At 59.6% G+C, this 115,343-nt stretch carries 103 protein-coding genes, 2 tRNA genes and 1 pseudogene (2 of these 106 running past the window's edge); 66 read left to right on the forward strand and 40 right to left on the reverse strand.

Annotated features, from left to right (window positions below):
- The 6 genes from HQL44_00490 to HQL44_00515 form a co-directional block, all read left to right on the forward strand.
- A protein-coding gene (locus HQL44_00490) for a HAMP domain-containing protein (protein ID MBF0267046.1) crosses the window boundary here: on the forward strand, positions 1 to 150 show its end. Its footprint begins 1,533 nt before the window's first position; 150 of the gene's 1,683 nt are visible here — the last part of the coding sequence; its start codon lies off the left edge, out of view; the stop codon is at positions 148 to 150.
- Positions 151 to 285: 135 nt separating this feature from the next.
- Entirely contained in the window at positions 286 to 939 is a 654-nt protein-coding gene (locus HQL44_00495) for a 2Fe-2S iron-sulfur cluster binding domain-containing protein (protein MBF0267047.1), read from the forward strand.
- A gap of 4 nt (positions 940 to 943) precedes the next feature.
- Positions 944 to 2,542, forward strand: a complete 1,599-nt coding sequence (locus tag HQL44_00500; protein ID MBF0267048.1) for an FAD-binding protein — start codon at positions 944 to 946, stop codon at positions 2,540 to 2,542.
- Positions 2,539 to 3,801 (forward strand): SLBB domain-containing protein, encoded by a 1,263-nt coding sequence (locus HQL44_00505; protein ID MBF0267049.1) that lies wholly within the window; start codon positions 2,539 to 2,541, stop codon positions 3,799 to 3,801. The genes HQL44_00500 and HQL44_00505 overlap by 4 nt, the downstream gene beginning before the upstream one ends.
- 266 nt (positions 3,802 to 4,067) lie before the next feature.
- Complete coding sequence (rpsB, locus tag HQL44_00510; protein ID MBF0267050.1) at positions 4,068 to 4,853, forward strand: 30S ribosomal protein S2; 786 nt, start codon at positions 4,068 to 4,070, stop codon at positions 4,851 to 4,853.
- Positions 4,854 to 4,880: 27 nt separating this feature from the next.
- Positions 4,881 to 5,807, forward strand: coding sequence for an elongation factor Ts (locus HQL44_00515; GenBank protein ID MBF0267051.1), 927 nt, complete (start codon positions 4,881 to 4,883; stop codon positions 5,805 to 5,807).
- Between the two features lie 94 nt (positions 5,808 to 5,901).
- On the opposite strand, the gene HQL44_00520 is transcribed toward HQL44_00515, so the two are convergent.
- Together HQL44_00520 and HQL44_00525 are read right to left on the reverse strand one after the other, a co-directional pair.
- Entirely contained in the window at positions 5,902 to 6,309 is a 408-nt protein-coding gene (locus HQL44_00520; protein ID MBF0267052.1) for a putative toxin-antitoxin system toxin component, PIN family, read from the reverse strand.
- A gap of 9 nt (positions 6,310 to 6,318) precedes the next feature.
- Complete coding sequence (locus tag HQL44_00525; GenBank protein MBF0267053.1) at positions 6,319 to 6,600, reverse strand: type II toxin-antitoxin system Phd/YefM family antitoxin; 282 nt, start codon at positions 6,598 to 6,600, stop codon at positions 6,319 to 6,321.
- A 156-nt stretch (positions 6,601 to 6,756) separates the two neighbouring features.
- Between HQL44_00525 and HQL44_00530 the strand changes: the two genes are divergently transcribed.
- The 14 genes from HQL44_00530 to gloA all read left to right on the forward strand — a co-directional run bounded on the left by HQL44_00530 (position 6,757) and on the right by gloA (position 19,841).
- Entirely contained in the window at positions 6,757 to 7,479 is a 723-nt protein-coding gene (locus HQL44_00530) for a UMP kinase (protein ID MBF0267054.1), read from the forward strand.
- 20 nt (positions 7,480 to 7,499) lie between these two features.
- The gene (frr, locus tag HQL44_00535) at positions 7,500 to 8,066 is read left to right on the forward strand and encodes a ribosome recycling factor (GenBank protein ID MBF0267055.1); all 567 of its coding nucleotides are present in this window, start codon (positions 7,500 to 7,502) and stop codon (positions 8,064 to 8,066) included.
- Positions 8,063 to 8,803 (forward strand): isoprenyl transferase, encoded by a 741-nt coding sequence (locus HQL44_00540; GenBank protein MBF0267056.1) that lies wholly within the window; start codon positions 8,063 to 8,065, stop codon positions 8,801 to 8,803. The genes frr and HQL44_00540 overlap by 4 nt, the downstream gene beginning before the upstream one ends.
- Positions 8,787 to 9,605 (forward strand): phosphatidate cytidylyltransferase, encoded by an 819-nt coding sequence (locus HQL44_00545; protein ID MBF0267057.1) that lies wholly within the window; start codon positions 8,787 to 8,789, stop codon positions 9,603 to 9,605. The genes HQL44_00540 and HQL44_00545 overlap by 17 nt, the downstream gene beginning before the upstream one ends.
- Positions 9,599 to 10,768 (forward strand): 1-deoxy-D-xylulose-5-phosphate reductoisomerase, encoded by a 1,170-nt coding sequence (locus HQL44_00550; protein ID MBF0267058.1) that lies wholly within the window; start codon positions 9,599 to 9,601, stop codon positions 10,766 to 10,768. The genes HQL44_00545 and HQL44_00550 overlap by 7 nt, the downstream gene beginning before the upstream one ends.
- A 29-nt stretch (positions 10,769 to 10,797) precedes the next feature.
- Entirely contained in the window at positions 10,798 to 11,916 is a 1,119-nt protein-coding gene (rseP, locus tag HQL44_00555; GenBank protein ID MBF0267059.1) for an RIP metalloprotease RseP, read from the forward strand.
- A 180-nt stretch (positions 11,917 to 12,096) separates the two neighbouring features.
- A complete protein-coding gene (gene bamA, locus HQL44_00560) occupies positions 12,097 to 14,334 on the forward strand; it encodes an outer membrane protein assembly factor BamA (protein ID MBF0267060.1) in 2,238 nt (745 codons plus the stop codon).
- A complete protein-coding gene (locus HQL44_00565; protein ID MBF0267061.1) occupies positions 14,335 to 14,982 on the forward strand; it encodes an OmpH family outer membrane protein in 648 nt (215 codons plus the stop codon).
- 17 nt (positions 14,983 to 14,999) lie between these two features.
- Positions 15,000 to 16,049 (forward strand): UDP-3-O-(3-hydroxymyristoyl)glucosamine N-acyltransferase, encoded by a 1,050-nt coding sequence (gene lpxD, locus HQL44_00570; GenBank protein ID MBF0267062.1) that lies wholly within the window; start codon positions 15,000 to 15,002, stop codon positions 16,047 to 16,049.
- Positions 16,050 to 16,074: 25 nt separating this feature from the next.
- The gene (gene fabZ, locus HQL44_00575) at positions 16,075 to 16,536 is read left to right on the forward strand and encodes a 3-hydroxyacyl-ACP dehydratase FabZ (GenBank protein ID MBF0267063.1); all 462 of its coding nucleotides are present in this window, start codon (positions 16,075 to 16,077) and stop codon (positions 16,534 to 16,536) included.
- 120 nt (positions 16,537 to 16,656) lie between these two features.
- A complete protein-coding gene (lpxA, locus tag HQL44_00580; GenBank protein ID MBF0267064.1) occupies positions 16,657 to 17,475 on the forward strand; it encodes an acyl-ACP--UDP-N-acetylglucosamine O-acyltransferase in 819 nt (272 codons plus the stop codon).
- Between the two features lies 1 nt (position 17,476).
- Positions 17,477 to 18,295: a UDP-2,3-diacylglucosamine diphosphatase LpxI gene (gene lpxI, locus HQL44_00585; protein MBF0267065.1), complete on the forward strand. Its 819-nt coding sequence runs from the start codon at positions 17,477 to 17,479 to the stop codon at positions 18,293 to 18,295.
- Entirely contained in the window at positions 18,292 to 19,452 is a 1,161-nt protein-coding gene (gene lpxB, locus HQL44_00590) for a lipid-A-disaccharide synthase (protein ID MBF0267066.1), read from the forward strand. The genes lpxI and lpxB overlap by 4 nt, the downstream gene beginning before the upstream one ends.
- Positions 19,449 to 19,841 (forward strand): lactoylglutathione lyase, encoded by a 393-nt coding sequence (gloA, locus tag HQL44_00595; protein ID MBF0267067.1) that lies wholly within the window; start codon positions 19,449 to 19,451, stop codon positions 19,839 to 19,841. Before lpxB ends, gloA begins: the two co-directional genes overlap by 4 nt.
- Before the next feature lie 8 nt (positions 19,842 to 19,849).
- On the opposite strand, the gene HQL44_00600 is transcribed toward gloA, so the two are convergent.
- Complete coding sequence (locus tag HQL44_00600) at positions 19,850 to 20,113, reverse strand: hypothetical protein (protein MBF0267068.1); 264 nt, start codon at positions 20,111 to 20,113, stop codon at positions 19,850 to 19,852.
- Positions 20,110 to 20,337, reverse strand: a complete 228-nt coding sequence (locus HQL44_00605) for a hypothetical protein (GenBank protein ID MBF0267069.1) — start codon at positions 20,335 to 20,337, stop codon at positions 20,110 to 20,112. Before HQL44_00605 ends, HQL44_00600 begins: the two co-directional genes overlap by 4 nt.
- Positions 20,338 to 20,453: 116 nt before the next feature.
- On the opposite strand from HQL44_00605, the pseudogene HQL44_00610 reads away from it, so the two are divergent.
- Positions 20,454 to 20,561: pseudogene (locus tag HQL44_00610) on the forward strand (lactoylglutathione lyase).
- Positions 20,562 to 20,587: 26 nt separating this feature from the next.
- On the opposite strand, the gene HQL44_00615 reads toward HQL44_00610, so the two are convergent.
- The 4 genes from HQL44_00615 to HQL44_00630 all read right to left on the reverse strand — a co-directional run bounded on the left by HQL44_00615 (position 20,588) and on the right by HQL44_00630 (position 25,422).
- The gene (locus tag HQL44_00615; protein ID MBF0267070.1) at positions 20,588 to 22,075 is read right to left on the reverse strand and encodes a DUF1311 domain-containing protein; all 1,488 of its coding nucleotides are present in this window, start codon (positions 22,073 to 22,075) and stop codon (positions 20,588 to 20,590) included.
- 376 nt (positions 22,076 to 22,451) lie between these two features.
- Positions 22,452 to 22,646 carry a hypothetical protein gene (locus tag HQL44_00620; protein ID MBF0267071.1) on the reverse strand — a complete coding sequence of 65 codons (195 nt, stop codon included), beginning with the start codon at positions 22,644 to 22,646 and terminating at the stop codon, positions 22,452 to 22,454.
- Positions 22,647 to 22,656: 10 nt separating this feature from the next.
- A complete protein-coding gene (gene gltA, locus HQL44_00625; protein MBF0267072.1) occupies positions 22,657 to 23,964 on the reverse strand; it encodes a citrate (Si)-synthase in 1,308 nt (435 codons plus the stop codon).
- A gap of 30 nt (positions 23,965 to 23,994) precedes the next feature.
- On the reverse strand, positions 23,995 to 25,422 hold the full coding sequence (locus HQL44_00630; protein MBF0267073.1) for a glutamate--tRNA ligase: 1,428 nt from the start codon (positions 25,420 to 25,422) through the stop codon (positions 23,995 to 23,997).
- Positions 25,423 to 25,776: 354 nt separating this feature from the next.
- On the opposite strand from HQL44_00630, the gene HQL44_00635 reads away from it, so the two are divergent.
- Positions 25,777 to 27,804 (forward strand): ComEC/Rec2 family competence protein, encoded by a 2,028-nt coding sequence (locus HQL44_00635; protein MBF0267074.1) that lies wholly within the window; start codon positions 25,777 to 25,779, stop codon positions 27,802 to 27,804.
- 72 nt (positions 27,805 to 27,876) lie between these two features.
- On the opposite strand, the gene lexA is transcribed toward HQL44_00635, so the two are convergent.
- The 8 genes from lexA to HQL44_00675 all read right to left on the reverse strand — a co-directional run bounded on the left by lexA (position 27,877) and on the right by HQL44_00675 (position 35,655).
- Complete coding sequence (gene lexA / locus HQL44_00640; protein ID MBF0267075.1) at positions 27,877 to 28,614, reverse strand: transcriptional repressor LexA; 738 nt, start codon at positions 28,612 to 28,614, stop codon at positions 27,877 to 27,879.
- Between the two features lie 99 nt (positions 28,615 to 28,713).
- Positions 28,714 to 29,898, reverse strand: coding sequence for a molybdopterin molybdotransferase MoeA (locus tag HQL44_00645; GenBank protein ID MBF0267076.1), 1,185 nt, complete (start codon positions 29,896 to 29,898; stop codon positions 28,714 to 28,716).
- Positions 29,898 to 30,374 carry a cyclic pyranopterin monophosphate synthase MoaC gene (gene moaC, locus HQL44_00650; GenBank protein MBF0267077.1) on the reverse strand — a complete coding sequence of 159 codons (477 nt, stop codon included), beginning with the start codon at positions 30,372 to 30,374 and terminating at the stop codon, positions 29,898 to 29,900. The genes HQL44_00645 and moaC overlap by 1 nt, the downstream gene beginning before the upstream one ends.
- A gap of 7 nt (positions 30,375 to 30,381) precedes the next feature.
- Positions 30,382 to 31,179 carry an indole-3-glycerol phosphate synthase TrpC gene (gene trpC / locus HQL44_00655; GenBank protein ID MBF0267078.1) on the reverse strand — a complete coding sequence of 266 codons (798 nt, stop codon included), beginning with the start codon at positions 31,177 to 31,179 and terminating at the stop codon, positions 30,382 to 30,384.
- Entirely contained in the window at positions 31,176 to 32,225 is a 1,050-nt protein-coding gene (gene trpD, locus HQL44_00660; GenBank protein ID MBF0267079.1) for an anthranilate phosphoribosyltransferase, read from the reverse strand. The genes trpC and trpD overlap by 4 nt, the downstream gene beginning before the upstream one ends.
- Entirely contained in the window at positions 32,225 to 32,818 is a 594-nt protein-coding gene (locus tag HQL44_00665) for an aminodeoxychorismate/anthranilate synthase component II (protein MBF0267080.1), read from the reverse strand. Before HQL44_00665 ends, trpD begins: the two co-directional genes overlap by 1 nt.
- Positions 32,819 to 32,857: 39 nt before the next feature.
- The gene (locus HQL44_00670) at positions 32,858 to 34,099 is read right to left on the reverse strand and encodes a D-amino acid dehydrogenase (GenBank protein ID MBF0267081.1); all 1,242 of its coding nucleotides are present in this window, start codon (positions 34,097 to 34,099) and stop codon (positions 32,858 to 32,860) included.
- Positions 34,090 to 35,655, reverse strand: coding sequence for a tetratricopeptide repeat protein (locus HQL44_00675; GenBank protein ID MBF0267082.1), 1,566 nt, complete (start codon positions 35,653 to 35,655; stop codon positions 34,090 to 34,092). The genes HQL44_00670 and HQL44_00675 overlap by 10 nt, the downstream gene beginning before the upstream one ends.
- Positions 35,656 to 35,706: 51 nt before the next feature.
- Between HQL44_00675 and HQL44_00680 the strand changes: the two genes are divergently transcribed.
- Complete coding sequence (locus HQL44_00680) at positions 35,707 to 37,134, forward strand: NAD(P)H-hydrate dehydratase (protein MBF0267083.1); 1,428 nt, start codon at positions 35,707 to 35,709, stop codon at positions 37,132 to 37,134.
- A 49-nt stretch (positions 37,135 to 37,183) separates the two neighbouring features.
- On the opposite strand, the gene HQL44_00685 is transcribed toward HQL44_00680, so the two are convergent.
- A complete protein-coding gene (locus HQL44_00685; protein ID MBF0267084.1) occupies positions 37,184 to 38,533 on the reverse strand; it encodes a globin-coupled sensor protein in 1,350 nt (449 codons plus the stop codon).
- Positions 38,534 to 38,814: 281 nt separating this feature from the next.
- On the opposite strand from HQL44_00685, the gene HQL44_00690 reads away from it, so the two are divergent.
- From HQL44_00690 to HQL44_00720, 7 genes are all read left to right on the forward strand, one after another.
- Positions 38,815 to 38,899 (forward strand) — tRNA-Leu (locus HQL44_00690).
- A gap of 73 nt (positions 38,900 to 38,972) precedes the next feature.
- On the forward strand, positions 38,973 to 40,355 hold the full coding sequence (locus HQL44_00695) for a trigger factor (protein MBF0267085.1): 1,383 nt from the start codon (positions 38,973 to 38,975) through the stop codon (positions 40,353 to 40,355).
- Between the two features lie 5 nt (positions 40,356 to 40,360).
- A complete protein-coding gene (gene clpP / locus HQL44_00700; protein ID MBF0267086.1) occupies positions 40,361 to 40,996 on the forward strand; it encodes an ATP-dependent Clp endopeptidase proteolytic subunit ClpP in 636 nt (211 codons plus the stop codon).
- A 75-nt stretch (positions 40,997 to 41,071) separates the two neighbouring features.
- On the forward strand, positions 41,072 to 41,467 hold the full coding sequence (locus tag HQL44_00705; GenBank protein MBF0267087.1) for a DNA-directed RNA polymerase subunit omega: 396 nt from the start codon (positions 41,072 to 41,074) through the stop codon (positions 41,465 to 41,467).
- A gap of 21 nt (positions 41,468 to 41,488) precedes the next feature.
- Complete coding sequence (locus HQL44_00710; protein ID MBF0267088.1) at positions 41,489 to 43,642, forward strand: bifunctional (p)ppGpp synthetase/guanosine-3',5'-bis(diphosphate) 3'-pyrophosphohydrolase; 2,154 nt, start codon at positions 41,489 to 41,491, stop codon at positions 43,640 to 43,642.
- Between the two features lie 22 nt (positions 43,643 to 43,664).
- Positions 43,665 to 44,396, forward strand: a complete 732-nt coding sequence (locus tag HQL44_00715) for a pyridoxine 5'-phosphate synthase (GenBank protein MBF0267089.1) — start codon at positions 43,665 to 43,667, stop codon at positions 44,394 to 44,396.
- Complete coding sequence (locus HQL44_00720; GenBank protein MBF0267090.1) at positions 44,393 to 44,791, forward strand: holo-ACP synthase; 399 nt, start codon at positions 44,393 to 44,395, stop codon at positions 44,789 to 44,791. Before HQL44_00715 ends, HQL44_00720 begins: the two co-directional genes overlap by 4 nt.
- Here HQL44_00720 and HQL44_00725 read toward each other — a convergent pair.
- A complete protein-coding gene (locus HQL44_00725; protein ID MBF0267091.1) occupies positions 44,788 to 45,672 on the reverse strand; it encodes a metallophosphoesterase in 885 nt (294 codons plus the stop codon). The genes HQL44_00720 and HQL44_00725 overlap by 4 nt on opposite strands.
- A 127-nt stretch (positions 45,673 to 45,799) precedes the next feature.
- Between HQL44_00725 and lepB the strand changes: the two genes are divergently transcribed.
- The 7 genes from lepB to HQL44_00760 are packed head-to-tail and all read left to right on the forward strand — an operon-like array spanning position 45,800 to position 52,988.
- Positions 45,800 to 46,576, forward strand: coding sequence for a signal peptidase I (gene lepB, locus HQL44_00730; protein MBF0267092.1), 777 nt, complete (start codon positions 45,800 to 45,802; stop codon positions 46,574 to 46,576).
- A 3-nt stretch (positions 46,577 to 46,579) separates the two neighbouring features.
- Positions 46,580 to 47,242, forward strand: coding sequence for a ribonuclease III (gene rnc / locus HQL44_00735; GenBank protein ID MBF0267093.1), 663 nt, complete (start codon positions 46,580 to 46,582; stop codon positions 47,240 to 47,242).
- Positions 47,239 to 48,129, forward strand: a complete 891-nt coding sequence (era, locus tag HQL44_00740; GenBank protein MBF0267094.1) for a GTPase Era — start codon at positions 47,239 to 47,241, stop codon at positions 48,127 to 48,129. Before rnc ends, era begins: the two co-directional genes overlap by 4 nt.
- A gap of 18 nt (positions 48,130 to 48,147) precedes the next feature.
- Positions 48,148 to 48,849 carry a DNA repair protein RecO gene (gene recO, locus HQL44_00745; protein ID MBF0267095.1) on the forward strand — a complete coding sequence of 234 codons (702 nt, stop codon included), beginning with the start codon at positions 48,148 to 48,150 and terminating at the stop codon, positions 48,847 to 48,849.
- Positions 48,850 to 48,870: 21 nt separating this feature from the next.
- Positions 48,871 to 51,099, forward strand: a complete 2,229-nt coding sequence (gene parC / locus HQL44_00750; GenBank protein MBF0267096.1) for a DNA topoisomerase IV subunit A — start codon at positions 48,871 to 48,873, stop codon at positions 51,097 to 51,099.
- A gap of 47 nt (positions 51,100 to 51,146) precedes the next feature.
- Positions 51,147 to 51,503 (forward strand): hypothetical protein, encoded by a 357-nt coding sequence (locus HQL44_00755; GenBank protein ID MBF0267097.1) that lies wholly within the window; start codon positions 51,147 to 51,149, stop codon positions 51,501 to 51,503.
- A 33-nt stretch (positions 51,504 to 51,536) separates the two neighbouring features.
- A complete protein-coding gene (locus HQL44_00760) occupies positions 51,537 to 52,988 on the forward strand; it encodes a multicopper oxidase family protein (GenBank protein ID MBF0267098.1) in 1,452 nt (483 codons plus the stop codon).
- A 47-nt stretch (positions 52,989 to 53,035) separates the two neighbouring features.
- On the opposite strand, the gene HQL44_00765 is transcribed toward HQL44_00760, so the two are convergent.
- The 3 genes from HQL44_00765 to HQL44_00775 all read right to left on the reverse strand — a co-directional run bounded on the left by HQL44_00765 (position 53,036) and on the right by HQL44_00775 (position 57,137).
- Positions 53,036 to 54,790, reverse strand: a complete 1,755-nt coding sequence (locus HQL44_00765) for a SulP family inorganic anion transporter (GenBank protein ID MBF0267099.1) — start codon at positions 54,788 to 54,790, stop codon at positions 53,036 to 53,038.
- A 162-nt stretch (positions 54,791 to 54,952) separates the two neighbouring features.
- On the reverse strand, positions 54,953 to 55,555 hold the full coding sequence (locus HQL44_00770) for a response regulator transcription factor (protein ID MBF0267100.1): 603 nt from the start codon (positions 55,553 to 55,555) through the stop codon (positions 54,953 to 54,955).
- Positions 55,548 to 57,137 carry an MASE1 domain-containing protein gene (locus tag HQL44_00775; GenBank protein MBF0267101.1) on the reverse strand — a complete coding sequence of 530 codons (1,590 nt, stop codon included), beginning with the start codon at positions 57,135 to 57,137 and terminating at the stop codon, positions 55,548 to 55,550. Before HQL44_00775 ends, HQL44_00770 begins: the two co-directional genes overlap by 8 nt.
- A gap of 117 nt (positions 57,138 to 57,254) precedes the next feature.
- Here HQL44_00775 and HQL44_00780 point away from each other — a divergent pair, with 117 nt between their 5' ends.
- From HQL44_00780 to HQL44_00795, 4 genes are all read left to right on the forward strand, one after another.
- Entirely contained in the window at positions 57,255 to 57,755 is a 501-nt protein-coding gene (locus HQL44_00780) for a hypothetical protein (protein MBF0267102.1), read from the forward strand.
- Positions 57,755 to 59,038, forward strand: coding sequence for a TRAP transporter large permease subunit (locus HQL44_00785; GenBank protein ID MBF0267103.1), 1,284 nt, complete (start codon positions 57,755 to 57,757; stop codon positions 59,036 to 59,038). Before HQL44_00780 ends, HQL44_00785 begins: the two co-directional genes overlap by 1 nt.
- 102 nt (positions 59,039 to 59,140) lie before the next feature.
- The gene (locus HQL44_00790) at positions 59,141 to 59,704 is read left to right on the forward strand and encodes a TRAP transporter small permease subunit (protein ID MBF0267104.1); all 564 of its coding nucleotides are present in this window, start codon (positions 59,141 to 59,143) and stop codon (positions 59,702 to 59,704) included.
- On the forward strand, positions 59,701 to 61,383 hold the full coding sequence (locus HQL44_00795; protein ID MBF0267105.1) for a TRAP transporter large permease subunit: 1,683 nt from the start codon (positions 59,701 to 59,703) through the stop codon (positions 61,381 to 61,383). The genes HQL44_00790 and HQL44_00795 overlap by 4 nt, the downstream gene beginning before the upstream one ends.
- Positions 61,384 to 61,464: 81 nt before the next feature.
- Here the strand turns inward: HQL44_00795 and HQL44_00800 are convergent, their stop codons facing one another.
- The 5 genes from HQL44_00800 to motA all read right to left on the reverse strand — a co-directional run bounded on the left by HQL44_00800 (position 61,465) and on the right by motA (position 65,769).
- A complete protein-coding gene (locus tag HQL44_00800) occupies positions 61,465 to 62,571 on the reverse strand; it encodes a TRAP transporter substrate-binding protein (GenBank protein MBF0267106.1) in 1,107 nt (368 codons plus the stop codon).
- Positions 62,572 to 62,771: 200 nt separating this feature from the next.
- Positions 62,772 to 63,488, reverse strand: coding sequence for an arginyltransferase (locus HQL44_00805; protein ID MBF0267107.1), 717 nt, complete (start codon positions 63,486 to 63,488; stop codon positions 62,772 to 62,774).
- A 44-nt stretch (positions 63,489 to 63,532) separates the two neighbouring features.
- A complete protein-coding gene (locus tag HQL44_00810) occupies positions 63,533 to 64,000 on the reverse strand; it encodes an RDD family protein (GenBank protein MBF0267108.1) in 468 nt (155 codons plus the stop codon).
- Positions 64,000 to 64,902 carry a flagellar motor protein MotB gene (gene motB / locus HQL44_00815; protein ID MBF0267109.1) on the reverse strand — a complete coding sequence of 301 codons (903 nt, stop codon included), beginning with the start codon at positions 64,900 to 64,902 and terminating at the stop codon, positions 64,000 to 64,002. The genes HQL44_00810 and motB overlap by 1 nt, the downstream gene beginning before the upstream one ends.
- 6 nt (positions 64,903 to 64,908) lie before the next feature.
- Entirely contained in the window at positions 64,909 to 65,769 is an 861-nt protein-coding gene (gene motA, locus HQL44_00820; protein MBF0267110.1) for a flagellar motor stator protein MotA, read from the reverse strand.
- A gap of 205 nt (positions 65,770 to 65,974) precedes the next feature.
- Here motA and HQL44_00825 point away from each other — a divergent pair, with 205 nt between their 5' ends.
- Positions 65,975 to 66,454: a flavin reductase family protein gene (locus HQL44_00825; protein MBF0267111.1), complete on the forward strand. Its 480-nt coding sequence runs from the start codon at positions 65,975 to 65,977 to the stop codon at positions 66,452 to 66,454.
- 25 nt (positions 66,455 to 66,479) lie between these two features.
- On the opposite strand, the gene HQL44_00830 is transcribed toward HQL44_00825, so the two are convergent.
- Entirely contained in the window at positions 66,480 to 68,879 is a 2,400-nt protein-coding gene (locus HQL44_00830) for a penicillin acylase family protein (GenBank protein ID MBF0267112.1), read from the reverse strand.
- Between the two features lie 276 nt (positions 68,880 to 69,155).
- Between HQL44_00830 and HQL44_00835 the strand changes: the two genes are divergently transcribed.
- Complete coding sequence (locus HQL44_00835; protein ID MBF0267113.1) at positions 69,156 to 70,007, forward strand: alpha/beta hydrolase; 852 nt, start codon at positions 69,156 to 69,158, stop codon at positions 70,005 to 70,007.
- Here HQL44_00835 and HQL44_00840 read toward each other — a convergent pair.
- Positions 69,979 to 70,845, reverse strand: coding sequence for a DMT family transporter (locus HQL44_00840; GenBank protein ID MBF0267114.1), 867 nt, complete (start codon positions 70,843 to 70,845; stop codon positions 69,979 to 69,981). The two genes, HQL44_00835 and HQL44_00840, sit on opposite strands and share 29 nt — an antisense overlap.
- Positions 70,846 to 70,949: 104 nt before the next feature.
- Positions 70,950 to 71,171: a DUF1127 domain-containing protein gene (locus tag HQL44_00845; protein MBF0267115.1), complete on the reverse strand. Its 222-nt coding sequence runs from the start codon at positions 71,169 to 71,171 to the stop codon at positions 70,950 to 70,952.
- 97 nt (positions 71,172 to 71,268) lie between these two features.
- Here HQL44_00845 and gcvA point away from each other — a divergent pair, with 97 nt between their 5' ends.
- Positions 71,269 to 72,207 carry a transcriptional regulator GcvA gene (gcvA, locus tag HQL44_00850; GenBank protein MBF0267116.1) on the forward strand — a complete coding sequence of 313 codons (939 nt, stop codon included), beginning with the start codon at positions 71,269 to 71,271 and terminating at the stop codon, positions 72,205 to 72,207.
- Here gcvA and HQL44_00855 read toward each other — a convergent pair.
- Both HQL44_00855 and HQL44_00860 read right to left on the reverse strand, forming a co-directional pair.
- Positions 72,200 to 72,847, reverse strand: coding sequence for a DsbA family oxidoreductase (locus HQL44_00855; GenBank protein MBF0267117.1), 648 nt, complete (start codon positions 72,845 to 72,847; stop codon positions 72,200 to 72,202). The genes gcvA and HQL44_00855 overlap by 8 nt on opposite strands.
- A 49-nt stretch (positions 72,848 to 72,896) precedes the next feature.
- On the reverse strand, positions 72,897 to 74,225 hold the full coding sequence (locus HQL44_00860) for a response regulator (GenBank protein MBF0267118.1): 1,329 nt from the start codon (positions 74,223 to 74,225) through the stop codon (positions 72,897 to 72,899).
- A gap of 168 nt (positions 74,226 to 74,393) precedes the next feature.
- On the opposite strand from HQL44_00860, the gene HQL44_00865 reads away from it, so the two are divergent.
- Both HQL44_00865 and HQL44_00870 read left to right on the forward strand, forming a co-directional pair.
- Entirely contained in the window at positions 74,394 to 75,557 is a 1,164-nt protein-coding gene (locus tag HQL44_00865; GenBank protein ID MBF0267119.1) for an efflux RND transporter periplasmic adaptor subunit, read from the forward strand.
- 127 nt (positions 75,558 to 75,684) lie between these two features.
- Complete coding sequence (locus HQL44_00870; GenBank protein ID MBF0267120.1) at positions 75,685 to 78,759, forward strand: efflux RND transporter permease subunit; 3,075 nt, start codon at positions 75,685 to 75,687, stop codon at positions 78,757 to 78,759.
- Here the strand turns inward: HQL44_00870 and HQL44_00875 are convergent.
- Positions 78,716 to 80,062 carry a tetratricopeptide repeat protein gene (locus tag HQL44_00875; protein ID MBF0267121.1) on the reverse strand — a complete coding sequence of 449 codons (1,347 nt, stop codon included), beginning with the start codon at positions 80,060 to 80,062 and terminating at the stop codon, positions 78,716 to 78,718. The genes HQL44_00870 and HQL44_00875 overlap by 44 nt on opposite strands.
- Before the next feature lie 155 nt (positions 80,063 to 80,217).
- Between HQL44_00875 and HQL44_00880 the strand changes: the two genes are divergently transcribed.
- The 5 genes from HQL44_00880 to HQL44_00900 all read left to right on the forward strand — a co-directional run bounded on the left by HQL44_00880 (position 80,218) and on the right by HQL44_00900 (position 88,801).
- Complete coding sequence (locus HQL44_00880) at positions 80,218 to 80,598, forward strand: response regulator (GenBank protein MBF0267122.1); 381 nt, start codon at positions 80,218 to 80,220, stop codon at positions 80,596 to 80,598.
- A 4-nt stretch (positions 80,599 to 80,602) separates the two neighbouring features.
- Positions 80,603 to 83,272 (forward strand): PAS domain S-box protein, encoded by a 2,670-nt coding sequence (locus HQL44_00885; GenBank protein MBF0267123.1) that lies wholly within the window; start codon positions 80,603 to 80,605, stop codon positions 83,270 to 83,272.
- A gap of 92 nt (positions 83,273 to 83,364) precedes the next feature.
- On the forward strand, positions 83,365 to 86,433 hold the full coding sequence (locus HQL44_00890) for a PAS domain S-box protein (GenBank protein ID MBF0267124.1): 3,069 nt from the start codon (positions 83,365 to 83,367) through the stop codon (positions 86,431 to 86,433).
- Positions 86,430 to 87,644, forward strand: coding sequence for an HDOD domain-containing protein (locus tag HQL44_00895; protein ID MBF0267125.1), 1,215 nt, complete (start codon positions 86,430 to 86,432; stop codon positions 87,642 to 87,644). Before HQL44_00890 ends, HQL44_00895 begins: the two co-directional genes overlap by 4 nt.
- A gap of 2 nt (positions 87,645 to 87,646) precedes the next feature.
- A complete protein-coding gene (locus tag HQL44_00900) occupies positions 87,647 to 88,801 on the forward strand; it encodes a response regulator (GenBank protein ID MBF0267126.1) in 1,155 nt (384 codons plus the stop codon).
- Here HQL44_00900 and nadB read toward each other — a convergent pair.
- The 7 genes from nadB to HQL44_00935 all read right to left on the reverse strand — a co-directional run bounded on the left by nadB (position 88,785) and on the right by HQL44_00935 (position 99,166).
- Positions 88,785 to 90,401, reverse strand: coding sequence for an L-aspartate oxidase (gene nadB, locus HQL44_00905; protein MBF0267127.1), 1,617 nt, complete (start codon positions 90,399 to 90,401; stop codon positions 88,785 to 88,787). The genes HQL44_00900 and nadB overlap by 17 nt on opposite strands.
- Positions 90,391 to 91,254: a carboxylating nicotinate-nucleotide diphosphorylase gene (gene nadC, locus HQL44_00910; GenBank protein MBF0267128.1), complete on the reverse strand. Its 864-nt coding sequence runs from the start codon at positions 91,252 to 91,254 to the stop codon at positions 90,391 to 90,393. The genes nadB and nadC overlap by 11 nt, the downstream gene beginning before the upstream one ends.
- Positions 91,241 to 92,275 carry a quinolinate synthase NadA gene (nadA, locus tag HQL44_00915; GenBank protein ID MBF0267129.1) on the reverse strand — a complete coding sequence of 345 codons (1,035 nt, stop codon included), beginning with the start codon at positions 92,273 to 92,275 and terminating at the stop codon, positions 91,241 to 91,243. Before nadA ends, nadC begins: the two co-directional genes overlap by 14 nt.
- A gap of 114 nt (positions 92,276 to 92,389) precedes the next feature.
- Positions 92,390 to 93,904 (reverse strand): malonyl-CoA synthase, encoded by a 1,515-nt coding sequence (locus tag HQL44_00920; GenBank protein ID MBF0267130.1) that lies wholly within the window; start codon positions 93,902 to 93,904, stop codon positions 92,390 to 92,392.
- Positions 93,901 to 95,244: a malonyl-CoA decarboxylase gene (locus HQL44_00925; GenBank protein MBF0267131.1), complete on the reverse strand. Its 1,344-nt coding sequence runs from the start codon at positions 95,242 to 95,244 to the stop codon at positions 93,901 to 93,903. The genes HQL44_00920 and HQL44_00925 overlap by 4 nt, the downstream gene beginning before the upstream one ends.
- 19 nt (positions 95,245 to 95,263) lie before the next feature.
- Positions 95,264 to 98,719, reverse strand: coding sequence for a pyruvate carboxylase (gene pyc / locus HQL44_00930; protein ID MBF0267132.1), 3,456 nt, complete (start codon positions 98,717 to 98,719; stop codon positions 95,264 to 95,266).
- A 357-nt stretch (positions 98,720 to 99,076) separates the two neighbouring features.
- Positions 99,077 to 99,166 (reverse strand) — tRNA-Ser (locus tag HQL44_00935).
- Positions 99,167 to 99,448: 282 nt separating this feature from the next.
- Between HQL44_00935 and HQL44_00940 the strand changes: the two genes are divergently transcribed.
- The 13 genes from HQL44_00940 (at position 99,449) to HQL44_01000 (ending at position 111,827) form a co-directional block, all read left to right on the forward strand.
- On the forward strand, positions 99,449 to 100,081 hold the full coding sequence (locus HQL44_00940; GenBank protein ID MBF0267133.1) for an NUDIX domain-containing protein: 633 nt from the start codon (positions 99,449 to 99,451) through the stop codon (positions 100,079 to 100,081).
- Entirely contained in the window at positions 100,081 to 100,722 is a 642-nt protein-coding gene (locus HQL44_00945; GenBank protein ID MBF0267134.1) for a DUF47 domain-containing protein, read from the forward strand. The genes HQL44_00940 and HQL44_00945 overlap by 1 nt, the downstream gene beginning before the upstream one ends.
- Positions 100,723 to 100,760: 38 nt before the next feature.
- On the forward strand, positions 100,761 to 101,768 hold the full coding sequence (locus HQL44_00950) for an inorganic phosphate transporter (protein ID MBF0267135.1): 1,008 nt from the start codon (positions 100,761 to 100,763) through the stop codon (positions 101,766 to 101,768).
- 9 nt (positions 101,769 to 101,777) lie between these two features.
- On the forward strand, positions 101,778 to 102,569 hold the full coding sequence (locus HQL44_00955; protein ID MBF0267136.1) for a YdcF family protein: 792 nt from the start codon (positions 101,778 to 101,780) through the stop codon (positions 102,567 to 102,569).
- Positions 102,570 to 102,623: 54 nt separating this feature from the next.
- Entirely contained in the window at positions 102,624 to 103,655 is a 1,032-nt protein-coding gene (locus HQL44_00960) for a lytic murein transglycosylase (GenBank protein ID MBF0267137.1), read from the forward strand.
- 65 nt (positions 103,656 to 103,720) lie between these two features.
- Complete coding sequence (locus HQL44_00965) at positions 103,721 to 104,659, forward strand: septal ring lytic transglycosylase RlpA family protein (protein ID MBF0267138.1); 939 nt, start codon at positions 103,721 to 103,723, stop codon at positions 104,657 to 104,659.
- A 5-nt stretch (positions 104,660 to 104,664) separates the two neighbouring features.
- Positions 104,665 to 105,807, forward strand: a complete 1,143-nt coding sequence (locus tag HQL44_00970) for a D-alanyl-D-alanine carboxypeptidase (GenBank protein MBF0267139.1) — start codon at positions 104,665 to 104,667, stop codon at positions 105,805 to 105,807.
- Entirely contained in the window at positions 105,800 to 106,426 is a 627-nt protein-coding gene (locus tag HQL44_00975; GenBank protein ID MBF0267140.1) for a dTMP kinase, read from the forward strand. The genes HQL44_00970 and HQL44_00975 overlap by 8 nt, the downstream gene beginning before the upstream one ends.
- A gap of 73 nt (positions 106,427 to 106,499) precedes the next feature.
- Positions 106,500 to 107,417, forward strand: coding sequence for a VacJ family lipoprotein (locus HQL44_00980; protein ID MBF0267141.1), 918 nt, complete (start codon positions 106,500 to 106,502; stop codon positions 107,415 to 107,417).
- Between the two features lie 92 nt (positions 107,418 to 107,509).
- Positions 107,510 to 108,598: a DNA polymerase III subunit delta' gene (locus tag HQL44_00985; protein ID MBF0267142.1), complete on the forward strand. Its 1,089-nt coding sequence runs from the start codon at positions 107,510 to 107,512 to the stop codon at positions 108,596 to 108,598.
- A gap of 131 nt (positions 108,599 to 108,729) precedes the next feature.
- The gene (locus tag HQL44_00990; GenBank protein MBF0267143.1) at positions 108,730 to 110,274 is read left to right on the forward strand and encodes a methionine--tRNA ligase; all 1,545 of its coding nucleotides are present in this window, start codon (positions 108,730 to 108,732) and stop codon (positions 110,272 to 110,274) included.
- Entirely contained in the window at positions 110,275 to 111,054 is a 780-nt protein-coding gene (locus HQL44_00995) for a TatD family hydrolase (protein MBF0267144.1), read from the forward strand.
- Positions 111,054 to 111,827, forward strand: a complete 774-nt coding sequence (locus HQL44_01000; GenBank protein ID MBF0267145.1) for an MBL fold metallo-hydrolase — start codon at positions 111,054 to 111,056, stop codon at positions 111,825 to 111,827. The genes HQL44_00995 and HQL44_01000 overlap by 1 nt, the downstream gene beginning before the upstream one ends.
- Positions 111,828 to 112,185: 358 nt before the next feature.
- Here HQL44_01000 and HQL44_01005 read toward each other — a convergent pair whose 3' ends face one another.
- Positions 112,186 to 112,455 carry a hypothetical protein gene (locus tag HQL44_01005; GenBank protein MBF0267146.1) on the reverse strand — a complete coding sequence of 90 codons (270 nt, stop codon included), beginning with the start codon at positions 112,453 to 112,455 and terminating at the stop codon, positions 112,186 to 112,188.
- Positions 112,456 to 112,759: 304 nt separating this feature from the next.
- On the opposite strand from HQL44_01005, the gene HQL44_01010 reads away from it, so the two are divergent.
- A complete protein-coding gene (locus tag HQL44_01010; GenBank protein ID MBF0267147.1) occupies positions 112,760 to 114,454 on the forward strand; it encodes an iron ABC transporter permease in 1,695 nt (564 codons plus the stop codon).
- A protein-coding gene (locus HQL44_01015) for an ABC transporter ATP-binding protein (GenBank protein ID MBF0267148.1) crosses the window boundary here: on the forward strand, positions 114,451 to 115,343 show its 5' portion. It continues 169 nt past the right edge of the window; 893 of the gene's 1,062 nt are visible here — the first part of the coding sequence; the start codon lies at positions 114,451 to 114,453; its stop codon lies beyond the right edge, outside the window. The genes HQL44_01010 and HQL44_01015 overlap by 4 nt, the downstream gene beginning before the upstream one ends.

Raw genomic sequence — 115,343 nt, forward strand, 5'->3', positions numbered from 1 at the left:
ACCAGCCACATCGCTGGCGTCACTCAGGGTGCCGAGAAAACTGGCGGCTCTGCTTCACATGTGCTGATCGCGGCGGAAGGGCTGAGCCGTGAAACCGAGCAATTGCGCCAGCAGGTCGATGGATTCCTGTCGGGCGTGAAAGCCGCGTAGCGTTATTGCTCATCTGCAAGGTTGGATGCGACCTCCCCGAAAGGTTAGGGAGGAGACTGTCCTTCTTTGGGTTGCGCAAGGGGCCGTGAAAAAGCCAGAATGGCTTATTCACTTCACGACAGCGCCAAGGACACGATGTCGAGACCAGCCCATGATCGCGCCGATCAACCAGCCATTCGCCTGAACATCAACGGCCAATCCGTTGATGCGCGCGAAGGCATGACTTTGGTCGAGGCCGCTTGGCAGGCGGGCGTGCCCGGCATTACCAATGTGGGCTGCATGGAGGGCGTTTGCGGCTCGTGCCGCGTCATGATGCGCCGTGATCGTCAGGTCACTGTCGGCTTGGCCTGCCAGACCTTTGTCGAAAAGGGGCTGGACGTCATTTTCCTGCCGGCCGCTTCCGCCTCGCGTCATTTCTACGACATTGCCGATTTCAAGGACAGTTGGGACATTCATGCGCGCTTTCACGGCATTTTTCCCGAAGCGTCGCGTTGCCGCCATTGTCATGGCTGCAATCAATCTTGCCCCAAGGACATCACGGTCGAGGATGGCGTCGCCCTGGCGGCGAGCGGGCGCTATCGCGAGGCGGGAGAAATCTTCTTCGAATGCGTCATGTGCGAATTGTGCGACGTGGCCTGTCCTGAACTGATCGCTCCGGCCCATGTCGGCTTGTTTTGCAGGCGGGTGACGGCGCATTTCCACTTGCGCCCACCCAACCTGATCTCGCGGATCGAGGAATTGCGCAAAAAGCGCGAGGAAGCGGACGGCAACGACAAAGGCGAGGAATGACGCCATGAACAAGGGCATTCCGTTGCAAGAAGCCTTGGCCGCCTACCGCCCCGATTCCGATCCGGGGCAGGTGCCGCCCATGACCGATGCCGATTCGCTGCTGAGCGAATACCATCCCGATCATTTGCGCGGTTCCGTCGTCAAATTGTCGGTGGGTGTCAATTCCGGCGACAGTTGCCAGCGCGATCTGGCTAATCTGCTGCAAACCGAGGCCTTCATCGACGAAGCCGATCTGGCGGGCGTTCCGGTCATCGACGCCGACGTGCTTGTCATCGGTGGCGGCGGGGCGGGTTGCGCCGCCGCCCTCATGGCGGCCGAACAAGGGGCCAAAGTCCTGCTGGCCACCAAGCTGCGCCTGGGCGACAGCAATACGGTGATGGCAGAGGGCGGCATTCAGGCCGCCATCGAACCGGACGATTCCATTCAAAAACATATCCAAGATACGCTGCGCGGCGGCCATCATGCGGGCAATCCAAGTTTGGTCGCCAGCATGGCCGAAGACGGCCCCGACGTGTTGCGCTGGCTGATCAATCTGGGCATGCAGTTCGAACTGACGCCCAGCGGCGATTTGCAAACTAGGCGGGCGGGCGGCATGAGCGCGTCTAGGCTGGTCTATTGCCGTGATTATACTGGGCTTGAGATGATGCGCGTTCTGCGCGAGGCCGTGTTCCAGCATCGCAGCATCGACGTCTGGGAACAAAGCCCAGCCGTTGAGTTGTTGTCCAACGAGTTCGGATTGAAATGCGCGGGTGCCGTCTTGATGTCGCTGGCCGATGGGCAAAAGCGTATCGTCCGCACGCGGTCGGTGATTCTGGCCACTGGCGGGCTGGGACGATTGCACCTGAACGGCTTTCCCACCTCGAACCATTTGGGCGCCACGGGCGACGGTCTGGTCTTGGCCTATCGGATCGGCGCCAAACTGACCGAGCTTGATTCCTTTCAATATCATCCCACCGGGCTTGTCTATCCGTCGCATCTGTCGGGCAAGTTGGTCACCGAGGGCGTGCGCGCGGCGGGCGCTCTTCTCATCAACGGCAAGGGCCAGCGTTTCGTCGATGAATTGCAGCCCAGGGACATCGTCTGCGCCTCCATCCTGCGCGAATGCCAAGAAGGGCGCGGCATTCGCATTGATGACGAGCGCAAGGGGGTTTGGCTGGATACGCCGCGTCTTGAGAATTCGCAGCCGGGTTTGCTTGAGCGTCAGTTCCCCAATCTGATGTCGCGCACCAGGGGGTCGGGCCTTGATCCGCGCACCCAGCCGCTTTTGGTGCATCCCACCCTGCATTACCAGAATGGCGGCATCATCATCAATTCCAAGGGGGCAACCACGGTTCCAGGCCTGTTCGCCATCGGCGAGGCGGCGGGCGGCATTCACGGGCGCAACCGCATCATGGGCAACGCCCTGCTTGAAATCATCTGTTTCGGACGGCGCGCGGGCATCGCAGCCGCCGCAGCCGCCAAGCGCGACCGTGGTCCCAAGAAGGTGACGTTGGAACATATCAATCAGTTGCGCCGGGCCTTGACACTGGCTGGCATGCCGTTGTCGCGCCGGGCGCCCGAGATCCTGCCCAGCTATGCCAGGGGGGGGCTATGGAGCCGATGAATCCAAAGACGACGCTGGTGCTGCTGCACCCCGATCAGCGGGTCGGCGCCAATATGCAGCGCTGGCGGCAATTGGGCGGCGGCAAGGCGATCATCCTGGCCGTGCGTTCTCCCGCCGCCATATTGGAACAGGTCAAGCAGGCCGAGTTGCGCGGCCTGGGCGGCAGCGGCTTTCCCGCCTGGAAGAAGTGGGAGGCGGTGGCGGCAGAAACACCCAAACCCGACAAATATCTGGTCGTCAACGGCAACGAGGACGAACCGGGCACCTTCAAGGACCGGCTGCTGCTGGAAGAAACCCCGCATCAGGTGATCGAGGGCGCCGTCACTACGGCGCTGGCCGTCGGCGCCAATCGCGTGGTGTTCTACGTCAATCCCGATCTGTCGCGCTCGTTGGCCGCCATGCGCATCGCCCTCGAGCAATGGAAATCCTCGGATCTGGTGGAACTGGCCACGACGGCCCTGGGCAGGCCCTTGGAACTGCTGCTGGCTCCCGGCTCGGGCCATTACATCGGCGGCGAAGAGACGGCGGCCATGGAATGGATCGAGGGGCGTTTTCCCTTTCCGCGCGGCAAGCCGCCCTATCCGGCGCAGTCGGGCATCAAGGGCTGCCCCACGCTGATCAACAATGTCGAAACCCTGGCCTATGTGTCGCATATCGCCGTCCATGGCGCCCAGTGGTTCCGAGACCTTGGCAAGGCGCCAGGGCTTGGCACCAAGCTCTATTCGCTCAGCGGCGACGTGCTGCATCCGGGCGTGTACGAACTGCCCAAGGGGACAAGCCTGCGCGAACTGATCTTCGACCATGGCGGCGGATTGCTGTCGGGCAAGCCCTTGAAGGCGGTTTTCACGGGCGGGCCGTCCAGCACGCTTCTGACGCCTGCCGATCTGGATGTGGCGCTCGATTTCGAATCCCTCAAGGCCAGGGGCAGCAATCTGGGCACCGGCGCCATGATCGTGGTGTCCGAAGGGACCGGCATCGTCAAGCGGGTGGCCGAGTACGAACGCTTCTTCGCCCATTCGTCTTGCGGACAATGCACCTCCTGCAAGACCGGCACCGCCACCATCAGCCGCCTTTTGGATCGCATCGATACCGGGCGCGGCACCATGTCGGATCTGAATACGCTGAAGAATCTCTGCGCCATGTTGCCGGGCAGCGGGCGTTGCCATCTGGTGAACGGCGCTGCGATGCTTCTCGACAGCGCTTTTGGCCATTTCAACGACGAATTCGTGCAGGCGGTGGCGAAATCCGGCCGTTCATAATGTAGCCCTCAGTCGCCGGGCGCGCCCTTGGCGCTTGGCTCTCGCTCGCAGGAATGCTCGCGCGCGGGTCTTGCCCGCGTCCAAGCGGATTTTGCCGCTTGGCACGAATCATCGAGATTTCACTTGTATTTGGGGGTGGGCAGGGGTACAACCCCGGCCTCTAAATCCACAAGCAGGTGTTGGGCTTGGCCTATGGTCTTGCCCTTCCGGTGCCGGGAAACCGGTCACAGAACCTGCTGACGACAACCGGAAAAGGAAGTAATCTCATGGCTCTACCTGATTTCTCGATGCGCCAGTTGCTAGAAGCGGGCGTTCACTTCGGCCACAATACCCGCCGCTGGAACCCCAAGATGTCCCCCTATCTGTTCGGGGTTCGCAACGGCATCCATGTCATCGATCTCCAGCAGACCGTTCCCATGCTGCACCGGGCCATGCAGGCCGTGCGCGACGTGGTGGCGGGCGGCGGACGCGTGCTGTTCGTCGGCACCAAGCGTTCTGCCCAGGACCCGGTGGCCCAGGCCGCCAAGAAATGCGGTCAGTATTACGTCAATCACCGCTGGCTGGGCGGCATGATGACCAACTGGAAGACCATTTCGCGCTCGATCAAGCGCCTGAAGGAAATGGAAGAGCAGTTGGCTTCCGGCCATGTGGCCGGCCTGACCAAGAAGGAACAGCTGAACCTGTCGCGCGAGCGCGAGAAGCTGGACCTGTCGCTGGGCGGCATCAAGGACATGGGCGGCATTCCCGACATCATGTTCGTGATCGACACCAACAAGGAAGGCATCGCCATTCAGGAAGCCGTCAAGCTGGGCATTCCCGTGGTGGCCGTGCTGGACAGCAACAGCGATCCCGACGGCATCTCGTTCCCGATTCCCGGCAATGACGACGCCATTCGCGCCGTGACCATGTATTGCGACCTGATTTCGGGTTCGGTGCTGGACGGCATTCAGGCCGAGATGACCAAGGCCGGAATCGATGTCGGCGCTCAGGCCGAACTGCCTGTCGAAGCGGCTCTGGCTGAAGAAGCCCCCGCCGAAGCCCAGGCCGAGTAACGCCTTCAAGAAAAAGGATATTGTAAGATGGCCGAAATTACCGCTGCGCTGGTCAAGGACCTGCGCGAAAAAACCGGCGCTGGCATGATGGACTGCAAGAAGGCGCTGGGCGAGACCGCTGGCGATCTGGAAGCCGCCGTCGATTGGCTGCGCAAGAAGGGCTTGGCGGCTGCCGCCAAGAAGTCTGGCCGCGTGGCTGCCGAAGGCTTGGTGGGCATGGCGACCGATGGCACCAAGGGCGCCTTGGCCGAAGTGAATGCCGAGACCGACTTCGTGGCCCGCAACGACCAGTTCCAGGCCTATGCCAAGAAGGTGGCCGAGATCGCCTTGGGTTGCGGCGGCGACATCGAGAAGCTGAAGGCCGCCAGCTGGCCCGAAGGCGGCACGGTGGCCGACAAGGTGACCAACCTGATCGCCACCATCGGCGAGAACATGAATCTGCGCCGCACGGCCGCCCTGTCGGTCAAGGATGGCGTGGTGGCTGGCTATATGCACTCCGCCGCCGCTCCGGGCCTTGGCAAGATCGGCGTTCTGGTGGCTTTGGAAAGCACGGGCGACAAGGCCAAGCTGGCCGAGGTCGGCAAGCAGATCGCCATGCATGTGGCGGCGGCCAATCCGCAGTTCCTGACCGTCGATTCGGTCGATACGTCGGCGCTTGAGCGCGAGAAGGACGTGTTGCGCGAACAGGCCCGCGCCACCGGCAAGCCCGACAACATCATCGAGAAGATGATGGATGGGCGCGTGCGCAAGTTCTACGAGGACGTGGTGCTGCTGGAACAGTTGTACGTCATCGACGGCGAGAGCAGGGTCAAGCAGATCGTCGAGAAGGCGAGCAAGGAAGCGGGTGCTCCGATCCAGATCACCGGCTTCGTGCGTTTCGCGCTGGGCGAGGGCATCGAGCGCGAAGAGAAAGACTTCGCCGCCGAAGTGGCCGAGCAGTTGGCAAAGAAGTAGAGAATCTCATCCTGAGGAGCCGCAACGCGGCGTCTCGAAGGATGATGCTAGAAATCGATCAGGGCGGACCTTCGGGTCCGCCCTTTTCGTTACGTTAAGCCCCGTGCCGTCGCCAGAATTCGGCGGGTGTCAGGATGGGGTAACGGTCGCTCAAAATCAGTAAATCAGCATCGCCGGTAATCAGATAATCTGCATTCGACGCCAGATGCGTACCCAGCACCGGGATGTCGTTTTCGTCGCGCAGGGCGCTATTTATGATCATCGCCGGTTCAACAAGATCGGCCAGCATTGCCAGGATGTCGATCAGATTGGCAAAGTCCGTCGGTTGCCAGTTCAGGCGGTGGTTTAAACGAGGCAGAACCCTGGCAAGCTCGTCCAGGATATAGAGCGAGAGGACGACATCCAACCCGCCTTGGCGCCAAGTGGCGACGATTTTTCCCGGAACGCTGGATGGATAGGCAAGTCCAGAGACTAAAACATTCGTATCAAGGACGACTTTCAGCGCCAAGCCCTAACCTCTTTTGCGTTTGGCGCGTTCGTCAGCGACAAGGCGATTGATTTCAACCATTCCTTCTTCGATTGGAACCTGGGCAAAACCATCGCTCATTCTGTTCCAAAGCGTTTCGAACCTGTCTTGCATTTTGCGGATGCGTTCGAACAAGCCTGCGTCGATGAGCGCCGCTACGGGCTTGCCGTCCTTGTTGATGACGATACTGTCGTGGCGGTATTGGACTTGGTTCAACATCTCGCCAAGATTCTGGCGGAATTTGACGGCATTGGTTTCCGAAATCATAAAAGCTCCGCCATTATCGTTATGATCATATTGACCAGTATGGTATGGTTTCTATTCGATGACAAGTTTTCTTTAACGCACTAGCCCCATGCCCCATGGGTTGCTAATATCCGCGCCGCTATTCAGCCGTCCACATCGTCAAAACCAGGGAATTCCATGTCCAGCGCCAAGACGTTTCGCCGAATCCTGCTTAAAATCTCGGGCGAAGGCTTGATGGGTGACGGCCAATACGGATTGGACGACGCCACCCTGGCCCGGCTGGCCGACGACATCAAATCGGTGGTGGCGCTGGGCATCCAGGTCGGCGTCGTGGTCGGCGGCGGCAATATTTTCAGGGGCTTAGCGGGTGCGGCGCGCGGCATGGAGCGGGCCAGCGCCGATTACATGGGCATGCTGGCCACCGTCATCAACGCGCTGGCCATCCAGAACGCGCTGGAGCGAATCGGCGTCCAGAACCGCGTCCAGTCGGCGATTCCCATGGCGCAGATCAGCGAACCCTATATCCGCAGGCGCGCCATCCGACATATGGAAAAGGGCCGGGTGGTGATTTTTGGGGCTGGCACGGGCAATCCGTTCTTCACCACCGACACGGCGGCGGCCTTGCGTGCCGCCGAGATGGGCTGCGACGCGCTTTACAAGGCGACTCAGGTCGATGGCGTCTATACCGCCGATCCCAAGAAGGACGCCAACGCCAAGCGCTATGACCATTTGACCTTCACGGAAGTGCTGAACAAGGACCTGAAGGTCATGGATGCGGCGGCGATCGCCGTCGCCCGTGAGAACAACATTCCCATTTTAGTCTTTTCGCTGCACAATCCCGGCGCTTTCACCGAGGCGGCCCAAGGCAAGGGTCGCTTTACGCTGATCGACAACGGGTAAGAATTCGAAGGAGAAGAGCCTTGGCGGCAACGGTTCAGGAATTGAAGTCGGATATCAAGCGGCGCATGGACGCCACTGTCGAAGTGGTGCGCAAGGAATTCGCTGGCCTTCGCACGGGGCGCGCCGTGGCGTCGCTGCTCGACCCGGTGATCGTCGAGGCTTATGGCCAGGAAATGCCGCTCAATCAGGTGGGCACGGTCAATGTGCCCGAGCCGCGCATGCTGTCGGTCCAGGTGTGGGACAAGGGCATGGTCAAGGCGGTCGAGAAGGCCATCCGCGATGCCGGCCTGGGCCTCAATCCGATGGCCGACGGCCAGATGGTGCGCGTGCCCATTCCTGCGCTGAATGAGGAAAGGCGCAAGGAACTGGTCAAGGTGGCCCATAAATATGCCGAACAGGGCAAGGTGGCGGTGCGCAATGTGCGCCGCGACGCCATGGACGCGCTTAAGAAGATGGAAAAGGACAAGGTCATCTCGGAAGACGAACATCACCATCAGGACAAGGAAATCCAGGCCCTGACCGACGAGGCGATCAAGCATGTCGATGATGCCCTGGCCCATAAGGAAAAGGAAATCATGCAGGTATGAGCCTTTCCGGCGCTCTTCCCTCATCGGGCGATATGTCTTTGCCGCCCGCCCATGTCGCCATCATCATGGACGGCAATGGGCGCTGGGCGAAGTCGCGCGGCTTGCCGCGCACGGCCGGGCATCGCAAGGGCGCCGAGGCGGTGCGCGCCACCATCAAGGCCTGCCGCGAACTGGGCGTTCGCTATCTGACGCTGTTCGGCTTTTCCTCCGAGAATTGGAAACGTTCGCCCGACGAGGTCAGCGATCTGATGGGGCTGTTGCGCTTTTACCTGCGCAATGAGGTCAAGGAACTGCATACGGCAGGCGTTCGCCTGCGCATCATCGGCGACCGCTCGCGCCTGTCTGAAGACATCGTGAAATTGATCGAGGAGTCGGAAGCCAAAACGGCATCGAACACCGCGCTCGATGTCGTGATGGCGCTCAGCTATGGCGGTCGTCAGGAGATCGTGAGCGCCGCGCAGCGTCTGGCCAGGGAGGTCAAGGCGGGAACGCTGGAGCCTGATGAGATTTCGGAAGATGTTTTCGCCAGTCGCCTTTTCACAGCGAATATCCCTGATCCCGATTTGCTGATCCGCACTTCAGGCGAAAAGCGGGTCAGCAATTTCCTGCTTTGGCAGGCGGCCTATGCCGAATTTGTTTTCCAGGACGTTTTATGGCCCGATTTCGGGCGGCCGCAGCTGGAAGAGGCGATCTCGGAATTCCATCGGCGTGAGCGCCGTTATGGTCAGGCGGGCTGATCGGGTGGCTGTTTCCCTGAATTCCCTGACATTGCGCATTCTTTCCGCGGTCTTGCTGGCGCCTCCGGTGCTGGCGGCCGTTTGGTACGGTTCGCCCTATTTCGAGGGGATGACGGTGCTGGCCGCCATCGTCATGGCCTGGGAATGGGAGAAGCTGGTCTCCAAGGAAAGTTTTGCAGGCCCTGGCATCGCCTTGGCCTTGGCCAGCGTCGTCGCCCTTATTCTGCTTCCACTGCCGCTGCTGGCTTTGGTGGCGATGGGAGTGGGCGCCTTGGTCGCCAGCCTGCTGGCGCCGGTGGGCTTGCGCGGTTGGATGGCGGCGGGAGCGCCCTATATCGTTCTGCCCTTGGCGGCCTTGTTGATGCTGCGCGCCGCTCCCGAAGGACAATCCATCCTGATCTGGCTGTTCTTGATCGTCTGGGCGACGGACATCGGCGCTTATGCCGCCGGTCTTCTGATCGGCGGGCCGAAGCTGGCTCCGTCGATCAGTCCGAAGAAGACCTGGGCAGGTCTGGCGGGCGGCATGATCGCGGCCGCCGTGATCGCCATGTGGGGCGGAAGCTGGCTCGGCTTCGTTTCTCCCGCCCCCAAGCTGGGGTTGATGGGGGCGGCTTTGGCCGTGGTGGCGCAAGTCGGCGACCTGTTCGAATCCTTCGTCAAACGCCGTTTCGACGCTAAGGACTCAAGCCAGTTGATTCCAGGGCATGGCGGCTTGTTGGACCGTATCGACGGCTTGTTGGCGGCGGGATTCGCCCTGGGAATATTGTATCTGGCGACCTTCGATGGAGGCTTTGAATGGTAGGCGAGCCTTTGTCCGTCACCGTGCTGGGATCGACCGGTTCGATCGGCATGAGCACGTTCGATCTTCTGGCCCGCGATCCGCAGGCTTACCGGATCGAGGCGCTGGTGGCTGGGCGCAATGTCGAACGTCTGATCGAACAGGCCAAGACCTTGAAACCCAAGCTGGCCGTGATGGCCGATCCGGAATTCTATGCGGCCTTGAAGGAAGGCCTCTCCGGCACGGGAATCGAAGTGGCGGCAGGCGACGACGCCGTGATTGCGGCGGCGGACCGTCCGGCCAAATGGGTAATGGCGGCCATCGTGGGGGCGGCGGGTTTGAAGCCGACCATGAAGGCCATAGAGCGCGGCGCCGTGGTTGGCCTGGCCAACAAGGAAACGCTGGTATCGGCGGGTGACGTGGTGACCCGGGCGGTCAGGGATTCGGGCGCCGTCATCATTCCGGTCGATTCCGAGCACAGCGCCATCTTTCAGGTATTGGATTTTGAGCAGAAGGACAAGGTCGAGAAGATCATCCTGACCGCTTCCGGCGGCCCGTTCCGCACCATGGGCGGCAACGAAATGGCCCGCGTCACGCCCAAACAGGCGGTGGCGCATCCCAATTGGAGCATGGGCGCCAAGATATCGGTCGATTCCGCCACCATGATGAACAAGGGACTTGAACTGATCGAGGCGCATCATCTGTTCGACATGCCCGAAGAGAAGATCGACGTCCTGGTTCATCCCCAGTCGGTCATCCACAGTCTGGTCGCCTATGTCGATGGCTCGGTCTTGGCGCAATTGGGCGCGCCCGACATGCGAACCCCCATCGCCTACGCCCTGGGTTGGCCCAAGCGCATCAGCGCCCCGGTGCCGCGCCTCAATCTGGCCGATATAGCGACGCTGACCTTCGAGCGGCCAGACAACAAACGGTTCCCTGCGCTTGAATTGGCCCGGGCCGCCTTGCGCCGCGCCGGTTCGATGCCTACTATTTTGAATGCGGCCAATGAAGTCGCCGTCAGCCTGTTCCTGGACCACAAGATCGGTTTCCTGGATATCGCCAGGCTGGTGGCCGAAACCATGGAGGCCGTCGAGGCCTCAGAGCTGCAAGGGCTTGAGGACGTTCTGGCCGCCGATGCCGAGGCCAGAATTCGTGCCCAGGAAATCGCCAGAAGACTGACTCATTGAGAAATCTGGCGCATTAAGGAGTTTCCAAGTTGGACGTGTTGATCAATTACATTCTTCCTTTCCTGATTCTGTTGACCGTCGTGGTCTTCGTGCATGAGTTGGGCCATTATTGGGTGGCGCGCCGCAACGGTGTGCGGGTTCTGGTCTTTTCGGTCGGGTTCGGGAAAGAACTCTTTGGTTTCAATGATAAGAACGGAACGCGCTGGAAACTGGGACTGATCCCATTCGGCGGTTACGTCAAGATGTTCGGCGACGAGGACGAAAGCAGCAAGCCCGACACGACGCGCGAATTCACCGAAGAGGAAAAGGCGGTTTCCTTCCACCACAAGCGGTTGGGACAAAGGGCCGCCATCGTGGCGGCTGGCCCCTTGTCCAATCTATTCTTCGCCATCATCGTTCTGGCCGTGCTGTTCATGACGGTAGGGCAGTTGAATACGCCGCCGGTCGTGGGGGCTGTTTCGCCCGGGTCCGCAGCCGAGAAGGCGGGCATCCAAGAGCAAGACCGCATTACAGCCATCAATGGCGCGGCCATCGAACGTTTCGAGCAAATTCAACAAATTGTCCGCTTGGGCGATGGTTCCCGGCTTGATTTGACCATTGAGCGCGCCGGACAATCCCTGGACCTGCCGATCACGCCCACCATGACCGAACTGACCGACCGTTTCGGCAATGTTCAGCGCACGCCGCTTCTGGGCATTTCGGCGTCGATGGCCGAAAGCCAAGTCGTGATGCTGTCGCCGGGGGCGGCGGTTTACGAGTCCTTCCGCCAGACCTGGGTGATCACCAGCTCGACCTTGTCGGCCGTGGGGCAGATGATTACCGGCAGCCGGGACACCAGCGATTTGGGCGGGCCCCTCAGAATCGCCAAATTTTCCGGCGAGGCAGCCCAGGGCGGGGCCGCCAATTTCATTACGTTTATCGCGGTGCTATCGATCAATCTGGCGTTGATTAACCTTTTCCCGATACCTATGTTGGATGGTGGCCACCTTTTGTTCTATGCCATTGAAGGCGTCATCCGTCGGCCATTATCCGAGCAGGCGCAAGAATATGGTTTCCGAATCGGCCTCTTTCTGGTACTAGCATTGTTCGTGTTCGCAACGTGGAACGACTTGATTCACTTGAAGGTGTTCGACTTCCTGAAGGGTTAGGGAGCCGACCGGACAGAGGATCGGGCCGCGCCACGGAATCGTGTGGGAAGAGGGGACGCTTTGCCTATTCGCCCGGTACAGTCGCTGCAGAATGCAGGAACGGCGTTGGCAGCAATGTGTTTGGTTGCTGGGATTGCTTGGGCCGGGTCGGCCTGGGCGGCGGAAGAACCGCCTGTTCCCATGGCATCGCCGCGCATTCAGGTCGACAATTCGGAAATCGGCAGCGTCATCCGTCAGGTGACCTTCCAGGGCAATCAGCGCATCGAGCCGGAAACCATCCGCTCCTATCTGCTGGTTCAGGAGGGCGACGCCTTCAATCCGGAACGCATCGACCGTTCCTTGAAGTCCTTGTTTGCGACCGGCTTGTTCGCGGATGTCAGCATCAAGCGCGAAGGTGGCACGCTGCTCGTCAAGGTGATCGAAAATCCGATCATCAACCGCATCCAGCTTGAGGGCAACAAGCGCGTCAAGGACGAGACGCTGACGCCCGAGTTGCAGATGAAGCCGCGTACCGTCTACACGCGCACCAAGGTGCAATCCGACGTCAAGCGCATGCTGGACATCTATCGTCGCCAGGGCCGTTTCGCGGCCACGGTCGATCCCAAGGTTATCCAGCTTGATCAGAACCGCGTCGATCTGGTTTACGAGATTGACGAAGGCAAGCGGACGGGCGTCAAACGCATCGCATTCGTCGGCAACAAGCATTTTGCAGACGCCACGTTGCGTGAAGCCTTGCAGACCAAGGAAGAGCGCTGGTGGCGCTTCTTCTCATCGGACGACAATTACGATCCCGACCGCGTCACCTACGACCGCGAACTGCTGCGCCGCTTCTACATGAAGCGCGGCTATGCGGATTTCAGGGTGGTTTCCGCGCAGGCGGAACTTAGCCCGACGCAAGACGAGTTCTTCATCACCTTCACGGTCGAGGAAGGCGAGCGCTATAAGATCGGCAAAGTCGATGTCGATCTGGCGCTGCCGCAGATCAAGAAAGAGGATGTCTTCGACGTCGTCCAGTTCGAGAAGGGCGATTGGTACAACTCGCTCAAGGTCGAGAATTCGGTTCAGAAAATCACCGATCTGGTCGGCACGAAGGGCTACGCTTTCGGCGAAGTGCGTCCCAGAATCGAGCGCAACAAGGACAAGCGCACTTTGGATATCACCTTCGATATCCAGGAAGGGCCGCGCGTTTTTGTCGAGCGCATTGACATCACGGGCAATGTGCGCACGCTGGACAAGGTTATCCGGCGCGAGTTCCGCTTGGTCGAAGGCGACGCCTTCAATTCGGCCAAGCTGCGCCGTTCGCGTCAGCGCTTGCAAGATCTGGGCTTCTTCGAAAAGGTTGAAGTCAATAATGTGCCATCCGACGACTATCCTGACCGCACGATCGTCAAGGTGGATGTTCAGGAGAAGTCGACTGGCGAATTGTCCTTCGGCGTCGGCTGGTCGACGACGGCGGGCGCCTTGTTCGAAATCGGCGTGCGCGAGCGCAATTTGCTGGGGCGCGGGCAGGATTTGCTGGCCAAATTCTCGTTGGGACAGAAATCCACGAAGATCGACCTGTCGTTCACCGAGCCATATTTCATGGAACGTGAAGTGGCGGTCGGCTTCGATTTGTTCCATCGGACGACTGATTACAAGAAGACCAGTTCCTATAAACAAACGGATACCGGCGGCGCTTTGAGGGCAGGTTATCGTCTGACCGAGAATCTGAGCCAGAGCGTTCGATATGGGCTTAAGCAGTCCAAAGTCGAGGATGTTTCTGCCCTGGCTTCACGCTACATCCAGTCGCAGAAAGGCACTTCGATAACGTCAGCCGTTTCTCAGACATTGCTCTATGATCGTCGCGACAGCAGGCTAAACCCAACTGACGGCTATTTCATGCGCATGAGCAATGATCTGGCTGGTTTTGGCGGCACAGAGCGCTATCTCCGTTCCGATTTCGATGCCGGTTATTACTATCCCCTGGCAGAGCAATGGACCTTGGCCGTTTCTGGCCGCTCGGGATATATCTTTGGCATCGGTAAGGATATTCGCATCGTTGATCGTTATTTCATGGGTGGCGAGTCCGTGCGCGGCTTTGCGCAGTCGGGTATTGGCCCCAGAGATAAGTCGACTGATGATGCCTTGGGCGGCAACTGGATGGCTTCCGGTTCGGCCGAGGTGACCTTCCCGATCGGTTTGCCCAATGAATACGGCATTGAAGGCAAGGTCTTCTCCGATGTGGGAACCTTGGGGGCTGCCGATGACAATGATTCAGCAACAGTCGACAGCTCAAACTTGATCCGAACGTCTGTCGGTTTCGGCGTCAATTGGAAGTCGCCTATTGGTCCGATGAGTCTCGATTTTGGCTTCCCCATCACCAAGGAAAACTACGACGAGACCGAAGTTTTCCGCTTCAATTTTGGTACGAGGTTCTAAATGACAATTCGCATGCGCAGCCTGGGGGCCGTTGCCCTTGGTATTTCCCTTGCCTTCTCTGCTTTGCCGGCCATTGCTGCCGAAGCCAAGGTTCCGGCGGCAACCGTCATGGTTGTCGATATTCCGAAGGTGCTGAACGAATCGCGTCAGACGAAGAAAATTCGCGAGACGCGTGAGACCTTCGCCGAGAAGTTCCGCAAGGAATTCGATGCCGAAGGCAATAAGTTGCGCGACGAGGAAAAGCAGATTGTCGATCAGCGCACCGTTCTGTCGCCTGAAGCCTTCGTCGAGAAGCAGAAGGCCTTCAACGCGAAGGCGGCTAATTTCGAGAAGCGCACGCGCATTCGCTTCCTAAGCCTGGATACGGCGACCGACACGGCGATGAAGCAGGTCGGCATGCATCTGTCGCAGATCGTCCGCGAGTTCGCTTCGGAAGTGGGGGCCAATCTGGTTCTCTCGCGCACGCAGGTCGAATATTTCGAGCCTGCCATGGATAGGACCGATGCGGTGCTCGAGCGCTTGAATACCAAGGTCAAGGAAATCACCTTCCCCAATCCCATGGAAGTTGAAAAAGAGCTTCAGTCCAGGGTTGATGCCGAGAATGCCAAGAGGCAGGGCGCCGCAGCCAAGGACGCCAAGAAAAAGTAAGAGGATAAGGGGCCGGCATGGCGGATTTACGATTCTTTGACCGTGCCGGCCCATTTTCCTTGGAGGAATTGGCGCGCCTTGCCGGCGCCCAGTTGGCTCCGGCCAGCGATCCAGTTCGACAAATCTCGGACGTTGCCGCGCTAGACTCCGCCCTTGAGACGGAAATCGTTTTTCTATCCGAACGCAAGCTGAAGGATGCCTTGGCCGCCTCGAAGGCCGGCGCTTGCATTCTTTCCCCGGCCTTGGCCGATCTGGCGCCCCCTGGCATGGCTTGCCTGATCCATCCTGATCCCAAACGCGCCTATGCCTTGATCGCCCAGGCCTTTTATCCGCAGAACGCGCCAGACCCCTGGGTTGCGCCCACGGCCAGCGTCGATCCGTCCGCCAAGCTGGGGCAGGGTGTTCGCATTGAGCCTGGGGCCGTGATCGGTCGCAACGCGGTGCTTGGCGACCGCGTGCATGTGGGGGCCAATGCCGTGATCGGCCGTTCCGTCGTCGTCGGCGACGACAGCCGCATCGGCCCTTTGGTTTCCTTGCAATGCTGCGAAATCGGCAAGCGCGTCATCCTTCATCCGGGCGTCGCCATCGGCCAGGACGGTTACGGTTTTGCGCCCTCGCGCGATGGACGTCACGTCAAGTTGCCGCAGATGGGGCTGGTCATCGTCAGCGACGATGTGGAAATCGGCGCCAACACCACCATCGACCGCGGGGCCACCGGCGACACGGTCATCGGGCCACACACCAAAATCGACAATCTTGTTCAGATCGGCCACAATGTGCGCACCGGTCTGGGTTGCGGAATCACCGCCCAGGTAGGCATTTCCGGCAGCACCACGATTGGCGATCTGTCGTTGCTTTATGGCCAAGTGGGCGTGGCCGATCACAGCCGCATCGGCTCTGGCGTCACCATCCTGGCCCGCAGCGGCGTTCAGGGCTTCGTGCCCGACGGCGCCACTTATATGGGCTATCCGGCCGTCGAGATGAGAGAGTATCTGAAGATTCACAAATTTCTCTTGCGTGAATCGCGCAAGATGGGTTCCGCCAAGAAAAGTTCCGAATCAGATTGACGGCAAGTGAAGAGGAGTTGCTGGGATGACCGAGACGACGAATGCCCCCCGCGTGATCGATATCAACCGTATCGTTCAGATGATCCCGCATCGCTATCCCTTCTTGCTGGTTGACCGCGTTCTTGACGTGGTGCCCGACGAAAGCGCCGTCGGCCTTAAGAACGTCACCATGAACGAGCCGTTCTTTCAGGGCCATTTTCCGTCGCGTCCCATCATGCCGGGCGTGCTGATCATCGAATGTATGGCGCAGACGGCGGCGGTGCTGGTGGTCGAGACATTGGGGCCGAATTCCGAAGGCAAGCTGGTCTATTTCATGTCGGTCGAGGAAGCCCGCTTCAGAAAGCCGGTCGTGCCCGGCGATCAACTGAAGATCCATGTGAAGAAGGAACGTTCGCGCGGCAATGTCTGGAAGTTCACCGCGCAGGCCAAGGTCGACGGCCAAGTGATGGCCGAGGCGACCTATACGGCGATGATTGTCGACAATTGACGGCTGGCCAGTCGCTTCGATTGCTTGCGGTAACATTCCGTAACGCGAAGTGACTTGTCGATCCCTTGTCGGCTTTTAGAATGAAGCGCCTTCTCACGCATCGCATCGGACAATCAAGTCATGACGAACATCCATCCCTCCGCCGTCGTCGATCCCAAGGCCAAGCTGGCCGAAGGCGTCTCGATCGGCCCCTTCTGCGTGGTCGGTCCCGATGTGGAGTTGGGGCGTGGTGTTGAGTTGATCGCCCATGTCGTGGTGGGCGGCAGAACGAAGATCGGCGCCGAAACCCGCATTTTCCCCTTCGCCTCGATCGGGCTTCAGCCGCAGGACCTGAAATACAAGGGCGAACCCAGCGAACTGATCATCGGTGAGCGCAACCAAATCCGCGAACATGTCACCATGAATCCCGGCACCGAAGGCGGGGGCATGATCACCCAGGTCGGCGACGAATGCCTTTTCATGATGAGCGCCCATGTGGCGCATGATTGCATCGTCGGCAACAACGTCATCCTGGCCAACAACGCCACCTTGGCAGGTCATGTGCAGGTTGGCGACAATGCGGTTCTGGGCGGGCTTTGCGCCGTCCATCAATTCGTGCGCATCGGCAGGCACACCATGATCGGCGGCATGAGCGGGGTCGAGAACGACGTCATTCCCTATGGCGCCGTGATGGGCAACCGCGCCTATCTGTCGGGGCTTAATCTGGTCGGGCTGAAGCGGCGCGGCTTCGCGCGCGACGACATTCACGCCCTGCGCAACGCCTACCGCGTTCTGTTCAGCCAGGAAGGCACGATGGCCGAGCGTTTGGACGACGTGGCAAATCTGTTCAAGGATGTCGGTTGCGTGATGGAAATCGTCGATTTCGTGCGCGCCGATTCCTCGCGCGCCATCTGTCGTCCGAATTGGGAGAATGTTCCCGGAACCCCCACGGCGACCTGATATGGCAACGCTGGGCATCATCGCCGGTTCCGGACGCTTGGCGGAGCTTGTGGCGAGTGCCGCACTTTCTCAAGGCAGAGACGTTTTCTTGTTGGCCCTGGAAGGGCAAGCCGATCCCGCCTTCATCGCGGCGTCGAAATTGCCGCATGCCTGGGTGCGCCTGGGCGCCGCCGGTCAGGGCTTCGACGCGTTGCGAAACGCCAAAGCGTCGGATGTGGTGATGGCGGGCGGCGTTCGCCGTCCCAGCCTGAAGGAACTGGCGCCCGATTGGCGGGCCGCCAAATTCTTTGCCCGCATCGGCCTGGGAGCACTGGGCGATGACGGCTTGCTGAAGGTGGTGATCAAGGAATTCGAGGCCGAAGGCTTCAACGTGCTGGGACCCGACGACATTCTGCAAAGCCTGTTGGCCCGCGAGGGCGCTTATGGGCGTCATGCGCCCGATGAACAAGCCTTGACCGATATCGCCCTGGGCGTTCGGGTCGCCAAGGCTCTGGGGGCCTTGGATGTCGGCCAGGCCGTGGTGGTGCAGCAAGGTTTGGTTCTGGGCCTTGAGGCGATTGAGGGAACGGCGGCGCTGATCGCGCGTTGCAAGGAGTTAAGGCGGGACGGCGAGGGCGGCGTGCTGGTCAAGACGGCCAAGCCGCAGCAGGAACGCCGGGTCGATCTGCCCAGCATCGGCCCGGATACGGTGGCGCAGGCGCATGCGGCGGGTCTGCGCGGCATCGCCGTCGAAACCTCGCGCTCGTTGGTGCTGGACGAAAGTGCTCTGATTGAAAGCGCTGACCGGCTGGGGCTGTTCGTCGTCGGCGTAACCGCATGAACCAGCCCTTGCGCTTCTTTTTGATCGCGGGCGAGCCATCGGGCGATTTTCTGGCTTCCAGACTGATGCTGGCCTTGCAGAGTGCTTCGGATGGTCGGGCCTCGTTTGCGGGCGTGGGTGGCGAGAATATGGCGGCCCAGGGGCTGCAAAGCCTGTTTCCCATCGCCGACCTGTCCGTGATGGGGCTGGTCGAGGTTCTGCCGCGTCTGCCCCTGATCTTGAAGCGCCTCGATCAAACCCTGGCCGCCATCGAACGCTTTCAGCCCCATGCCGTGATCACCGTCGATTCCTGGGGCTTTACCGGGCGCGTCGCCCGCGCCCTTTACAAGCAAGGATCGCGCATTCCCCGCATTCATTATGTGGCGCCTATGGTCTGGGCCTGGAAGGAAATCCGCGCCAAGGGGGTTGCCCGTTACGTCAATCGCCTGCTGGCCTTGTTTCCGCACGAGCTTCCCTATTTCCAGCGTCATGGGTTGGATACGATCTGCGTTGGCCATCCGGTGATCGAAAGCGGGGCCGATGCGGGCGACGCCGAGGCATTTCGCAGCCGCCACGGCATCGGGCGCGATGTGCCGCTTTTGGCCGTGCTGCCGGGCAGTCGCATGGGCGAGGTGAAGCGCCTGCTGCCGGTGTTCGAACAGGCGGTGAAACTGATCGCCAAGCGCCATCCTGGCCTGACCGTGCTGGTGCCAACGGTCGATACCGTGGCGGGGCCGGTGGCTTCGTCCGTCGCCGATTGGTCTGTTCCCACGCTGGTCCTGCGCGGCACGCAAGAAAAGTATGACGCCTTCGCGGCGGCCAGGGCGGCCATGGCGGCATCGGGCACGGTAGCGCTGGAATTGGCCATGGCGCGCCTTCCCCATGTCGTGGCCTATAAGCTGAACCCCATCACCGTGATGGCGGCCAGGAGATTGTTCAAGATACCCTATGTCAATCTGTCGAACATTTTGCTGGAACGTTTGGCGGTGCCCGAACTGCTACAGGAAGAATGCACGCCGGATCGATTGTCCGGCGAGGTGCTGGCCCTGATGGCGGATGGCGAACGGCGCCAGAGCCAGATACAGGATTTGGATGAAGCCATGCGCCGCCTGGGACTGGGAGGGTCGTCGCCCAGCCAGCGTGCGGCGCAAGCCGTTTTGGAGATGATCAAGCCATGAGCCAGTTTCGATTCCTGCACGCCATGATCCGCGTTTTCGATCTGGATGCGTCGCTCGATTTCTACACGCGCCATCTTGGCATGTCGCTGCTGCGCAAATCGGATTACCCCGAGGGACGTTTCACCCTGGCCTTCGTGGGCTATGGCGACGAGGGGGCCAACACCGTGCTGGAGCTGACGCATAATTGGGATCAGAAGGAACCCTACGCCATCGGCTCGGGCTTTGGGCATCTGGCCCTGGGGGTTGCCGATATCTACGCCGTCTGCGAGCGATTGTCGGCGGCAGGTGTCAAGATCGTTCGCGCTCCGGGTCCGATGAAGCATGGCAAAACCGTGATCGCCTTCATCGAAGACCCCGACGGCTACAAGATCGAACTGATCGAGCGGTAGGGTGGGGATTACCCGATCAAGCGGTCATAGTCGGCGTGCGACCCGACCCAGAACCAAGTGACGGCCTCGTCATCCCTAAAGCCCAGCGCCCGCCAGTGAATGCCGACACGCGCCGACCAAGTGCCATGCTTTTCGGAAACGCATTTGAAGTGCAGGCTTTGATGCCAGGGATCGCTTTGCCATAGCGCATAGGCGCGCATGGCTTGGCGCTGGGCGGCAAGCGGCAGAGCCTCGTAATGTTGCCAAAAGGTCTTGGTGGTTCTGGAAATCACCGGGCAGGGCGGTTCGAAGGATCGAAAGAAAACAGCCCGCCCCCTGCCGCCTCGGCACGCGCCTTCGCCGTCATTTCGCCCAATAAACACTGGGTTTTGGCGAAACGCTCATCCCAACCGCGCTCAATCTCCAACTCGTCAAGCAACCGCGCGGCATAAGCCTCCTGCTCGGCCTCGGGCAGTTTGGAAAGTTCGGCGATAGCCTTTTCCAGCATCTTGTTCATGGCCCGAGCATAGCCCAAACACAGGCAAAATAAAAGGGACCCCCACCTTAAAGCGCGCTACACATCTTGATGTCTCCCCCAGGGTGTGCAACTTTTTTGCCAGGGAATTCGCAGGGGCTGGCGTGATGATCGTTCGAGCTCCGGGTCCGATGAAGCATGGCAGCACCGTGATCGCCTTCATCGAAGACCCCGACGGCTACAAGATCGAACTGATCGAGCGTTAGGGTTTGCTTTTCTTGGTCTGCAGAAGCTACTTATGATGATATGTTTTATCTATTTTTAGCTGAGGAATGATCTCACACCATTTATGAAGTTTTGGCTCTGAACTATTTCTGTCATAAGTGATTGAGTAAATCCCAGGCAATTCCTCACCACGGCGATGGGCAAACATGTAATATTTACCATCATATTCGAGCGGATTAAAAATATTATCAATTTTATGATATTGTTCATTGTTTCTTGTCCAGCCAAAATTCAGCCAATCAATATTGCTTATGAAATTTGTAACTGAATCCGATTGTTTCCGTGAATTGTTTTCTTTTATAAAAACAATGTAATTTTGATTAAACCCGCATCCTCTCGATTCACTGGCACTTATTATGCCAATTTTTTCCATTCGCCCATCATTATCAATATCAGATTCCACAAACATTTTCCCAGAAGGATATATAGATTGCCTCTCCATCTCGTCTCCGTAAATATGGTAAGACTTCTCAAATTTCATGGAGCGCACTCTGTCTTCTGATGACAAAAATGGGCGATCATATTTTGAAGTTACCCATGGAAGTATTCTAACTTTATTTTCCACAAACGCTTTACACACGTCATGAATATTCTTAGAACTCTGCTTGTACTTCGTTGGGATGGTTGGCTCGAATGTACAAACAGGCCGTGCATTCTCTTTTTCAAACCACGTAATCAATTTTCCTGACCAGCCTTCATGTGTTGTCGGATGGACGACAACTGCATCTCCATCAATATTTAGCATTATTCCGTCTGAGAAATAATTGAGATCCTCATTTTCATATCCCTCTAAGTATCCGTTTTCCCCCGTTGAAAAATAATCTTCAATGTCTGTGCAATCTAAAATATGCTCAGAAAGACTGTTATGCCAGTTTAGCCGTTGTGCTTTTCTTATGTCGCAAAATCTATAGCCTGAACAAGACCCGCCAGAAATAATGGTAATAAAGTTCCTTGTTTCCCCATTTTTCTTTCTGACTGGAGTAACTCGGTAAAAGGGCTCTTCGTTGTTTTGATTCTTATGCTCTTCAAGAGCATGGTCCTTTAAGTGCCCAGCATTTGCAACTTTTAGCGCTTTTTTGCAAATCGCATCGGCCTTAGCGTCAGAAGGTGCCCAAAGATCGATTTGAAATTGAGGGTCTCTTAGCTGTTCAATCTTTCCAGACAGAAAAAGTTCTCTGCTTCTAGTCCAGTTTCCGATGCAATCTATATTGCCTTTGCACTTCACTTCGCGATTATTTAGCCACACTCGCTGAGCGTTAAGTTGTCGGCTTTGTGCTGCGGGATTGATGAGCGAAATCAATTTGCGATATTCCTTGCTCATTCTTGCATCAAGGAATCCCAGAATATCCGTATCGCAAATGGTTTTCTCTGTTTCTGTATGCGCTTTGTCACAGTCAAACCCAGGCTGATCTGCGATAGCCGAAAAAGAGAAAGCCTGTAAGCACACAATACAACCTAGTATAAATCGCATGTCCTTCTCCAACACGTGCTGCATTCCGCAATAATACATGTAACAATTGGAGTTTCCCATTATATAAGGACTTGATAATGCTAGCGTACGGACCAAGTCTTGATTGTTTCTTGTTTTCTTGAATCACGGACAAAGCTTCCGAAAGGTTTTAGCTTCAGGCGTATGTGATCCGGCAAGCAGACTTGTACTGTTTGATAAGCTCGTTTCAAACTCTAGCCGATGGCCCTAGAGAGTCAACAGGCATTTCTCGTATTAAGATATGCGCAGAACATAGCTTATGCATCGGTTGATTTGCATCAGCACCAATACGCGCGCTACCCGGAAACGCTCGCAGGCGGTTCTCAGGATATGATCGAGGACGTGTTGAATCACGCGGCGCGGACGCGGCCTTCGTCGTCGGCTAAGGCATTCCGCCGTTTGCCCAAATCGCCGACAAGGCCAGCAGCGCGATCAGGCACAAGGCCATGACGCGTTTGATTTGATGGCCGCTTCCCGCGCGGTTGTCGTTGGCGGGTTTCTTGAAGATGTGCTGAAAGGCCGGGGGGCGTCTTGCCCCCCGTCCCGGTTGTTGGCCATGGCGTTTGAAATTGCTCATGGCCCGATGGTTACTTGCGCTGATCCAGGGGAACGAACTTGCGCTTGGGTGCGCCCACATACAACTGGCGCGGACGCCCGATCTTCTGGTCGGTGTCCTCGATCATTTCGTTCCATTGCGACACCCAACCCACCGTGCGCGCCAGCGCGAACAGGCTGGTGAACATGCTGGTGGGAATGCCCATGGCGCGGAAGATGATGCCCGAATAGAAATCGACGTTCGGGTACAGCTTCTTCGAGATGAAATAATCGTCCGACAGGGCGATGCGTTCCAACTCCATGGCCAGCTTCAAAAGCGGGTCGTCATGCATGTCCAACTCGTCCAAAACTTCCTTGCAGGTCTTCTGCATGATCTTGGCGCGGGGGTCGTAATTCTTGTAGACGCGGTGGCCGAATCCCATCAGGCGGAAATTGTCGTCCTTGTCCTTGGCGCGTTTGATGTATTCGTTGATGTGATCGACCGAGCCGATTTGCTGCAGCATGCCCAGCACGGCTTCGTTGGCGCCGCCATGGGCTGGCCCCCACAAGGACGCGATGCCGGCCGCGATGCAGGCGAACGGGTTGGCGCCCGACGATCCGGCCAAGCGCACTGTCGATGTCGAGGCGTTCTGCTCGTGATCGGCGTGCAAGATCAAGATGCGGTCCATGGCCTTGGACAGGACGGGGCTGACCACATAATCCTCGCAAGGATTGGCGAACATCATGTGCAGGAAATTCTCGGCATAGCCCAGCGCGTTCTTGGGATACATGAAAGGCTGGCCCAGCGAGTATTTATAGGCCCAGGCGATGACGGTCGGCATCTTGGCGATCAAGCGGTGCTGCGCGATCATGCGGTCGCGCGGATTGTTGATGTCGATGCTGTCGTGATAGAAGGCGGCCATCGATCCCACCACGGCGCACAGCACGGCCATGGGGTGCGAATCGCGCCTGAATCCGCGATAGAAGAAGTTGATCTGCTCGTTCACCATCGTGTGGTTGGTGATGGTCTTCACGAACTTCTTCTTTTCACCCTCGTTGGGCAGTTCGCCCTTCAGCAAAAGATAGGCGACTTCCATGAAGTCGGAATGTTCGGCCAACTCTTCAATCGGATAGCCGCGATGCAACAGCACGCCTTCATCGCCATCGATGTAGGTGATGGTCGATTTGCAGCTGCCTGTCGAGGTGAAGCCCGGATCGTAGGTGAAAAGATCCATCTGGCTGTAAAGCGAACGGATGTCGATCACCTTGGGTCCGACGGTTCCCGAGTGGAGAGGGAACTCCACCTGCTTTCCATTCGAATTGTTGGTGACTGTGACGGTTTCTTTTGCGCTGGTGCTCATCTTTTTTTCCCTCTTCATGGGGGTGGAAGTTTAGGTGGCTTCACGGACTGCTTTAATGGCTGAGACAAAACGGTTTTGACAAAGATTTGCCCCCAGGATCTCCATGACCTCGAAAATCGGCGGCGAGGTGGTGGAACCGGTCAGGGCGGCGCGCAAGGGCTGGGCCAGATCTCCCAGCTTCATGCCGGTTTCTTCCGAATAATTGCGGGCCAGGGCTTCGATGCCCGCACGGTCGAACGACGGCAGGTCATAGGCCTTGGACAGGAACGCATCCATCTGAAGCGCTCGGTCATTGTCCAAAAGAGGTTGCATGGCCTTGATCGCCTTGGCGTCCAGATTGGGTCTTTCGGCGTAGAAGCGGGCACTCTCCGCCAGTTCGACCAAGGTTTTAGCGCGCTCCTTCAAGCCTTCCATGCCCTTGGTCAATCGCTCGCTTTCTTCAGGCGAAAGTTGGCGACCCAGGCTTTTCTCGATCAGGGGCGCGACTTCCATGGCCAAGCGGGCATCGCTGGCTTGGCGCAGGTAATGCGCGTTCAGGCTAGATAGCTTGGTCATGTCGAAACGCGCGGGCGAACGGCCGACATTCTCCAGATTGAACCAGGAAACGGCTTGTTCGGTGGAAATGATTTCGTCGTCGCCATGGCTCCAGCCCAGGCGCAACAGGTAATTGCGCATCGCTTCGGGCAAGAATCCCATGTCGCGATAGGCTTCCACGCCCAAGGCTCCGTGCCGCTTGGACAATTTGGCGCCGTCGGGTCCGTGGATCAGCGGGATATGGCCGAAAGACGGCGCCGTCCAACCCATCGCATTGTAGATTTGCATCTGGCGGAAGGTGTTGGTCAGATGGTCGTCGCCGCGAATGACATGCGTGACGTTCATGTCGTGATCGTCCACCACCACGGAAAGCATGTAAGTGGGCGTTCCATCAGCGCGCAGCAGCACCATGTCGTCCAACTGGGCGTTGGCCACCTTCACTTCGTCTTGCACTAGATCGGCGACGATCGTCTCGCCTTCCTTGGGCGCCTTGATGCGGATGACCGGCGGAACGTCCTTGGGCGCGTCGGCCGGATCGCGGTCGCGCCAACGTCCGTCATAGCCCATGGGCCGACCTTCGGCCTTGGCCTGTTCGCGCATCAAGGCCAGTTCTTCTTGCGAGCAATAGCAGCGATAGGCCTTGCCCTCGGCCAGCAGTTGACGCGCCACTTCGGCATGGCGTTCGGCCCGCGAGAATTGCATGACGGCGTCGCCGTCCCAATCCAGGCCCAGCCATTTCAGCCCTTCGAAAATCTTGTTGACCGCATCGTCGGTCGAGCGCGCGCGGTCGGTGTCTTCGATGCGCAGCTTGAACTGTCCGCCATGTCGTCTGGCGAACAGCCAGGAAAACAGCGCGGTGCGAGCACCACCGATATGCAGATATCCGGTCGGAGAGGGGGCGAAGCGGGTAATGACCTCTGACATTGAAATAGATCGGTTCCTTCCTAGGGTCCATAATCAGCCGGGCTGGCGGGGGAGGGTACCCCTCCCTTGGGGTGGCTTTGACCTCACCCGAAGATATCTCTAGCACATTCATTGAGCGGTTGCAGCATGAGCCTTGAGGGAGATCGCACAAGTTCTACACCCAGCAAATGGGAAGCGCATAACGTCGCGGCAAGGCGGGGTTGGGAACTTGTTCTGCAGCCTTTTCTGGCCGAACGCGAGCGCTGGCCCCTCTGGTTGCCCGTTCTGAGCGGCTTTGGAATTAGTCTCTATTTCGCATCTGCGGTTGAAATCGGCCTGACCGCCCTAATTGTCTCGTTTTTTGCTGTAGTATCCTTGGCCTTTGGCTTGCGCAAATGGGCGAGCGCCCTGATCCCCCTGGCGGTCGCCGGGGCGCTGCTGGCGGGTTATGCCGCCGCCGCCATTCGCAGCCAGATCGTGGCGGCACCGGTCCTGGAACGGCCCCTGAACATGGCGCTGGTTTCGGGCGTGGTGGCTCATGTCGAGCCGCTTGAGCATGACGGGGCGCGGGTGATCCTTGAACGCTTGTCTTTCGAGAACAGGACTATCCAGGCCGTTCCCCAGCGTATCCGCCTTCGCCTGCCGCTCAAGGCCCCCTTGATCGCTCCCGGCGACCGTATTCGGCTTTACGCCAGCCTGATGCCGCCCACGGGTCCCGTCATCCCGGGCGGCTTCGATTTCGCCCGCCAGGCTTGGTTTCAGAGATTGGGGGCCATCGGTTATGGCATGGGGCAGGTCGAGATTCTGGACGGGGTGGATGACGAGGCCGGTTTTATCGATGGGCTTGCCAAATCGATAGCGCGGCTTCGCCTGCACATCACGAAGCGCATCCAAAGCGAATTGCCGGGAGACAGCGGGGCGGTGGCGTCGGCCCTGATCACGGGCGGCGAGCGCGCCATTTCAAGGCCGCTGCTGGATGCCTATCGCGATTCGGGTCTTGCCCATATCTTAAGCGTCTCCGGCTTGCATATGTCGCTGGTGGCCGGGCTGGTCTTCGTGGGGTTGCGCGCCTTGCTGGCCCTGATCGGCCCCTTGGCGCTCAATTACCCGATCAAGAAATGGACGGCGGTGGGAGCGGCGCTGGCGACACTTTTCTATCTGTTTCTGTCGGGTGCGATGGTGCCCACCCAGCGCAGTTTTTTGATGACGGGCATTGTATTGTTGGGGGTGGTTCTGGATCGCCAAGCCATATCGATGCGCTTGGTCGCCTGGGCGGCGCTGGCCATCTTGCTGACCCAGCCCGAAAGTCTGACGGGTGCTAGTTTTCAGATGAGCTTTGCCGCCGTTCTGGCTTTGGTGGCGGTCTATGAAATCGCCCAGGCGCCGGTTGCGGATTGGCGTCGCCAGAAAGGCGGCTGGTGGCGCGGCGTCGTTCTTTACGTGGCGCTGCTAGCAATGTCGTCGCTGGTCGCCAGCTTCGCCACCGCCCCATTTTCGGCCCATCACTTCAACCGCTTCAATCCCTATGGTCTGGCATCGAACATGTTGGCGGTGCCCTTGTCGGGCGTGCTGGTCATGCCTGCCGCCCTGGCTTCTGTCTTGCTGATGCCGTTGGGTCTGGAACGATTGGCCCTGATTCCCATGGGTTGGGGCGTCGACATGATCAACGCCATCGCCTACGAAACCTCCTCCTGGCCGGGGGCGGGGTTGTCCGTGCCCTCTTTCTCGCAGACGGGGTTTGCCGCCCTGATTGTCGGTGGATTGTGGCTGCTCTTGATGCGCAAAGCCTGGCGCTTTTTGGGACTGCTGGGGATCTGTTTCGGGCTTTCCACGGCGGTTTTTGCCCGTCTGCCCGACCTGCTGGTCGATGGCGGCGGAGGTTTGGCGGCGATCCGTCTTGAAGATGGGCGGATGCTGGTCACGCCGGGCAAGCAAGAACCGATCACGCGTCAGGCTTGGCAGCGTTACTTAGCCATCGATGGCGAAGCGGAATTTTTCGCCGATGGCGCAGCAGAGGGCAAGATGCGTTGCGATTCCCTGGGATGCCGGATTGACGTCAAGGAAGTTGCCTTGGCCTTGACCCATCGTCCCGAGGCCTTGGCGGAAGATTGCGCATCGGCGGACCTGTTGGTAGCCCCCTTCACCTTGCCCAAGGGAAGCTGCCAAGGACCGGCGGTTATCGACCGTCGTCAGCGCCTTGCGAACGGCCCTCATGCGGTTTGGTTGGAACAGGGGAAAATTCTGCGCGTCGAAACGGTGAGGGAAAAACGGGGCGATCACCCCTGGGCGCTGGAGAAGGGCAACAAGCCAAGGCCAGACAAGCCAGACAAGGCTGAAACAAACAGCCTAGCCGAACCGCCGGATTCCGATCCGCCAAACGTCAAACAAGAGGATTCGCTTTAGAAATTTGTTTTAGCTAAGGATTCACGCTTAACTCCGCGTCACCGGGATGCCTCGGAGTTAAGCGATCCTGAGCTAGTAATTGCGCATCAAGCCGACCAGACGGCCTTGCACCTTCACCCGGTCGGGGCCGAAGATTCGCGTTTCGTATTTCGTGTTGGCCGGTTCCAGGGCGATCGAGGCGCCCTTGCGGCGCAGCCGCTTCAGGGTAACTTCGTTCTCATCGACCAGTGCCACCACGATGGCGCCGTTTTCTGCTGTGTCGCAACTGCGGATCAGCACCGTGTCGCCATCCATGATGCCTGCGTCGATCATCGAGTCGCCCTCGATGGTCAGGGCGTAATGTTCGCCGGACCCCATCATGCTCATCGGGATGTCGACGGTGGTGGAATGGTCGTTCATGGCCTCGATCGGCGTTCCGGCGGCGATCTTGCCCCACAGCGGAACCTGGGCCGACGGGTTTTCGACTTGCAGTACGCGCCCAGGAAGCGGCGAACGACTGATCGGCTGGGGTGCGGGCGCCTGAGGCTGCGAGCGCACCAGTTGCGGCGTGAAGCGCTGCGGGGCTTGGCGGGTCTCGGCCCTGGTGTCATGGATGTTTTCCGGCAGGCGGGTCACTTCCAAGGCGCGCGCCCGATGCGGCAGCCGGTTCAGAAAGCCCCGTTCCTCAAGCCCGGTAATCAAGCGGTGAATGCCTGACTTCGATTTCAGCCCCAGCGCTTCCTTCATTTCGTCGAAAGAAGGGGATACGCCGCTTTCCCTGAGGCGCTTTTCGATAAACATCAGAAGTTCATATTGTTTCTTGGTCAACATGTGGCGAACCCCGCGTGAATTTCACACGGATGTTCTAATTTAGTTCGTCCTTAAGGTCAAGGAAAATTTACGGAACGTCTGTGGACCAACCGGGCGACATCAATCCAGGGGCAGAACCGGCACCTGATCGCCCGCCTTGGCGGCTGCCGCCTTAATGGGGCGTAGGATCAAGGCGTTGGCGCTGGCCAGTTCGCTTAACATGGCGCTGTCTTGCGCCTTGCTTGGGTGAACCGCCAATGTTCCGTCCTGGGCGGTTTCGAGACGGGCGCGCAAATATTCCTCTCTCGCCCCACCGGCGGGCAAAGGGGCGGCCAGCTTGGCCGGAACGGGGCTGGCCAGAGCAGGCGAAATCCCCTGAAGCTGCCTTAGCATGGGCTTTAGGAATAGAACGGCGCTGACATAGGCGGAAACCGGATTGCCGGGCAGGCCCAGCACGGGCAGGCCGCCCATGCGCCCGAACATCAAAGGCTTGCCCGGCTTCATGGCGATCTTGTGGAATCCTGCCGAAAAGCCCAGGGCCGCCAGGGCGTCCTTGACCTTGTCGTAAGCGCCCACGGAAACGCCGCCGGTGGTGATCAGCAGGTCGCAGCCCGTCGCACTTTTGGCCTTGGCGACCAGACTGTCGAAATCGTCCTTGGCGATGCCCAGGTCGAAGGCTTCGCCCCCCCATTCCTGGATGCAGGCGATCAGCATCAGACTGTTCGAATTGGGCAGGCCGCCTTCGGGGATCGGCTCGCCCGGCAGGGCCAACTCGTCGCCGGTGGACAGAACGGCCACGCGCGGGCGGCGCGCCACGCCGATCCAGGGCAGGTTCATGGCGGCCAGCAGGGCGATGTCGCGTGCCGTCAGGCGTTGGCCCGCCGCCAACAGGCTTTGCCCCTTGGCGAAGTCCTGGCCTTGCTTGCGGACATGCTGGCCCGCTGGGGCGGGGCGGTCCAGGGTAATGGCCATGCCGTCGGCCTTGACCTCTTCTTGGATAGCGACGCTGTCGGCTCCCGATGGCATGACGGCGCCGGTAAAGATGCGCACGCATTGCCCCTGTCCGACCGTGCCATCGAAAGGGTGACCGGCTGAGGATTCGCCGATCTGGGTCAGGTTAACCCCATCCGCCGAGCGCACCGCCCAGCCATCCATGGCCGAAACGTCGGCAGTAGGGTGGCTGGTCCTGGCCGTGGCGGGCTGCGCCAAAACCCGACCCAACGCCTGCGAGACGGCGACGGTTTCGCTGCCCAAGGGTGCCAGATTGGATAAAACGAGAGTCTGTGCTTCTTCAACCGACAGCATCACTTCGCCTCATAGATTCCTGATTTACCGCCAGATTTGTGCGTCAGCCGAATGTCGGTCAGACGCATACCCTTGTCCACCGCCTTGCACATGTCATAGACGGTGAGGGCGGCGACGCTGACCGCCGTCAAGGCTTCCATCTCCACGCCGGTGCGCCCCGTCACCTTGCAGGTGGCGGTGATGCCAATGGCGTTGGACGTTTCGTCGCATTCCAACTCGACCTTGACCGAGGACAGGGCCAGCGGGTGGCAAAGCGGGATCAGGTCGGGGGCTTTCTTGGCCCCCATGATCCCCGCCAACTGGGCCACGGCCAGCACGTCGCCCTTCTTGACCCCCTTGTCCAAGATCAGCTTCATGGTTTCGGGGGCCATCAGAACGCTGCCCTTGGCGGTCGCCACGCGCTCGGTTTCGTTCTTGTGGCCGACATCCACCATATGGGCATTGCCCTCGGCGTCGAAATGGGTGAGTCCGCTCATGGAAACATCACTCCTTGGCAAGCAGGTCGCGGGTGGCGGATTCAACATCCGCTTGGCGCATCAATGATTCGCCGATCAGAAAACAGTTTGCCCCGGCAGTCGCCATGCGGGCCAGATCGGCCTTGGTCTTAAGACCGCTTTCGGCGATGCCGATCCTGCCGGGAGGCAGTTGGGGCATCAGCCGCTCGCTGGTCGCGATATCCACCTTAAGGGTTTTGAGATTCCGGTTGTTGACGCCGATCAAGGGCGATTTCAAATGGTTAAGGGCGCGCTCGAATTCAATTTCGTCATGGGTTTCGATCAGCGCGTCCATGCCCAGCTCGAAGGCCAGGCTTTCCAAATCGCGGGCCAAAGCGTCGTCCATCGAGGCCAGGATGATCAGGATGCAATCGGCGCCCAGGGCCCTTGATTCCAGAATCTGCCAAGGATCGACCATGAAATCCTTGCGCAGGGCGGGCAGGGGCACGGCTTCGCGGGCGGTCTGAAGATAGGCGTCCTCGCCCTGGAAATTGGGGCTGTCGGTCAGCACCGACAGGCAGGAAGCGCCGCCTTTGAAATAGGCCTGGGCCAAGGCGGCGGGATCGAAATCCGGGCGGATCAGCCCGGCCGAAGGCGAGGCTTTCTTTATTTCGGCGATCAGCCCATAGCGGCCCTGGGCGACAGCCGTTTCAAGGGCCTTGGCAAAGCCGCGGGCGGGGACTTGGCCTCGGGCCAGCCGCTCCATCTCCGCCCAGGGGGTCTTGGCCTTGCGTTCGGCCACCAGTTCCCGTTTTTGCTGGTTGATCCGCTCCAGAACGTCGCTCACGAAGCCACCGGACGGTTGGTGATGGCGACCAGCTTTTCCAGCGTCGCCTTGCCAGCGCCGGAATCGATGGCCTGGGCGGCCATGGCGGCGCCGGATTTCAAGTCCTTGGCCTTGTCGGCCACCACCAGGGCGGCGGCCGCGTTCAACAGCACGATGTCGCGGTAAGGGCCTGCGGCGCCATCCAGAACGGCCATCAGGGCGGCGGCGTTGTAGGCGGGATCGCCACCCACCAGATCGGATTTCTGGGCGCGATCAAGGCCCGCCATTTCCGGCGTCACTTCGAAAACATTGACCGATCCGTTCTTCAACTCCGCCACTTGGCTGGAGCCGGTGGTGGTCAGTTCGTCCATGCCGTCGCCATGCATCACCCAGGCCTTTTCCGACCCCAGGCGGCCCAGCACCTGGGCCATCGGTTCGACCCATTGAGGGGCGAAAACGCCGGTCAATTGGCGCTTGGCGCCAGCCGGGTTGGACAAAGGCCCCAGCAAATTGAAGATGGTGCGGGTTCCCAACTCCACGCGCGGCCCGGCCACATGGCGCATGGCCGAATGGTGCCTGGGGGCCATCAGAAATCCGATATTGGCCTTCCACAGCGCCTCTTCCACCAGGGACATGTCGGCGTCGATCTTGACTCCCATCGAGGTCAGCACGTCGGCGGCGCCCGACTTCGAGGACAAAGCCTTGTTGCCGTGCTTGGCCACCGGGACGCCGCAGGCGGCGACCACCAGCGAGGCAGCGGTCGAGATGTTGTAGGTGCCCGAAGCGTCGCCGCCCGTGCCCACCACGTCGATGGCGCCAGAGGGCGCGTTGATCTTCAAGGCCTTGGCCCGCATGGTGCGCACAGCGCCGGTGATTTCCTCGACCGTTTCGCCGCGCAGGCGCAAGGCCATCAGGAATGCCCCGATCTGGGCGGGCGTGGCGTTGCCCGACATGATGATGTCGAAGGCCTGTTCGGCTTCGCTTTCGTCCAGCCTGACGCCTTGCGCCAAGCGGTTGAGGACAGCCTTCATGGCGGCCAGCGAGTCGGCGGATTGGGCTTGGGTCATCAGGCTGCTTTCTTTTGGACGGGAATGCCCGACAGCGACAGGAAATTGGCCAGCAAATCGTGGCCATGTTCGCTGGCGATGCTTTCCGGATGGAACTGAACGCCGAAAATGGGATGCGTTTTGTGGCTAAGGGCCATGATCAGTCCGTCGGCGGTCTCGCCGGTGATCTTCAGGCAATCGGGCAGGCTTTGGCGCTCGACGATCAGCGAATGGTAGCGCGTCGCCTTGAAGGGCGAGGGGACGTTCCTGAACAGATCTTCGCCGGTGTGATGGATCATGTCCATCTTGCCATGCATGGGCAGAGGTGCTCGGATCACCTTGCCGCCGAAGGCTTGGCCGATCGCCTGATGGCCCAGGCACACGCCCAGTAGCGGTATCTTGCCCACCGCCGCCTTGATCAGGGGCAGGCAGATGCCCGCCCGGTCGGGATCGCAAGGACCGGGCGAGATAACGATGGCCTTGGGGGCTAGCGCCAGCGCCTGATCGACCGAAAGCTGGTCGTTGCGCTGGACCTCGACGGGCGCTCCAAGATCGCCCAGATACTGCACCAGGTTCCAGGTGAAGCTGTCGTAATTGTCGATAAGCAGAAGCATGCGTTGCGTCCTTGATGGGTAGGCGAGGATACTCTCGCTTCAGAATCGGTCAAGCCCAAGGCCTTGCGGGTCGATGGCGGGGGATTTTCCGTCCAGGATGTCGGCCAGAAAACGGCCAGCCCCCAGTCCCATGGTCCAGCCCAGCGTGCCGTGGCCGGTGTTGAGAAACAGCCCTTTGACCTGCGTCCTTCCCATGATGGGCACGCTGTCGGGCGTGACCGGGCGCAGGCCCGTCCAGAATTCAGGATCGCTTCCCGCATCGGGAAACAGATCCAGGGTCTTTTTCAAGATAAGCCCCGCCCGGAAGTCGTTCATCGATGTGTCGTGGCCCGAGAATTCCGCCGTTCCCGCCGCCCTTAGCCGGTCGTTCAGGCGCGAATAGACCATCTTGTGCTCGTCGTCGGTCAGGCTGAGCGACGGCGCGCCCGAACCCGCCTTCAGCGTCACCGAATAGCCCTTGGCGGGCACGACGGGAACCTTGATTCCCAAAGGCGACATGATCCGGGGCGAGAAGCTGGCCATCGCCACCACGCAGGCCTGGGCCTCGATGCGGCCCTTGCCGGTCAGCACCGCCCGGAAATGGCCGCCTTGGGTCTCGATGACGTCGATCCTTGTATCGAACTGGAAGGTCGCGCCCAACCCCTGGGCCAAGCGGGCCAGTTCCTGGGCAAAGCGGCAGGCGTCGCCGCTTTCGTCCTCGGGCGTGAAGATGCCGCCTTTGAGCGAAGGGCGAGACGACGCCAAGGCAGGTTCCTTGGCGATACAGGCCTCGGTATCAACCACTTGACGGTTAAGGCCGAAGGTTTTCATGGTCTCGGCGGCCCGGCAGGCCAAGTCGAACTCCCGCCCGTCGCGATAGATGTGCAAGATGCCCTCGGCCCTGCGGTCGTAATCCAGCTTGCAGCTTTGATTCAGTTCTTTCAGCAGGGCGCGGCTGTACAGGGCCATGCGCAAAGTGCGCTCGGTATTGATGGCGGTGCGCGGTTTCGTGCAATTGGCCAGAAAGCGCAAGCCCCAGGCCCATAATTCGGGGTCGAAACGGGTCAGGCGCCACAAAAGCGGGGCGTCCTTGCGCCCCAGCCATTTGATGGCCTTGAACGGGGTGGCCGGGTTGGCCCAGGGTTCGGCGTGGCTGGCGGAAATCTGGCCACCATTGGCGAAACTGGTTTCCTGGGCGGGGCCTGGCTGGCGGTCGATGACGGTGACCTCGTGCCCATCCTTGGCCAGCCAATAGGCGGTCGAGACGCCGACGATGCCCGCCCCCAGCACGATCACGCGCATGGCGTCCCCCTATGGGTTTGCAAGGCCGAGATCATCTGCTGACGCACCGCCGTCCAATCGTCGGGTTTTGCTTGGCGAAACAGGCGCAGGCTTGGATACCAAGGACTGTCCGTCCGCCCTTCCAGCCAACGCCATTCGGCGGCATAGGGCAGAGCCATCCAGACGGGAGCGCCCAGGGCGCCCGCCAGATGCGGCACCGACGTGTCCGAAGCGATGACCAGATCAAGCCCGGCCAGCAGGGCCGCCGTTTCCGCGAAGGGGACCGTATCGGCGTCCACCTCATGGCCCAAATCGAGCGCCTGATCGCCCATGGCGGCCAGAAACGCGCCCAGGCCATTGGCCTGCAGGCAAACGATTTTTGCGTCTTGCCTTGCATGCGCCACTTGGGCAAACAACTCAAGCCCGGGCGAGCGCCAGTCTTCGCCCCTGTATTTGGCGTTGCCCTGCCAGACAAGGCCGATCTTTAGGCCTGAAACGCTGTCCAGCCAGCGGCGCTTTTCCAAGGCCAAAGCGGGATCGGCTTTCAGATAGGGAATGTTGGCGGGGATTGTTTCCAAGCTGGTTGCGAATGCCGTGGGCAGGCTTAGGAGCGGGCAATGGCAATCGAAAGCGGGCAGAGCAGTTCCTTGGGCGACGATCTGGTCAACTCCGTCCAGCGAGCGCATCAGGGGGACCAGCGGCGCTTGAACCTCAAGGATCACTCTTGCCGCTCCCTTGTCCTTGACCAACGGGGCGTAACGGCAGAAATGCAAGCTGTCGCCCAAACATTGCTCGCCGTGCAGCAGAATGGCTTTGCCGGTCAGGCTCTCGCCTTGCCATTGCGGTTGGGCGAAGGGACGGGGCGGCATGTCGGGCCTGCGCCAGCGCGCTTCATAGGCCTTGAACCCTTCGATCAGATGCCCCTGGGCCAGCAAGGTCATGCCCAGATTGCATCGCGCCTCGGCATGGCTGGGGGCCAGCGACAGACAGCGGCGATAGGATGTTTCGGCATCGGCCCGCAGCCCCATTTCATCTTGCACCAGGGCCAGATTGTTCCATAAATCCGCCCGCCCCGGTTCCTGGCCGATGGCGCGCCGGGCGCATTCCAGGGCATTGCCGAAATGGCGCCGGTCGCGCTCGAGCAGGCTAAGGCCCGACAGCGCGCCGACATGCAGGGGGGCCAATTTCAAGGCCGCCAGGTAATAGCCCATGGCCTCTTCCACCCGGCTCATGCGGGCCACCAGATTGGCCAGATTGACCAGGGGGTCGGGGTCGGAGGGGGCTAGGCTGACGGCTTGCGCCAGAACTGGCAAGGCTTCGTTCATCCGCCCCAGATCGGCTAGGCACATGCCCCTGGAATTCAGGGCCGAGGGCGTGCCCAACTCGCCAAGGGTTGTCAAGGCGTCGCCCGCCTTGTCTTGCTCGCGCAGGGCTTCGGCCAGAAGAACCAGAATTTCACCATCATTCGGCGCCTCGTTCAGCGCCAGGCGATAGAAATCCTCGGCGGCGGCACTTTGGCGCTCGCGGTGCACGGCCATGCCAAGCGAGAGATATTTCTCGGCCAATGGGGATCGCATGGACAGCCAGACACCTTTGCAAGACGGGTTCAGGGGGTATAGCCTAGTGGCATGCAGTTCAGCAACCAAGCCCTTCTTGGCATAGCGGAAATGTCCAAAGCCGATAGCTTGGCCGCCGAGGGGGGCGTGCCTTCCTCGCGGCTGATGGAGGCGGCGGGGTGGGCGGTCGCCATGAATGTGCGCAAACGTTTCCCGCCCTGCCGGGTTCTGGTGCTGGCTGGCCCCGGCAATAATGGCGGTGATGGCTTCGTGGCGGCTCGCTATTTGCGCCATTGGGGTTGGCCGGTGCGGGTGGCGCTTCTGGGCGACGCCAGGGCGTTGAGGGGGGATGCCGCCCTGAACCTTGAGCGCTGGGAAGGCGAGACCGAACCCTTGGCCCTGTCTTGCCTGGAAGGGGCCGATCTGGCGATCGACGCCTTGTTCGGAGCCGGTTTGACCCGCCCGCTGGAAGGCGTGGCACGACAAGTGATCGAGGCGCTGGCGGTTCCCGTGGTGGCGGTCGATATCCCAAGCGGGATTTCTGGCGATGACGGCCAAGTGCTGGGCGCGGCGCCCAAAGCCTGCCTGACGGTTACCTTTTTTAGGAAAAAGCCCGGCCACTGTCTGATGCCAGGGCGGGGATTGTGCGGCCATATCGTCGTGGCGGATATCGGCATTCCCGATGCCGTGCTGGACGTTATCAAGCCGCAAGCCTTTGAGAATGGGCCGGAACTTTGGAATATGCCCCGCTTGGCCGCCGATGCGCACAAATATGCGCGGGGTCACGCCTTGATCCTGGGCGGCGAGATGACCGGGGCGGCGCGCTTGGCCGCTGGCGCGGCGCGCCGGATCGGGGCGGGGATGGTCACTTTGGCCGTGCCGCAAAAGCTGATGCCCATCTATGCCAGCGCCTGTGCGCCGGGCGTGGTGCTCAAGCCTTGCGATAAGCCGGACGATTTGGCGGCCCTTCTGGAGCCTGGAAAAATTTCGGCGGCGCTGGCCGGACCCGGCCTGGGTGTGGGCAAGACCACGCGTTCGATGGTTGCCCAATTGCTTGAAGCCGGATTGCCGCTGGTTCTCGACGCCGATGCGCTGACCACTTTCGAAGGCAGGCAGGACGACCTGTTTGACAACCTGCACCACCCGGCCTTGCTGACCCCGCATGAGGGTGAATTCAAGCGTTTGTTCGAACGATCCAGCGACAAGCTAGCCTCGGCCCGTCAGGCCGCCCGCCATGCCGGGGCCACGGTGCTGCTGAAGGGGGCCGATACGGTGATCGCTTCGCCCGATGGGCGCGCCGTCATCGAAACCCAGGCGCCGCCCTGGCTAGCCACCGCCGGATCGGGCGATGTGCTGGCGGGGATTGCCGTGGGGTTGATGGCCCAGGGAATGCCACCGTTCCAGGCAGGCCAAGCCGCCGCTTGGCTGCACGGCCAAACCGGACTCAGGGCAGGCGAGGGGCTGGTGGCCGAGGATTTGATCGGCGAATTGGGCAAATGAATAAGGCCGGGGGTTGCCCCCCGGCCTTTTCAATACTTGTCGGTTCTGCTCAGCCGCGGATGCTGCGCAGGAAGCCGTCGACCTTCGAACTCATCTCGTCCGAATTGTGCGACAGCGTGTTGGCGGCTTGCAGCAAGTTGCGGGCCGACTGGCCGGTCTCGCCGGCGGCCTGATTGACCCGACCGATCGTGTCGGTCACTTCCTGGGTACCGGTGGCCGCCTGCTGGACATTGCGAGCAATTTCCTGCGTGGCCGCCCCCTGTTCCTCAACCGCCGTGGCAATTGCTGACGCGATCTCATTGATTTGAGCGATAATCCCAGAGATACCCTGGATCGCGTTCACGGTTTCCTTGGTGGCGTTCTGGACGCTGGTGATCTGGGTGGTGATTTCTTCCGTCGCCTTGGCCGTCTGGTTGGCGAGGCTTTTGACTTCGTTGGCGACCACGGCGAATCCCTTGCCCGCATCGCCGGCGCGGGCCGCTTCGATGGTGGCGTTCAGGGCCAGAAGGTTGGTTTGCGACGCGATGTCGTTGATCAGCTTGACCACTTCGCCGATTTTATTGGCCGCCTGGGCCAGCCCCTGGACCATGGCGTTGGTGCGGTCGGCTTCGTGCTGTGCGTTGTTGGCGATCTGGGCCGATTGGGTGACCTGACGGCTGATTTCCGTGATCGAGGAGGACAATTCCTCGGCCGCCGCCGCCACGGTCTGGATGTTGACGGTGGCTTCCTCGGCCGCCGCCGCCACGGTGGTGGACTGTCTCGACGTTTCCTCGGCCGTGCTTGTCATCGACTGGGCGGTCGATTGAAGCTGGGTGGCGGCGCTGGACACGGAAGAGACGACCCCCTTGACCTCGCGCTCGAAAAGATCGGCCTTGCCGCCCAGTTCCTTGGCGATGATGGCCGCCGTGTTGGTGTCGGTGTAGACCGAGATGGCGACGCTCATGTCCAAGAGCGCCACCTTGTTGATGGATTTGACGACTTCGGCCAGCATTTCGGGCTTCTTGCGGTAGGTTTGCACCGCCAGTTCGAACAGTTTGGATAGGGTGAAGCTGTAACCGCCGACATACCAGCCGGGCGCCAAGCCGATCCTCTGGTGGACTTGTCCGATGATCTGGGCGGAACGCAGGTACGTATCGTCGAAATTGCCCGAAAACACGTTCTTCAGCCAGTGATCCTTCTGGCGGGCGCGGGCGTGCGTCAGAATCTGCTGGTTGGGAAACATGCGCGACAGGTTGGCGTAAGAGGTGACGTAGCCATAGAACCCGTCCAAAATCTTGTCGATATTGGCAGCCAGGACGCCGTTAAAGTCCCGCAGGCAGGAGATGGTTTTTTCGTCGATTTGGTAATACTTCGTACGTTCGCCCATGCTGGCGAATTCGGCATTTTGCTCACTCGACATGATCCGTACCTCTAAATTAGAAAATGATAACTTTTTGTTTGGCTCAGCGTCTTCAGGCTATATGGCGCATTCCAGGCCGCGCGCATCGTGAAAAACACGTATTATTATTTATCATAGTTGGCTGCGGCGCGCCAGAAATTCCAGCATATTTAATAAGGATATAAATATCCGCTAGGCTGGAATGCGAGGTGGCGCTTGGCCAAGCCTCGATTTTACCTGTTTACCTTAAAGCGCTTATGCTATAGGAGCGGGCTTCGGCAAGCGCGGCTTGGCTGAAAGGCGCGGGCGTGGCGGAACTGGTAGACGCGATGGATTTAGGTTCCATTGCCGCAAGGCGTGGGGGTTCGAGTCCCTTCGCCCGCACCATCCAGGCCCGTGCGATGCCTACCCGCGCAGACTCTACACGCAAGTTTTCTTTTTCATCAAGGATTGGCAGTCGATGCAAGTTACCGAGACCAATGTTGACGGGCTCAAGCGTTCCTACAAAGTGACCGTGCCCGCGGGACAAATTGAGACCTTGTTGGTCGGCCGCCTGACCGAGGTTGGCAAGCAGGCCAAGGTGCCCGGTTTTCGCCCCGGCAAAATTCCGATGCCGATCCTGCGTAAGAAATATGGTTCTTCGGTGATGAGCGAAGTCCTGGAACAGGCCGTCAATCAGGGCGCCAGCCAGGCAGTGACCGAAAACAACCTGAAGCTGGCCATGCGCCCCAATATCGAGGTGACGAGCTTTGCCGAAGGCGGCGATTTGGAATTCACCGTGGCGTTGGAGACTTTGCCCGAATTCACGCCGATGGATTTCAAGTCGATCACGCTGGAGCGCTTGAAGGTCGAGGCCCAGGAATCCGAGATCGCCGAGGCGCTCGAGCAATTCGCGCAGTCGCGTTCGACCAGCGAGGCGGTGACGGATGACCGCCCCTCGCAGTCCGGCGACATCGTGGTGATCGATTTCGTGGGCAAGCTGGGCGACGAAGCCTTCCAGGGCGGCACCGCCGAGGGCTACGAGCTTGAACTGGGATCGAACACCTTCATTCCCGGCTTCGAAGAGCAACTGATCGGCGTCAAGGTGGGGGCCGAGGTCAAGGTCAACGTCACCTTCCCCGAGGCCTATCAGAACGACAAGCTGGCGGGCCAAGCCGCCGTTTTCGAAGTCAAGCTGCATGGTCTGAAGAAGAAGGTTCCGGCCAAGGTCGACGACGAGATGGCCAAGACGATGGGCCTGGAAAATCTCGATGCGGTCAAGAAGGCCATCAAGGAACAGATCGAGCGCGATTACGAGCGTCTGGCCCGCATGAAGCTGAAGCGCGCCTTGCTCGACAAGCTGGCCGACGGCCATGATTTCCCGGTCCCGGCGGGGCTGCAGGACTCGGAATTCCAGGCCATCTGGAAGCAGATCGAGGAGGCCAAGGCCAAGGACCAACTGGATGAGGCCGACAAGGCCAAGAGCGAGGACGAGCTGAAGGCCGAATATCAGGCCATCGCCGCCCGTCGGGTGCGTCTGGGCATTCTGCTGGCCGAAGTGGGCCGTCTGAACAATGTCCAGATCCAGCAAGACGACCTGAACCGCGCCTTGGTTGCCGAAGCGCGACGCTTCCCCGGCCAGGAAGCCATGGTCTTCAAGTACTACCGTGAAAATCCCGATGCGATCGAAGCCCTGAAGGCGCCGCTTCTTGAAGAAAAGGTGGTTGATTTCATTCTGGAGCTGGCTCAGATCAGCGACAAGCCGTCTTCGCGCGACGAATTGATGCAAGACGACGACGCGCCCGCCCAGCCTAGCGACAAGCCCAAGAAGAAGTCCGCCAAGAAGAAGGCCGAGGAGGCTTGATGAGCATGAACGAGCGCGATCCCGTCGACGTCTATATGAACACGCTGGTTCCCATGGTGGTCGAACAGACCAGCCGGGGCGAGCGGTCCTATGACATCTATTCGCGCCTGTTGAAGGAGCGCATCGTCTTTCTGACCGGTCAGGTCGAGGATTACACCGCCAGCTTGATCTGCGCCCAGCTTCTGTTCTTGGAATCCGAGAACCCCAACAAGGACATCTCGTTCTACATCAACTCGCCGGGCGGCGTCGTCACCTCCGGTTTGGCGATTTACGACACGATGCAGTTCATTCGCCCCCAAGTGTCCACGGTCTGCATCGGCCAAGCCGCATCGATGGGGTCGCTGTTGCTGGCTGCCGGGGCCGCTGGAAAGCGCTATGCGCTTCCCAATTCGCGCATCATGGTCCATCAGCCTTCGGGCGGGGCCAGGGGGCAGGCCACCGACATCGAGATTCAGGCGCGTGAAATTCTGGCTTTGCGTGCCCGTTTGAACCAGATTTACGTTAATCATACGGGCCAAGCTCTCGACGTCATCGAGCGCGCCATGGAGCGCGACAACTACATGACGGCCGAAGAGGCCAAAACCTTCGGCCTGATCGATCAGGTCTTCACGAGGCGGCCCGAGCCTTCCGAGGGGCAATAACAACCCCGCGACTTGGCTTGTCGCCTGCAATGAACTATATATTCCCTAATCTCCCGGCTAGGAGTTGACCCAGCAATGGCCCGCGTAACCGTAGAAGATTGCGTCACGAAGATCCCCAACCGTTTTGAACTGGTGATGTTGGCCGCCCAGCGCGCCCGCGACATTTCCACCGGTTCGCATTTGACCGTGGACCGCGACAACGACAAGAATCCCGTTGTGGCTCTGCGCGAGATCGCCGACGAAACGGTCAGCCTCGAAGTTCTCAAGAACTCGCTGGTGCAAGGGCTGCAAAAGCATGTCGAGAACGACCAGCCCGAGGACGACAACCTCGAGGGTCTGGCCGCCGCCGACATGGCTTTGGACGTGGGCGAGGCCAATATCGACGAGGAAGTGGCCGAGGACGGCCTGACCGTCGAGGAAGAACCCGAAATGACCGGGTTCGAAGACATCGCGCCGGGCGAGGAGGCTTAACCTACTCCCTCTGGACAGCGGATGATCCGGCAATTCGAACTCGTCGAGCGCGTTAAGGCCTACGATCCGTCCGCAGACGAGGATGCCATCAATCGCGCTTACGTTTACGCCATGAAGATGCATGGCGCGCAGAAGCGCGCCTCGGGCGATCCCTATTTCTCGCATCCCATCGAAGTGGCCGGCATCCTGACCCAGTTCCATCTGGACGGCGCCTCGATCATCACGGCCCTGTTGCATGACGTGATCGAGGACACCACCTCGACGCTTGAGGAAATCCAGAAGATTTTCGGCGCCGACATCGCGCGTTTGGTCGATGGCGTGACCAAGCTGACGCGGCTGGAACTGACGTCGGACCAGGCCAACAAACAGGCCGAGAATTTCCGAAAACTGGTCCTGGCCATGAGCGAGGACATTCGCGTTCTGCTGGTCAAGCTGGCCGACCGGCTGCACAACATGCGCACGCTGCACTACATTGAAAATCCTGACAAGCGCAAGCGCATCGCCATGGAGACGATGGAGATCTACGCGCCGCTGGCTGAACGCATCGGCATGCAAGAGATCAAGAACGAACTGGAAGACCTAGCCTTCGGCGAATTGCACACCGATGTGCGCCAGTCGATCACCAATCGATTGGATTTTCTGAAGCAAAGCGGCGGCAACCTGATCGGCCACATTCTGGCCGAGCTTGACGACGTGATGAAGGGCAACAAGCTGGTGGCGGAAATCTCGGGCCGCGAGAAAACGCCCTATTCGATCTGGCGCAAGATGCAAAGAAAGGATGTCGGCTTCGAGCAATTGTCCGACATCATGGCCTTTCGCATCATCGTGGACAATGTCGATGGCTGCTATAGGGCCTTGGGCGTGCTGCACAGCCATTATCCGGTGGTGCCCGGCCGCTTCAAGGATTACATCAGCCTGCCCAAGCCCAACGGCTACAAGTCGCTGCATACCGGCGTTCTGGGGCCGGAACATCAGCGCATCGAAGTGCAGATCAGAACGCGCGACATGCATGAAGTGGCCGAGCTGGGTGTGGCGGCGCATTGGAATTACAAGGATGGCGGCCCCAATACCGATGGGCGTCAGTATCGCTGGCTGAGAGAGTTGCTGGACATTCTCGACCATGCTTCGGGGCCTGAGGAATTCCTTGAGCACACCAGACTCGAGATGTTCCAAGACCAGGTGTTCTGCTTCTCGCCCAAGGGCGACTTGATCGCGTTGCCGCGCGGCGCCTGCCCGGTCGATTTCGCCTATGCGGTTCACAGCCAGGTGGGCGACACTTGCGTCGGCGCCAAGGTGAATGGGCGCATGGTTCCCTTGAAGGCGGCGCTGGTCAACGGCGATCAGGTCGAGATTCTGACGTCGAAGGCGCAATCGCCGCAGCCTGCCTGGGAGCGATTCGTCGTCACCGGCAAGGCCAGGGCCTGCATCCGGCGCTTCATCCGCAATCAGCAGCGCAGCCAGTTCCTGGCCCTGGGCCGGGAAATTCTGAGCAAGGCTTTCCGACAGGAAGGCTACGAACTGACCAACAAGGCCCTGGACGGCGTGATAAAGCAGTTCAAGGCGGCTAGCGCCGACGATCTGATCGTCGAGGTGGGCGAGGGCCATCATACCGGGCGCGAGGTTCTGCTGGCCGTCTATCCGGGGCTGAAGGAACACCACCACGCCCCCAATGTCGTACCCTTGCCCAAGCAGAAGGACAAAACGAAGCAATCTGGCAAGCATGAGCATGCGGTGCCCATCAAGGGGCTGATTCCCGGCATGGCCATGCACTTCGCCGGATGCTGTCACCCGTTGCCGGGCGACCGCATCGTGGGCATCATCACTACGGGCCGCGGCGTCACCATCCACACCATCGATTGCGACATGCTGTCGAATTTGCAAGATCAGCCCGAGCGCTGGTTGGACATCGCCTGGGACGCCGGCGCCGAGATCAAGTCGCACACCTCGCGCATCAGCATGGTGGTGGCCAACGAGCAGGGCAGTCTGGGCACGCTGGCCACCGTGATCGCCAAGAACAAGGGCAACATCACCAATGTCAAGATCACCAACCGCTCGACCGACTTTTTCGAATTGATGGTGGATGTCGAGGTGCATGACGTCCGCCACCTGACCAACATCATTGCAGCCCTTCGCGCCACGCCCGAAATCAGTTCGGTCGACCGGGCGCGCAGTTGACCCTTCCGACGCGAGACATGCGATGACGCTTCCCTACCAACGCCTGGGCATCAATATCGATCACGTCGCCACGCTGCGCAACGCCAGGGGCGGAAGCCATCCCGATCCCGTCTTGGCGGCGCTGCTGGCCGAAAAGGCGGGTGCCGACGGCATCACGGCGCATCTTAGAGAGGACAGGCGCCATATCATGGATGGCGACGTGGATCGGCTGATGGCCGAATTGTCCCGACCGCTCAATCTGGAAATGGCCGCCATCGGCGAGATGGTCGAGATTGCCGTGCGCCTGAAACCGCATGCCTGCTGTTTGGTGCCCGAGAAGCGCTCTGAACGCACCACCGAGGGCGGCCTTGAGGTGGCGGGTGATCTGGCGCGCATTTCCGACGTATCGGCACGCCTGAAGAATGCGGGCATCCGCGTTTCGCTGTTCATCGAACCCGACGAGCGTCAGGTGCGCGCCGCCAAGGCTGCGGGAGCGCCGGTGATCGAACTGCATACCGGCACTTATGCCGAGGCGGGAGGCGGCGAGGGGCCAGAGATTGTGCGGTTGCGTCGGGCGGCAGAGCTGGCCGCCGAGATTGGGCTGGAATGCCATGCCGGACATGGTCTGACCTATGCCAATGTGAAGCCGGTGGCGGCCATTCCGAATATCGTCGAACTGAATATCGGCCATTTCCTGATGGGAGAAGCGATGTTCGTGGGTCTGGAAGCCAGCATTCAGGCCATGCGCCGACTGATGGACGAGGCCAGGGCGTGATCCTAGGCATCGGCAACGATCTGGCCGATATCCGGCGCATCGAACAGACCCTGCAGCGTTATGGTCAGCGTTTCTTGAATCGCATCTTCACGCCCACGGAAATCGCCAAGGCCATGAAGCGCGCCGATCCCGCTGCGACGCTGGCCAAGCGTTTCGCCGCCAAGGAAGCCTGTTCCAAGGCCCTGGGCACCGGCTTCAGGAAGGGCGTTTTCTGGCGCGACATGGGCGTGGTCAATCTAGATACCGGCCAGCCGACCCTGGAACTGACCGGCGGCGCGCTTTCCCGCCTGCAAGAAATGACTCCGCCGGGCTACAGGCCGGTCATTCACCTCACCATGACCGACGAACCGCCGATGGCCGAAGCCATCGTCCTGATCGAGGCTGTCAGGATTTAAACATTACGGGGTGCAGGTGGAGTTTGCATCGTTTTCAAGGTTATCAAAGTGATTTCGGGAATCGTGCCGAAACGCACGGGAATGATGCTGGTGCCGATGCCGCCGCTGACCACCAGCGGCCCCTTGTCGCCGTCGATCAATCCGTAGGCATAGCGTTGTCCGTAGATTGAGGGAACTACCAAACGTCCCAGCAGGGGCAGATTGACCTGTCCGCCATGGGTGTGTCCCGCCAGGGCCAATCCAGCCCGCCTTGGCAGTTCCGGATAACTGTCCGGATGATGCATCGCTACAATGAGAGGGACGTTCCTTGGAATGCCCGCCAACGCCTTTTCAGGCCTGTCATTGTCGGTCGTCTTGTCGCCAACGCCAGCCAGCCAGATATCGGCGCCTTGCCAGTTGAGGACGATGGATTTGTTTTCAAGCACGGGGATGCCCACGGACTCGAAGGCTCGGGCGACGCGCCCGCCATCCAGCCACCAATCGTGATTGCCAAGAATCGTATAGACGCCCAAGGGGGATTCAAGTTTCGACAAAATGTGGGCCGTGGTTTCGGGCGGGACGAAGCGGGTGAATAGGCCGCCCGCGATATAGTCACCCATCAGAACCACCAGATCGGGCCTTTCGGCGTTCGCCATGGCGACGACGCGCTCAAGTTTGGCCTCGTCGATATGGGGGGCGCCAGGATGCGGATCGGCGATCGCCAGGATGCGAAGCTCGGGCGCGTCCTTCGGCCAGGAAGGCGATTGAACGGTCCAGCGCCGGACATGCAACAGGTCCGGCTCGACGAAAAATCCCCAGGCAAAACCGGCCACGGCAAGGCCCAGGCAGAAGAAAGTCAGTCGTCTGAACAAGCGAAGGCACCCAGCACGAGGAACGGTCAATCCATAGCTGGTTATATTTGCAAGAAAAGCAATGGGATAATGGTGCGGCAAGGCGCCCTTGACATTAAAGGTCAGGACTGGCTTCATCCCGGACTGAAAAGCTAGGATTTTGCCAGTGGATTTCAATATTTCCCGATTCTTCGCCAGCAGTCAGGCGCGCAAAAAGCCCAAGCCCCAGGATGGTTCCTGGAGCGAGACCACGAAGACCGTGCTTTATGCGGGATTGATCGCGCTTGGCATTCGCACCTTGGCTTATGAACCGTTCAACATTCCCTCGGGGTCGATGATTCCCACGCTTCTGGTGGGCGACTATCTGTTCGTTTCGAAATTTTCCTACGGCTATTCGAGACATTCTTTTCCTTTCAGCGCCGCTCCCTTCAAAGGGCGACTTTTCAAGGGCGCGCCAGAGCGCGGCGACGTGGCGGTCTTCAAGCTGCCCACCGACAACAAGACCGACTACATCAAGCGCATCGTGGGACTGCCCGGCGACCGCATTCAGGTGAAGAACGGAATCTTGCACATCAATGGCGAAGCGGTGAAGCGCGAGCGCATCGCCGATTTCGTCTTCAAGAACGAGCATGGCAACACGACGCGCATGGTCCAGTATCTGGAAACGCTGCCGGGCGGGCGGGTGCATCCGATCATCGAGATCAGCGACATGCTGCCTCAGGACGACACGCATGAATATGTGGTTCCCGAGAACCATTTCTTCGCCATGGGCGACAATCGCGATAATTCCAAGGACAGCCGTTTCCTGTCGGAAGTGGGATATATCCCCTCTGAAAATCTGGTGGGGCGGGCGGAGTTCCTGTGGTTCTCGACCGATGGTTCGGCCAGCCTGTTCGAATTCTGGAAATGGCCCTCGGCCACGCGTTTCTCGCGCTTCTTCGGCGCCGTGCGTTAGGCAATGGCCAGGGATATCGAACTCCGCCTAGGTCATCGCTTCAACAACCCATCCTTGCTGACCGAGGCCCTGACGCATCCCAGCGCCTCGGCGCCCTTGTCTCCCAGCTATCAGCGCCTGGAATTCCTGGGCGACCGGGTGCTGGGCTTGGTGGTGGCGCGTTTGCTGATCGAGCGTTTTCCTCACGAGGCCGAGGGTGATCTGGCCAAGCGCCATGCCCAGTTGGTCAGCCGCGAGACGGCGGCCAAGGCCGCCCGCTTGCTCGACATCGGCTCGTTCATCAGGTTTTCCAAGGGCGAGATGGAAGCAGGCGGCCAGGGTAGTTCGTCGGCCTTGGGCGATGTGATGGAAGCGCTGCTGGGCGCCATCTATCTGGATGGCGGATTGGCCCCTGCCGAGGCCTTGGCCCTGCGCCTGTGGGAGCCGATGCTGTCTTTGGACCTGACGCCACCCAAGGACGCCAAGACGGCGTTGCAGGAATGGAGCCAGGCGCGCACATTGGGTCTGCCCGTCTATACTGTTGTGGGACAGAGCGGCCCGGCGCATGATCCGAGGTTCGAGGTCAAGGTTCAGGTTGGCGTCCATTCGGCTTCGGGCGAGGGGGCTTCGAAGCGCGCCGCCGAGCAGTTGGCCGCCAAGTCGTTGTTGGATAAGGTTGAGTCATGAAAAAAGCCGGATTTGTCGCCGTTCTGGGCGCGCCCAATGCCGGAAAATCGACGCTGGTCAATCAGTTGGTCGGTTCCAAAGTGTCCATCGTTTCATCGAAGGTGCAGACCACGCGCACCCGCGTTCTCGGCATCGTGATGCATGGCGAATGTCAGGTGGTGCTGATGGATACGCCGGGCATTTTTCAGCCCAAGCGCCGGCTTGACCGCGCCATGGTGGCGGCGGCCTGGACCGGGGCCGAGGATGCTGACGTGCTGTTGCTGCTGATCGATGCCCGCAAGGGATTCGACGCTGAAAGCCAGGCCATCGTTTCGCGTTTGAAGGAACAGAAGAAGCGCGCCTTGCTGGCGCTCAACAAGGTCGATCAGTCGGACAAGGGCAAGTTGTTGAAGCTGGCCGAATCGCTGCATGCCGAAGGCTGTTTCGACGAGGTCTTCATGATCTCGGCCCTGACCGGCGACGGCTGCGACGTGCTGATCGACAAGCTGGCGTCATTGATGCCGGAAGGCCCCTATCTGTATCCCGAAGATGAACTGTCCGACATGCCCCAGCGTTTGCTGGCCGCCGAAGTTGTGCGCGAGCAGCTTTATCACAGGCTTTATCAGGAACTGCCCTATCAGGCGACCGTGGAAACCGAAGCCTGGGAAGAGCGCCGCGACGGCAGCGCCAAGATCGACGTCACAATTTACGTCGAGCGCGACGGCCAGAAATCCATCGTGCTGGGCGAGAAGGGGGCCATGGTCAAGGCCATCGGCCAGTCGGCGCGCCAAGAGCTTGAGCAGTTGCTGGAACGCAAGGTCCATCTGTTCTTGTTCGTCAAGGTGCGCGAAAACTGGCAAGAAGACCGCGAGCGCTATTCCACCTGGGGATTGGATTTCGAGGCCTAACCGCTCTATCCTTTCCCCATGGACTGGACCGACGACGGCATTGTCTTAACGACCCGAAAATTCGGCGAAAGCGGGCTAATCGTCAGCCTGCTCACCCGCGAGCATGGGCGCCATGCCGGGCTGGTGCGTGGCGGGGCGGGCAAAAGGGCGGCGGGCCAGTACGAACCCGGCAATCTTGTCCACGCGGTTTGGCGGGCGCGCCTGGAAGAACAACTGGGGTCGCTGGCTTGCGAGGTGCGCAGCAACCACGCCGCCCGCCATCTGGCGCATCCGGCAAGGCTGGCGGCCTTGATCTCCGCCTTGTCGCTGGTGGAAACCGCCCTGCCCGAGCGCGAGCCGCATAGCAGCCTGTTCGACTCGCTGTCGGCCCTGTTGGTCATCCTGGGCGAGGAGGGCTGGGAGCAGGCCTATATTCGCTGGGAGATGATCTTGCTGGCCGAACTGGGCTTCGGCATCGACCTGTCTTGCTGCGCCGCCACTGGCAAGAATGACCAACTGGCCTATGTCTCGCCCAAGTCGGGCCGCGCCGTCAGCCTGTCGGCGGGGGCGCCCTGGAAGGATAAGCTATTGAAACTGCCGGGATTCTTAGTTGAGGGAGAAGGCGGCAGCATCGCCGATGGCCTGAAACTGACCGGCTATTTCCTGGAATCCTGGCTTTTCAACCATTTGGGCCGCCCTTTGCCTGCCGCCCGCACACGGCTTGTTGACCGGCTGGGCTGATACCCACTATATCTAGCCCCCATGAACGAACTGTCCCCCAACGGCGGCGAAATCCGCGATACCGGTCTGGCCGATGCGCTCAGCGAGCGCTATCTGGCCTATGCCCTGTCGACCATCGTTTCCCGTTCGCTGCCCGACGTGCGCGACGGGCTGAAGCCCGTGCATCGGCGCATTCTGTACGCCATGCGCCAGTTGAAGCTGGACCCCGAGTCCGGTTTCAAGAAGTGCGCGCGCGTGGTTGGCGACGTCATCGGTAAATATCACCCGCATGGCGATTCCGCCGTGTACGAGGCGATGGTGCGCCTAGCCCAGGATTTCGCGGTGCGCTATCCGTTGGTGGAGGGGCAGGGCAATTTCGGCAATATCGACGGCGACAACGCTGCCGCCATGCGCTACACGGAATCGAAGCTGACGGCGGTGGCCCAGGCCCTGATGGATGGGCTTGACGAAGACGCCGTCGATTTCAGGCCCACCTATGACGGGTCGGAATCCGAACCCGTGGTCATGCCCTCGGCTTTTCCCAATCTGCTGGCCAATGGTTCGTCGGGCATCGCGGTCGGCATGGCGACCAATATTCCGCCGCACAATGTTTCGGAACTTTGCGACGCTCTGTCGCACATCATCAAGAAGCCCGGCTGTTCGGTGGACGAACTGGTGCAGTTCGTGCGTGGCCCCGATTTTCCTACCGGCGGCATCCTGGCCGAGCCGGGCGAGAACATCCTGGAAGCCTATCGCACCGGGCGCGGCGGATTTCGCCTGCGTGCCCGCTGGGAAGTGGAAAAGCTCAAGCACGGCCTGTGGCAAGTGGTGGTCACGGAAATTCCCTATCAGGTGCAGAAGGCCAAGCTGATCGAGCGCATCGCCGGACTATTGTCCGAAAAGAAGCTGCCGCTGCTGGCCGATGTGCGCGATGAATCAACCGATATCGTGCGCGTCGTTTTCGAACCCAAGAACCGCACCGCCCAGCCCGAAGTGCTGATGGAGCAGTTGTTCCGCCAGACCGATCTGGAAACACGCATCTCGCTCAACATGAATGTGCTGGACGCAGATGGCGTGCCGCGCGTCATGAATTTGAAGGAAGTTCTGCGTGCCTTCCTTGATCACCGCATGGTGGTGCTGGAGCGCCGGGCTAGGCACCGGCTGGGCCGCATCGATCACCGGCTGGAAGTGCTGGGCGGTTATCTGGTGGCCTATCTCAACCTGGATGCGGTGATCAAGATCATCCGCAACGAGGATGAACCCAAGCCCGCATTGATGAAGAAGTTCAAGCTGTCGGACGTGCAGGCCGAAGCCATCTTGAACATGCGGCTTAGGGCCTTGCGCAAGCTGGAAGAAATCGAAATCAAGCGCGAACATGATCGCTTGAGCGCCGAAAAGACCGAGTTGGAATCGCTGCTGGCCGACGAGGCCAAGCGTTGGCGGGCCATCGGCGCCGAGATCAAGGACATCCGCAAGAAATTCGGCCCCGAGACGGCGCTTGGCAAGCGCAGAAGCGATATTTCCGGCCCGCCGCCGGTGATCGACGTGCCCATGGAAGCCATGGTCGAGCACGAGGAACTGACCGTTGTCCTGTCCGAAAAAGGCTGGGTGCGCGCCATGAAGGGCCATCTGGAAGACACGGCGGAACTGAAATACAAGGAAGGCGATGGACCGGCCTTTATCTTGCCTGCCGCCACCACCTCGAAAATCCTGGTTTTCGCCTCGAACGGCCGCTTCTATACGCTGTCTGGCGACAAGCTGCCCAAGGGGCGCGGCCATGGCGAACCTATCCGCCTGATGATCGATCTGCCCAACGATGCCGAAATCGTGACACTGGTCGTCCACAAGCCGGGCGACAAGCTGCTGCTGGCCTCGGCCCTGGGGCGCGGTTTCGTGGTCGAGGAAACCGAAGTTCTGGCATCGACCAGAACCGGCAAGCAGGTGATGAATCTGGACGACGACGACAAGGCGATGTTCGCCGTTCCCGCCGATGGCGATCATGTCGCCATTATCGGCGAGAACCGCAAGATGCTGATCTTCCCGCTGAACCAAGTGCCCGAAATGGGCAAGGGGCGCGGCGTGATCTTGCAGCGCTACAAGGATGCGCATCTGTCCGATCTGAAGGTCTTCGTGAAGAAGGAAGGCCTTAGCTGGATCGTCGGCGGCCGCGTGCGCACTGAAACCGACCTGGGACCCTGGATCGGCGAACGCGCCCAGGCGGGCCGTCTGCCGCCCACTGGTTTTCCGCGCTCGAACCGCTTCGACGGGTAGTAAAATCTCCCCTTGAACCTAGCCCCAACTTGCCTAAAACTGGTTCCATGATCCTGACTGCGGGAACATGGCGGAAATGGCTGGCGAACGGGCTTTTGGCGCTCGCGCTGATGCTGTCGCATGCGGCGCCGGTCATGTCGTTCGAGCAAACGACCACCCCCGCCCATCATGCGCAAGCGCAAGAAGGCCATTGCCAAGATGTCTTGGCCGATCAAATGCCTGCTTCAACGGTTCCGCAGGCCGCCTGTCAGGCCTGTCCTGGCATGGCGATCTTCCTGCCCGAGCCGATGCGTCTTCCCATCCGCGTGGCCGTTTTGGGATTCGCCTTGCCGGAACCGCAAGAAAGGCAGGGGATTTCCATCTCGCTCGATACGCCGCCTCCGAAATCCTTGTCCGTCGTCTGACCATTTTTTGAAACGACGAACAACGAGGATTTCATGATCGATCTGTCACGCCGCCAGTTGCTGGCGGCCACGGCCATGGCAAGCGCCTGGGCCACATTGCCGAAAAACGCGCAGGCCGCATCGCCGGTCCAACTCTCCATCGAAAAGCGCACGCTTGAGGTCAAGGGCAAGGCGGCCAGCGTTTTCGCCATCCGCCAACCCGACGGGACGCAGGGCTTGCGCGCCAAGGCGGGCGAGCGTTTCAGGGTGCGCCTTACCAACAAGGCGGGCGAATCCAGTCTGATCCATTGGCATGGGCAGACCCCGCCCATGGCCCAGGATGGCGTGCCCGGCATCGGCCAGGATGCGCTGAAGGATGGCCAAAGCTGGGATTACGATTTCCCCTTGCGCCCCGGCACCCACTGGATGCATTCGCATCACGGCCTTCAAGAACAGCTTCTGATGGCGGCCCCCTTGATCGTGCGCGAGGATGCGAAGGAAAACGTGCAGGAAGTGGTGATCTTGCTGCACGACTTCACCTTCAAATGGCCCGAGGAAATCCTGAGCGATTTGCAAGGCGGTGGCGGCAATCATAGCGGTCATGCCATGCCAGCGCCCGCTCCCCGGCATGGCGCCAGCGGCCATGAACATGGCAGCCATATGAACCATGGCGGCAATGTCGCCCCTATGACCATGGGCCATGCCAACGATGTCGATTACGACGCCTATCTCGCCAACGATCGCACGCTGGACGATCCCGAGATCGTCAAGGTCGAGAAGGGTGGGCGGGTGCGGCTGCGCATCATCAACGGCGCCACCACCACCGGCTTTACCATCGACACCGGCGGCTTGACGGCCATGACCTTAAGCGTCGATGGCAATCCGGTCAGGCCCGTTCAGGGTAAGAATTTTCCGCTGTCGATGGGGCAACGGATCGATCTGCTGGTTGATATTCCGAAGGATGGCGGGGCTTTTCCCATCCTGGCCCTGCGCGAGGCGGCCATTGAGCGGACGGGTGTCATTCTGGCGACGAGCGGCGCCAAGGTGAGCAAGCTGTCTGGCGAGGGCAAGGCTGCGTCGAAACTGTTGGACCTGTCGCTGGAAAGCCGACTGGTGGCCGTCAGGCCATTGGCCGAGAAGAAACCCAACCGCAAGCTGGTGTTGGAACTGGGCGAAATCATGGGCAAGTATCTGTGGACGCTCAACGGCCAGGCTTACGGCCAAAACGAACCCTTGAAGGTAAAGAAGGGCGAGCGGATCGAACTGACCATGGTCAACCGCACGATGATGATGCATCCCATGCATCTGCACGGACACCATTTCCAGGTGGTGGCGTTGCAAGGAAAACCCGTGAGCGGTCCCGTGCGCGACACCGTGATCGTGCCCTCCATGATGGGCGAGGTGACGGTGGCCTTCGATGCCGACAATCCAGGCCGCTGGCCCTTGCACTGCCACAACCTGTTCCACATGGCGGCGGGCATGATGACGACGGTCGATTACATCTGAGCTTGGCTTAACGCTTCCCGCAGGCGCCAGCCTGCGGGAATGCGCTTTTACGCGGCGTCTTCCATAGGTTCCTTGCGTCCCGCCAACTTGCATTCAATGAAGACATGCTGTTTGCATGATTTGCAGATGTCATGGTCAAGCTGCGGATAGATGTTGCGCAGGGCCTGCGTTTTCGAGTGAAAGAAATTCGCTGGCCCAATCTCGGCGTCATAGCCGCCCTGATGCAAAGTTTCGGTCACGCTTGCCTTGGTGTTCAGAAGATACAGCGCGCCGCCGCGTTTGCGAAAGCGTTTGGCTTCCTGCGCCAAGGCTTCGGCGCCCGCGATATCGACGAAATTGACTCCCGACATTTCGATCATCAGGCGCTTTTGCTCGGGGTGCTCTTGCTCATAGGTGCGCAAGGTTTCCTGGAAATAATTGACCGCGCCGAAAAACAGCGAGCCGTCGATGCGCACGATGCGCAACTGCGGACATTCGGGCAAAGCCAGATTCGTGATGAATTTGCGCGATGCATGATCCGGGTCCGGGACTCGGATGCTGATCTTGGGATGCGATGTGCGGTTGAGATAGAGCAGCAGCGACAGCAGAACGCCCGCGAAAATCGCTTCTTGCAGCTCAAGAAACAGCGTTGAGAAGAACGTCACCAGCAAGACGGCGCTTTCCGCCCGGCTGGTCTTTAGAATTTGACGGATATGGTGTTGATCGATCAGGCCATAGGAAACCAGCATCAAGACGCCAGCCATGGCGGCGTTTGGCATATAGGCGGCGAAGGGGGCGACAAGGACGACGATCAAGGCCAGGGCGGCGCCTGCCACGATGGCGGCCAGCGGTGTCTTGGCGCCCGAATCAAAATTGAGGCCGCTGCGGTTGAACGAACCCGTGGCGACATAGGCCGAGAAGAAACTGCCCGCGACGTTGGACAGGCCCTGGCCGATGAATTCCTGATTGCCGTTGATATGCTGGCCGCTGCGCACGGCCAGCGCCCTGGAAATCGACAAGGCCTCGGTCAGGGCGAACAGGGTGACGGCAAGGGCGGGCGAAGCCAGTTGTTTCCAGACTGCCGGATCGAAGCTGGGCGCTGAAAGGGGCGGCAGGCTGGCGGGCAGGGCGCCGACGGTGGGAATGCCTGCCGCAAACCAGAAATTGAGCGCGGCGGAAAGCAGGCTGCCCGCCAGGATGGCGACGATCATATAGGGAACTTTTGGCAGATAGCGGCGCACCAGAATGCCGCTGAGCAGCGTTGTCGTCGCCACGCCCGCCACGGCCCAGGAAATGGCGCTGAGATGCGTGAACAGATAGATGAAGATGTCGGAGAAATGTGCCCCGCGGGGAATCGGCAAACCGAAATAATTCTTGATCTGATTGGCGGCGATCAGCACGCCTGCGCCTGCCGTGAATCCGATCACCACCGAATGCGAGATGAAATTGACGATCGATCCCAGACGAAACAGCCCAAGGGCCAATTCCAGCAGCCCCACCATCATGGCTAAGGTTAGCGCCAGTTTCACATAGTCCGCCGAACCAGGCTCGGCCAGGGCCGAGAGCGAGGAGAACAAAACCAGCGACGCCGCCGTGGTCGGCCCGGACACCAAATGCCAGCTTGATCCGAACAGGGCCGCCACGATGGCCGGGATGATTCCCGCATACAAACCATATTCCGGCGGCATGCCTGCGATGGTCGCAAAGGCGACTCCTTGCGGCAGAACCACGATGGCGCCGGTCAGACCCGCCGACAAATCGGAGCCAAGCGAACGCCGGTTGACCAACGGCATCCAAGTGAGAAACGGAAACACGCTCCGCATCCAGCCGAAGCGGGCGGTCTTGGAAATGGACACTTCTAGAAACCCTCCGCGATTCCTGGAATCCCAGGTAACTTAGTCACTTCTAATATAGGCGGATGCCTGAATCCGTCTCAATTGGGACTCTTACTTAGCAAGGCGTATATCGTTTGTTCCAGGCCAGACTTAAGCCACGGCGCAGGCTAGGCGCACAAGTTCAGCGATGTTTTTGGCGCCGGTCTTTTCCATGATGTGGGCGCGATGCACTTCGACGGTTCGGGTGCTGATCCCCAGTCTTTCCGCCACCACCTTATTGGGGTGACCCGCCACCAACAGCAGCAAGACATCCTGCTCCCTGGGGCTTAGGATGTCCATGTTGAAGCCGCTGCTTGCCGCGGATTGCGCTGAAGTTTCCCTAAGCGGCGGCATCAGGGCAGACCGGATGCTAGACAGCAGAACTTCGTCGCGAAACGGCTTTTGAATGAAATCGACGGCGCCCGCCTTCAAGGCGGCCACCGCCATCGGCACATCGGCATGCGCGGTGATGATGATGACCGGCAGCCGGATGCCGCGCAGGCGCAAATCCTTCAACAATTCGATGCCTGTCATGCCGGGCATGCGCACATCGGCTACGATGCACCCGGCCCAGCCCGGCTGCACCGCTTTTAGAAAATCGAGCGCCGAAGCGAAGGTTTTGCTGCGATAGCCAGCCGAGTCCAGCAGAATGGCCAATGAGTCTCGGACATCGGCCGAATCGTCGATAACGAATATAGGCTGTGTTTCAGGCATCTTCTAAATCCCTTTTCGCCAGGGGCAGGGTGAACCGGAAAATGGCGCCGCTCGTGGGCGCATTTTCGGCCCACAATCTTCCCTCATGCGCTTCCAGTATAGACTTGCTGATGGAAAGCCCCAACCCCATTCCCGCCACCTTGGTGGTGACGAATGGTTCGAACAGATGGTCCATGACGTCTTTCGGCATGCCGGGGCCATTATCGGCGACAGATATTTCGATCATGTCCATATCGATCCTTCCGGCAACGGTTATCTGCGGATGCTGGGTTTTCGACAAGGTCAGAGATTGAATGGCGTTGCGCAACAGGTTGATCAGAACCTGAACGATTTGCGTCTTGTCGGCCATGACCTCGGGCAGGGCCGACATGCCGGATGACTGGATTGCGACGCCTGCGGCATTGGCTTCCGCCGAGACCAGCCGGATGGCGTCATCGGCCATGTCGGACATCGCGTTGGCGGACAGAGTCAATTCACCCTTGCGCATGAAATCGCGCAGCCCATGGATGATCTGTCCCACCCGCTCGACCCTGTCCACGCTCATGCTCATGACGTTGGCGGCGCGCTCAATGTCGGGCGATGGCGATTTGAGAAGGCGCAAGGCCGCCTGGGTCAGGTTCATCGCGGCGGTCAGGGGCTGGTTCAATTCGTGCGCCAGGGCGGACGCCATTTCCCAACCCACGTTCAAGCGTTGGAAATGCGCCAGCTCGGTCTGGCGCTCCTGCATGCGCATTTCGGCATCGCGTCGTTCGGCGGTCATGGCGCCGAACAGCAGGCTTGTCACGGCCAATACGCCCAGGCGGATTTGCATTTCGACGATCATGGCACTTTCGTGGCCGTACAACAGATCTGTCAGGACGGGGGCGACATAGATGGCGCCCAAGGCCAGCGCCGCGCCGGTTTGTCCATGACGCGTGGCGATCCAGGCAAAGGGAAGAAAAAGGAGATAGAAGAAGTGGATTTCCGCATTGACGAATTGCCCGAACACTTCCCAAGCGATCAGGGTCAGCGCGCCGGTCTGCAAGATGATTTCGCCGCTCAACAGCGTCTGAAAGCGGATATGTCGCCAGGACTTGTCGTAAATGAGAATGAGCGGGGCGATGGACAGGATGGCCACCAGATTGAACAAAAATAGCAGCAGTGCGGCTTCAAGCGATCCCGCATTCTGAAAAGGCGGAATTGCCAGGATGATCGTGGTCAGGGCCGAGGCTGCCGAGGCGGCGGTCAGGAATCTGAGAACGCCGCGCCGTCGCTTCAAGCTCCAAACGGGGGCGGAATTTCTTGGATGCAGCAGCGCAAGGCCAAGGGCGGCGCCAGCGGTTTCCGCAGCAATGCGCAGGATGGCCGACAAAGGGGTCGCAAGAAAACCGCCATCGATCAGGCCGGCCAGCAGGGGGGCGGCTACGGCGAACCACAGCCCGTTTCGGCCATGGCGCGCCGCGATGGCAAAGCTGATGGCGGGCGCCGCATTCCAGGGATGCGCTGCGAGGTCGGCAAAGCGATGCGCCGCCGCCGCCAAGTCGGCGGTCATGTACAAGGTCAAATAGATGGCGCCAATGGCTAGATCGCGTAATCCCGGCATCCCCCTATTCTCCAGATTATACGCGGGAATTGAAGAGGCATTTCGAAGGCCTTCTTGCGATCCGCTTTATGTGTTTGATAAGCTGATGGGAATAAGAAAGAAAGGGAGGTGTCTGGCATGCGCGTTTTTGCAAGCCTTGCTGCTTGGGCCGAAAGGGCGAGCTTGCGGATCGGCGATGCCGCATCCTGGCTGCTGCTGGCCGTGGCGGGGGCGGGAATCGCCGTTCTTCTGTTGCGCCATCTTCTGGGATCGGGAGAGGTGAGCATGCCGCCCGCCTATGTCTGGTGCACGGCGCTGGTCATGCTGGCGGGAAGCGGCGTGGCGCTCAAGACAGACATCGACGCTATCTTCATCTTTCGTGTTCTGTCCCATAGGGCGCGCTCAGTCCTGTTGATTGGCGCGGGACTTGGCATCGTGTTGCCATGGGCGTTGCTGCTTGATCTGTTCGCGGGATCGCTGTCGCTTGCCGCACCGGGACTGATCGGCGAGCCAAGCGGCCTTTTGGAAAGCCTGTGGTGGCGTCTGGCCATTGATGTAGGGGCTTTGGCGCTGGGGTTGGAGGCCTTGGGCCTTTTCTCGCAAGGCTTGGCTGGATTGATGCAAGCCAGGCAGTCTTGATGATGGGCGAGTCTGGTTTTCTTGCACCCTTGATGCTGGCTCTTGTTCTGCTGGGCTTGCTGGCCGGATTGCCAACCCCTTTGGTTTTGGCTGGCGGCGCTTTGCTGGGCTTGTTGGTGGGGCAGTTGCTTGGCGTTTACGACATCGTGCTGATGGGAGACTTGGCCGGGCAGTTGAAGACGCTGCTGGAGAACGAGGTCCTGCTGGCCATTCCGCTGCTGGCGCTTTCGGGTACGCTGTTGCAAGACACGAGCGCTTTTTGTGCCTTGCGCCAGCGTTTGGCTGGACTGATCGTTCCCGCCAGCGACGCTTTGCTGGCCATGTCGGGTGGGGGAGGCGGCAATCAGAAAAGCAGGGCTGTTTCCGCCTTGCTGGAACGGGCGATCCCGGCTTCGCCCTTTCTCGTTCTTTTGGCCGATTTGATTGGCAAGGCTTCACATGATGCCCAAGCGCCGATTGATGCGCCTTCGCTTATGTCGGCGATGATTGTTCCTGGCCTCTGTTTGGCCTTTTTGGTTGGCGTCGCAAGAAACGACGAGGCGGCCATTGAAGGCGAGGCCCAAACCACCATTTCCCATTGGCACGCGATGTTAGCCGGTTTGGCGGCGATTTCCATTCCGGCCATCATACTGTTTGGCCTTGCCAGTCCGGCGGAAGCGGGGGCGGTTGGCGTCGGCCTGTCATTGGGGCTGGGGATTCTTGCCAAGGAATTGCGGCTTGACCGATTGGGCGACCCGCTCGACCGCGCCTTGCGTCGTTCCGCCGCCGTCTATGCCGCCTTGATCGCCGGGGCGGCCTTCATGCTTGTCTTTCAAGGCATCGGCGGCGCTGTGATTGTGGACAGCCTGTTGTCCGCCCTGCCCGACGACAACGTCCTGTCGCTGCTGCTGGCGTTGGCCGTCCTTCTGGCCTTGCTGGGCCTGCTGATCGAGCCATTGTCCTTGGCGATTTTGTTCATTCCCCTGGCCGGGCCGCTTTTGCTCGCCAAGGGAATTTCTCCCATGCTGCTGGGCGCCGCCTTCATTCTGGCGCCGATGTCCGGCCTAGCCCTTAAGATGAGCTTGCGCCAGCGTATCTTGCTGCCCCTGACCCAAGGCGTCGCCTTCGCGGTTGCAATATTCTGGATCGGGTTACAGCCAGCCGACAAGCCCAGGCCGACCGTCGATGCTCCGGCGCAGCTTGAAAAGCACGAAGATGTTTTCATTCCCGGCAACGCCAGCGATTCACTGCCGCAGGGCGAGCATGAGGATCGTGGATATGCGCCGCCCAGTGAAGGTGAGTGAATAGGTAATACCAGTTCCGTCCGCCGTTACGCGCTGGCGAATCAGACAAGCGCATGGCATAGTTAAGTCCAGCTCCAGACAAACGAAAAACGGAGACGCGCCTTGAATTTTCTTCTTGGATTGAGTCGTCTAGTCGACAAGATGAACGAAGCGATCGGCAAGACGGTGATGTGGGGGATATTGGTCGCTGTTCTCATCAGCGCAGGCAACGCCAGCCTGCGTTACGCGCTAAATATCGGATCGAACGCCTGGCTGGAAGCTCAGTGGTATCTTTTCTCGGCCGTCTTCCTGCTCTGCGCGGGATTCACGCTGCTTCGCAACGAGCATATCCGCATCGACGTCGTTTCCAGCCATTTGCCGCGCAAGGCGCAAATCTGGATCGACATTCTGGGCGCGGTGTTCTTCCTGCTGCCGATGACGGTTCTGCTGACCGAACTTTCCTGGGCCATGCTGGTCGAATCCTACGCCACGCAGGAAGTGTCAACCAATACCGGCGGCCTGATCCGCTGGCCGGTGAAACTTCTGGTTCCCGTCGGATTTATTCTTCTGACCCTGCAAGGCCTGTCCGAAATGCTGAAAAAGATCGCCATCCTGACCGGCCATCTTGAAGACCCAGGCCCGCATGGCGGACACCATACTCCCGTCAAAGCGGGAGAAGCGTCATGACCCAGTTCCTGATCGACAACATGGCGCCCATGATGTTCGCGGCCCTGGTGGTGTTCTTGCTGCTGGGCTATCCGGTGGCTTTCGCCCTGGCCGCCAATGGATTGATGTTCGGCATGATCGGCATCGAGCTTGGGCTGCTGACGCCAAACCTATTGCAAGCACTCCCGCAGCGCATCTTCGGCATCATGTCCAACGACACGCTGCTGGCCATTCCCTTCTTCACTTTCATGGGGCTGGTTCTTGAACGCAGCGGCATGGCCGAGGATTTGCTGGATACGGTCGGCCAGCTATTCGGCACCATGCGCGGCGGCTTGGCTTTCGCCGTCATCTTCGTCGGCGCGTTGCTGGCCGCCACCACCGGCGTCGTCGCCGCCTCGGTGATTTCCATGGGGCTTATCTCGCTGCCCATCATGCTGCGCTACGGCTATGACCGCAGGCTGGCCTCCGGCGTCATCGCCGCCTCGGGCACCTTGGCGCAGATCATTCCGCCTTCTCTGGTGCTGATCATCATGGCCGATCAGTTGGGTCGCTCGGTGGGCGACATGTATCAGGGCGCCTTCATTCCCGGTCTGGTCCTGACCTCCTTCTACGCCATCTATGTCTTGTCGGTGACCATCTTCAATCCCAAGGCCGCGCCGGCCCTGCCGTTTGAGGCGCGCACGATCAAGGAAGATGACGGGTCGGCGGGCTACCCTTCCGTCGTGGCGATTACCGGACTTTGCGCGGGAACGGCTTGGCTGCTGACCCAATTCCTCGATCCCATTCTTGCCATGTTCCTGCCAGTGCTGGCTTTGTATCTGCTGGTCGTTCTGCACAAAGCCTTGGGGATGCGCCTGATCAGCCGCATGGCCCAGCAGGTGGTTATCGTGATGGTGCCGCCGCTTGCGCTGATCTTCCTGGTTTTGGGCACCATCTTTTTGGGTATCGCCACGCCGACCGAGGGTGGCGCCATGGGGGCAGCCGGTGCTTTGATCATGGCCTTCGCAAAGCAGAAACTGTCCATCAGCTTGATGAAACAGGCCATGGAAAGCACGGCCAAGCTGACCTCTTTCGTCGTTTTCATCCTGGTCGGTTCGACGGTGTTCGGTTTGGTCTTCCGCGGCGTGAACGGCGATCTGTGGGTCGAGCATCTGTTGCTCGATCTGCCGGGCGGCCAGGTCGGCTTCCTGATCGTGGTGAATATCCTGATCTTCGTGCTGGCCTTCTTCCTCGATTTCTTCGAATTGGCCTTTATCGTCGTGCCGCTATTGGCGCCGGTGGCCGACAAACTGGGCATCGACCTGATCTGGTTCGGCGTGCTGTTGGGCGTGAATATGCAAACCTCGTTCATGCATCCGCCCTTTGGCTTTGCGCTATTCTATTTGCGCAGCGTGGCGCCCACGCAAGATTACGTCGACAAAGTCACGGGCAAGCTGACGGCGCGCATTACGACGGGGCAAATCTATTGGGGCGCCGTGCCCTTTGTGGTGATCCAGGTCATCATGGTTTGCGTCCTGATTTTCCTGCCCGATCTGGTGCTGGGATCGCTAGACGATCAGAAGAAGATCGATCCTTCGAAGATCGAATTGAACTTCACGCCCGAGGAATATGGAACGCCGATGTTCGAGGACAACAAGCCCGAGGGGGAAGGTGACGAAGCGGTCCCCGCCGGTGAGGATGAGCCGAAAAAACCGCAATAGATTCTGGCGAAACCGTACAGTCAAAAAAAGCCCCGCTCGCGAGAGCGGGGCTTTTCGTTAGGCTGTCAGCCCTTGCGGGGCTTACTTTTTCTTGCGCTTGGGATCAAGCGCGTAAGACATGTAGTTGTCGTAGGTATGTTCGGCGATGCGGAACCAGCTGTATTCCATGTCGCGGAAGGCCTTCCAGTGCTCGAACACCTTCTTGAAGTTGGCGTTGGAAGCCGCGGTTTCCGCATAAACTTCCTCGGCCGCCTTGAAGCAGGCGTCAAGAACGTCCTTGGGGAAGGCGCGAAGCTGCACGCCATTGCCGACCAGACGCTTCAAGGCGTCGGGGTTCTGCGCGTCGTACTTGGCCATCATATAGACATTGGCCTCGGCGCAGGCCGATTCCAGAATCGCCTGATAGGCGGGGGGCAGTTTCTTCCACTCATTGATGTTGACGTTGAGCGAAAGCTGCGGTCCGCCTTCCCACCAGCCGGGGTAATAGTAGTATTTGGCGACTTTGTAGAAGCCCAGCTTCTCGTCGTCATAGGGACCGACCCATTCGGCGGCGTCGATGGTGCCCTTTTCCAGCGACGGATAGATGTCGCCGCCGGCGATTTGCTGCGGCACCAAGCCCAGCTTGCTCATCACCTGGCCAGCAAAGCCGCCGATGCGCATCTTCAGGCCCTGCATGTCCTTGACCGACTTGATTTCCTTGCGGAACCAGCCGCCCATCTGCACGCCGGTATTGCCCGCCGGGAACTGGATGACGTTGTGCTGGGCGAAGAATTCGCGCAGAACCTCGAGACCGCCGCCGACATACATCCACGCATTCATCATGCGGGCCGTCATGCCGAAAGGCACGGCGCAGTCGAAAGCAAAAGTGGGGTCCTTGCCGAAGTAGTAGTAGTTCGCGGTATGTCCGCATTCCACGGTGCCGTCCTTGACGGCATCGAGAACCTGGAGACCTGGAACGATTTCGCCGCCCGCGAAGACGCGAATCTGGAACTTGCCGCCGGTGGCGGCTTCCACGCGCTTGGAAATCACTTCGGCGGCGCCGAAGATGGTGTCCAGGCTTTTAGGAAAGCTGGAAGCGCAGCGCCACTTGATTTCAGGCATTGTGGTCGTCTGGGCGATGGCGGGTGCTGCAACTGCCGAAGCCGCAAGACCAAGACCTGCGGATTTAAGGAATTTACGACGCTCCATGGATGGATCTCCCTGGATTATGGATTGGATGATTTGGAATAACGGCTCCCCGGTGCGGCGAACCGCTTTGTACAAGCATCATACACCTGGGCATTCTTTTGTGTAGATAAAAGCTATTGATTCAAAAAACTGTGCAGTGCGGTAGGTATTACCAGTTTCTCGGAGTGGCTTTGCAAGAAGTCCTCTTTAGACCTGGAAAATCACATCGGCGTCCATCCGGCCGGGCCAAAGGCTTCCATCGGTTTGAAGCGGGCCTTGTAGGCCATCTTGCGGCTTTCCGCGATCCAATATCCCAGATAGACATAGGGCAAGCCCAGGCGATTGGCTTCCTCGATCAGCCATAAAACGATGCGGGTGCCCAGGCTGCGTCCAGGATCCTCCGTTTCATAGAAGCTATAGACGGCGGACAGGCCGTCGCTTAAGCAATCGCCCAGACAGGCGCCCAGCAATCTGTTGTCGGGGCCGCGCAACTCGATCATGAAACTTTCGATCGGGCTGTCCTCGATCATCGAACGGTAGTCGTAGAATCCCATCAGCGCCATGTCGCTTCCCGAATGGCGGGCATCCTGATAGCGGGTGAACAGGCGGTATTGTTCGCTGGTGGCGCGTGCCGGTCCCCTTATGATCGTGACATCCTGCGCGGCGTTGCGGATGCGGCGCATGGTGCGGTCGGGCTTGAATTCGCTGGCCAGAATGCGCACCGGAATGCAGGCCCGGCAGTTCGGACAGGCGGGCGCGTAGGCGATGGCGTGGCTGCGCCTGAAACCTGCCTTGGACAAAGATTCATGCAGGTTCTTGCCGTCCGGGCCGCTTAGCTCGGTCACCAGCTTGCGCTCGAAGCGGCCTTCCAGATACGGGCAGGGCAGCGGCGCCGTGGTGTAAAAGAAATGGGGGTTCTTGAGAGCGACATGGTCCATGAGTCAGATATTAAACCTGACGGGCCGGATTTCTAGTACCCGAATTATCCCAGTTTTCTGACCGTCACGCTCGAAAGCATGTCGTGGATCAATCGTCCCTTGGCGTTGAACAGCCCCACCAGCAAGATCAACGGCGTGGCGATCAGGACCGAGGCGTAGAACAGAAACACCTGCAAGAAGGCCTGGAACATCATGGGGTTCTGCCCTTCATCCGTGACCAGACGCAACCCCATCATCCGCTGCCCCCAGGTGGATGCTTTCGAACCGCCGGCCAGGAAAGCGTAATAAAGCGCATTCACCGTCAGCCACAGAAAGGGCAGGGGCGCCCACAACAGTCCAAAGGTGGCGACGCCGCCCAGAATCAGAAACAGTCCCAAGGGCAAGGTAAGAAGGCCAGCAAAGAACAGATCGGCGAGATAAGCCGCCACTCGCCGCCACAGAACGCCATCGTAAGGCGTCAGATCATTCTTTGCCCGCTGTGGCGGATCGACGGAGACGGGCAGGGTTTGCATCAGGGTTTTGCGGGTGGTTTGTCGTCGGTCATTTCATGTTCGCGCAGCAGCACGATGGAAATGCGCCGGTTTCTTTGCGAGCGCGGATCGTCCTTGATCATAGGTTCGCGGTCGGCCTTGCCGATCACGCGCGCGATGCGCTTTTCCGGCATTCCGGAATCCAGCAGGGCGCGGCGGCTGGCCAGGGCGCGGTCGCTGGACAGTTCCCAATTGCCGTATTGGGGGTTGCGCGCATAGGGGATGGAATCGGTATGGCCGGAAATGGCGATCTGCTGGGGCATTTGCATCACGACCTTGCCGATCAGTTCCAGCAGTTTTGCCGCCTTGGGGGTCATGGAGGCCGAACCGCTGTCGAACATGGCTTGGCGCTCATTGTCCACGATCTGGATGCGCAAACCTTCGGGCGTGTTGTCCAGCAGAACGCTGTCCTTCAACTGAATCAAATCGGGGCTGGCTTGCACCGCCTGGCGGATCACGCGCTGCGCCTCGCGAAACGACTGCTCTTCCTTTTCCGCCTGCATTTGCTGATATTCTTCATCGGTCATGCCCGACTGGTCTTGCGGCTTGTCGTCTTGCGATTTGCCCATCACCGGCGGCGGCAGTTCCAGATTGACCGTGGGGGCCGACGAGCTTTGCGGCATGGCGCCTTCTTCGCCCATCACCTGGCCGCCCAGCATGCCGCCGGCGCCGCTGGTGGTACGCGACACGGTCTGCGGAGCGAAATAGTTCGAGATGCCTTTCAACTGCTCCTCGGTCACGGCGTTCAACAGCCAAAGCAACAGAAAGAAAGCCATCATCGCGGTCACGAAGTCGGCATAGGCCACCTTCCAAGCGCCGCCATGGGCGGCCGCGTGACCTTTCTTTATTCGCTTGATGATGATAGGGCGACCGTCATCGGCCATGAGACATCAATCCGGCGGCACATTGGCGAGATATTCTTCCACTTCCTTGAAGCTGGGCTTCACGGTGTGCGGAAGAATTTTGCGGGCGAACTCGATCGAGACCTGCGGCGCGTAGCCTTGCATATGGGCCAGCAGACCGGCCTTGATGCACATCAGATACATGCTTTCGGTATTGAAGTTCTGTTCCAGATTGCGCCCGAAGGCGGCGAAGAAACCATAGGACAAAAGCACGCCCATGAAAGTGCCGACCAGGGCGGCGCCGATCAGGTGGCCCAGCACTTCCGGTGGCTCGGTGATCGATCCCATGGTGTGAATCACGCCCAGCACGGCGGCCACGATGCCCAGGGCGGGCATGGCGTCGGCCATGTTGGTGATAGCGCCTGAAATGGCGTGCATTTCGTTGTGATGGGATTCGATCTCGCCGTCGATGATCGATTCCATCTCATGGGCGTTGTTGGTGCCCAGGGTCAGAAGGCGCAGATAGTCGCACAGGAACTCGACCAGATGATGGTCCTTAGAGAATCCCGGAAATTTGGTGAAGAGCGAGCTTTCCTCGGGCTTCTCGACGTGGCTTTCCAGCGCCAGATCGCCCTTGGTCTTGGCCAGCTTAAATATGGCGTAAAGCATGGCCAGCAGCTCAAGATAGCTGGCTTTGGAAAAACGCGATCCCTTGAAGACCTTGCCGATGTTCTTGGCGACGCCGGTCACGACCTGCTTTGGATTGCCGATCATGAAACTGCCGAAGGCGGCGCCCAGAATGATCATGAATTCGAACGGCTGCCACAGCACGTCCAGATGGCCGCCGGGGATTGCATAGCCGCCAATGACCGAGACGATAACTACGACGAAACCAATGATAGCGAACATGTGATTTCGGGGTCCCCGTGGCTTTTGACCGCTAAATCTTGTGTTGTTTATTGTGCGACTGCGACATTAGCTTACCCGGCTCTGAAAAAGAAGCGGGTTTTATGACATCCGGCTCATTTCAAGCCGCTCCCTGGCCGAAAGTCCAGTTTCGCAAACCCGCTGAATAAGGTATGTAGAGCTTCATTCCCAAGATCGAGAGAGCGACATGGTGATTGATTCTCGCAGTTTTCGCAAGGCATTGGGCTGTTTCGCCACCGGCGTGACCGTGGTGGCCGCCACCGACGGCGAGGGCAAACCCGTAGGGGTGACGATCAGTTCCTTCGCTTCCCTGTCGCTTGAACCGCCTTTGGTCCTGTTTTGCCTGGGGCTGAGCACCAGTAATGTCGAAACCTTTCGAAAGGCATCGAATTTCTCGGTGAACGTTCTGCGCAGCGATCAGCGGGAATTGTCGATTCGTTTTGCCAGCCGCATGACCGACAAATGGAGCGAGGTCGAGTATGTCGCGGGCGAGGCCACGGGCGCTCCGGTCATCTCGCATTGTCTGGCTTCGATCGAATGCACGCTTGAAAAGGAATATGTCGAGGGCGACCATGTGATCCTGATCGGTCGCGTGCAGACGCTCGATTACGATCCGGGCGGCCAGCCTTTGCTCTATTTCCGGGGCAATTACGCGGAACTCGCGTAATCGCCGACGGTTCAACCTGGGCGTTCTAATTTCCAACCGGCGCGGGCCAGAGCACCAATTCCTCCGCTTTGCCTCGCCCGTCCAGCTTGAGATAGCTTCCTTCGCGCCACATCTTCAGCAGATCGTCGTAATGACGCGACAACGGGTTGCCCGATTGACCCGAGGCGATGATGAATCTTGAATTCGCCGGGTCGTGCAAATCATAGACGGCGCGCAGTCCGGCGCCGTGGACATGGCGGAAATTGCCAAAGGCGTAGGTGCCGCGATTGAGGCTGGAGCCGTCGCCATCGGTTTCGATCGAGGGGGCGATCCAAGATTCGGGCAAAGGCAGGCGCTCAAGAATGCCGTGCGGGAATTTCGCCCGGTGCGCCGTTCCCCACTTCCATTTCGCCATGTCGGCGCCAAAGTCGCGCGATAAGCGCCTGAGCGCCTCTTCCAGCGCCCGCGTGACGATTTCCTGACAGTCTTCCGTTTGGTCCTTGGTGGCGACGTTGTCGCACCAGACATTGTTGTCGCTCAAAGTCTTCGCGATCAATTGCGGCTTGAGGGCATGGCTCCAGGCGTTGAACAGGCGGTCGGGTTCCTTCTTGTCGGCTGTCCTCAATTCGTCGGCAAAAAGGCCTCGTTGGATTTCCTCGGCCCAGGCGGCGAAGATCAGCGGTTCGGGCAGGTCGCGAGCCATGCTGCCATCCCAGTCGGCAACCATGCCCAGCGCTTTCTTCCCATCCAAGCCCGGCGGCGAAACAGTGAGAAGGTGAGGTTTCAAAAGCAGAAAGGCCGCCGACAGACTATCCATCTGATAAGCGCTCATATCGTCTGGGCCGTGCTGGGTTTTGGCGGCCAGCAGTTCGGAGATCCGACCAGCGCGCAGGTTATCCGGCCAGTTGCTGGCTAGGTGATGCGGATAATCTTCGGGTGCCAAGCGGTTGTTGGCGTTCGACAGCGCGCCATCCGCCGGATTGTGAAGGGCGGGGAGGGCATTGGCCGGAATGAATCCCTTCCAATCGGCGCTGCCGTCGGAGCCGGGTCTTGGCATGTCGGGCGAGGCGTTCCCCGCCCGCAGTGGGACCAGTCCCGTTTGCACGAGGCCGATATTGCCATCGTCCGCCGCATAGGCGACATATTGAGCCGGGGCCTGAAACAAGGCCAGGGCTTGCAGAAAATCGACGCTGTTTTGCGCCAGGCTCATCTTGCGCAGGGCTTCTGGCGTTTTGTCGGCCGGGTTGAGAAAGGTTCCCGCCAGCGAGAAGATCGCATCCGAGGGAGCTTCCCTTTCGCTTAGAACGTCGGAAATCACCGGGCCGTGCCGTGTTTCTCGGATATCGAACGGCATGTCCGCCTCGCCCTTGATCGAAATGATCTCGCGACGCACGCTATAGGGGGCGGGGCCGTCAGGCGTCATATAGCGGCTTTTGTCGCCATCGGTGTCCGGCCTTTCGACGAACAGGTCCATGGTGTCGGTGTGTGAACTGGTCAAACCCCAGGCGACATGCTTGTTCTGTCCCAGGAACACGAAGGGCGAACCGGGCACCGTGCCGCCCTTTACCGATAGGCCGGGCGCTTCCAGACTGGCCAGATACCAAAGAATCGGCGCCTGGAAATTCAAATGCGGATCATTGGCCAGCAAAGGTTTTCCGCTTGAAGTGCGGTTTCCCGCCAGGACCCAGGCGTTGGATGCCAGTTGCGGCGTCGAAAGCGGGGGCAGGCCCGCCAAAAGCCTGCTTGCCGACAAAGAGGCGACAGGTTGAAGCGATGGGGCGGACATCGGCGTCAGGTCATTGGCTCTCTCGAATCCCAACTGCTGGATCAGATTCAGGCTTAGCAATTCCTCGCGCCAGTTTCCCGCCAGTTGCAAAGCCATCACCCGCGGCCAAAGCAATGAATCGGAAGGTCGCCATGGTTTCGGATGAATGCCCGCCAGCAGGAATTCAAGAGGGGGCTGGCGGTTGAAATCCAACCCGGCGATCCAGGCGTTCACGCCAGCGGCATAGGACAAAAGAATTTGCCGCACAGGTTCATCCAGGGCGGCGAACGAACTTTCCACCTTGGATTCCAAGCCCAGGACCCGGAAGAAACGGTCGTTCGACAGCCCGGCCTTGCCAGCGATTTCCGACAATCTGCCGCTGGCGATACGGCGTTGCAAATCCATCTGCCACAAGCGGTCCTGGGCATGAGCATAGCCCAGTGCGAAATATGCATCCGCCTCGGTCTGCGCCTGGATGAAGGGGACGCCGTGGCGGTCGCGGGCGATGGTTGCCGGTTGGGAAAGCCCCAGTGTCTTGACGTCGCCCTCCGTCATGGGCAGCGATGTCTTCAGCCATTGCCAGCCGCCAAACACGACGCCCAGAGTGAGCAAGGTCAGAAGAATGAGCAATAGAGGCGGCAGGGCAATGCGCCCGCGCCGCCCCCGGCGGGAGGGAAACATTAAAAAGACACTCCGGGATTTTGATCTCTAGGCAGCGCGAAGATACTCTTTCGCCTCTTGCCGCGTCCAGTGCCGGGGTGTGACAAATGAACCAAGTTGGAAAATCCCCGCCATGTCCCAAAAACTCAAACATTCAGTTAAAATTGTTTATTAACAATATATTAATTAACCATATTAATTCATTAAGTTATTTTTAATCGCTATTGGAATTTTGATTTTGCCGGTTGTTGGCCGACTGGGCGGCCATATAATCGGGCAACGGTTCAGGGGGATGGGATGAAGCAACGCTGGTTGCCGGTGCTGGGAACGCAAGGCTTTCGCAAGATGGCCTATACGGAATGGGGAGAGGGGGCGCCAGGCAAAAGAACGCTCATTTGCGTTCATGGCCTGACCAGGAACGGGCGCGATTTCGATGTCCTGGCCGAGGCCTTGTCGGATCGCTTCCGGGTGATTTGCCCCGATGTGGCGGGAAGGGGGCAAAGCGATTGGCTGGCCGATGCCTCTTTGTATGATTTTCCTCTCTATCTTTCCGATCTGGCGGCCTTGATCGCCAGGCTGGATGTCGAAGAGGTCGATTGGCTGGGCACCTCGATGGGGGGGCTGATAGGCCTTTTTATGGCCGTGCAGGCCAATACGCCCATCCGCCGCCTGATCTTGAACGATGTCGGCCCGAAGCTGGAAGGTTCAGCGCTGGCGCGCATCGCCAGCTATGTCGGCTACCGTCCTCTCTTCGCGGATGTCGCCAGCGCCGAAGCGCATTTCCGGCAGGTCCATGCGCCTTTCGGTTCGCTGACCGACCAACAATGGCGCCATTTGGCCGAAAGCAGCCTGCGCCCCGTGCCGGGTGGATTTGAATTCCATTACGATCCGAAGATCGCCGCAAGGTTCAAGGACGCTCCGGCGGGCGATGTCGATCTGTGGCCGGTTTGGCAGATGGTGACCTGTCCCGTTCTGGCGATCAGGGGCGAGGCGTCGGACTTGCTGGACGCGCAAACGCTTGAGCGGATGAAGGCCAGCAAGCCGGACGGGCGTTGCCAGATTCACGAGATCCCCGGCTGCGGACATGCGCCAGCCCTGATGGATGCGGCGCAAATAGGCCTTATCCGCGATTGGCTGCTTTCTGCGTAGCGAAGGTTTGCATGATCACGGCGGCCAGCACGATCAGCCCGCCGGTTACCGTGTAGAAGCTGGGCGTCTCGGAGACGAACAGCCAGACCCAAACCGGCGCCATGATCGCCTCGCCCAGCGTCAGAAGGCTGGCCTCGGCCGATGGTAGATGGCGCGTGCCATGCACGAACAAGATCAGGCCTGCGCCCAGTTGAACGAATCCCAGCAAGGCCAGCCAGGGAAGGTCAGCCAAGGGGATGGCGGACAGTTCGACGAGGGGCAGGGTAACCAGCGCCGAAAACAGGCCGCCCAGGAAGGCCGACGGCACCATGTCGATATGACGTTTCTTGCGAAGCAGAACGACATTGGCCCCGAAGGCGAGGGCGACGCCCAGGCCGAAAGCCGTGCCCGCCACGGTCATTTGCCCCATGCCTTCGGCGAACATGACGCCTATGCCCAGCAAGGCCAGCAGAATGGCGGCCAGAATGGCCGGGCTTAGCTTCTCGCCCAGCCAAAGGCGAGCCAGCAGCGCCGAGACCAGCGGCGAGCCGCACATCAGCACATAGGCGTTGGCGACCGGCATATGGGTGATCGCCAGGATGAACATGACGAAGGAAGCGCCCAGCAACAGACCCGAGATCACGCCGGTCTTTCCGGCGGCGGCAAAGACGGCGACGGCGTTGCGCCGGTGGATCAGCAGCAAATACAGCCCCACGGCCAGGGCCATGAAAGCCGAGCGGGCGAAGACGACGGGCATTCCCTGGCTTTCCATATGCCGAACGATCAGCCCCGCCATGCTCCAGCACAGGGCTGCGGCCAGCACGAACAAAGTACCTTGAAGGCGGGGACTGATGATCATGGAAGGGGTCTAGCCTAATTATCGCCGCTTTCCAATGTTGAAGTATCGAGCGGCGTTCCAATGTCAGCGTCAGAACAGTCATCGCCAGCCGCGCTGTTCGATCCTCATACTTTCCAGAAGGGTTTTTCGGCCTCGGCCAGGGCATCGACCCGCGTCAGTCCCAAATCCATCAGCATTCTGTGGTCGAGCGAAGCCAATTGGCGGCGCGAACGCGATCTTTCGCCATAAGTTTCCAGACGTCGAAGGGCCGACAAAACGCCACGCAGGGCGACGTTGCGCCAGATGTGAATATGGCTGATCGGATTTTCGAGGGCGAGACTGGACATGGCCATCTCCATTCGTTACGGTAGATAACGATGAAGCATGTTACCTTCTTACACAAAGCATCATTTCTCAATAAACTAGTTAGATATACTAACCAATATGGCCCGCCGCCTGCCGCCCCTTGGCCCTTTAAGGGCCTTCGAAGCCGCCGCCCGCCATGGGCAGTTCCATCGCGCGGCCGAAGAATTGTGCGTTACCCCCGGGGCCATCAGTCAGCAAGTTCGCCAGTTCGAGGAATGGCTGGGCACCCCCTTGTTCGAGCGGGCGGGGCGGGGCGTGCGGCTGAATGGCGCGGGCAGGCAATTGGCGAGCGATCTGGCGGATTCGTTCGATCGCATCGAATTGTCGGTACAGCGCATTCAAAGATCGATCCGCGAGGGCCAGGGGCTGACGGTCTCGACGATCCCTTCCTTTTCGGCGCGCTGGCTGATACCGCGCCTGGGTTCGTTGAAGGCGCGATTGCCCGATCTGGACGTCCGTGTGTTGGTCTCGATCCATCCGGTCGATTTCGCGCGCGAGCCGGTGGATATGGCCGTGCGATATGGGCGAGGCGTCTATCCTGGTCTGGAAAGTCGCCTGCTTTTCCATGATTCCTATGTGCCCGTTTGCAGCCCCGCCTTGCTGGGCGGGCGCAAGCGGCTTGAGCGTTTCGACGAATTGGCGGGCGTTCCGCTCTTGCATGAAGTGATGGACATGATGCCAGAAGTCGATTGGCCGACATGGCTGAAATCCGTGGGCGCCGAAAGGGTCGACGCCAGCCGGGGGCCGCATTTCGCCTATACTCACATGGCGCTGCAAGCGGCGTTGGATGGGCAGGGCGTCGCCCTGACTCCTTCCTCCTATGTGGTTGATGATCTGGAAAGCGGGCGTTTGATCCGCCCCTTTCCCCAGGCGGTTCCAGGTTTCTATTCGAATTACTTGGTTTGCCCGAAAGAGCGCGCCAAAGAAGCCGCCATCGCCGCTTTCTGGAACTGGGCCGAGGACGAAACGCAGCTGATGCGCCAGCGTCTTGTGGCTTTGGATATTCCCGTCAACTGACTGGTGCTTGGGTTTCTGTTTCGCGCGCCAGATCGATCAGGCGCAGGAAAATATCCGATTCCTGCGCGCCCGCCAGGGCATAGGCTTCATTGAAGACATAACTGGGAACGCCGTTGATGCCCAAGCGGTGGGCGCGGGCGTTCTCGGCTACGATCTGACTGCTGTCCTCGGCGTCTTCAAGGGCTTGGATGATCAGGTCGTCATCCAACCCAAGACCCAAGCCGATATCTTGCAATTGCTTGAAATCACTTATGTCTATTCCCTGGGCGAAATAGGCAAAGAACACCGCCTCAACGGCTTCGCCAGCCTTGCCCATCCGTCCCGCCAGGCGGATCAGACGGTGCGAGGGCAGGGAATCGGGCGTGCGCACGATGGTTTCAAACGAAAAGGGAATACCCTCGCCAGCACCGGCGGCAGCCACGGCGGAATACATCTGCTTGACGCGGTAGGGGCCGCCGAACTTGCTTTCCAGATAGGCCTTGCGTTCGATGCCGCTGGCGGGCATGTCTGGATTGAGAAGGAAGGGACGCCAGCGGATTTCGGGGCGAACCAGCGGGCGTTGCGCCAAGGCGCGCTCCAACCGGCGTTTGCCCACATAGCACCAAGGGCAGATCGTGTCGAAGATGACGTCGATGCGCATGCGGGCAACCTTTGGCTAGGCGTGCCGGATCGCCCTGGCTGCGACCCTGTTATCCGATTCTAGAATGGGCGCGCGCCAGCAAGGTTTCAACCGTGTCGTCCTCGCGGGCCAGTGCGCTGCCCACCTCGACCCAGACCTTGACCGGCTGATAGACGTCGGGCACGGCGAAGTCGGTATAGGTCAGCACGCTGGCGATGCGATGCATGACGATCTCGGCTTCCTCGATGGGAGTGTCGGGCAGCACTAGGCAGAATTCGCAATCCGACGAGCGGGCGGTCAGATCCTCGGCGCGCAGCAACCCCATGATCCAATTGCCCAATTGGGCCAGCAACTGTTCGCCCGCTTCCTTGCCGAACTGATGCACCACGGCGCCGATATTGGGAATGTTGAGGAACACCACGGACAGATGCCGCCCGCCATGCCGGGCATGTTCCAGCCGCTCAGCCAGATGCGCCATCAGGAAGTCCTTGCCGTAGGCGGCCGTGCGGTCATCGCCGGTTTGCTTGCCCAGCGTCTTCGCCAGGGCTTCGCGAATGCGCCAGCGCAGGCGCTGGCGGCGCACCAGGGCCAGAAGCGCTGTGACCAGCAGATGCGGGTCGGTGGGGCGCACCAGGACGCGACTGGCGCCGCGCCGGTAGGGTTCGATGGCGTCGGGAAACGTGCCGGGCGGCGCGATCAGCAGAACAGGCAGGTTGAACAGGCGCGAATTGTTGCGGATTTGCGAGCACAGGCTTAGATGTTCCGCGCTGGAATCGGTGACGTCCAGGATGGCGGCGTCGAAATTCTTCTGGGTCAGAAGGTCTTCCGCCTCGATCAAATTGTCGGTCACCGTGATGCTGGCCCGCTTGAGCAGCGAGGAATAGGATTCGATCGCCTTCTTGTCGTTGCTGACCAGCAAGATCATCTGGTTGCCGTCGTCCACGGCGACATCGACCTTGCCCGCAGTTTCGATGCCGAAACGACCGGCGACATGCGCGCGACGGTTCAACTCTGTATGCATGGTCGATAGGCGCAGCAAGGGCTTTAAGCGCGCCACCAGAACGGCGGGATCGATCGGCTGCACGACCAGGTCGTCGATGCGGGCGTCCAGGGCCTGCTTGCTGATTTCCGGCGTCAATTGATCGCTGAGCAGGGCGAAGGGAATGTCGGAAGTCGCCTCGCTCTCCTTGAGTTTGTTGGCCAGATCGATTCCGCTCATGTCGGCTAGGGCGGAAAAACAGAGGATGATGTCGGGATGTCCGCTGGCGGATTTCTGAAGCGCCTGGGCGCCATCGGCGGCCATGGTTACGTTGAAGCCGCCCTCGGTCAGGCGGGCGCTTAGACTTTGACTGCCGCGAGCATCGCCCGAAACCAGGAGCAGCGTGCCGAGATGACTCATTCTAACTTTCCCCTATCAGCAGATCATAACTGATCGCGAACCCTTCCAATCTTGCTTGGCGATTACCATAATTCAACATGTGTCCGGCTCCAAGCGATCCCTTCACCGGTTGACCTTGTCTGGGAATTCGTTAAACTGAACCGTTCAGTTCACTGGGGGTTGACCAGTATGACCGCCTTTCAACGCAAACTCCTGTACGGAGTCATCGCGGCCGTTATCGTGCTGGCCGTCTGGTGGTATGCCGGTGGGCCGTCGCTCTTTGGCTCCTCGAACGCGCCATCTGGCGCGCCGCCCGCCGCGATGACCAAGGGCGATTCCCCCCAATCTGCCAAGCCTCCCCCACAGGCGCCGGGGCCGGGCGGTCCCGCCAAGCCGGTGGCGGTGGAAGCCATGACCGTTGCTCCCAGCGAATTCATCCATGAAGTTTCCGCCGTCGGCTCGTTGCTTTCGAACGAATCGGTCATGATCCGTCCCGAAATCGCCGGTCGCGTGATCAAGATATTGTTCGAAGAGGGAACGGCCGTCAAAAAGGGCCAACCTCTGGTCAAATTGGACGATTCGACCTATGTCGCCGATTACAATCAGGCCAGGGCGAATCTGGATCTGAGCAAGGCCAACAACGAGCGCGCCACCAAGCTCTATAGCCAGGGTGCTGGCACGGCCCGCGCCTTGGACGAGGCGGGGTCCAAGCTGAAGGTGGATCAGTCGCGCATCGAACTGGCCAAGACCAATATGGACAAAACGCTGATCATGGCGCCGTTCGACGGCGTGGTGGGACTGCGCAAGGTCAGCCTGGGCGCTTACGTCACGCCGGGCCAGGATCTGGTCAATCTGGAGGGGATCGATCCGATCAAGGCCGATTTCCAAGTACCCGAGATCGCTTTGTCCGAAATCAAGCCGGGCATGCCGATTCTGGTGCGGGCCGATTCCTATCCCGGTAAATCCTTCACCGGAGAAGTCTACGCCATCGATCCCAAGATCGATCCCGTCAACCGCTCGGTGGCGGCCAGGGCGCGTCTTCCGAACGCCGAAGGCCTGTTGAAGCCCGGCATGTTCGTGCGCATCGGTCTGGTGACCCGCAAGACCGAGAATGCTCTGATGGTGTCCGAGGAAGCCTTGATTCCCAGGGGCAACCAGATGTTCGTCTACAAGGTCGTGGACGGGCTGGTGGTCGCCCAGAAGATCCGCACCGGCGCCAGACGCGAAGGGAAGGTGGAAATCGTGGAAGGCCTGGCCTCGGGCGATGTCGTGATCACGGCAGGACATATGAAGGTGCGCGAAGGCGCTCCGGTCGTCATCGCCGGGCAGGCGAAACAGGATAAGAAGCCATGATTTCCCGCCCGGCGCTTGAGGAATATGCTTGGAGCGTAGCGACTGGGCGCTGCGCGCCCCGCGAGCCGATGCGAGCGAGAGCCAAGGGATGCGGAGCATCCCGCCCGGCGCTTGAGGGACTCATATAATGAAACTTCCCGAGCTTTCCATTCGCCGTCCCGTGCTGGCCACGGTGATGAGCCTGTTGCTGACTCTGGTCGGCATCATTGCGCTGCAACGCCTGACGGTGCGCGAATATCCCAATATCGACGAGCCGGTGGTGACCGTCACCACCACCTATAAGGGCGCCAGTTCGGAAGTAGTGGAAAGCCAAGTCACCAAGGTGATGGAAGACTCACTGGCGGGCATCGAGGGGGTCGATGTCCTGTCCTCGATCAGCCGGGCCGAACGCAGCCAGATCACCGTGCGCTTCCGGTCGAACCGCGATCCGGAATCGGCTGCCAGCGACGTGCGCGACCGCGTGGGGCGCGTGCGTGGTCGTTTGCCCGAAGATGTCGATGAGCCGGTCGTCGCCAAGGTCGAGGCGGACGCCCAGCCCATCATCTATCTGGCCTTTTCGTCGGACCGTCACGACACGCTGTTCATCACCGACTATGCCGAACGTTACGTAAAGGACCGCATTCAGAACATCAACGGCGTCGCCGACGTGGCGATCTATGGCGCCAGGCGCTTCGCCATGCGCATTTGGTTGGACAGCGCCAGACTGGCGGCCTATCGCCTGACGCCTTTGGATGTCGAGAATGCGCTCAAGCGACAGAATGTCGAGATTCCCGCCGGGCGCATCGAAAGCATGACGCGCGAATTCACCGTGCTTTCGGAAACGGATCTGCAAACGCCAGAACAATTCGGCGAAGTGATCATAGGGGATTCCGGCGGCGGATACATGGTGCGCATCCGTGACGTGGCCCGCGTCGAACTTGGGCCGGAGGACGAGCGCAGAATCGCCCGCTACAAGGGCAAAACGGCGATCACGCTGGGCATCATCAAGCAATCGACGGCCAATCCCCTGGACGTCGCCAAGGGCTTGCGCGTCCTCCTGCCTACCTTGACGGACAGTCTGCCAGAGGGGCTGAACGCCGAGGTTGGCTACGACACCACCTTGTTCATTTCCGAATCGATCGACAGCGTCTTCAAAACGATTTTTGAAGCGACGCTGCTGGTGGTGCTGGTCATTTTCTTTTTCCTGCGCACGGTCAGGGCCACGCTTATCCCCATCGTCACCATTCCGGTTTCGCTGATCGGCGCGGCGGCGATCATGTACGCCTTCAATTTCTCGATCAACACGCTGACATTGTTGTCCATGGTGCTGGCCATCGGTCTGGTCGTCGACGACGCCATCGTCATGTTGGAAAACATCTACCGCCATATCGAGGACGGCATGCCGCCGATGAAGGCGGCGCTGAACGGCAGCCGGGAAATCGGCTTTGCCGTTCTGGCCATGACCATAACCCTGGCCGCCGTCTATGTGCCGATTGGATTCATGACCGGGCGCACCGGGCGCTTGTTCACCGAATTCGCGCTGACGCTGGCGGGAGCGGTGATTGTGTCCGGTTTCGTGGCGCTGACCTTGTCGCCCATGATGTGTTCTCGGATGCTGAAGCATGAGAAGAAACACAGCCGATTCTACAATGTCATCGAGACGTTTCTGAACGATCTGACACAAGGCTATCAACGCCTGCTCGTCGCATCGCTGGGCAAACGCATGATCGTGGTGATCGTGGGGCTTGCCGTCGCCTTGTCGTCGGGCGGCTTGATCATGGCCTTGAAGTCCGAGTTGGCGCCCATCGAGGATCGCGGCACCATCATGGCCACCGCCATCGCGCCGGAAGGTTCGACCATCGCCTATACCGACCGCTATCTGCGCGAGGTCGAGGAGATCATTAAAACAATTCCCGAAGTCGACCGCTTCATGGCGGTAGCGGGCGTTCCCGTTGTGTCGCAGGCCATTTCATTTTCGCGCCTGAAAGAGTGGGGAGACCGTAGCCGCAGCCAGATGGATATCGTGAAATCCATGACGCCCAGGCTGATGGCCATTCCCGGCGTGCTGGCCTTTGCCGTCAATCCCGCCTCGCTGGGGCAGCGCCCCACGGAAAAACCCGTTCAGTTCGTGGTGCAGACGCAGCTAAGCTATCCGGAATTGCAGACGATGGTGCAGGCCCTGATCCAGGAGGCGTCGAAATATCCCGGCCTGATGGCGCTGGATACCGATCTGCGCCTGAACAAGCCGCAATTGCGCGTAACCGTGAATCGCGAGAAGGTGGCCGATGTCGGCGCTTCGGTCGATCAGGTGGGGCGCGCCCTCGAAACCATGCTGGGCGGGCGCCAAGTCACCCGCTTCAAGCGCGAAGGCTATCAGTATGACGTGATCGTTCAGGTGGCCGACATCGACCGCCAGAATCCGGACGATCTCTCCGCCATCTATGTCAGGGCGCGCGATGGGCGCATGGTGCAATTGTCGAATCTGTTGAATGTGGAAGAGACCGTCGCTCCGCGAGAATTGAACCATTTCAACCAGATGCGAGCCGCCACCATAACCGCCAACATTGCGCCCGGCTATGCGCTGGGCGAGGCCATCGCATTCTTGGAGGAGACGGCGGCCAGGGTTCTGCCAAGCGTGGCGCAGTATGATTTCAACGGCCAGTCGCGCGAGTTCAAAACGTCGCGCGCCGACATGATCCTGACCTTCGTCTTGGCCCTGTTCTTCATCTATCTGGTTCTGGCGGCCCAGTTCGAAAGTTTCGTTGATCCTTTCGTGATCATGTTGACCGTGCCGCTGTCGATGACCGGCGCTTTGCTGGCCTTGAAACTGTCGGGCGGCACGCTCAACGTCTATAGCCAGATCGGTCTGGTGACGCTGGTCGGGCTGATCACCAAACACGGCATTCTGATCGTTGAATTCGCCAACCAGCTTCAAGATGTCGGCAAATCGAAGATCGATGCGGTGGTCGATGCGGCGACGCTCAGATTGCGCCCCATTCTGATGACGACCGGCGCCATGGTGCTGGGGGCGCTTCCTTTAGCCCTGGGCAGCGGCGCTGGCGCAGAAAGCCGCAGCCAGATCGGCTGGGTCATCGTGGGCGGCCTGCTGCTGGGAACGTGCCTGACCCTGTTCGTCGTGCCGACGGCCTATAGTTTTCTGGCCAGAACGCGCCAGCCGCTTAGCGGGAAAACGCCGTCAGAGCCGCTTGCAGCCTCTGGATGACGCCCGGCCAATCTTGGGGGCTTTGCTGGCGAAACAGGCTGAAGCTGGGGTACCAGGGGCTGTCCTGACGTTCCAGCAGCCAGCGCCAATCGGGCAGATAGGGCAGCATCAGCCAGCAAGGAATCCCCATTGCTCCCGCCAGATGCGCCGATGAACTATCGACGGCGATCATCAAATCCAGATTTGCCATCAGGCCAGCCGTGTCGCCCCAATCGACCAGTTCCGGCCCTGCGTTGAAGATAGGGGGCGGGCAGGGGCCGGGATCGGGCTGGATGCCGATCCAGCTAATGGCGCCAACTTCGAACAATGGAGCCAGCAATTCCGTCGGCAATGATCGGTTGGCGTCGTTGGCGTGGGCCGGATTGCCGCGCCAGCTTAAGCCGACCTTGACGCCTTTCAGATGCTTCAGCTTATCTTGCCAAGCCGCAATCCGCTCTGTCGTCGCATGCAGATAGGGCGTTTGCCCAGGAATTGTTTGCAGAATGGTCCCCATGCGCCCCGGCACGGCCAGCAACGGCGCTTGGAGATCGAAGGGGGGCAGGGGGTCGCCCTCGGCGAACAATCCAGCCAAGCCGTGCAGGCCGGACAAAAGGGGATGCAAGGGTTTCGGGGCCTGAAGCAGCACGCTTGCGCCCAAACCGGCCAGGATCGGCACGTAGCGGCAGAACATGATCGTGTCGCCCAATCCCTGTTCGGCCCACAGAAGGAGCGTTTTGCCCTGCAGGTCTTCGCCTCTCCAGGCAGGTGCTTTGAAATCGACCCGTTCCAGATCAAGGCCTGCCGCTTTCCAGCGCCATTCCGCTTCGGCCCAACCCTCCACGAATTGTCCCAGCGTCAGCAAGCTAAGGCCCAGATTGTAGCGCAGCAGGGCGTTGTTAGGGTCAAGCCTTGCGGCCTGGCGATACAGCTCCAGCGCTTTTTCATAATCGCCTTGGTCTTGCAACAGATTGGCCAGGTTGATCCGCAATGGGGCGTTGCCCGGCTGCAAGCTGGCGGCCTGTTCAAGCGATTGCGTGGCGCCTTTTATGTCGCCCGCCGCCTTTTGGGCCATGCCCAATGCCGACAAGCGTTCGCCGTCCGCCGGATTGCGCATGACGGCTTCCCCAAGCCAGGCCACGGCCTCGTCGAAGCGGCCCTGCCTTAGCGCGCACAAGCCCAGAAGATGCATGGCCCCATCATGATTGGGGCTGGCGGCCAGCAGGGTTCGCGCTTGTTTCTGCGCAAGTTCATGTTCCCCCTGGTTGAAGGCTTGGACGGCTTCTGAGAAACTGGAGGCAATCCAAGCCGTAAGAGTGTCCGTCATCAAACCCTCTGGAATTTATCGGGCATTAAATGATAGGTTCGCGGTAAAGCGGATGCTAAAACTGTAACGGCAGGCAAGGCTGGTTTTAATAACTCCAAGAAGGATACGGGTCGAAGATCATGAATGGTGGACCGATTAATCTAAGCAGCTATACCATGCTCATCGCCGACGACAATGCGCATTTCCGTTGGCTGATGCGCTCATTTTTGAACTCGCTGGGGGTTGGCAGCATCCTCGAGGCCGCCAACGGCGCCGACGCCATTCAGATTCTGCACAATTCCGTGGTCGATGTGGCTTTGGTCGACATCAGCATGGAGCCGATCAACGGTCTGTGGTTCGTGCAAATGTACAAGAACGATCCCGACATCAAGAACAGGAACATGCTGTGCCTGTTGGTTACCGGCAACGCGACGCCCGAGAACATTCAAACGGCGCTTAAGGCTGGCGTCAATGACGTGATCAGCAAACCGCTATCCGCCAAAACTCTGGACGAGCGCCTGAAGCGTCATCTTGCCCGTTATCCGGGCCGGAGCTAGGCGCTTGATCGCCCTTATGCCGCAAGCTAAGGGCCTTGATGCGTCGGACGATGAGGCCGCTCGGCTTGTCCGGCGCATGATCGACGGCAGTCCGCATGGGGCGGCCCTGGCTGATCCCGCCTCCTCGTCCTTTGTCCTGGCCAACACCGTCTTTATCGAACGCTTCGCCGATTTGACCGAGGAAGAGGCGGGCATCGTCAAGCAACGGATTGGCCGTTGCGAGGCGGACAAGCTGATTCAAGGAAATCATGTTCTGACCCTGTCGCCCTTGCCGGTTTCAGGCAGCACTTTCGTTCTGGTTTGGATCGACGAAAAGTCGGCAAGCCTGGACAGCGCGGAAATCCGCCTGCGCGAAAGCGAACGGCGCTTGGCGGCCATTCTGGATACCGCCCCCGTTCCCCTAACCGTGACCAGTCTGGAAAGCGGCCAAGTGCTGTTCGCCAACGAGCGCGCCGCCAAGATGTTGGGTTACGACAAGAACACCATCGTCGGCAAGCCTTCCGGCGTGTTCTACCTAAACCCCGCCGACCGCGTTCGCATGATCGATCAGCTTCTGGACAAGGATGAAGTGCTGGATTTCGAGACGGTGTTTCGTCATGTCAACGGCCATCCCGTGTCGGTCTTGTTCTCGGCCGTTCCCTTCTATCTGGAAAACGAACGCGGTTTGCTGTCTGCCATCACCGACATTTCCCGTCGCAAGGAGATGGAGGAAATCGTGCGCGCCAGCGAGGAACGCTACCGCACGATCATCGATTCGACCAGCGAAGGCTTCTGGATGATCGATGGCGGCACCCACGTCACCTTGGACGTCAATCAGTCGCTTTGCGACATGCTGGGCCATGCCAGGGAAGACCTGCTGGGATCTGCCTTGCTGGATTTCGCCGATGAATCCAACAAGGATCTGTTGACCGGCTATATCGAGCGCATCCTGGCGGGCGAGCGCCTGGATTTCGATATCGAGCTTCGAACCATTGATGGGCGCAATCTTCCCTGCCACTTCAAGGCGGCGCGCCTGTCCGATCCCCTGCTGCATTCCGTTCAGGTTTTCGCCTTCATCACCGACATCACACAGCGCAAGGAAACGCAGCGGGTCTTGCAAGAATCGAAGGACGAGGCCCTGGCCGCCGCCAAGGCCAGGGCGGAATTTTTGGCGGTGATGAGCCATGAGATCAGAACCCCCATGAATGGGGTGCTGGGCATGACCTGTCTTTTGCTTGGACTGCCGCTGGGTGACAAGCAGCGTCATTACGCCGAAATCATTCAGCATTCCGGCGAATCATTGATGGTGCTGCTGAACGACATTCTCGATCTGTCAAAGGTCGAGGCGGGCAAGCTCGTCTTGGAATCCATCCCCTTCGATCCGCGCCAGATGTTTCTGGAATTGCATCATCTGATGTCGCCCAGGGCGGCCGAGAAGAATCTTCAGCTTCTTAAGCGCGTCGACAACGGCGTGCCGGAATTTCTTCAGGGCGATCCGTCGCGGCTCCGCCAGATATTGCTCAACCTGATCAGCAACGCCTTGAAGTTTACCGAGCGCGGATCGATTTCATTCGCTTTGGAATCCTTGGGACAGTCCCCTGAAGGTCTGGCTCATTTGCGATTCTCGGTCGCCGATACGGGGATCGGCATCGATGCGGACGTGCAAAATCTGTTGTTTCGGGAATTCGCCCAGGCCGACGCCTCGATCGCCAGACGCTTTGGCGGTACGGGCCTTGGCCTAGCCATCAGCGCCCGCCTGGCCGAGGCGATGGGCGGAAAGATCGAGATTTCCAGCCAGGCCAATCAAGGCAGCCTGTTTTGGATTGACCTTGACCTGCCGGTGGCCCAATCGTTGCCGGTGCGCGAGGAGACCGCAATCAATGTGCCCAGCCTTACCTTGCTGGTGGCCGAGGACAACGCCATCAACCGCCAAGTCATTTCGGGCATTCTGGAAGGGCGCGGCCATACGGTTTTGCTGGTCGAGGATGGCGCCCAGGCGGTAAAGGCCCTGGAAATGGGTCATTTCGACGCCGTGCTGATGGATGGTTGGATGCCGGTCATGGATGGCATCGAGGCGGCTCGCCATATTCGCGCCCTTAAAGACCCCGCCAAAGCGGCAACGCCCATCATTGCGATGACGGCCAATGTTTCCGAAGCCGATATCCAGTCGTATTTGGATGCAGGCATGGACGATGCTTTGGGAAAACCGGTCGATCTGGCGCGCCTGGACATGGCGCTTTGCAAGGTGGCCAACCGTCTTGCCAGGACCGTTTCGCAAAATGCCGCTCCCCAAGATCAACCTCAACGCGTTGAATTGCATCATGAAGAGGACGTGTTTGCTCCGGATTTGCTGGATGACGACATTTTGCGCCAGCTTTGCGAAACCTTGGGTTTCGAGCGGCTGGAGGAGGGGATGTCGTCTCTGCCCGCCCATTGGCGCGACCGCAGCGAGACCATCGTCGCCGCAGGCCGCAAGACCGACCGCCAAGCCCTGCTGCGATTGGCGCATGATCTGAAAGGCACTTCTGGAAGTTTCGGCCTGAAAGGCTTGTCGTTCCTAGCAACGCGTTTGGAAACAGCCGCCAAACTGCCGCAATATTCGGACGCGGAAGTTCAAGCGCTCGCTCTATCCATGGCCGATGCCGTTGAGAAGGCGATAGCCGCGCTGGAGGTTTGGCGACAATCCCGCCGGTAATCAGAATTTTCTAAGGATTTCCCGCAAGTTATGCGATATCGTAGGCGATGGCCGTTCAACCCGACGGCCCTGTCAAATTGCCGGCGAGAAAGATGCACAAACTTCTCGAACGCCAACTTCGCAAATGCAAGGTGGGAGATGCCCCGCCCAATTTGGATTGCCTGCTGGATCAGGTCAGCCGAGCCTATGAGGCGACGGATAGCGAGCGTCGCTTGCGCGACCGAGCGCTCGACGTTCTGCAAAACGAGTTGGAAGAGATCAACGTCACGATCCACGAAGAGGCCGAGGCGCGCTTCAACGTCGTGATGGACAATGTCGGCGAGGCCGTCGTCATCATCGACCAGGACGGCGTCATCGAGCGCTTCAACAATGCGGCGGTTCACATCTTCGGCTATCCGCCAGATGAAGTCATTGGTCAAAACATCAAGATTTTGATGCCAGATGATGACGCGTCTTTGCAAGATGACTTTCTGGCAAATTATTTTGATTCTGTCGTCTCTGGCATTATCGGCCAGGGACGCGAGATCATGGCCAAGCGAAAAAATGGAGAAATATTCCCCATCGATTTATCGTCCGGCGAATTGAAGGGCGGCGACAAGCGCCGTTTCCTGGGAACGATCCGCGACATTTCGTTGCGCAAGAAAGTTGAAATCGAACTGCGCCAAAGCGAAAGCCGTTTCCGCGATCTGGCCGGATCGGCATCCGACTGGTTTTGGGAAACCGACGAAGACTATAAGCTGTCATTCGTATCCGAACGCATCGGCGGCATTCTAGGCGTGCGCCCGGCGGCGGTGCTGGGGCACGACTATTTCGAACTGGGGCTTGACGATGGCGATCCCATTCTGGCCGCTCAGCACAGAAGCGACATCGACGCGCATCTGCCGTTCCGCGATCTTGTCTTTCATGTCGGCCCCGTCATGGGAAAAGACAGCAAGGTGGTGCGGATCAGCGGCCTTCCCGTCTTCGACGATCATGGCGTTTTCCTGGGCTATCGCGGCCTGGGCGCCGACATTTCCCGTGAGATGGAGGCAGAACGGCGCGCCAAGCAAGCGCAGCAACAATTGGCCGACGCCATCGAAAGCATTACCGAAGGCATCGCCGTCTTTGGCCCAGACGACAGATTGCTGACCTGCAACAGCGAATATCGACGTTTCTTTCAAAACGCGCATGAATTGATCGATCCGGGCCTGACCTTCGAACAAATCCTGCTAAGCGGCGCATTTCATCAAGTCGTCGATACCGAAGCCGTCGCTTACGAGGAATGGCTGATCAACCGGCTTAAGCATCATCAAGAGGCGACCGGCGAACCCCTGGTCATGAAGACGATGAATGGCCGCTGGGTGCAAAGCCGCGTCTACCGCACGTCGGATGGCGGCGCCGTCAATGTGCGCACCGACATCACCCAAATGAAGAAGCGCGAAGAAGAACTGGATGCCTTGCGCCGCCAATACCAGCTTATCCTTGATGCCGCCGACGAAGGCATTATCGGCCTAAACCCCCAGGGACACATCACCTTCGCCAACCGCGTGGCCGGACAGATGCTGGGCTATGACCACAATAAAATGGTCGGTCGCTGTTTCTCGGCGCTTGTTCAGCCGTTTCTTTACGGAAACGACGAATGTTTGGCGCCTGAATCGGCCATCGCCAGAACCTTCAACGAAGGGTCGTCGCACAAGGCTGGCGACGAGTTGTTCTGGCGCAGCGACGAAACGAATTTCCATGCCGAATATCTGGCGGCCCCCATTTTCGACAACGAAGTCGTGTCCGGCGTCGTCGTCGTCTTTCGCGACGTGACGATGAAGCTGGCCTTCGAGAGATCATTGGCCGATCACCAGCATTTGCTTGAGCAGCAGGTCGCCGAACGGACGGCCAAACTGATCGATGAGGTGCAGGAGAGAAGGCGGACCGAAACGGCGCTGCGCGACTCGCAAGTTCGCCTTAAAAACATTTCGGACAGTCTTTTTGAAAGCATTCTTGTGATCAACCAGACAGGCCATGTCGTTTTTGCCAACAAGGCGGCCAAAAAGATGTTGGCCGACGAAAGGCTGGTCGAGGAGATGGAAGGATGCCACATCGACAACCTGTTGTGCCTGCTGCAGGACAATGCCTGCGCCATCTTCGATGAGTCTCCTTGGCGCAAGGTGATCATGACTGCGGAAATATTGCGTGACGACGACGCCTTGTTCTCGACCCCCTCTGGAATGACCTTGTCTGTGGCTTATGCCTGCTCGCCATTGCAAGAAGACAAGAACCGTCGGTCGGCCATTCTTTCATTCCGCGACATCGCCGACTTGAAACATGCCCAGCGCGAGGCATTGCACGCCTCGCGTCTGGCCAGCGTCGGCGAGCTGGCCGCAGGGATTGCGCATGAAATCAACACGCCCATCCAATATATCGGCGACAATCTTCGCTTCATCGGCGATGCGATGGGCGACATTTCCTCGGTTGTCGAGGCCGCCAAGGGGCTTGTGAAGCTGGCTGGAGAGAACGGCCACTGTCAGGACGCGGTCGGCAGTTTCAACAAGCTGACGGAAAAGACGGATATCGATTATCTGCTGACGGAAACGCCCACCGCGGTTCGCCAATCTTTGGATGGCGTTGCCCAGGTTGCCAGAATCGTTCTTTCCATGAAGGAGTTTTCGCATCCGGGAACGGGCGCCAAGACCATGACAGACATCAATCGAGCCATCGAAAATACGCTTGTCGTTTCAAGAAACACATGGAAACATGTAGCTGAAATGGATTGGAAGCCGGATCCGCAATTGCCGCAAGTCGCCTGTTTGCCGGGCGAAATGAACCAAGTCTTTCTGAACGTCATCGTCAATGCGGCGCATGCCATCGAGGGGTCGGGCAAAAAACTTCCGGGACGGATCACGATCACCACAGCCAAATCGAATGACGGCTATGTGGAAATCCGCATCCAGGATTCTGGGACGGGAGTTCCCGATTCCATCCGCGAAAAGATTTACGACCCCTTCTTTACGACAAAGGGCGTTGGCAAAGGAACAGGTCAGGGGTTGGCAATCAGCCGCGACGTCGTCGTAACCAAACATGGCGGCCAGTTGCAATTGGAAAGCAGGGAAGGCGAGGGGGCTGTATTTATCATCAAGCTGCCGATCAATGAACCCGGTGGAACGCCGCAGATGGACGTAGGGCTATGAGCGAGACGGTGCGCATTCTGTTCGTCGACGACGAGCCGAATATCCTAAGCGGCTTGAAGCGGCTGATGCGCAATATGCGCGACCAGTGGGACATGTCCTTTTGTTCATCGGCGCCAGAGGCGTTGGCGGCGTTTGAGAGCGCCCCCTTCGACGTCATCGTTTCCGACATGCGCATGCCGGGCATGGATGGCGCTCAGTTGCTTGAACAGGTTCGTGAGAAATATCCCGGCACCATCCGGGTCATTCTGTCTGGCTATGCCGATTCCGAATCGGTTCTAAGAACGGTTGGTCCTGCCCATGTTTATCTGGCCAAGCCTTGCGACCCGCACTTGTTGCAAGAAGCGATCGTGCGGCCCTTGTCGTTGCGAGCCTACTTGAACAGCCATGAATTGCGTACGCTTCTGGCGGGACTTAACAATCTGCCAAGCCTGCCTGACGTTTTCGTGCGCTTGAATTCCGAACTTCTTTTCGAGAATTCATCGGCGGCGTCCGTGTCTGAGATCATCGCTTCCGATCTGGCGATGACGGCGGAAGTACTTCGCCTGACGAATTCGGCCTATTTCTCGACGGCCATGAAGGTGACCACGCCCTTGCAGGCCGTTCGCACGCTGGGCATGGAAATCATTCAGTCGCTTGTGCTGCGCATCGGCATTTTTCGTCAATTTCAAGGGTCGTTGGCGGTTGGGGCGCTTTTGAAACGCGTCAACGAATACAGCCTGAGAATTTCCAAGCTGGCCGAGCTTATCGCCAAGACGGAAGGCGTCGATCACGCATTTGTCACCCAGGCCCTTTGCACGGGCATGCTTTCGCCAATCGGCATTCTGGTGCTTCTGGATGCGAAGGGGAGCGACTATCGCAAGATTATCGAAGAATCCACTTCCCACGAGGATCTTTGCCAGCGTGAAACGGCGCATTATGGCGTCAATCACCACATGATCGGCGCCTACCTGCTCAGCCTTTGGGGCTTCTCCCAAGACGTCATCGAAGCGGTGGCCATGTCTCACAACCCAAGCCAAACGCAGGGAAACGAGAATTTTGTGCTAACCGCCTTGCATGCCGCTTTGTCGCTGGGGCCGCATTTCCTGATATTGAAAGAGGGCATGAGCGACGTGCCGGAATTGTTGGATATGGATTACATCAAGCGGGTCGGTCGAGAGGATCGCATCCCAGTCTGGCGAGAGCTGGCGGAAACCATCAATGAGAGGAAATAGCGATGCCTGATCGGGTTCTGCTGATCGATGACGATCCCAATCTATTGTCAGGCCTTACGCGCCACCTGCATCGTGATTTCGACGTGGTGACGGCTTCTGGCGGCAATCAGGCCTTGGCGGCAGTCGAGGAATCCCTTACCACCAACCAACCATTCGCTGTGGCGCTTTGCGACATGCGCATGCCCGGCATGGATGGCATCGACACGTTGAAAGCGATCCGAGGCATTTCGCCAGAGACGGTGCGCATGATGCTGACGGGCAATGCCGATCAGCAGACGGCCATCGACGCCATCAACGAAGGCAGCATATTTCGCTTTTATACCAAGCCCTGTCCGTCGGAATTGTTGTCGGATGGATTGAAGGCGGGTTGCGCGCAGTATCATCTGGTGACGGCCGAGCGCGACTTGCTGGAAAAGACGCTGGCTGGCAGCGTTAAAGTGCTGGTCGACGTCGTTTCCTTGAACGATCCCGTCGCCTATGCCCAAGCGTCCAGGCTGCGCGAACTGGTGCGCCTGATGCTGCACTCACTGGGCATGCCTCTGCGTTGGCAGTTGGATATCTCGGCCATGCTGCTTTTTATCGGCCAGGTCGCCATCCCGCCAGAACTGATCACCAAGATGCGCGACGGCAAACCGCTGAACGATCCCGAGAAGGCCGTCATCGCCAGGGCGCCCGAGGCTGGACGCAACCTGATCGCCAACATTCCCAGATTGGGCGGCGTGGCCGAGATCGTCTATTTGCAAGACAGAGGTTTCGACGGCAGCGGCCTTCCCTTGGACGGGCCGGTGGGTCTCGACATTCCCTTCGACGCCAGATTGCTTAAAATCCTGAAGGATCTGGTTGATACGGCACGCGGAAAATCGCTGACCCGCGACATCTTCAACGCCATCGAGCGCAAGGCGCACCAATATGATCCCGACCTGCTGCACAAGGTAAGGCTGCATCTGGAAGAGGTGGTGTCGAATGTGCCGCCCCGCGAAATCGAGATATCGGTCTCGGCCCTGAAGGCTGGCTTGATGGTAACCACCGATATCCGTCTTGAAAACGGCCATCTGATTTTGGCCGCAGGAACCAGATTGTCTGATGTTCAGGTGGAACGTCTGCGCAGCCTGCGCCAGATTTTTCCCATCGTCGATCGGGTCAAGGTGCGGGTCTAAAATTCGAAGGCGTCAGAACGGTCGGTTGCGGCTTTTTCGTTTCGTCGGCTTCGGGATAATCCAGGGTGTAATGCAGCCCCCGGCTTTCCTTGCGCGCCATGGCGGAACGGATGATCAAATCCGACACCACGGCAAGGTTGCGCATTTCCAACAGGTCGTTGCGCACCTTGAAGCTGCCGTAATATTCGGCGATCTCGCCCAGCAGCAGATCGACCCGGCGCTTGGCGCGCTCAAGCCGCTTGGTGCTGCGCACGATGCCCACATAATCCCACATGAACAGGCGCAACTCGTCCCAATTGTGCGAAACCACCACTTCTTCGTCGGAATCCGTCACCCAGCTTTCATCCCAGGCGGGCAGGGCGGGCGGTTCCGGCGTGGCCGCCAGCCTATCCAGAATGTCCTTTGCTGCGGCTGAACCAAAGACCAGACATTCCAGCAATGAATTGCTGGCCATGCGGTTGGCGCCATGCAGCCCGGTATAGGCCACTTCGCCGATGGCATAAAGGCCGGGGATGTCGGTGCGGCCATTCAGATCGGTCATCACGCCGCCGCAGGTGTAATGGGCGGCGGGCACCACCGGAATCGGCTCGACCGTCATGTCCAAGCCGAATTCCAGGCATTTCGTGTAGACGGTTGGGAAATGTTCCTTGATGAAGTCGGCTGGCTGGTGGCTGATGTCCAGCCAGACATTGTCCAGGCCCAGGCGTTTCATTTCATGATCGATGGCTCTGGCCACCACGTCGCGCGGGGCCAGTTCCCCCATCGGATGGAAGCGCTGCATGAAGCGCTCGCCGCCTGGATGCAGCAGCAAATGACCGCCTTCGCCGCGCACGGCCTCGGTCACCAGAAAACTCTTGGCCTTGGGGTGGTAAAGACAGGTCGGATGGAACTGGCAGAATTCCATATTGGCGACGCGCGCACCTGCTCGCCACGCCATGGCGATGCCGTCGCCGGTGCAGCTGTCGGGGTTGCTGGTGTACAGATAGGCCTTGCTGGCGCCGCCGGTGGCCAACACGACCTTGCGGGCCTTGAACAAATGAACATGGCCGTCTTCGCGGTCGAGCGCATAGGCGCCGACGCAGCGCCCCGTCTTGCCTTCGCGGATCAAATCGACGGCGACATGGTTCTCGAACAGGTGGATATGGTCGGCATGGCGCGCCTTGTCTTCCAGCGCGGTTTCAACGGCCATGCCCGTGGCGTCGGCGGCATGCACGACGCGCCGCATCGAATGCCCCCCTTCGCGGGTCAGATGCAATATCTTGCGGCCCTTGGCGTCTGATTCCGTGGTGAAGCTGACGCCGTAATCGAGCAAGCGTTCGATCGAGGCCCTGGCCCGCTCGGCCACGAAGCGCACGGCTTTTTCGTCGCACAGGCCGCCGCCCGCGATCATGGTGTCCTTGACGTGGGAATCGACGCTGTCTTCCTCGGAAAAGACGGCGGCGATTCCGCCCTGGGCGTAAAAAGTGCTGCCTTCGCGCAAGACCTGCTTGGACAGAACGGCCACCCTGGCTTTCGGGGCCAGATCAAGGGCCAGCGTCAGTCCCGCCGCTCCGCTGCCGATCACCAGCACGTCGAACAGGTGTTCCTTGTCATTGGTCATGGGTTTGCCAATCCAGTCCGATATCGACAGCAGGCGCCGATTGCGTGATACGTCCCACGGAAACGAAATCGACGCCGGTTTCGGCGATGGCGCGAATGGTCTCCAACGAAACGCCGCCCGAAGCCTCGAGCGGAATGCGTTTGCCGACCAGATCCACCGCCTGCCTTAGTGTGTCGACGTCCATATTGTCCAATAGCAGAATGTCGGCTCCGGCCGCCAGCGCGTCTTGCACCTGTTCCAGCGTGTCGCACTCGGCCTCGATGTTGGGGCGCTTGTCGGCCTTGGCGCGGCGCACCGCCTCGGCCACCGAGCCGCAAACGGCGACGTGATTGTCCTTGATCAGCACGCCGTCATACAGGCCCATGCGGTGATTCTTGGCCCCTGCGACGCGGGTGGCGTATTTCGACAATTGGCGAAGACCTGGGATGGTCTTTCTTGTGTCCAGCAAGGCGCAGCCGGTCCCCGCGATCCGCTCGACATAGATTCTGGTCTGGGTGGCGATGCCCGACAGAAGCTGCAGCAGGTTCAGCGCCGTGCGCTCGGCGGTCAGCAGGCCTCGCGCCGGTCCTTCGATGCGGGCGATTACGCCGCCCGCCTGAAGTTTGTCGCCATCCTTGGCCAAGGCGGTAAAGATCGATCTTGGTTCGACGCGCATGAAGACGCGCTCGGCCAGGAACAATCCTGCCAGCACCATGGGCTGGCGGGCGGCCATGACGCCGGTGAAACGGGTGTCTTCGGGAATGACCGACTGCGACGTGACGTCGCCCGTTCCCACATCCTCGGCCAAGGCCGCTTCGATGACGCGGGAAATGTCGGCCTCGTCCAGGCCGGCGGGCAGACTATTCGGCGGCATTGGAAACGGCGGAGGCGGCGGCCAACGGAATGGAGGCGGAAAGTTCCAGCATGCGGTCCAGGGGTTTTAACGCGGCAAGGCGCAAGGCCTCGGGCAGTTCGATTCTGGGCGCATCGTTCAGAAGGGCCAGATAAATCTTTTCCAGCGTGTTGAGCGCCATGAAGGGGCAGCGGGCGCAATCGCACGAGCCGTCGGCGCCGGGGGCGGCGATGAACGTCTTGTGCGGCGCCGCCTTTTCCATCTGGTGGATGATATGCTTTTCCGTAGCGATGATGAATTCCGGCGCATCCGACTTCAGCACGAAATCCAGAATGCCGCGGGTCGATCCGATGTGATCGGCATGGTTCAAGATGGCTTCCGGGCATTCAGGATGGGCCGCTACCTTGGCCTTGGGATGCAGCGTCTTTAGCTTGATCAGTTCGCGCTCGGAGAACTGTTCGTGGATGATGCAGGTGCCGGGCCACAGAACCATGTTTTCGCGTCCGGTGCGCCGCTTCAGATAAGCGCCCAGATGGCGGTCGGGCGCGAACAGGATCGGCTGGTTGTCCGGCAGCGAGCGGATGATGGTTTCGGCATTCGACGAGGTGACGATGATGTCGCTAAGCGCCTTCACCTCGGCGGAACAATTGATGTAGGTCAGCGCGGTATGGTCGGGATAACGCTGGCGCATGCGGGCGAAATCCTCGGCCTTGCAGCCGTCTTCCAGCGAGCAGCCCGCCTCGGCGTCGGGAATCAGCACCAGCTTGCCGGGGCTTAGTATCTTCGCCACTTCGCCCATGAAGCGAACGCCGCAAAAGACGATCACGTCGGCGTTGGTGGCGGCCGCCCGGCGCGACAGATCCAGCGAGTCGCCAACGAAATCGGCCAGATCCTGGATTTCACCATCCTGATAGTAATGAGCCAGGATGATGGCGTTGCGCTCTTTCTTCAGGCGCACGATCTCGGCGGTCAGATCAAGCGTGGGGTCGATATCTTTTTCCTGCCGGGCCAGCGGGCCGGGCAGGACGACGGTGTCGGTCATGTCTGCTCCAATCATTCGGGGGCGCCGCGCTCCAAAGCCACCCCGAGACCATCTAATTTATTGGTAAAGGCCTGCCAGAATGCAATAACAATCTGACTACCCGTATGTGTGGGATTATGCCTTGCTTTCCAGGGTGTAAGCATCGGCCCAACGCTCTTTCAATAGATTCTTTTGTACTTTCCCCATGGCGTTGCGGGGAAGTTCAGGCACGATCAAGATGCGTTTGGGCAGTTTGAATTTGGCCAGCCGGTCCTGAAGTGCCGCCAAGACGTCTTCTTGGGAAAGTTCAACCGTTCCATCGAGGACGACGGCGGCGGTGACGCCTTCGCCGAAATCGGGATGGGCAAGGCCGAAGACCGCACTTTCCAGAACGCCCTCAAGCGCGTCGATCTCGCCTTCCACTTCCTTGGGGTAGACGTTGAAACCGCCCGTGATCACCAGATCTTTGGCGCGTCCCACGATATGGACATAGCCATCTTGATCCACCAGGCCCAGATCGCCGGTGATGAAGAATCCGTCTTCGCGAAATTCAGCTTGGGTTTTCTCGGGGTTGCGCCAATAGCCATGGCAAAGATTTGGCCCCTTCACCTCGATCATGCCGATATCGCCCTTGGGCAGCATCGCCCCGGTTTCCGCCTGCGTGATGCGCACATCGACGCCCGGCAGGGGAAAGCCAACCGTGCCCGGCCTGCGCTCTCCCTCATAGGGGTTCGATGTGTTCATGTTCGTCTCGGTCAGGCCATAGCGTTCCAAGATCGCATGGCCGGTTTGTTCTTGCCATTGACGATGCGTTTCGGCCAGCAAGGGCGCCGAGCCTGAAATGAACAGGCGCATATGGCGCAAGGCTTCTTGCGTCAGGCCCGGATGGTTCAGCAAGCGGGTGTAGAAGGTGGGAACGCCCATCATGACCGTGGCGTCCTTCAAATGCTTGATGACTTGATCGGCATCGAAACGAGGCAGAAAGATCATCGAAGCGCCGCTCATCAACACCGTATTGGTGGCGACGAACAAGCCGTGCGAATGATAGATAGGCAGCGCATGCAGCAACACATCCTGGCTGGAGAAACGCCAAATCTCGGCCAGGGTCTGGGCGTTCGACAATAAATTCTCGTGCGTGAGCATGGCGCCCTTCGAGCGCCCGGTGGTTCCCGACGTGTACAAGATGGCCGCCAGATCGTTGGCGTCGCGATTGGCGTCACAAAATTCGGCTGGGCAGGCCTGCGCCAAATCCATCAACGAGCCATGGCCTGCATGGTCCAAGGTTAAAGTGCGAAACCCTTGATCAGACGCGAAGGATTCGCGCGCGGGATCGCAAACCACTAGGCCCGGCTCGGCGTCCTTCAGGAAATAGTCAAGTTCGGCTGTCGTATAGGATGGGTTGAGCGGCAGGAAGACGGCGCCCGCCCGAACGCAGGCCAGATACAAAACCAAGGCGGGCAGGCTTTTCTCGGCTTGCAACAAAACCCGGTCTCCCGGGGAAATATTGCAAGAAACCAAGGCTTGGGACAGCCTTGCCGACAATTCCAGCAGGCCGCCATAGGTCAGAGTTCGACCGTCATCCTGTTTGGCGAAGATCTGATCAAGCCCCGGCATGCGCGAGCGGATGGCGTCGAATAGATGATTGGTCATTTCGAGCGGGCGTTTGCCAAGGCTGTTCTGGCCAGTTTGACGATGTCCTGATCGGCCACCACTTCGTCGCGGGCGGCGAAGGCTTCGTGATTGGCTTCGATATCGTCCAGCTTGTACAGATAATTCACCATCAAGCCGTAAGACTGACTTAATCCCTTGGGCGAGGGATCGCCCATGAAATTAAGGCGTTCAAGCCTTGCGCCGTTGCTTAAGTGAAAACGAGCCACCGGATCGATGATGCGCCCCGATTTCGTGCGGGCATTCATGAAATAGCTGGCCGCCAGGGGCAGCAGAATGCGGCGCATCTCGCCTTGGCGCTCTGGGCTGTCTTGCCATTTGTTTTCGTTGAAGCCCGCCAGAATGGCGTCGTCATTCTCGTTCAGCCGCCCGTTCAGGCTTTCATTTTCCAGCCATGCGGCAAAGCCAGGAACCGGCGACAGGGTGGCGAAGCTGGTCAGTTTCGGCGATTCCTGGCGCAAGACTTCGACCACCTGTTTGATCAGGAAATTGCCGAAGGAAATGCCGCGCAGCCCTTCCTGGCAATTCGAGATGGAGTAGAAGACGGCGGTGGTGGCTTGCGCGGGATCGATCTGGCTGCGCTGATTCGAAAGAACTTCGCCGATCGAAGCGGGAATGGCGGCGGTCAGCGCCACCTCGACGAAAATCAAGGGATCGCCGGGCAGTCTTGGATGAAAGAAGGCGAAGCAACGCCGGTCGGCAGGTTCCAATCGCTGGCGCAGATCGTCCCAGTCATTGATGGCGTGCACGGCCTCATATCGGATGATCTTTTCCAGAATGCTGGCGGGCGTGTTCCAGTCGATGCGCTCCAGCACCAGAAATCCGCGGTTGAACCACGACATGAACAGATGGACGAAATCCTGATCCAGATTTTCCAATTGCGGATGCGTGCGCAAATGGCGAAACAGACTTTCGCGCATGGCCACCAGACGCGCGATGCCGCCCGGCGCCAAATTCATTCGTCTTAGCAATTCCTGGCGTCTGGGTTCCGACGCCTTGTGAATCTCCAGCATGTTCTTCTGGCAAGGATCGGCGAGATAGGCGGCAACGGCAGGATCAATCTTGCTTGGTTCCGGCCCAAAATGCTCGACCAGTTCCAGCAGGAAGGCCAAGCGTCCGGCCTCGTCCAAACGGTCCCATTGGCGGGCGATGCGTTCGGCCAGCGCCATGCCCGAGGCTTCGCCCAGGCTGGAAAGAAGCGTCTCGCACTGTTTGCCAAGATGCTGGCTGTCGGTCGGCCCATCATCGGGGCCAAGACCGGCCAGCGAGCGCCCCTTCTCGAGGATGCCGCGCAGCAAGCCGCCCAAGTAGGGAACCATCATGACAAGCACCTTCCCTTATTCAGCCCTGCATGCTGACCAACAGATCCTTGGCGTCAACGGCATCGCCGGAATGGACATGGATTTTCTGCACCGTTCCCTCGGCTTCCGCCCTGACGGCGGTTTCCATCTTCATGGCTTCGATCGACAGCAGCACATCGCCTTTGGCGACCTTCTGGCCTTTGGTGACGGCCACGCTGACCACGGTGCCCGGCATGGGGGCACCGACCTCCAGCGGATTGTTCTCGCTGGCCTTCGGCCTGGCCTGCTTGGTCGGCGTGCGCGAGCGGTCTTGCACGCGCACCGATCTGGGCTGGCCGTTCAGTTCGAAGAAGACTGTGGCTTCGCCCGCTTCGTCGGCGTCGCTTTTGGTCAGGAAGCGCACGATCAAAGCCCTGCCGGTCTCGACATGGATCGAAATTTCCTGCTCGGGGATCATGCCGTGGAAGAATACCGGCGTGGGCAGAACGCTGACATCGCCATACAGCTTCATATGTTCGGCATAGTCCAGGAACACTTTGGGATACATCAGATACGAAGCAAGTTCGTCGTCGCTGATCTGGCGTCCGATCTTTTGCTCGACCTCGCTTTTCGTCTTCTCGAGATCGACCGGCGCCAGCACCTTGCCTGGACGCACGGTAATCGGGGTTTGGCCCTTCAGCACCTTCTTTTGCAAGGCTTCGGGGAATCCGCCGACCGGCTGGCCCATATCGCCCTTGAAGAATGAGATCACGGAATCCGGGAAGGCGATTTCGCGCTCGGGGTCCATGATCATGTCGGGCGTCAGGCTGTTGGTGACCATGGTCAGCGCCATGTCGCCCACCACTTTCGAACTGGGCGTCACCTTCACGATGTCGCCGAACAGATGGTTGACGTCGGCATAGGCCTTGGCGATGTCCAGCCAGTGCTTCTCCAGCCCCATCGAGCGGGCCTGTTCCTTGAGATTCGTGAACTGGCCGCCCGGCATTTCATGCAGATAAACTTCCGAGGCGCCGGTGGTCTGATAGGCTTCGAAGGCGCCGTAATTCTTGCGCACCTGTTCCCAATAGCCCGACAGCCTGCGAACCGACTCGCTGGACAGCCCGGTGTCGCGCTCGGTGTTGCGAAGCGCTTCGACGATTGATCCCAGGCAGGGCTGCGAGGTGGTGCCGCTGAAGGAATCCATGGCGGCGTCCACGGCGTCGATCCCGGCATCGACCGCCGCCAGAATGCTGGCCGCCGCAATGCCGCTGGTGTCATGGGTGTGGAAATGAATGGGCAGGCCGATTTCTTCCTTCAGCGCCTTGACCAGCACCTTGGCGGCGGCGGGCTTCAACAGGCCCGCCATATCCTTGATGCCCAGGATATGGGCGCCCGCCTTCTCCAATTCCTTGGCCATGCCGACATAGTATTTCAGGTCGTATTTGGCGCGCTTGGGATCGAGAATGTCGCCCGTATAGCAGACGGCGGCTTCGCACAGCTTGCCGGTATCGATCACGGCATCCATGGCGACGCGCATGTTTTCGACCCAGTTCAGGGAATCGAAAACGCGAAACAGGTCCATGCCAGCTTCGGCCGAGCGTTTGACGAAGAACTGCACCACATTGTCGGGATAGTTGGTGTAGCCGACGCCGTTGGCCGAACGCAGCAGCATTTGCGTCAGAATGTTCGGAGCCAGACGGCGCAATTCGCGCAGACGGTCCCACGGATCTTCCTTCAAGAAGCGCATGGCGACGTCGAAGGTGGCGCCGCCCCAGCATTCCAGCGAGAACAATTCAGGCATCAGGCGCGCATAGGCGGGAGCCACGGCATACATGTCGTGGCTGCGCATGCGGGTCGCCAGCAGGGATTGATGGGCGTCGCGCATGGTGGTGTCGGTGATCAGAACGCGCTTTTCGCCCAGCATCCATTGGGCGAAACCTTTCGCCCCCAGCCGCTCCAACTGCTGGCGCGTGCCGGGTTGCCATTCCTCGGCCAGATCGTGGGGCACATGCGGCGAGCCGAAGGTTTCCGGCGTCTTGCGTCCCTTGGTTTCCGGGTTGCCGTTGACCATCACTTCGCCCACGAAATTCAACAGGCGGGTGGCGCGGTCGCGCCGCTTGGGGAAATGGAACAGTTCCGGCGTGTCATCAATGAAGGTGGTGGTGTAGTCGCCTTCCAGGAAATGCGGATGATTCACCACATTCTCCAAGAAACGCAGATTGGTTTTGACGCCGCGCACGCGAAATTCGCGAAGTGCTCGATCCATGCGGTGGATGGCGTCCTGTGGTTCCTGCGCCCAGGCGGTCACCTTGACCAGCAATGAATCGTAATAACGCGTGATGCGGGCGCCGGAATAGGCGGTGCCCGCATCAAGGCGGATGCCGAAACCGGCCGAGCTGCGATAGTTGGTGATCTGACCGTAATCGGGGGCGAAATCCTTCTCGGGGTCTTCGGCGGTGACGCGGCATTGCAGGGCATGGCCGTTGAGCGGAATGTCTTCTTGCTTGGGCAGGCCGCTGCCCGCTTCGCCCAGCATCTTTCCTTCGGCGACCAGAATCTGGGCGCGGATCAAATCGAAGCCGGTCACACATTCGGTGACCGTATGCTCAACCTGGATGCGCGGATTGACTTCGATGAAATAGAAGGCTTTGGTGTCGGCGTCTTGCAGGAATTCCACCGTGCCCGCATTCTTGTAATTGGCCGTGCGGGCCAGTTTCAGCGCGTAATCGGTCAATTCGGTGCGTTGCTTGGCGTCGAAATAGGGGGCGGGAGCGCGCTCGACCACTTTCTGATGGCGACGCTGCACCGTGCAGTCTCGCTCATAGAAATGCACCACATTGCCATGCGCGTCGCCCAGGATTTGCACCTCGACGTGGCGCGCCTTCCTGACCAGCTTTTCCAGATAGATTTCGTCATTGCCAAAGGCGGCCTTGGCCTCGCGCCTGGCGGCCGCCACATTTTCCAGCAACTGGTCGGCGCTCTCGACGACGCGCATGCCGCGCCCGCCGCCGCCCCAACTGGCCTTGATCATGACCGGGAAACCAACCTTTTGGGCCAGCGGCATGATTTTGGAATCGTCATGGGGCAGGGGATCGGTGGCGGGCATGACGGGAATGCCAGCCTTGATCGCCATTTCGCGGGCCAGCACCTTGTTGCCAAGGGCGCGCATGGTCTCGGGCGAGGGGCCGACGAAGATGATGCCCCCATTGGCGCAGGCCTCGGCGAAATCGGGATTCTCGGCCAAGAAGCCATAGCCGGGGTGAATGGCCTGGGCGCCGGTTTCGTGGGCGATGCGGATGATGTCGTGAATGTCGAGATAGGCGTCGACAGGCTTTTTGCCCAGGCCGACCAGATAACTTTCGTCCGCCTTGAAACGGTGCAGCGAGAAACGGTCTTCCTGCGAGAAGATGGCCACTGTCTCGATGCCAAGCTCGCTGGCCGCCCGCATGACGCGAATGGCGATCTCGCCACGGTTGGCGATCAGGATTTTGCGTATTCCGCCGTGACGGTGTCTCATGACATCTCCTTAATGACCTATGCTGTTGGCGGGCAAAAGCCCGGCCATTTCGCAACTGCGAAATATGAGCGGGCAAAGCTCCTGAAGCAACAGGAATGTGGGGAAATTGCAGTGCTAAAAGTTAGATCGCTGCGCAAATTCGCCCTTTGGCGGGCGTTTCCTATCCGCAAGGGTGGGGTTTGCGAAATTTTGTTTCAAAGCAGGCGGTCGCACTGAGCCATTGGCGGAAGGGGTGGGATTGGGTCGCTTCGCTCCCCGCCACTCGCGCGAGCCAAATGCGCGCTCGTGGTCGAACTGGGTTCATTCACCGCATCCACTCAACCACCGAAAAAGGCCCCGTAAAGGGGCCGTTTTCGGTGGCGGAAGGGGTGGGATTCGAACCCACGGTGGTATTGCTACCACGCCGGTTTTCAAGACCGGTGCCTTAAACCGCTCGACCACCCTTCCATGCCAGCGAGCCGTTGATTTAGCGCAGCCTGTGGGCAATGTCCATGACTGGCCGAGAATTCTTGTGTCAGTTGGCGCTGGAACGGTGGTTAACGTTTCCTGATCTTCGATATTCTCTGGCGCGTCCTTTAGTGCTAAAGGTTGTTGCGTCAAAGCTCTCTTGCCCCCAAATATTGACAACTGTCATAAATCTGTAATATTTAGCGTCTGCTTCAGGTCGTTTGGGGCCGAACACAGGGGACATCGTTGGGAAAAGCCCGCAATCTCATTCAATACGCGGCCATGCCGTTTCGCATGGGCCGGGACGAAGCCGAGGTGCTGCTGGTGACCTCGCGCGAGACCAAGCGCTGGATTCTGCCCAAGGGCAACCCCGAGAGGAAGAAGAAGTCTTACGAAGTCGCCGCCGCCGAGGCCTTCGAGGAAGCTGGATTGAAGGGCAAGGCCAGCGAAAAACCCTTTTACACGTTCGATTCCGTCAAGCGGATGAAATCGGGAAAGATGGTGCCTTGCCGGGTGCGTGTCTTTTCGCTGGCGGTGAAAAAGGAATATGCGCGCTGGCCTGAGAAGGACGAGCGCGAGCGCGCCTGGATGAGCTTCGCAGAAGCAGCCAATAATGCGGGCGAGGCTGGGTTGGTTTTGTTGTTCCTGGAACTGGCGGCCGATCCGGACTTGGCGCTTGAGAAAATCAAGCCGAAGCTGAAAGCGAAGGCCAAAGCCAAGCCGAAGCTGAAAGCGAAGGCCAAAGCCAAGCCGAAGCTGAAAGCGAAGGCCAAAGCCAAGCCGAAGCTGAAGGCGAAGGCCAAAGCTAAGCCGAAGCTGAAGGCGAAGGCAAAAACCAAGCCGAAGCTGAAGGCCAAATTAAAGGTCAAATCCAAACAGAAACCGAAAACCAAAACCAAAAAAGGAGCCGCATAATGCGCTTCATCCGCTATCTGATGCCCAAGGAAGAGCGCTTTATCGATTACTTCTCTGCCCATGCCGGTTGCATCGTGACGGCGTCGGTGGCGCTGCGCGCCATGATGCGCGCCGAAACGGCCGAGGAGCGGGAAAAGCATTTCAAGGATGTGTGCCGCATCGAAGGCGAAGCCGACATGATCGCGCGCGAAACCATGAAAGCCTTGCATCGCGCCTTCATCACCCCGTTCGACCGTTCGGACATTCATGCGCTGTCCACGGCCCTTGACGACGCCGTGGATCTGATCGAGGAAGTGGCGCAGCATTCCGTTTTGTACCGCGTGGCCAATTTCAGTCCGGTCATGATGGAAATGGGGACCATGATCGAGGATGGCGCGCGCCTTCTGACCGAGGCCATTCCCATGCTGTCCAACATTTCGCGCAACGCCGAGCGCATCAATTCCCTGTGCGAGCGCGTTGGCAAGATCGAGAGCGAGGCCGACCGCGTCCTGCGCCGCGCCATGTCAGACCTGATCGCCCAAGACCCGCCGACAATCGAGTTTCTGGGCCGCAAGGAAGTCTATGAACTTCTAGAGACCGTGACGGATCGTTGCGACGACGTGTCCGATCTCATCGAAGGCATTCTGCTCGACCACGTTTAGGCTTTTCATTCCGTTCCGCCCCGAAAGCCCTGTCTGCAATGGACGCCCTTACGCTTAGCATCCCCGCCCTGGCGGGAATCATCCTGATCGCGCTGGCCTTCGATTTCATCAACGGCCTGCACGATGCGGCCAATTCGATCGCCACCGTGGTTTCCACCAGGGTCCTGCCGCCCAAATGGGCTGTCGCCTGGGCGGCGTTCTTCAATTTCATCGCCTTTATGTTCTTTGGCTTGCATGTCGCCCAGACGGTCGGCACCGGCATCGTCTCGCCCAGCGTGATCGACCCCATCGTGATCCTGACGGCGCTTCTGGGCGCCATTTTCTGGAATCTGTTCACTTGGTGGCTGGGGTTTCCTTCGTCCAGTTCGCACGCGCTGATCGGCGGCATCGCGGGTGCTGGCTTGGCAAAGGCGGGAACCGACGCCATCGTCTTGACGGGGTTTACGAAAACCGGCGTCGCCATCGTGTTGTCGCCGGTGGTCGGCTTCGCCCTGGCTTTGGTGCTGATCATCATCGTTTCCTGGATTTGCCGCAAAATGGTGCCCACCCAGGTCGATCGCAAATTCAGATTGTTTCAGTTGGTGTCCGCCGCCTTTTATTCGCTGGGCCACGGCGGCAACGACGCCCAGAAAACCATGGGCATCATCGCTGTCTTGCTGTTCACGCAAGGCCATTTGGGCGACAGCTTTTACGTTCCCTTTTGGGTGATCATTTCCGCTCAGTTGGCGATGGGACTTGGCACGTTGATGGGCGGCTGGCGGATCGTGAAGACCCTGGGGTCGCGCATCACGGATCTGAAACCCTATCAAGGGTTCTGCGCCGAAACGGCGGGCGCCATCACCTTGTTCGGCGCCACTTGGCTGGGCATCCCCGTTTCCACCACGCACACGATAACCGGAGCCATCGTGGGCGTCGGTTCGGCCAGACGAACCTCGGCCGTGCGCTGGTCCTTGGCGGCCAATATCGTCTGGGCCTGGATATTCACCATTCCGGCGGCGGGCGGCGTCGCTTATGGCCTCTATGCACTGACCCACGCTTTCAATTAGTCTGTGGGGATGGATTTCATCCTTTCCAAGATTTTGTGGCTGGCGGTCAATCCGGGCAATCTGCTTTTGATCGTGCTGACGCTGTCCCTGCCGCTGCTTTACCGGCGCAAGGGCGTCGTTCTGGGGCGGCGCTTGGTGGTTGGCGTTACGTTCTTGTTGCTGATCTTCGCCATTCTTCCCGTGGGACGCTGGCTGATCGTGCCTTTGGAAGCGCGCTTTCCGGCCAAACCAGCGCCGGAACGGGTGGATGGCATCATCGTTCTGGGCGGTTTCGTCGATACCGTCCTTAGCCAAAAGACGGGCAGGGTTGAAGTGGGCGGCGCGGTCGAGCGCCTGTTCGCCATGATCGAACTGGCGAACCGCCACCCGAAGGCCAAGATCATTTTCTCGGGCGGATCGGGCAGCTTGCTTTATCCCGAAGCCAGGGAAGCGCCGCTGGTCAAACAACTGCTGCAAGAGATCGGTTTTGACGCCAACCGGGCGATCTTCGAGGACCGCTCGCGCAACACCCATGAAAACGCCGTCTTTTCGAAGGAACTGGGACAGCCAGTGGCGGGCGAAACCTGGCTATTGGTGACCTCGGCTGCGCATATGCCCAGGGCCGTTGGTTGTTTCAGGCGCCAAGATTGGAATGTTTCGGCCTGGCCGGTTGATTATGTCACCGACGGAGAATTGCATCTGGACCTGGGTTTCAACTTGGCGGGAAAGTTGGGACTTTTCGGCGCCGCCATCCATGAATGGCTTGGCCTGATTTCCTACGCCGCCATGGATCGGACCAGTCAGGTTTTTCCCGCCCCTTGAGGGCAAGCGCTTTTTCTGCCAAAAGGGCGGGTCTCGTTCAAACAGGTGTATCCCATGCGCAAGGCTTCGGCTGCTTTCCTGCTTCTCGCCCTTTTATCCGCCTGCGCGGCTCCGTCCAGCACGGAACCCGGCAAGGAAGGTGCTGCCGCCACCAGCCCGGGGCAGGCCGAATCCCAAGCGCCCAAGCAGGAATTCCAGCTCTGGCTTGCCGATTTCAGGAAACAGGCCAAGACATCGGGGATTTCCGAGGAAACGCTGGCTGCCGCGCTGGATGGCATCTCGCCGATACCAAGGGTGATCGAACTTGACCGGGCGCAGCCGGAATTCAAGCTGACCTTCAGGAAATACATGGATCGCGTGGCGCCTATCTCCAGGGTCGAGAAGGGGCGCAAAATGGTAAAGACTCATGCCGCGCTTTTGAAGGACATCAGCGCGAAATATGGGGTTCCGTCGCGCTTCATCGTCGCCTTGTGGGGCGTGGAGACCGATTTCGGGCGCGTTTCCGGCGGTTTCCCCGTCATTCCGGCTTTGGCGACCTTGGCCCATGAAGGGCGACGCGCCGCCTTCTTCAGGGGCGAGTTGCTGGATGCCCTGCGCATCTTGAACCAGGGCCATATAACGCCCGCCGCCATGAGCGGTTCATGGGCGGGTGCTATGGGCCAAGTGCAGTTCATGCCATCCAGCTTCCTGAAATTCGCCGTAGACGAGGATGGCGACGGCAAGCGCGACATCTGGGGCAGCACGCCAGACGCCCTGGCCAGCGCCGCCAATTACCTGTCCAAGTCTGGCTGGCGCGACGATATCGGCTGGGGCCGGGCCGTTGCTCTTCCGGTCGACTTCGATTCGGCCCTGATCGGTCTCGAGACTCGCAAGACCTTGGAAGAGTGGAGCGATCTTGGCGTCGCCTCGAAGGACGGACAGCCCTTGCCGAAGCGCGCCGTCACGGCCTCGTTGGTGCGTCCGGAAAGCGGCGGCGAGGATATCTTCCTGGTTTATGATAATTATCGCGTTATCATGAAGTGGAACCGCTCGCATTTCTTCGCCACCGCCGTCGGGCATCTTGCCGATCGCATCGGCTCGCCCTAATATACAAAACCTATTGGCTGGCGGGACCGGCTTAACTAACTATGGTGGCGATTCCTTTGCTGAAGATGACGAACAACAGGCATGCCGCCCTGTTGCTGGGGCTGGTTCTGGCGCTTGGCGGCTGCGCCGAGATGCGTCTGGCGACCCATGCGACCAAGCTGGGCAATGATCCCAGCGCCCTGCCGGGCACGTACAAGGTTGGCAATCCCTATCAGATCAACGGCGTCTGGTATTATCCGGCCGAGGATTTTAATTACGACGAAACCGGCATCGCTTCCTGGTACGGCCCGGGCTTTCACGCCAAGACGACGGCCAATGGCGAAACCTTCGACCAGAACGACGTGACGGCGGCGCATCGCACGCTGCCCATGCCCAGCCTTGTGCGGGTGACCAATCTGGACAATGGGCGCGTGTTGACGGTCAGGGTCAATGACCGCGGACCCTATGCGCAAGGACGCATTCTGGATCTGTCGCGCCGCTCGGCGCAGCTTTTGGGATTCGAAGGCAAAGGCACGGCGCGCGTGCGCGTGCAGATACTGCCCGAGGAAAGCCGCCAACTGGCCGCCGCCTATGCGGGGCAGACGGCCAACGGCAAGAAGGAAGCGGCGCAGGTGGCGGCGGCTCCGCGCGAAACCGTGACCTCGCAAACCTTGGATGGCGCGCCGTCCGCGCAAAAACCCGCGACGGTTTCCCCGCCATCCAGGCTCAACCAAGCCGCTTCGGCGCCGATCAGCGATTTGAAATCACAGCCCGTGCAGCAAGTGGCGCCGCGCTCGACCAATATGTTCATTCAGGCCGGCTCCTTTGCCCGCTACGACAATGCGCAAAGATTGTCGGCCCGCCTGTCGCCGCTGGGCCAGGCCAGCATCACCCAGGTCAATATCGGCGCGCAGCCGATGTTCCGCGTGCGCCTTGGCCCCATCGCCAGTCTGGACGAGGCCGACCGCATGCTCGATCAGATCGTGCGCTCGGGCGCGCCCGACGCCAAGCTGATTGTCGACTGATGGCTATGATCATCGCCAAGCCGATGCGCATGTCCCTTTTTGCCGCCCTGATTCTGGCCATGATTCCCGCCAGGGCCTTTGCCATGGACATCTTCGCCCAGCAGGCGATGATGATCGATTACCGCACCGGATCTGTGTTGCTGTCCAAGAACGCCGACGAGTTGATGGCGCCGTCGTCGATGAGCAAGTTGATGACCATCTATCTTTTGTTCGAGGCCTTGAAGCACGGCACCGTCAAGCTGAACGACAGTTTTCCGGTCAGCGAGAAGGCCTGGCGGATGGGCGGTTCGAAGATGTTCGTCAAAGTGGGCGAGCGCGTGCGCGTGGAGGATTTGATCCGCGGCATCATCATCCAGTCGGGCAACGACGCTTGCGTGGTGGTGGCGGAAGGTCTGGCGCGTACCGAAGCCGGATTTGCCGACGCCATGACCTCGAAGGGCCGCGAACTGGGGCTGAAACATTCGACCTTCAAGAACGCCAGCGGCTGGCCCGATCCAGAACACCTGATGACCGCCGAAGATCTGGCGATCCTGTCCCGCCACCTGATTGCCGACTTCCCGGAATATTACCACTATTTCGGAGAGACGGAATTCACCTTCAACGGCATCACCCAGCCCAACCGCAACATTCTGCTTGAACGCAATTTGGGCGTCGACGGCTTGAAGACCGGCCATACCGAGGCCGGCGGTTTCGGCATCGTGATTTCCGGCACGCGAGAAGGGCGGCGCTTGATCCTGGCCATCAATGGCCTAAACAGCATGAAGGAGCGGATCGAGGAAGCCGGGCGTCTGCTTGATTGGGGCTTTCGCGAGTATGAGAATGTCGCTCTCTTCAAGGCGAACGAGCTGGTGACCGACGTTCCGGTCTGGCTGGGCGACAAGCCGCAAGTGGCGATGTCGATCGGCCAGGGCGTGGAACTGACGGTTCTCAAGCGGGCCAGGAAGACGATGAAAGTGGCGGTCGAGATGGACTCGCCCATCTCGGCGCCCATCGCCAAGGGTGCGGTGATCGGCAAGCTGGTTGTCTCGGGTCCGGAAATCGAGAGCCGGGAATATCCGCTGCGCGCCGTCGAAACCATCGACCGATTGGGATTCTTCGGTCGTCTGGTCGCCGCCTTCAAATACATCGTCTGGGGACCCAATGGGTAAATTCATCACCCTCGAAGGCGGAGAGGGTGGGGGAAAATCGACCCAGGCAAAGCGGCTGGCCGCTTTTCTGGAAGGCAAGGGGTGCAGGGTTCTCCTGACCCGCGAGCCGGGGGGAAGCCCTGGCGCCGAGGATATTCGCAAGCTGCTGGTTTCGGGCGAGTCGGGGCGCTGGGACGCCATGACCGAAGCGTTGCTGCACACGGCGGCTAGGCGTGACCACTTGCAGCGCACCGTTCATCCCGCCATCGAAAGCGGCTTGTGGGTGATCAGCGACCGTTTCGTAGATTCCACCGTCGCCTATCAGGGCTATGGCCATGAATTGGGGGCCGAGCGCATCTTCGAGTTGCACCGCATCGCCAATGCCAGCTTCATGCCCGACCTGACGCTGATCCTCGATCTGCCGGTCGAAGAGGGGCTGGGACGCGCCAACAGCCGGGGCGGGGGCGAAGACCGCTACGAACGGATGAAACAAGATTTCCACCACCGCCTGCGCCAAGGATTTCAAGATATCGCCGCCCGTCAGCCGGATCGCTGCAAGATCGTCAACGCCGCGTTGAATGTCGATGCTGTGGCGGCGCAAATTCAAGCGATTGTCAGCCAAAAGTTCGGATTGGCTTGATTTGCAGGCAAAGCCGCCATATCAGTTTTCAATCGATTTGTGTTTTGGCTTTTCTGTCGGGGCGGCGTGATTCATGGGAGCTTTCAGACCATTTCTCGCGGCATGCGCCTTGACGGCCTTGCTGGCTGGTTGCGCCACGCCGCCGCCTGCCTCGAACAAGCCGGCTTTGGCTGAATACAAACAGACCAATGATCCCGGCGAACCCACGAACCGCGCTATTTTCGCGGCCAACCAATGGGTGGATGGCGGAGTCATCAAGCCGGTGGCCAAAGGCTACGGCGCCTATGTTCCAGCCCCGGTCCGCAAAAGCATCCGCTCGTTCTTGACGAACATGCATGAACCTTGGACCTTCGTGAACGAAGTGCTGCAAGGCGAAATAAAGCGATCCGGCGTGACCCTGGGGCGGTTTTGCGTCAACACGACGGCGGGCGTGCTGGGCCTGTTCGATCTCATGGATGAAAAACTGGGACCAGCCCATGAGGAAGATTTCGGCCAGACATTGGCCGTCTGGGGGGTTGGCGAGGGGCCGTTCGTCACCTTGCCGCTGTTGGGGCCATCCAATCCCCGCGATGCCGTGGGCAAGGTCGCGGGCTTTGTCGCCGACCCCGCCAGCTTGGCGCTGGCCCTGGTGGTGCCACCCTATGGCATGGCGGGCATTGCGGTTGTCGACGGCATCGATACCCGCGAAAAATACATAGCGCCGCTGGACGAGGTTGAACGCACCTCGCTGGATTATTACGCCTCGTTGCGCAGCATGTACCGGCAAAAGCGCGCCAAGGATATCGGCAATGGCAAGGCAGCAGCACCTCAGCCGATGGATTACGACTTGTTCGAAGAATCCCCCCCGGCTCCGGTCAAGCCTGTCAGCGCGTCTGGAACAACAGCGCCATCCGCGCCATCCGCGCCCGCCGCCAGCGTGGGCGACGAACAAAGGCAGATGGACGATTTGGTCAAACAGATGCGGGCCAGAGTCAGCGGTTTGAAATCATAGCAGATTGTCCGAAATCTGCCCCGTTTTGAACATAGCCAATTCCAACAAGCAAACTTGCCGTAAGCAGCCCTTTCTCTGCTACACTTGCCTTCATGTCCGCCGAACAGCTCGATCCGCGCAACAATCCGCACCTGGAAGGCCATGAAGAGGCCGAACAGGCCTTTCTTGGCGCTTGGAATTCCGGGCGCATGGCGCATGCTTGGCTGATCACCGGCCCCAAGGGCATCGGCAAGGCGACGCTGGCCTACCGCATTGCCCGCTTCGTGTTGGATCAGGGGCGGTTTTCGGGCCAGGAGGCTGGCCTGTTCGGCGCGCCGCCGCCGCCCTCCAGCCTGTTCATGGCCCCGGAAGAGCCTTTGTTCCATCGCATCGGCATGGGCGGCCATCTCGATTGCAAGGTGATCGAGCGCGGCGTGAACGACCAGGGCAAGCCCAGAACCGAGATCGTGGTGGAAGACGTGCGCGGCCTGGGACAGTTCCTGAGCCTGACGCCCGCCGAGGGCGGCTGGCGGCTGGTGATCGTCGATGCGGTCGATGAAATGAACCGTTCGGCTGCCAACGCCATTCTGAAGCTGCTGGAAGAGCCGCCAGCCCGCTCGCTGCTGCTGCTGGTCTGCCATCAGCCAGGGCGCATCTTGCCGACCATCCGTTCGCGCTGTCGGCGTCTGGCCCTGTCGCCCTTGTCCGAGGATGCCAGCGCGCGCTTGATGATGCGCTACAACCCCGATGTGTCCTCCGAGGAAGCCAGGGCCTTGATCCGCCTGGCCGATGGCAGCCTGGGCCGGGCGCTCGACCTTTATGGCGAGGGGGGGCTTGACCTCTACCGCGAGATGATCGGCCTTTTGGCTGGCGTTCCCGCCATGGACATTCCGGCCTTGCATGCTTTTGGCGACCGTTTGGCGCGCGCCGACGGCGCCTTGGCCTTCCAAACCCTGTCCAGCCTGTTTTCCGGCTGGCTGGCCTGTCTGGCCATTAAGGGGGGCGGGGGCAGGGTGGCCGAAGTGATGCCGGGCGAGGCCGAAATCATGGCCCGCTTGCTCTCGCGCTCCGCCCTTGATCGCTGGGTGGAGCTGTGGGAAAAACTGACCGCCCTGTTCCTGCGCGCCCAGGCGGTGCATCTGGACCGCAAGCAGGTGGTTTTGAACGCTTTCCTGTCCGTCGAGAAGCTGACGGGAAGTTGAACGGAAAGCGTTTTCCCACCCTTCGAGACGCGCTTCGCGCTCCTCAGGGTGAGGGAGTAGGTAATGTGCCTCATCCTGAGGAGGGCCGTAGGCCCGTCTCGAAGGATGAGAACTGCAAAAAGGAAAAAGACTTGCATTCGAAACCCTTCTACATCACGACGCCGATCTATTACGTCAACGACGCGCCGCATATCGGGCACGCCTATACCTCGCTGGCCTGCGATGTGATGGCGCGTTTCAAGCGCCTGGACGGCTATGACGTCAAATTCCTGACCGGCACCGACGAGCATGGCCAGAAGGTCGAGAAGTCGGCCGAGGCGCAGGGTGTTGCGCCCAAGGAATTCACCGATCGCGTGTCGCAGAACTTCCGCGATATGGCGGCCCAGATGGGCTATTCGAACGACGATTTCATCCGCACCACCGAAGAGCGCCATTTCCGGTCCTGTCAGGCTTTGTGGGCCGAATTGGAGAAGCGGGGCGAGATTTATCTGGGTGCCTATGAGGGTTGGTACGCCGTGCGCGACGAAGCCTTCTATACCGAAACCGAACTGACGACCGGGCCTGACGGCAAGAAACGCGCCCCATCGGGGGCCGAAGTCGAATGGGTCAAGGAACCCAGCTATTTCTTCAAACTCTCGGCTTGGCAAGACAGGTTGCTGGCCCATTACGAGGCCAATCCCGACTTCATCGGCCCCAATTCGCGCCGCAACGAGGTGATCAGCTTCGTGAAGGGCGGACTTTTGGACCTGTCGGTGTCGCGCACCACCTTCGGCTGGGGCGTTCCGGTGCCTAGCAATCCCCAGCATGTCATGTATGTCTGGCTGGACGCGCTGACCAACTACATCACCGCCGTCGGCTATCCCGACCAGGGCGGCGATTATGCCCGCTACTGGCCCGCCGATCTGCATATGGTGGGCAAGGACATCATCCGCTTCCACGCCGTCTATTGGCCCGCCTTCCTGATGGCGGCGGGTCTTCAGCCGCCCAAGCGCGTCTATGCCCATGGCTGGTGGACCATCGAAGGCCAGAAGATGAGCAAAAGCCTGGGCAACGTCATTTCGCCCGCCGCCCTGGTCGAACGCTATGGGCTTGACGCCGTTCGCTATTTCCTGCTGCGCGAAATGCCTTTCGGCGCGGACGGCGACTTTTCGCACCGCTCGATGGTGGGTAGGCTGAACACCGAACTGGCCAATGATCTGGGCAATCTGGCCCAGCGTTCGCTGTCGATGATCAACAAGAATTGCGGGGCTGTCCTGCCCATGCCCGGCCCCTTTACAGAAGACGACCACGCCATGCTGAATCCGGCCCAAGGGTTGTTGGTTCGCGTCAGGCCTGCCATCGACAGCCAATCCTTCCATGAAGCCATCGAGGCCGTTTGGGTGGTGGTGCGGGCCGCCAATGGCTATGTCGATCGTCAGGCCCCCTGGGCGCTGAAGAAAACCGACCCCGAGCGTATGGGCACGGTGCTGTATGTCCTGGCCGAGACGGTACGCTGCATCGCTCTGATCTTGCAGCCTTTCATGCCCGCCACCATGGGCCGGATGCTCGATCAATTGGCGGTCCCCGCCGATCAGCGGGATTTCTCGTGTTTTGACAAGGCGTTGGCTGGCGGCACACCTTTGCCGCCCCCACAGGGCCTGTTTCCGCGCTATCAGGAAGAAGAGGCCGCGTCCTAAGTGTTCGTCGATAGCCATTGCCACCTGGATTTCCCGGATTTCCAGACCGACTTGGATCAGGTCTTGGCCGAGGCCAAGGCGTCGGGCGTTGGCTTGATGCTGACCATCGGCACGCGCTTGTCCAAGATTGACCCGGTCATCGCCCTGGCCGAGGCGCATCCGCCGGTTTGGTGTACGGTGGGCGTCCATCCGCACGGAGCCGGGGAAGAAGAGGGGGCTTGCACACTGCAACGACTTTTGGAGTTGTCGGCCCATCCCAAGGTGGTGGGTTTCGGCGAGACCGGGCTGGACTTCTTTTACGACCATAGCCCCAGGGATGCCCAGGAGCGGCTGCTGCGCATCCATTGCCAAGCCGCCCGGCAAGCAGGCTTGCCCTTGGTGGTGCACACCCGCGACGCCGACGCCGATATCCGCCGGATTCTGGCCGACGAAATGGCAAATGGGGCCTTCACAGGCCTTATTCATTGCTTTAGCTCAGGCATAGAGCTTGCTGAATTTGCAATGGAAATCGGATTTCTTCTGTCCTTCTCGGGCATCCTGACCTTCAAGAAGGCAGAAGCCTTGCAGGAGGTGGCGCGCCAAGTGCCGCTGGATCGGATTTTGATCGAAACGGACTCGCCTTATCTGGCCCCCTTGCCCTTCAGGGGCAAACGCAACCAACCGGCTTATGTGGCCCGCGTGGCCGCCAAACTGGCCGAACTCAAGGGCTTGTCGATTGCCGAGGTCGAGCGTCAGACCACGGTCAATTTTCACAGCCTGTTCGCCAAGGTGGCGGCATGATACGGGCGGTCGTTTTGGGATCGGGCGGCGCCACCGGCGTCCCCATGATCGGTCGGGGGTGGGGCAAGTGCGATCCTAGCAACCCCAAGAACCGCCGCAAGCGGCCAAGCCTGCTGGTTCAATGGGATAACCACAATATCTTGATAGATACCTCGCCCGATCTACGCCAGCAGTTGTTGGATGCCGATGTCTCGCGCCTCGACGCGCTGCTTTATACCCATGCGCATGCCGACCATGTTCATGGGGTGGACGACATCCGCGACGTGAACCGCTGCATGCATGATTGGATCGACGCCTATGCCGACGAAGGCACGTTGAAAACCATTCAGGAACGCTTCGCTTATGTCTTCGAGCCGCAGCATCCCGACGCCAAACTGATATATAAGCCTTTGTTAAGGCCGCATATTATCGATGGGCCGTTTCAGGTTGCCGGCCACGAGATCGTGCCCATAGCTTTGGATCACGGCTATTCCACCAGTTTGGGCTTTCGCTTTGGCTCCTTGGCTTATACGACTGACGTGGTGCGTATGGAGGAAAGCTCCTTCAAGGCGCTGGAGGGGGTGGGGACATGGATCGTGTCCTGCACAGTCGATTTCCCGCATGAGACCCATGCCGAGTTGAATACCGTGCTGGAATGGATCGAGCGCATCAAACCAAAGCGCGCCGTGCTGACGCATCTGTCGTTCCACTTCGATTATGAAGCCTTGAAGGCGCGCTTGCCGGATCATGTGGAACCAGCTTATGACGGAATGGTTATTGATGTTTCAGGTTAGGGCATTTTGTTATCAAATTGATATGACATTATAAACCATACATGCCATTTCTACACATAATATATATTATGCGACAATCTTGTGCTGCGTATCCCACGCGGTCAATGCAGGTCTCTTCCTTGCTGCTCGGATATTCAGAGGCGCTTATCCCGGCCTGCTCTTCTCTGCGGACTGACGTCCTCAATGCCTCTTTCGTCAGCAATTTCCAGTAGTTCGTTGACAAATCTGACCGCCGAGGACCTGGAAAGATCCGGCCAACTTTTCATTATGGTCAAGATGGCCGTTTCGTAATGATCGAAACTTCGTTCCTCTGGTGAGGTCAACGTATCTCCAAGCAGTTCCTTAAGTGGTTTGGGTATCATCGGAGCCGCCTTTGCGCTTCTCTGATAAGCGTGAGCAGAGATGTCATTTTGACGCCGTCACAGTCCATCAAATGGTGAATGACTGGATCGGCCAGCAGTTCTTCAAGTGACGGTTCCCTATTGTCTCGGTAAGGCTGGCTGTCACAGGGAGGGATGGAAAACTGGCGGAACCAAGTTTCGCCAGAGTCCACGCGGTCCTGAAAAAAAACACGGCCAACCAATGGGGCAATGGGTGCCTGATACTGGAGACCTTTTAAAATTGGCATGACGGCCTCCTGAAATATTGAATTTTCTAATGACTGATTCTGTAGAAAACATAACTAAATTCTCTTGCAACTGAACGGGTCGGAATATACTTAACCCATTACCTAATAAGGATTTAGCGTTCATTCACTAATTAGAAGCCTTCTAGGCAAACTTATGCGAAGATGCATATGCGGCCCTGATTTCCATAGGCTTCGATAACCGATTTAAGAGCGCATTTGGCTTGAGATGAAAATGATTTGCATTCGGCCTCTCAGGCCCTATGGTTCGGATTAGTCGGAAATTGCCCACCACAGTCCATTGACCATGCCGAATACGGCCATTCTCGCCCCGGATAACGCGCCTTCCACAATCAGGCTTGGCCGCATGGCTTGGCCCGCCCTCGCCGTTCTGCTCAGTCTGGCCACGGCCCTGCCGGTCCTTGTGGTTTCCAGCAATCTGCTGTTGTTTCAGGGCGATCTATGGAGCCATCTGGCCGACACCGTCCTGACCGGCTATATCGTCAATTCCATCCTCCTTTTGCTGGGAGTCAGCCTGTGCGTCATCGTGGGCGGCGTCGGCACCGCTTGGTTGGTCACCATGTGCCGTTTTCCGGGCAGTCGGTGGCTGGAATGGGCGCAATTGCTGCCCATGGCCATGCCCGCCTATGTCGTCGCCTATGCCTATACTTGGCTGTTCGATTATGCGGGTCCGGTTCAGACAGTCCTGCGCGCTGCTTTTGGCTGGACTTCGGCAAGGGATTATTGGTTCTTCGAGATGCGCTCGCTGGAGGGCGCCATCATCGTCATGTCGCTGGTCCTTTACCCCTATGTCTTTCTACTGGCTCGGGCGGCCTTTCTTGAACAGTCTGTCTGCGTTTTGGAGGCCAGCCGAACCCTGGGCCAAAGCCCCTGGCGCGCCTTCTTTCGGGTGGCCCTGCCCCTGGCCCGCCCCGCCATCGCGGCTGGCACCGCCCTGGCGCTGATGGAAACGCTCAACGATTTCGGCACCGTGCATTATTTCGCCGTCGACACGTTCACCACCGGCATCTATCGCACTTGGCTGGGCATGGGCCAGCCGCAGGCGGCGGGACAGTTGGGCGCCCTTCTGATGCTGTTCATCGTGGCCCTGCTGTTGCTTGAGCGCTTTTCCCGAGGCCAGGCGCGTCATCACCACACGACGGGGCGTTACCGCAACCTGCCCAGGGTCGAACTGGCCCCCTTGCCCGCTTTTCTGGCCCTGGCTTTCTGCGGTTTTGCGGTCCTGCTGGGCTTTTTGCTGCCGGGCGGCGTGTTGCTGGCCATGGCCTATGAGACATATGGGTTTGAAATTCCGCTCGATTTCCTTGAATTGGCGGGCAATAGCATGGTTCTGGCCGCCTTGACCGGCGGGCTGGCGGTGCTGTTGGCGATTATCCTGGGCTATGCCCAGCGGCTGCACCCGACCCGTCTGGTCAAATCCTGCGTCCGCCTGTCGGCCCTGGGCTATGCGGTTCCTGGGTCGGTGATCGCGGTCGGCACGCTGGTGCCCCTCACCTTCCTGGACAAGACGCTGGCCGCCTTCCTGGACGAGCGGTTCGGGATCGTGCTTTCCGGCCTTTTGATCACGGGCAGCATCGCCGCCCTGATCTATGCTTATTGTGTCCGTTTCCTGGCGATTTCGGTGCAGACGGTCGAAGCCAGCCTGTCCAAGGTGACGCCCTCGATCGAGGCGGCGGCCAGCACCCTGGGGCTTGGCGCCTTGAAGCGTCTGGTCCGGGTGCATATGCCGATGATCCGAGGCAGTCTGCTGACCGCCGCCCTGCTGGTTTTCGTCGATGTCATGAAGGAACTGCCCGCCACCATGATCATGCGTCCCTTCAATTTCGATACGCTGGCCACCCGCGTTTTCACCCTGGCGTCGGACGAGCGGCTGGCCGAGGCGTCTCTCCCTGCCTTGGTCATCGTGGCTGCCGGTCTCATTCCCGTGATCTTGTTGTCCAGGGCCATCGCCACCTCAAGACCGGGTGGAGAAAGCGCATGACCCAGAATCAAGGGCTGGTTCTTGAAAACGTGGTGTTGGGCTATGGCGGCGGCCATGTCGCGGTCGATAAAGTCTCGCTCGAGGTTCGTCCGGGCGAATTGGTGTGCTTATTGGGGCCTTCCGGCTGCGGCAAAACCTCCACCTTGCGCATCGCGGCCGGCCTTGAACGGGTCAGCGCCGGAACGGTGCATCTGAATGGCCGTCTGGTTTCCGGCCTGGGCACGCATCTGCCGCCCGAAGAGCGCCATGTCGGCTTTCTATTCCAGGATTACGCCTTGTTTCCGCATCTGAACGTGCTGGGCAATGTGGCTTTCGGGCTGGATCGATTGTCCGGCCCCGAGAAGCGCAGGCAAGCCCATGAAAGACTGTCACAAGTCGGCATGGACAGCCATGCCGACAACTGGCCGCATCAGCTTTCCGGCGGTCAGCAGCAGCGCGTCGCCTTGGCCCGCGCTCTGGCCCCCAATCCCAGCTTGATGCTGCTGGACGAGCCGTTTTCCGGCCTGGACAAGCGCCTGCGCGATCAGGTGCGCGACGAAACCTTGCATGTTCTGAAATCCAGCCGTGTTTCGACGTTGATGGTGACCCACGATCCCGAGGAAGCCATGTTCATGGCCGACCGCATCGCCGTGATGCGAGGCGGGCGGATCGTGCAGATGGACACGCCCGAGCGCCTTTATTCCTCACCCGCCGATCCCTTCGTGGCGTCCTTCTTCGGTGAGGTTAATTCTCTTTCCTCTCAGGTAGTTGATGGGAATGTTCAAACCTGTTTGGGACCCTTCCCCGCCCCCGGTTTCCTGAACGGAGCCAAGGTGGAAATGCTGATCCGCCCCGAAGGCGTTCACTTGCGCGAAGATCCAATGGGCCATGCGCAGGTGCTGGCTTCTCG

Source organism: Alphaproteobacteria bacterium (genome assembly GCA_015231795.1).
Classification (GTDB): domain Bacteria; phylum Pseudomonadota; class Alphaproteobacteria; order Rhodospirillales; family WMHbin7; genus WMHbin7.

Excerpts from the sequence above, each read along its gene's own strand:
- HQL44_00780 (MBF0267102.1), top strand. The coding sequence starts at position 57,255 with ATGCGCGTTTTTGCAAGCCTTGCTGCTTGGGCCGAAAGGGCGAGCTTG.
- HQL44_00540 (MBF0267056.1), top strand. The coding sequence starts at position 8,063 with ATGAGCCTTTCCGGCGCTCTTCCCTCATCGGGCGATATGTCTTTGCCG.
- HQL44_00755 (MBF0267097.1), top strand. The coding sequence starts at position 51,147 with ATGATCCTGACTGCGGGAACATGGCGGAAATGGCTGGCGAACGGGCTT.
- HQL44_00630 (MBF0267073.1), bottom strand. The coding sequence starts at position 25,422 with ATGTCAGAGGTCATTACCCGCTTCGCCCCCTCTCCGACCGGATATCTG.
- fabZ (MBF0267063.1), top strand. The coding sequence starts at position 16,075 with ATGACCGAGACGACGAATGCCCCCCGCGTGATCGATATCAACCGTATC.
- HQL44_00940 (MBF0267133.1), top strand. The coding sequence starts at position 99,449 with ATGCCGTTTCGCATGGGCCGGGACGAAGCCGAGGTGCTGCTGGTGACC.
- HQL44_00970 (MBF0267139.1), top strand. The coding sequence starts at position 104,665 with ATGATCATCGCCAAGCCGATGCGCATGTCCCTTTTTGCCGCCCTGATT.
- gltA (MBF0267072.1), bottom strand. The coding sequence starts at position 23,964 with ATGAGCACCAGCGCAAAAGAAACCGTCACAGTCACCAACAATTCGAAT.
- HQL44_00985 (MBF0267142.1), top strand. The coding sequence starts at position 107,510 with ATGTCCGCCGAACAGCTCGATCCGCGCAACAATCCGCACCTGGAAGGC.
- HQL44_00830 (MBF0267112.1), bottom strand. The coding sequence starts at position 68,879 with ATGTTTCCCTCCCGCCGGGGGCGGCGCGGGCGCATTGCCCTGCCGCCT.
- HQL44_00775 (MBF0267101.1), bottom strand. The coding sequence starts at position 57,137 with ATGCCGGGATTACGCGATCTAGCCATTGGCGCCATCTATTTGACCTTG.
- HQL44_00505 (MBF0267049.1), top strand. The coding sequence starts at position 2,539 with ATGAATCCAAAGACGACGCTGGTGCTGCTGCACCCCGATCAGCGGGTC.
- HQL44_00545 (MBF0267057.1), top strand. The coding sequence starts at position 8,787 with ATGGTCAGGCGGGCTGATCGGGTGGCTGTTTCCCTGAATTCCCTGACA.
- HQL44_00615 (MBF0267070.1), bottom strand. The coding sequence starts at position 22,075 with ATGCAGCACGTGTTGGAGAAGGACATGCGATTTATACTAGGTTGTATT.
- HQL44_01005 (MBF0267146.1), bottom strand. The coding sequence starts at position 112,455 with ATGCCAATTTTAAAAGGTCTCCAGTATCAGGCACCCATTGCCCCATTG.
- HQL44_00890 (MBF0267124.1), top strand. The coding sequence starts at position 83,365 with ATGCACAAACTTCTCGAACGCCAACTTCGCAAATGCAAGGTGGGAGAT.
- trpD (MBF0267079.1), bottom strand. The coding sequence starts at position 32,225 with ATGACCCAAGCCCAATCCGCCGACTCGCTGGCCGCCATGAAGGCTGTC.
- HQL44_00705 (MBF0267087.1), top strand. The coding sequence starts at position 41,072 with ATGGCCCGCGTAACCGTAGAAGATTGCGTCACGAAGATCCCCAACCGT.
- HQL44_00840 (MBF0267114.1), bottom strand. The coding sequence starts at position 70,845 with ATGATCATCAGTCCCCGCCTTCAAGGTACTTTGTTCGTGCTGGCCGCA.
- clpP (MBF0267086.1), top strand. The coding sequence starts at position 40,361 with ATGAACGAGCGCGATCCCGTCGACGTCTATATGAACACGCTGGTTCCC.
- HQL44_00605 (MBF0267069.1), bottom strand. The coding sequence starts at position 20,337 with ATGAACAAGATGCTGGAAAAGGCTATCGCCGAACTTTCCAAACTGCCC.
- HQL44_00695 (MBF0267085.1), top strand. The coding sequence starts at position 38,973 with ATGCAAGTTACCGAGACCAATGTTGACGGGCTCAAGCGTTCCTACAAA.
- HQL44_00835 (MBF0267113.1), top strand. The coding sequence starts at position 69,156 with ATGAAGCAACGCTGGTTGCCGGTGCTGGGAACGCAAGGCTTTCGCAAG.
- HQL44_00855 (MBF0267117.1), bottom strand. The coding sequence starts at position 72,847 with ATGCGCATCGACGTCATCTTCGACACGATCTGCCCTTGGTGCTATGTG.
- HQL44_00860 (MBF0267118.1), bottom strand. The coding sequence starts at position 74,225 with ATGAGTCATCTCGGCACGCTGCTCCTGGTTTCGGGCGATGCTCGCGGC.
- lpxI (MBF0267065.1), top strand. The coding sequence starts at position 17,477 with ATGGCAACGCTGGGCATCATCGCCGGTTCCGGACGCTTGGCGGAGCTT.
- HQL44_00495 (MBF0267047.1), top strand. The coding sequence starts at position 286 with ATGTCGAGACCAGCCCATGATCGCGCCGATCAACCAGCCATTCGCCTG.
- HQL44_00525 (MBF0267053.1), bottom strand. The coding sequence starts at position 6,600 with ATGATTTCGGAAACCAATGCCGTCAAATTCCGCCAGAATCTTGGCGAG.
- HQL44_00845 (MBF0267115.1), bottom strand. The coding sequence starts at position 71,171 with ATGTCCAGTCTCGCCCTCGAAAATCCGATCAGCCATATTCACATCTGG.
- nadC (MBF0267128.1), bottom strand. The coding sequence starts at position 91,254 with ATGCCGCCGAATAGTCTGCCCGCCGGCCTGGACGAGGCCGACATTTCC.
- HQL44_00895 (MBF0267125.1), top strand. The coding sequence starts at position 86,430 with ATGAGCGAGACGGTGCGCATTCTGTTCGTCGACGACGAGCCGAATATC.
- HQL44_00665 (MBF0267080.1), bottom strand. The coding sequence starts at position 32,818 with ATGCTTCTGCTTATCGACAATTACGACAGCTTCACCTGGAACCTGGTG.
- HQL44_00920 (MBF0267130.1), bottom strand. The coding sequence starts at position 93,904 with ATGACCAATCATCTATTCGACGCCATCCGCTCGCGCATGCCGGGGCTT.
- HQL44_00500 (MBF0267048.1), top strand. The coding sequence starts at position 944 with ATGAACAAGGGCATTCCGTTGCAAGAAGCCTTGGCCGCCTACCGCCCC.
- HQL44_00945 (MBF0267134.1), top strand. The coding sequence starts at position 100,081 with ATGCGCTTCATCCGCTATCTGATGCCCAAGGAAGAGCGCTTTATCGAT.
- gcvA (MBF0267116.1), top strand. The coding sequence starts at position 71,269 with ATGGCCCGCCGCCTGCCGCCCCTTGGCCCTTTAAGGGCCTTCGAAGCC.
- HQL44_00765 (MBF0267099.1), bottom strand. The coding sequence starts at position 54,790 with ATGCGGAGCGTGTTTCCGTTTCTCACTTGGATGCCGTTGGTCAACCGG.
- HQL44_00515 (MBF0267051.1), top strand. The coding sequence starts at position 4,881 with ATGGCCGAAATTACCGCTGCGCTGGTCAAGGACCTGCGCGAAAAAACC.
- HQL44_00960 (MBF0267137.1), top strand. The coding sequence starts at position 102,624 with ATGCGCAAGGCTTCGGCTGCTTTCCTGCTTCTCGCCCTTTTATCCGCC.
- HQL44_00715 (MBF0267089.1), top strand. The coding sequence starts at position 43,665 with ATGACGCTTCCCTACCAACGCCTGGGCATCAATATCGATCACGTCGCC.
- lpxD (MBF0267062.1), top strand. The coding sequence starts at position 15,000 with ATGGCGGATTTACGATTCTTTGACCGTGCCGGCCCATTTTCCTTGGAG.
- HQL44_00880 (MBF0267122.1), top strand. The coding sequence starts at position 80,218 with ATGCTCATCGCCGACGACAATGCGCATTTCCGTTGGCTGATGCGCTCA.
- rpsB (MBF0267050.1), top strand. The coding sequence starts at position 4,068 with ATGGCTCTACCTGATTTCTCGATGCGCCAGTTGCTAGAAGCGGGCGTT.
- gloA (MBF0267067.1), top strand. The coding sequence starts at position 19,449 with ATGAGCCAGTTTCGATTCCTGCACGCCATGATCCGCGTTTTCGATCTG.
- HQL44_00670 (MBF0267081.1), bottom strand. The coding sequence starts at position 34,099 with ATGCGCGTGATCGTGCTGGGGGCGGGCATCGTCGGCGTCTCGACCGCC.
- HQL44_00865 (MBF0267119.1), top strand. The coding sequence starts at position 74,394 with ATGACCGCCTTTCAACGCAAACTCCTGTACGGAGTCATCGCGGCCGTT.
- bamA (MBF0267060.1), top strand. The coding sequence starts at position 12,097 with ATGGCATCGCCGCGCATTCAGGTCGACAATTCGGAAATCGGCAGCGTC.
- HQL44_00900 (MBF0267126.1), top strand. The coding sequence starts at position 87,647 with ATGCCTGATCGGGTTCTGCTGATCGATGACGATCCCAATCTATTGTCA.
- era (MBF0267094.1), top strand. The coding sequence starts at position 47,239 with ATGAAAAAAGCCGGATTTGTCGCCGTTCTGGGCGCGCCCAATGCCGGA.
- HQL44_00680 (MBF0267083.1), top strand. The coding sequence starts at position 35,707 with ATGCAGTTCAGCAACCAAGCCCTTCTTGGCATAGCGGAAATGTCCAAA.
- HQL44_00530 (MBF0267054.1), top strand. The coding sequence starts at position 6,757 with ATGTCCAGCGCCAAGACGTTTCGCCGAATCCTGCTTAAAATCTCGGGC.
- HQL44_00710 (MBF0267088.1), top strand. The coding sequence starts at position 41,489 with ATGATCCGGCAATTCGAACTCGTCGAGCGCGTTAAGGCCTACGATCCG.
- HQL44_00975 (MBF0267140.1), top strand. The coding sequence starts at position 105,800 with ATGGGTAAATTCATCACCCTCGAAGGCGGAGAGGGTGGGGGAAAATCG.
- parC (MBF0267096.1), top strand. The coding sequence starts at position 48,871 with ATGAACGAACTGTCCCCCAACGGCGGCGAAATCCGCGATACCGGTCTG.
- lpxA (MBF0267064.1), top strand. The coding sequence starts at position 16,657 with ATGACGAACATCCATCCCTCCGCCGTCGTCGATCCCAAGGCCAAGCTG.
- motA (MBF0267110.1), bottom strand. The coding sequence starts at position 65,769 with ATGTTCGCTATCATTGGTTTCGTCGTAGTTATCGTCTCGGTCATTGGC.
- HQL44_00810 (MBF0267108.1), bottom strand. The coding sequence starts at position 64,000 with ATGCAAACCCTGCCCGTCTCCGTCGATCCGCCACAGCGGGCAAAGAAT.
- HQL44_00825 (MBF0267111.1), top strand. The coding sequence starts at position 65,975 with ATGGTGATTGATTCTCGCAGTTTTCGCAAGGCATTGGGCTGTTTCGCC.
- motB (MBF0267109.1), bottom strand. The coding sequence starts at position 64,902 with ATGGCCGATGACGGTCGCCCTATCATCATCAAGCGAATAAAGAAAGGT.
- lexA (MBF0267075.1), bottom strand. The coding sequence starts at position 28,614 with ATGTTGACCAAGAAACAATATGAACTTCTGATGTTTATCGAAAAGCGC.
- nadB (MBF0267127.1), bottom strand. The coding sequence starts at position 90,401 with ATGACCAATGACAAGGAACACCTGTTCGACGTGCTGGTGATCGGCAGC.
- HQL44_00965 (MBF0267138.1), top strand. The coding sequence starts at position 103,721 with ATGACGAACAACAGGCATGCCGCCCTGTTGCTGGGGCTGGTTCTGGCG.
- nadA (MBF0267129.1), bottom strand. The coding sequence starts at position 92,275 with ATGACCGACACCGTCGTCCTGCCCGGCCCGCTGGCCCGGCAGGAAAAA.
- HQL44_00805 (MBF0267107.1), bottom strand. The coding sequence starts at position 63,488 with ATGGACCATGTCGCTCTCAAGAACCCCCATTTCTTTTACACCACGGCG.
- HQL44_00950 (MBF0267135.1), top strand. The coding sequence starts at position 100,761 with ATGGACGCCCTTACGCTTAGCATCCCCGCCCTGGCGGGAATCATCCTG.
- HQL44_00770 (MBF0267100.1), bottom strand. The coding sequence starts at position 55,555 with ATGCCTGAAACACAGCCTATATTCGTTATCGACGATTCGGCCGATGTC.
- HQL44_00870 (MBF0267120.1), top strand. The coding sequence starts at position 75,685 with ATGAAACTTCCCGAGCTTTCCATTCGCCGTCCCGTGCTGGCCACGGTG.
- HQL44_00645 (MBF0267076.1), bottom strand. The coding sequence starts at position 29,898 with ATGCTGTCGGTTGAAGAAGCACAGACTCTCGTTTTATCCAATCTGGCA.
- lpxB (MBF0267066.1), top strand. The coding sequence starts at position 18,292 with ATGAACCAGCCCTTGCGCTTCTTTTTGATCGCGGGCGAGCCATCGGGC.
- HQL44_00795 (MBF0267105.1), top strand. The coding sequence starts at position 59,701 with ATGACCCAGTTCCTGATCGACAACATGGCGCCCATGATGTTCGCGGCC.
- pyc (MBF0267132.1), bottom strand. The coding sequence starts at position 98,719 with ATGAGACACCGTCACGGCGGAATACGCAAAATCCTGATCGCCAACCGT.
- HQL44_00980 (MBF0267141.1), top strand. The coding sequence starts at position 106,500 with ATGGGAGCTTTCAGACCATTTCTCGCGGCATGCGCCTTGACGGCCTTG.
- HQL44_00800 (MBF0267106.1), bottom strand. The coding sequence starts at position 62,571 with ATGGAGCGTCGTAAATTCCTTAAATCCGCAGGTCTTGGTCTTGCGGCT.
- HQL44_00925 (MBF0267131.1), bottom strand. The coding sequence starts at position 95,244 with ATGATGGTTCCCTACTTGGGCGGCTTGCTGCGCGGCATCCTCGAGAAG.
- HQL44_00620 (MBF0267071.1), bottom strand. The coding sequence starts at position 22,646 with ATGAGCAATTTCAAACGCCATGGCCAACAACCGGGACGGGGGGCAAGA.
- HQL44_00875 (MBF0267121.1), bottom strand. The coding sequence starts at position 80,062 with ATGACGGACACTCTTACGGCTTGGATTGCCTCCAGTTTCTCAGAAGCC.
- HQL44_00685 (MBF0267084.1), bottom strand. The coding sequence starts at position 38,533 with ATGTCGAGTGAGCAAAATGCCGAATTCGCCAGCATGGGCGAACGTACG.
- HQL44_00675 (MBF0267082.1), bottom strand. The coding sequence starts at position 35,655 with ATGCGATCCCCATTGGCCGAGAAATATCTCTCGCTTGGCATGGCCGTG.
- HQL44_00785 (MBF0267103.1), top strand. The coding sequence starts at position 57,755 with ATGATGGGCGAGTCTGGTTTTCTTGCACCCTTGATGCTGGCTCTTGTT.
- HQL44_00565 (MBF0267061.1), top strand. The coding sequence starts at position 14,335 with ATGACAATTCGCATGCGCAGCCTGGGGGCCGTTGCCCTTGGTATTTCC.
- moaC (MBF0267077.1), bottom strand. The coding sequence starts at position 30,374 with ATGAGCGGACTCACCCATTTCGACGCCGAGGGCAATGCCCATATGGTG.
- rnc (MBF0267093.1), top strand. The coding sequence starts at position 46,580 with ATGGCCAGGGATATCGAACTCCGCCTAGGTCATCGCTTCAACAACCCA.
- HQL44_00955 (MBF0267136.1), top strand. The coding sequence starts at position 101,778 with ATGGATTTCATCCTTTCCAAGATTTTGTGGCTGGCGGTCAATCCGGGC.
- recO (MBF0267095.1), top strand. The coding sequence starts at position 48,148 with ATGGACTGGACCGACGACGGCATTGTCTTAACGACCCGAAAATTCGGC.
- HQL44_00760 (MBF0267098.1), top strand. The coding sequence starts at position 51,537 with ATGATCGATCTGTCACGCCGCCAGTTGCTGGCGGCCACGGCCATGGCA.
- HQL44_00550 (MBF0267058.1), top strand. The coding sequence starts at position 9,599 with ATGGTAGGCGAGCCTTTGTCCGTCACCGTGCTGGGATCGACCGGTTCG.
- HQL44_01010 (MBF0267147.1), top strand. The coding sequence starts at position 112,760 with ATGCCGAATACGGCCATTCTCGCCCCGGATAACGCGCCTTCCACAATC.